The organism is Mesorhizobium sp. B2-5-11 (assembly GCF_006440835.1).
Lineage (GTDB): Bacteria > Pseudomonadota > Alphaproteobacteria > Rhizobiales > Rhizobiaceae > Mesorhizobium.
Map to the genome: position 1 here is coordinate 1 of NZ_VFUK01000007.1, position 112,274 is coordinate 112,274.

Consider the following 112,274-nt stretch of genomic DNA (forward strand, 5'->3'; position numbering starts at 1 on the left):
ATCGAGAAGCGCGAGGTGCCGTCCGGCATCAGGCCTTGCCCCTGCGTGGCGCGGATGGCGGTGCACAGATTGGTCTTGCGCGACAAACACGACGGGCACTGCCGGCATTCGGGCGTATAGAGCGGGATCACATGGTCGCCCTTTTTGACCGAGGTGACGCCCTTGCCGACATCGACCACCACGCCGGCGCCCTCGTGGCCGAGAATGGCCGGGAACAGGCCCTCGGGATCGGCGCCCGACAGCGTGAACTCGTCGGTGTGGCAGATGCCGGTCGCCTTGATCTCGACCAGCACCTCGCCCTCGCGCGGACCGTCAAGGTCGACCTCCATGATCTCAAGCGGCTTTCCGGCAGCAACGGCAACAGCGGCGCGGGTTTTCATTTCTTTCTCCCAAACTTGCTTGCCGGGACGATCGATCGCCCGGCGTTGCGATAGAAATCATGCGGCCTTGGCCGGCCCCGCCGGGAACACGCCCGACATCACGGTAAAGCCTTTGATGCGTTTGACACGATCGCACCAACGCCGGATGGCGGGATAGTCCTGGCGCGTAATGCCGCCCTCCTCCGACAGCATGATGTAGGGAAAGCAGGCAATATCGGCGATGGTCGGATGATCGGCCGAGCAGATCCAGCCGCGGCCCTGCTGCTCGCCGAACCACAGATGCTCGTCGAGCATACGGAACAGCCGGTGCGCGCCGGCGCGTGCGGCATCGATGTCGAAATCGTAGAACAGCGCGTCGTGCAGGCGGGCGGCCGACGCCGTCGAAGTGATGCCGTCGGCGAAGGCCAGCCACTGGCTGATCTCGCCGAGCAGGGCCGGTCTGTTCCGGGGATACCATGTGCTCGACGGATCGTATTTCGACGCCAGGTAGACCAGGATCGCCTGGGCGTCGCGCAAGATCAGCCCTTCATCCTCGATGACCGGCAGCTGGCCAAGCGGATTGAGCTTCAGGAACCATTCCGACTTGTGTTCGCGGCCGGGGTAGAAGTCGACCGGCACTGTCTTGTAGTCGATGCCGAGAAAACTCATCAGCAGCCGCAGCTTGTAGCAATTGCCCGACAGTTCGTAATCGTAAAGCGTGATCATCGGGAGTTCCTAAATGTCGAGCACGAGGCGTGCCGATTTGGCGCGCGAGACGCAGGTCATGATCCTGGTTCCGGCTTTGCGTTCGGCATCGTTGAGGTAGACGTCCTGATGGTCCGGCTCGCCCTCGATCACGGTGGCGACGCAGGTGCCGCATGCGCCCTGCTCGCACGACGACGGAACATCGATGCCATTTTCGCGCATCACCTGCATGATCGTCTTGCCGGCCGGCACCTGCAGCGTGACGCAGGAGCGCGCCAGCGCTACTTCGAAGCTCGAACTGTCGTCGATCTTGTTGGTGTTCTTGAAATATTCGAAATGGATGGCGGTATCCGGCCAGCCCTGCTCGGCGGCGATCTTGCGCGCGGCTTCCAGCATCGGTCCGGGACCGCAGATGTAGAGATGCATGCCGTTCCGGTAACCGGCGAGAATCCCCCGAAGCTCGGCGCCGGTCGCGTCCGGCGACAGCCCGAGATGCGGCTTCAGCGCATCGCCGAGATGCTTCAGCCGATCGGCGAAAGCGAGGTGTTCCTCCCCTTGCGCAAAATAGTGCAGCTCGTGCGCCAGCTCCTGGTTCTTCAGCGCCTGCGCCATTGCGAGCAGCGGCGTGATGCCGATGCCGCCGGCGACGAACAGCGTCTTGATCGCGTCACGGCGCAGCGGGAAATTGTTGCGCGGCTCGGAGATCGCCAGCACGTCGCCCTCGCGGACTGTCTCATGCATGCATTTGGAGCCGCCCTTCGAATCCCGCTCCAGCTTGACGCCGATGATGAAGCTGTCGGTTTCACCAGGGCCGTTGGTGATCGAATACTGCCTGATCTCGCCATTGGGCATATGGACGTCGATATGGGCCCCAGGTTGGAACGTCGGCAGGATGCCCTTGATCGGGCGGAGCTCGAAACCGGCAACGCCGTCGGCCGCCTGCCATTTCCTGGCCACGCTGACGCGCAGCGCCGCCTTGCGGCCATGCGCGGTCACCTCGGGCATTTCGGCGAGTTCGGCCGACACCCTTTCGTAGATCGGCTCGATCGGCGCGGGCGCCGGTGCGTTCGCGACGTCGCGCTCGACCTCGTCGCGCAGCTTGGAAAGCCGCTCATTGTGGTGGCGCAGGATGGCGATGCGGGCGGCTGCTTCGACCTCCTGATCGAGCACGCCACGGATCACCGAACGGTTTGAATCAACCGGCTGCACGAAGAACACGCCGCGCGTCTCGGCACCACCATCGTGCGAGTGCAGCGCCACGGCAAAATCCCGCGCGGCCTCGATGATGGTTTCCGCGCCCTCGCCTTCGATCGCTGCGTTGGGCTGAAAGCGATAGGCCTTCAGCCCTTCGACGACCTTGTCGGCCGGCGCGTTGACCGCGATGCCGCGCAAGGCGAGCAGCTTGCCTTCGGTCAGCGCGGCAACATCCGGCACCTCGCCGCGAGGCTCCTCGGAGGACCAGACCAAGCCGTAGCGCTCGACCCCGGGGAAGGTGCGGTTGGTGATGGTGCGGGCCGGCGCGTCGGCAGGATGCGCGGGAATGTAGGTGCAGCCGGCGGTGCGGTTCGAATAACGCCAGCCGTGATATTGGCACTTCAGCTCGCGCCCGTCATTGATGCCTATCGACAGCCTGACGCCGCGATGCAGGCAACGGTTTTCCCAGATGTTGACGTAGCCGTCATCGGCACGCCAGACGGCGAATTCCCGGCCGAGCAATTGACCATGGAAAACGTGGCGGTACGGCAAATCATGGGAAGCGGCGATCGGATGCCACTGGCTTCTGGCTTCTTCCAACATCAATCGTCTCCAAGAATCTCGTCAGGCCGCAACCGGAATGACACCGTAGGTCACGCCCTTCTGGCTGAGCCAGCGCCGGTAGGCGATGGCCGACTTATCGGCCCGGATGGGCGTTTCGGCGCGCGGATCGAGCGGCAGGCGTTTGGGCACCTGGTTTTCCAGGATCGGCTTGTCCTGGCCGAAGATCGTCTGCTGGAAGCGCTTGATCACCTTGTCTTCATTGTCTTCGTCGAGCACGCAAAGCAGCATGTGGGCGCGCACATGCTCCTGGTCGACCGGCTGCAGGAAGATGGCGATGACGTCGCGCCGTGCCTCGTCGACCGGGCTCGATTTATAGAGCACGGAGCAATAGGGGTGCGGCACGCGATAGACATAGTCCACGTCGGCGCCGCCACCGGAAGCGGTCGAAGCCATCGGCTGGAAGAAGCGGCAGCGCGTGGCCAGGATCTCGTCACGGTCGACGGATATCTCGACGTCGTATTCCTTGACTTCGGTATGCGGCTCGACGCCGAGTATGTCGGTATGCACATAGGGAAAGTGGCCCATGTCGAGAAAGTTCTCGATGGCGCGCGGTGCCGAGACGTTGACGCCAAACGTGGCCGCGTTGAGCTTGCGGCGGTCCGGCTCTTCATATTCCGGGATCGGGAACAGCTCGGCCGGTGGCGAGCCGAGCGAAGTCCAGACATAGCCGTAGGCGCTTCTTGCCGGCAGTCTGTCGGCGCCTGGAACACGATCCACCCCTTCTACATCGGGACGTGAGCGCCAGACGACGGGCTCACCATCCATATCGACCGCAAAACTGAGGCGCTCCTCGAGCAGAACGGTGTCCTGGACAGCGCCGGGAATGGTCTCGGCGATCGCCCCTACGGGATGCCAGAGATTGAGGATCACAGGATCCGAGCATTTTGTCATCGTTTTATCCTCTGGAAGCCCTCAGACGTCATCAGGCTTGTGCCGGTATCGCGCCATAGGTGACGGCCCGATCACGCAACCAGCGCCGGTAGGAAACCGACACGGCATCGGCACGGATCGGGGTCTCGGCACGTGGATCGAGCGGCAGGCGCTTGGGTACCTGGTTCTCCAGGATCGGTTTGTCCTGGGCGAAGATCAATTGCATGAAGCTGCGCACCGTTGCCGCCTCCATGCCTTCCTTAAGATAGCAGAGGTAAGGATGCGCGATGCAGTTTTCCTCGTCCACCGGCTGCACGAACAGGGTAATGACGTCGAGCCGGTCCTTCTGGATCGGGTTGCTCTTGTAGAGAGCCACCGTGTAGGGCCGAATCACCTTGTAGATGTAGTCGACGACAAAGCCTTCCTTGGCGGTCGGCGAAGCCACCGGCTGATAGAATTTGCATTCGGTCGCCAGCACCTCGTCCTGCGCTGTGATCTCAACCTTGTACGGCGCGACCTCGGTGTGCGGCTCCTCGCCGAGCCAGCCGGCATGAATGAAGGGGAAATGCCCCATATCGAGAAAATTCTCGACCGCGCGGAGGCCCGACACCTTGACCGCGATCGAACCGCCGCTGACCAGATGCCGGTCTGCCTCATTGGCCTCAGGGATATAGATGATGTCGCGCCAGGGCTTGTCCAGGCAGGTCCAGATGAAGCCATAACGCTGGGCGCTTTTCAGCGTGGCGCCCGTATCGCTGCGAACGACTTCGATCTTGTTTGAACACTTGTAAACGGAGAGAGCGACCCCAAGCAGGCATGTGGCAAACCGCGTATCCTGGCTTAGCGATTCCTGATCCGCGACGATGTGCCAGTCGTTCAAAAGCTCGCGGTCAACGCAACGGGTTGCCATCGGCTTCCCTCCCAACTCGGCTAGCCCTTCACCATGAACCTAGCCCGACGTTTCGGGATGACGAAACCACAAGATTGGATACCAATCAACATTTTTTTGTCGTCCAAAATCCTTTTTTGTGTTGACAGATTATGATGATTGAATTCCGATATGAGAAAGCTGAACCTGGGATATGTCGTGTCCTGACAAGGCATGTCGCCATCACGAAAGCCCGCTGATCATGACGTCGAAATGGCGGAGAACCATGCCTTGAGCAGCCGTTCCCAGACCATCGCGGATACGCTGACCCGCGCCATCATCGACCATCGCCTCGTGCCCGGCTGCAAGCTCGGCGAACGCGAACTCTCCGAAATATTCAACGTGAGCCGCATCGTGGTGCGCCAGGCCCTGATCCGGCTCGCCGATGACGGGCTGGCCCAGATCGAACGCAACCGCGGTGCCTTCGTCGCCAAGCCGAGCATGCAGGAGGCGATGGAGATCTACGACGCGTTGACGCTCGTCGAACAGGGCGTCGCAGCACAGCTCAGCGATCGCCTCGGGCCGGCCGGCTGGGCTGAGCTGCGCCAGCATGTCGAGCGCCAGCGCCAAGCTGTTGCGGCGGGCAACGATGCGCTGGCCGACGTGCTTGGCCAAGAGTTCCATACCGTATTCGTACGCCTCAGCCGCAACAAGGTCATGCAGGAAATCCACGCGCAGCTGGTGCGCCGCACGACGCTGCTGCGCTCCCTCATTTCAGCCGATTTCGACTATTGCAATCTGCTGGACGACCACTCGCGGGTCGTCGACCTGCTGGAGAAGGGCCGGCTGAAACCGGCCATGGACCTGATCGACACCCACCACCGCGCGGTGGTGCGCGGCTACATCATGGATCGCGCAGTGTTTCCAGAGATGACGCCTGCCGAAGCGCTAGCGCCCTATCTCGACGGCAAGGCCGACGGCGCGACTGTGCCGCTGCGAAGATTGTCGAATGCATCCGGCGGCGGCGACGCGGCAACGCATCTCCACCTCCATATCCCCAGAACAGACCGGGCACCGACAAGCCGGGCATCAACAAAAAAGACCAACAGAGGGCTACCATCATGAAGAAACTGACGAGACGTGAATTCCTGAAACACAGCGGCGCGGCCGGCGCGGCTCTTGGCGCGGGAGCGCTGAGCACCATCGCACAGGCGCAGGAGGTGCTGAAGATCGGTGCCGTCTACGTCTCGCCGGTCGCCGAGATCGGCTGGACCAAGCAGCACAGCCTCGGCGTCGAGGCCATCAAGGCCGAATTCGGCGACAAGGTCGAGCTCACCGTCATCGACAACATCTTCATGCCGCAGGACGCCGAGCGTGTCTTCCGCGAACTGGCCAGCGCCGGCAACAGGCTGATCTTCGGCACAAGCTTTTCGCATGGAACGCCGATGCAGAAGGTGGCGCCGCGCTTTCCCAAGGTGGCGTTCGAACACTGCTCAGGCATCGTCCACCTAGCCAATCTGGGAACCTTCGAAGCGAAATATTACGAAGGCACCTTCGTCGCCGGCGCGGCGGGCGGCTACATGTCCAAATCGGGCAAGATCGGTTTCATCGGCGGCTTTCCGATCCCCGACATCGTCGGTCCGGCAAATGCGCTGCTGCTTGGCGCGCAGAGCGTCAATCCAAACGCGACCTGCAACACCATCTTCCTGAATTCCTGGTTCGACCCGGGCAAGGAGAAGGAGGCGGCCAAGACGCTGATCTCTCAAGGCTGCGACGTGGTCTGCTCGATGACGGACACCGCGACCGGCGTACAGGTCGCCGGCGAAGGTGGCGCCTGGTCGATCGGCTATGCCAGCGACATGTCGAAATTCGCCTCGGGCAAGCAGCTGACCTCTTTCGTTCTCGATTGGACCAGCGACTATGTCGGCGCAGCCAAGGCCGTGGCCGCCGGTACCTGGAAGCCGGAAGTCCGCTGGGACGGATTGGCGGCCGGGGTGGTGAAAATGGCCCCCTACAATGAGGGTATCCCCGCCGATGCGCGCGCCAAGCTCAAGCAGCTCGAGGCCGACATCGGCAGCGGCAAGCTTCATCCCTACGCCGGGGAGCTGAAGGATCAGGACGGCAACGTCAAGGTTGCCGCCGGTTCGGTTCTGGCCGATGACGACATTCGCGGCATGAACTGGTTTGTGAAGGGGATGATCGGCAGGCTGAGCTGATCACCGTAAAAGTGCCGGGAGACGCCCAAGTCCATACCTTCGGCGTCTCCTTGCCTGGTTCCCGTCCAACCTCGCTTCACGCCACGGCAGGACCCGCCATGCATCCGCGACTAGAACTGCGCAACATCTGCAAGCGCTATCCCGGCGTCGTCGCCAATGACGATGTGTCGCTGTCGATTCAACCCGGCGAGATCCATGCCGTGCTGGGCGAAAACGGCGCCGGCAAATCCACCCTGATGAAAATCATCTATGGGGCGACGCAAGCCGATTCCGGCGAGATCTTTTGCGACGGCAATCCGATCGCCACGCACACCCCGGCGATGTCGCGCGCACTCGGCATCGAAATGGTCTATCAGCATTTCGCGCTGTTCGAATCCGTTTCGGTGGTCGAGAACATAGCGCTCTCGGCAAGCAGCGCATACGACCTGCCTTCGCTCGCCGACAAGATCCGCGATCTGTCGCGCCGCTACGGCATGCCCATCGACCCGCATCGCCAGGTGCACGACCTGTCGGTCGGCGAGCGCCAGCGCGTCGAGATCGTGCGCTGCCTGCTGCAGGGGCCGAAACTGCTGATCCTCGACGAGCCGACCTCGGTACTGACGCCGCAGGCGGTGGTGAAGCTGTTCGAGACGCTCCGCCAACTTGCCGCCGAGGGCTGCAGCATCGTCTATATCAGCCACAAGCTCGACGAGGTCCAGGAGCTCTGCGACACCGCCACCGTGCTGCGCAACGGCAAGGTCACCGGTACCGCGCGTCCGAAGGAGACGACGTCGCTGGAGCTTGCCCGCATGATGGTGGGTTCGAAGCTGCCTGAAATGCATGTCGGCCCGCCGACGCCAAGCGACAGACCGGTGCTCGAGGTCAACAGACTTACGGTGAAGTCCCGGGATCATTTCGGCGTCGACCTGAAGGACATTTCTTTCAAGGTGCATGGCGGCGAGATTGTCGGCCTGGCCGGGGTTTCCGGCAATGGCCAGGCCGAGCTGATCGCCTTGCTCAGCGGCGAGCGCACGCATGAGCGCAGCGACGCCATCCGGATTTGCGGAACCGGCGCAGCCCGCCTTCGCCCGCACGAGCGCCGCAAGCTCGGCGTCGCCTTCGTTCCCGAAGAGCGGCTCGGGCGCGGCGCCGTGCCCTCGCACACGCTGTGGGAGAATGCGGTGCTGACCGCGCACCGCTTCGGCACGGTGCGCAACGGGCTGGTCGACCGGCGCCGGGCCAAGGCGTTCGCCGCCGGCATAATCGATAGGTTCAAGGTCAAGGCCAACGGGCCGCAGGCGACCGCGCAAAGCCTGTCCGGCGGCAATCTGCAGAAATTCATCGTCGGGCGTGAGATCGCGCTCCAGCCGAAGCTCCTCCTGGTGTCTCAGCCGACCTGGGGGGTAGACGTCGGCGCGAGCGCCTTCATCCGGCAGACCATCGTCGATCTCAGCCGCGCCGGCGCGGCGGTGCTCGTCGTCTCCGAGGAACTCGACGAGTTGTTCGAGATCTGCGACCGGCTGCTGGTCATTTGCCAAGGGAAGGTTTCCCCGCCGCTGGAGCGCAAGACGACCGATCGCGAGGAGATCGGACTTCTGATGACGGGCCGCGGCATGAGCGACGGCGCATTGGCGAACGGAGGTGGCAACAATGCGCTTCAGGATTGAACAAAGGCCGGAGCCCTCCTCGCTGATGCGCGTCGCCGCGCCCGCACTGGCGACCCTGTTGACCGTCATCGTCGGATCGATTTTCTTCGCCTCCCTCGGACATGATCCGCTGGCGACCCTCCATGCCTTCTTCATCGAGCCGCTCTCTTCCATGAACGGCCTGTCCGAATGGCTGCTCAAGGCCTCGCCGCTGATCCTCATCGCTTGCGGGCTGGCGGTCGGCTTCCGCGCCAATGTCTGGAATATCGGCGCCGAGGGCCAGTTCACCATGGGGGCAATCGCGGCCAGCGGCGTGGGGCTTTTCTGGCCGAACCCCGAAAGCGTGCTGCTGTTGCCGCTGATGTTCATCGCCGGCATGGGCGCCGGCATGGCCTGGGCGGCAATCCCCGCCTTTCTGCGCGCCCGCATGAACACCAACGAGATCCTGGTCACGCTGATGATGACCTATATCGCGACGCTGTTCCTGTCCTATCTCGTGCACGGACCGTGGCGCGATCCGGCCGGCTTCAACTATCCGCAGACGGCACTTCTGCCGACGGCGGCCCTGTTCGAATCCTTTGACCCCGCCTATCGGCTCAACCCGTCGATCTTCATCACGGTCGTCGCCGTGCTCCTGATGTGGCTGTTCACCGACCGCAGCTTCCTCGGCTACAAGATGTCGGTGAGCGGGGCTGCACCGCTTGCCGCCCGCTATGCCGGCTTTCGCGAATCGGCTGCGGTCTGGATCGGACTGCTGGCGGGAGGTGCCGCGGCCGGCATCGCCGGCATGGCGGAAGCCGCCGGGCCGCTAGGGCAGCTCTCACCTCAGATTTCACCAGGCTACGGCTTCGCGGCCATCATCGTTGCCTTCGTCGGACGGCTGAACGCCTTCGGCATCGTGCTTGGCGGGCTGTTGATGTCGCTGCTTTTCCTCGGCGGCGAAGGTGTGCAGATGACTCTCGGCCTGCCTTCGGCCCTGACGCGGATCTTCCAGGGCATCCTGCTGTTCTTCCTGCTCGCCGCCGACTTCTTCATCTTCTATCGCGTTCGACTGGTGCGACCCGTCCGGGACACGCATGCGCTGGAGACGGCACGATGAGCGGATTTCGGGTCGTGCGGGAGACAGCCTGATGGATCTGTTCATCGCCATCTTCACCGGCACCGTCATTGCCGCCACACCGCTGATATTCGCCGCGCTCGGCGAGCTCGTGGTGGAGAAGTCGGGTGTCCTCAATCTCGGCATCGAAGGCATGATGCTGATGGGCGCCGCATTGGCATTCTGGGCCGTCACCGCGGGCTATCCGATGCCTGTGGCGATCCTCGCCGGCGCGTTGGCGGGTGCGGCCGCCTCGCTGCTGTTCGGCGTTCTGGCGCTGACGTTCCTGACCAACCAATATGCAGCCGGCCTGGCGCTGGCGATCTTCGGTTCGGGCGTCTCTGCCTTCCTCGGGCGCGGCTTCGGCAGCGAGCCGATCGAGGCACTGCGCCGCCTCGACATCCCCGTTCTGTCCGATCTGCCGCTGATCGGTCCGCTACTGTTCCGCTTCGATCCGATGGTCTATCTGGCCCTGCTGATGTTCGTCGCCATCAGTTGGTTTCTCTACCGCACGAAAGCTGGCCTGGTGCTGCGCACGATCGGCGAGTCGCCGCAGACGTCGCATGCGATCGGCTATCCCGTGATCAGGATCCGCTACATGGCCGTGCTGTTCGGCGGGCTGATGGCAGGCCTGGCAGGCGCCTATTTGTCGGTCGCCTACACGCCGCTCTGGGTCGAGAACATGACTGCCGGCAAGGGTTGGATCGCGCTTGCGCTGGTGGTCTTCGCCACCTGGCGGCCGCTGCGCATCCTGCTTGGCGCGTGGCTGTTCGGCGGGATGACGATCCTTCAGTTGCAAGGTCAGGCGCTGGGGCTGGACGTGCCATCCGAACTGCTCTCGGCCCTGCCTTATCTCGCCACCATCATCGTTCTGGTGCTGATCTCACGAAACCGTCAGATGCTGGCCCTGCACTTCCCGGCCTCGCTGGCAAAACCCTTTCGCCCGACGAGTTGACCTTCTGCGAAATGCTACTTCCCTTGCTGGAGAAGGCTCAAGTCGATCTCGGTAATATGCCAGCGACCCAGATTGGCGGTATAGAGCTTGTCGCCCTTGAAGGCGATGTTGGTGGGGTGCGCCAGCGTGGTTGCGGCGGAATCCTCGATCAGCACTTCGAGACCTTTGTCCTTTTGCCAGCGATAAATACGGCTGGGCTCATAACATGAGATGAACAATGAGCCGTCAGGCGCAAAGGCCACTCCGTCCGGAACATTGTGCACGCCCTCGACGACGATCTCACGAGCCCCCGCCGATCCGTCAGCAAGGATCGGCACATAGCTGATGCAGGGTGCGTCGCTTTCCACGACATAGAGGCCGTTGCCGTCCGGCGCCATCGCCATGCCGTTGGCGAACGACATCGCCTCCCGGCACCACAGGCCGCCCTCGCCCGTCTTGAGATCGTAGCGGAAGATGCCCGAGCGATTGTCCTGGCCAACGCTGTCCGAAACGAAGAGCCAACCCCTCGCCTCGTCGACGATCGGGTAGTTCGGCACGCGAATGCCGGCCGACGCGAAGCGCTCCATGCGCGCTGTCGCGGCATCCCAGCGGAAAATCGCGGCATGCCTGAGGTCGCAGGCAAAGCAGTTTCCCGCGCTGTCGAAAGCGATGCCGAGCAGAAAACCGTCGGTGCCGCCCATGCGCCCGACCGAGCCGCCATCGGCGGCCAGCCGCAGCAGGTCGCCGGTTTCGGTGCCACACCAGATCGAGCCATCGCGGTGAACGGCCACGCCCTCCGGATGCGCGACGCGCGGGCTGGTGAAGATGCCGTCGAAGAAAACGCGCGCGGCTGACATGTCGAGCAACGGCTTGGCCATGGGATCTCAGCTTTCGACAAGCGCCGTCTGCGCGGCGATGCAGCGTTCGACCATCGCGCGGTCGGCTTCAAGAATCTCGGCGATCAGCGCGCCGCGCTCCTTGGCGCTGACGAACTCCAGACGGCGCAGACCGAGCGGGTCGATGCGGTTTCGCAAGATGGCGAGCGTGCTGTCGGAAGGCAGCGAGACCTCGCGGCAACAGGCGTCGAACGACACCGCAAATCCGGTGGCGTCACGGATTTGCTGCTGCGTAACGCCCGGCATGGTTTCGATGACGATCAATTCCCTCGAAGTCTCGTCGAGCCGGAAGACGCAGAGATCAGTGAAGACCAGCGCCCTGCCGGTGCGATAGCCCATCGGCTCGCGTTCGGCCGCCGTCAGCAACCCCCGGGCGGAACTGACGATCTCGACCTCGTCCACCAGCGACTGGATCGAGTGGCGGGGGATGTAGAGCAGGTAATCGCGGTGCATGTTGGCGACATCGGCCATGCCGCCTTGCCCCGGCAACCGGATGAGGCCGCCGCTTGGTTTGCGCAGTGCGATCGTGTTGACGCGGCCGCGCCGGTCGACCTGTGCCGCGCCGACGATCTCGTGCGTCACCGCGCCGGCCTGGTAATAGGTCGAGTAGGTATCGTCGCCGCCGGCATGCGCGACGGCCGTTTCGCAATCGAGGCTTTCGATCAGCGACAGGATCATCGGGCTCGGCGCGATGTCGAGATGGCCGCAGCTCATCGTCGCGATGATCATATCCGGCGCGTGCGTCGCCTTGGCCAGGCGATAGGCGACATTGGCCAGCGGCGAGACGGCACCCGCGCTGGCGAAGCTCTCATTGGTGAGTTCGGCGGCGATGCGGGCGGCGATGATCTCGTCGACGGATGCTTTCTCTTCGGCGCGCGCAAGCGCCGGCATGGCAAGCACTGTGTCAGCTCGAAGCTTCGCGGCTCTTTGCAGCGACTTCGGCACGCCCTCGGAAGGCGGGCGCAGATTGTCCGCCAAAGGCCTTTGCCGGTCGGCGAACGCCTCCGACAATCGCTGATAATCCGTGACGTAAAACGGCAGGCACGAGGCCGGATAGGCGCCGGCCGGCGCCAGCGCAATCGCCGAAACCTGGTTGCGGGTCAGCACGCTCTGGCGGCCGTCCTGGCGCAGCGTCCCGCCCGGCACGATTTCCTCGACCGTGACCAGCACCTTGCGCGCCGCACCCGCCATGGCGAAGTCCAGCGCGCGGGGCCCGATGATCTGCACATTGCCGCTTTCATCGGCGCGCTGGGCATGGACGACGAATGTGTCGAGCCGCAGCGGCGGGATGAATCCGTTTTCGGTACCGGCAATCGGATCAGGTCTGGCGCTCGCACCCGGCACGCGCGCCAGCATGCCCGATCCCAGCGGAAGCTGGAACGGCATCGAGGGCAGGTTCTGCTGCGCCGCCCGCAGCGCCTGGATCATGGCCAGCGCCGTCCAATCGCGAACCGGTATCGCGCCGCTTTCGGCGGCTGCGCGAAATTTTGGCGGCAAGCCGAAAATGTCGAGGCTGGAGAAACAGAGGTCGATCTCAGCCACGGCATGCGCTTCGAGCAGCAGTTCGAGGGGCAAGCCGCCGGCCCAGCAGATGTAATGCAGATCCTTGACGCCCGACCGGGCTATCGCACGCAGCAATGCGATCGGCAGCCGGGCGAAATGGTGGCCGCCGACACCAAACGATTCGCCATGGCCGACCATCGCGGCCAGTCCTTCGACATCCGTGAAGCGCGGCCGGTTCGGCTTGACCAGGGACATTGCGGCACGGTTCGTCACAGCGCGGATGCCTCGATGCGATAGCGGGTCACGAACTGTTTTTCAGGCGAAAATTCCTGCGCCGTCGCAATGCCGGATTGCGCGATCGGATTGTCGGCCAACGCTGTCGCCGGGCCGAGCCCGAAGGGCGAGCAGATCGGCTCGATGCCGATGGCGACATGGCGCCCGTTCCAGGGTGCTGCTTTGCGGCCACGATTGGAGTACCAGAGCAAAAGGCTCGGGAAATGCTCCTTCTGCCAGGAAAGTTTCACGCGGTACCCGTCCGCATGATTGGCGAGCGCCACCGTGCCATCCAGGCCCTCGATCTGCAACAATTCCTCCGTGTCGGCCACCAGCGGCGGTCGCGAAGCATCAGCCATGCCGCCCGCGCGGGCCGGTACGCTCGACAAGTCAGTGAAGGACGCGTTCCGGGCGAACAGTTCAGCGCTAGTTTCGACATCGTGTGGATAGGTGCGACCGTGATCGAAGGAACCAAGTTCCAGCGCGGCGGCGCCGATCTCCGCTGGCAGCCGGAACACCGGATGCAAGCCGATCGGCAATCGGCAGGCATGGCGAACGACGATCTTGAATTCAACGTCGACGGCTGGCATCGACGGATCGGGCGTCACCGTCCGCTCGACACGCCCGACCGGGCTTCCGGCTGGATAGGCGAGTGTCAGTGACAACGATCCTTTGGCGCTCTCGCGCCATTGCCAGTCATGGTTGGAGCTATGGCCATGGGCTTCCTCGCCCTCCTCCGGCGAGCCCATCACCCGAGCCCAGTCCTCGGGCCATCCATCGGCCGGCACCGAATAGCCGAAGGGCACGCAGGGCCATTCGCCGCGCAACTTGCGCAGGATGCCTGGCAGCGCTTGCGCCTGCGGCTCGTTCGACCACGGCGCAATGTGCATCGGCGAAACCTGCCGACCGTCCTCCAGAATGAACGTAACCGGCGCCAGCATCGCGCCAAGCCGCTGGACAGTCAGCGCGCCACGCGCCCAGCCCAATCCGCGATAATCGTCGCCCGCGTTCACGGCCCGCCCTTCTTTGCCTTTGTCGTGCTCCGCTCGGCGAACTCCTTGACGCGCTGCTGGCCGATCTCGCTGCGATAGAGCTCACCCAATATGTCGCGCTCCATGGTGAGCCCATCGTCCAGATCACCGGACACGGCATGCGCCGTCAGCGCCTTCAGTCCCTCGATTGCGGCAGCAGGCTCGGCGGCGATCATTTCTGCCAGTTCCAGCGCGCGCGGCATCAGCCGGTCGACCTCGACGATCTCGTTGACCAGACCGGCAGCGACGAATTCCGAGGCCGGGACGATGGCGCCGGTCATCAGCAGGAAATTGGCGCGGTTGCGGCCGAGCTTGGCCACGCTGCGTTGCGTGCCGCCGCCGCCGGGGATCAGCCCGAGCTTGATTTCCGGCAGGCCGAGCTTGGCGAATTGGTTGGCGATGACGAGGTCGCAGCACAGCACCAGCTCCATGCCGCCGCCCAGCGCGAAGCCGTTGACCGCCGCGATCACCGGTTTGCGGTTGTTCTCGATGGCCGCGTACATGCGCATGCCGGCAGCTTGGAAAATGTCGAATTCCGGTCCGGTCTGGGCGGCGTATTCCTTGATGTCGGCGCCGGCCATGAAGCCGCGCCCTTCCCCTGTCACCACGATCGCCCCGATGCTTGCATCGCCGGATAGCGACTCGAAGGTTTCAGTGATCTCGCCTTGCATCAGCCGGTTCATGGCGTTGAGCTGATCGGCGCGGCGGAAGGTGACGATCGCGACGCGGCCCGCGGTTTCGACCGTGAGTGTCTGGTAGGCGCGCATCGTCAGGCGGCGTCCACGGTCATGTCACCGGACGCCTCCAATGCGGCGATCTCGTCCTCGGAGAGGCCGAACTCGGCCAGGATCTCGCGGCCGTGCTGGCCGACCAGCGGCGCCGGCCGTTCTATGGTCGCGGGCGTCTCGCTCATCTTGACCGCCGGGGCGACCACCTGCACCTTACCGCCGCGCGGATGGTCGTAGCTGGTGATCATGCCCATGTGCTTGACCTGCGGGTCCTCAGCGGCGCGGCGGATATCCTTCACCTCGGCGCACCAGATGTCGGCTGCCAGCAGCCGCGCCAACAAATCCTGCGTGGCGAATTTCCTGGTCTCGGCATTCACCTTCTCGAAGACTTCATCGCGCTTGTCGAACAAAGTCTTGAGATCGTCGTAGACGGCAAGCTGCGGCGCCTCCAGCACCTCGTAGAGCGTCTTGAACGGGCTCATGGCGATCGACACGTAGCCGCCGTCGCTGGTCTCGTAGATGCCAAACGGCGCCTGCATGCCGGGATGGCCGATCCCGGAATTCGGCCGCACGAAGTCCTCACCAAGGTTGAGCACCGCGACATATTCCTGGTTGAGGTGCGCCAAGAGGCCGGCCAGCAGGTTGACCTCGATCTTCTGGCCCTTGCCGGTCTTCTCGCGATAATAGAGCGCCGACAGGATGCCGTAGACCATGTTCATGGCGCCGATCTGGTCGGCGAGGCCGGCGCCGGCGGGAACCGGGGCTTGATCGCCGCGGCCGGTGTTGGCGATCAGCCCTGCGAGCCCCTGGATCAGCATGTCCTGGCCGGGGCGCTCGACATAAGGCCCTTCCTCGCCATAGCCCGAGCCCGAGCAATAGATGATGCGCGGATTGACAGTCTTGAAATCCTCATAACCATAGCCGAGCTTGGCCAGCACGCCTGGGCGGAAGTTCTGCACCACCACGTCGGCGCTTTTCGCCATTTCCATGATGATGGCATGCACCTTGCGGCTCTTCAGATTGAGCGCGATCGAACGCTTGTTGCGGTTCCAGGCGAGGAAGTTCGGGCTCTCCGAGCCGCCGACCCATTTGGCGAAGAAGGTCATGCCACGGAACATGTCGCCGGCGCCGGCGCGCTCGATCTTGATGACATCGGCGCCCATGTCGCCGAGCAGCTGGGTAGCGAACGGCCCCTGCAGCAGATGGCTGAAATCGAGGATGCGGACGCCTTCGAGGGCCTTGTTCATGTCATGTCTCGTTTCAAAATTTTCAAAGCAGTTCGGGAACGTAGCGCGGCGCCGCCGTCAGCCCGCCATCGACGCGCAGGTCGGTGCCGGTGGTGAAGCCGGCGGCATCGGAGGCAAGATAGACGGCGGCCTCGGCCACTTCCGAAGGCTCGCCGATACGGCCGAGCGGATGCATCTTGACCCAGGCCTTGGCAAGATTGCCGCCGATCTCCTTGATGAGTTTGTCGTTCATCGGCGTGTTGATGGTGCCCGGCGAGATCGAATTGACGCGGATGTTCAGCGGCCCGAATTCAACCGCCATCTGGCGTGTCATCGCCATGACCGCGCCCTTGGCACCGGCATAGGCGGTCCAGCCATCAAGCCCGATGTGGCCTTGCGCGGAGGCCATGTTGATGATCGAGCCCGATTTCTGCGCGATCATGTGCGGCAGCGCGTATTTACAGGCGCGAAACACGCTGGTCAGGTTGACTGCTATCAGCCGGTGCCACTGCTCGTCGGTCATCTCGTGCACCGGCATGCCGCCAATGGCAATGGCCGCGTTGTTGACGAGGATGTCGAGGCGTCCCGTCTTTTTGACGGCACTGTCGATGAGGCCTGAAATGTCGGCCTCCTGCGAAACGTCGCAATGCAGATAGTCGGCGCGGTGGCCGGCGGCGCGAAGTGCGGCCGCGAAATCCTCACCAGCGCTGTCGGCGATGTCGCCCAGGAAGACATGCGCCCCTTCGCGCGCCATCGCTTGCGTGATCGCGTGGCCGATCCCGTCGGCCGCACCAGTGATGACGGCGATTTTTGCTTCAAGACGAGCCATCTTCAGCCTCCATTCGCACGCCGGCGTTTCGCTTCATCAAGGGCGACCGCGGCAATGATGATCATGCCGGTGATGACCAGCTGCCACTCGGTCGGCAGGCCAAGCCCGCGCAGGCCGTTGGACAGGAATTGCAGGATCAGCACGCCCAGCGCCATGCCGGTCAGGCTGCCGATGCCCCCCGCAAGGCTGACCCCGCCGAGCACGGTGGCGGCAACCACCTGGAATTCGAAATTGAGCCCCGCCGTATGCTGTGCCGAGCCGACCCGCGCGGCCAGGATGATGCCGGCGACCGTCGCCAGCAGCGCGCTGATGATGAAGCAGATGAACTTGACCCGCCGCACGTCGTAGCCTGCAAGACGGGCCACTTCCTGATTGCCGCCGACGGCATAGATTTGCCGTCCGAACGGCCGGTGCTGCATCATGTAGGCGAAGGCGGCGAGCAGGACGATGGCGATGACGGCCGAATAGGGGATGACGTTGAACAGGCGGCCATCCGACAGCGCGATGAAGCTGTCGAGGCTGGCATCGTCAGGGATCGCCCGCTGACCAGTGTAGAGATAGACGCCGCCGCGCATGATGAACATCGTGCCCAGCGTCACGATCAGCGAGTTGATGCCGGCATAGGCGGTGAGATAGCCGTTGACGACACCGATGATCAGCCCGAACAACAGCGCGCCGCCGACGCCGAGCAGCAGCGAATTGGTGTCGTTCATGATGATGATCAGCGGCAGTGCAATGGTCGCCAGCAGCGATCCGATCGAAATATCGACCTCGCCGGAAATGAAGACGATGGCGCAGCCAATGCCGGCGGTGAGCGCGAGCGAGGCCTGGCCGAGCACATTGGTCATGTTGCGCACGGAGAAGAAATTCTCGACGGTAACGGAGAAGAAAGCCAGCACCAGCACGAGGCAGACCAGCAGCGCCAATTCCTGCCGGGCAAAGAGCCGCGCCAGCATGGACGGCCGGGCTTTCGCGGAGACTGTATTCACAACGCTCATGTCTTATCCGATCGCCGCATTGAGGATCTTCTCCTGCGTGGCTTCGTCGCGCGGCATGATCGCGGTCAGGCGGCCTTCGCACATCACCGCGACCCGGTCGGCAAGACCGAGCAGTTCCGGCATCTCCGACGTCATCATGACGACAGCCAAGCCTTCGCCGGCGAGCCGGTCGATCAGGGCGAATATCTCCGACTTGGCGCCGACATCGATGCCGCGGGTCGGCTCGTCGACGACGATGACCTTGAGGCCGCGCATCAGCCAGCGCGAGATCAGCACCTTCTGCTGGTTGCCGCCAGACAGGTTCTTCACCTCTTGGAACAGGCTGGGCGTCTTGATGCGGAAGCGGTCGACGTAATCCTGCACCGCTTTGTGTTCCCTGGCCTTATCGACGAAGCCCATGCGGGCGAAGGCGCCGAGCGAGGCGAGGCTGGCATTCTGGTAGACAGGCAGCTCGCCCATCAGCCCTTCGCTCTTGCGATCCTCGGTGAGCAGACCGATACCTAACCTGACGCCGGTGCGCGTATCGTGCGGCGAGAGGCGCTGGCCGTCGACGGTGATCGTGCCCGAAGTGATCGGATCGTAACCGACGATCGCCTTGGCGAGTTCGGTGCGACCGGCGCCCATCAGCCCGAAGAAGCCGAGCACCTCGCCGGCGCGCGCCTCGAAGGACACGCCGTTGAGCTTCTTCGCCGTGCTGAGCTTGTCCACTGACAGGGCTACCTTGCTAGCCGGTGCGCCACGCTTGCGGGGAAACAGATTTTCGATGCGCCGGCCGATCATGTCCTGGATCAGCGTGTCGTTGGTGTGCTCGCGGATCGGCTTGGTCGAGATGTGGCGCCCGTCGCGCAGCACCGTCACCGTGTCGGCGATCTCGAACACTTCGTCGAGCTTATGGCTGACATAGACCACCGCGATGCCGAGGTCGGCAAGCCGGCGGATGACGGTGAACAGCAGCGAAACCTCGTTCGGCGTCAGCGAGGATGTCGGCTCGTCCATCACCACCACGCGGGCTTCATGAGCGAGCGCGCGGGCGATCTCGACCATTTGCTGCTGGCTGACCGGCAACGAGCCGGTTCGCGCCGCCGGATCGACGTTGAAGCCGATGCGGTCGAAGAGCGCGGCTGAATCGGCGCGGATCTTCTTCCAGTCGATGGAGCCGCTTCTGCCGGTCGGATAGCCTTCCAGGAAGATGTTCTCGGCAACGGTGAATTCGGAGATCAGCGCGATCTCCTGGAACACGACCTTGATGCCTTGCTTCAAGCTGTCGCGCGGCGACTTGATGTCGACCTCGCGTCCGTGCATGCGGATGGAGCCGGCATCCTTGCCGTAGACGCCGGCCATGATCTTGATCAGCGTCGACTTGCCGGCGCCGTTCTCGCCCATCAGCGCATGGATCTTGCCGGGCTCCAGGGTGAAGTCGACATTGTCGAGCGCCACGACGCCGGGAAAGCGCTTGCCGATGCCGCGCAATTCCAGCGCCGGCACATCGGTATCGATGGCCGCGCCTTCGCCAGGATGCAGGAAATCAACGGACATTGGCTCTGTTCCGGATGATGTCGAGATAGGTTGCCAGGATGATGACGATGCCCGGCACCACCATCTGCAAATCCTGGTTCCAGCCGAGGATGATGATGCCGTTGTCGATCACCTTCAGCACCAGAACGCCAAGCAAGGTACCGAACAGCGAACCGCGGCCACCAAGCAGGCTGGTGCCGCCGAGGATGACGGCGGCAATCACCGTCAGCTCGAAGCCACGGCCGGCGGTCGGCTGGCCGGCATTCATCAGCGACGACAGGATCATGCCGGCAACACCGACGCACAGGCCGGTGACGACGAAGGCCAACAGCTTGAGCCGTTCCGAGCGAATGCCTGACAGGCGCACCGCCTTTTCATTGGCGCCGACTGCGTAGAGGTAGCGGCCGAGCGTGGTGAAGCGCAGCGTCACATAGGCAACCACGAAGATCAGCGCCGCCAGGATGACGGGAACCGGCACGGGGCCGACATAACCGGCGCCGAGATCGGTGAAGCTTGCCAATTGGTTGTGGTTCTGCACCGCCTCGCGCGTGAACAGATAGACGCCGCCCTGCAGTATCATCATCGTGCCGATGGTGGCGATCAGCGAATTCACCCTGAGCCTGGTGACGACCAGCCCGTTGAACAGGCCGACCCCGCCGGCAAAGGCGAGCGCCGCCAGCATGCCGAGCGTAAGACTATGGGTGGAATTGAGCACCGCCATGCCGATGCAGCCGACGAAGGCGAGCGACGCGCCGACCGACAGGTCGACCTCGGCGGTGATGATGAGCATGGTCATGCCCGAGGCGACGATCAGCACCAGAGCGCATTGGCGCAGGATGGCGATGATGTTGGCCTCCGAATAGAATTGCGGCGCCGCGATAGAGATGGCGATGCACAGCACGGCCAGGATTGCGCCCAGCACGAGTTGGCTGCTGCCCAGAAGGTTGCCGCCGATGAAACGCTTCGACGCGGAGGCCTGTGTAAGCTCGCTCATTTCAGTCCATTCCCGGCCGTTTGCCTGGTCCCTCTGGAACCTGCCGTGTCGAACCCGGCATTTGTCTTGGCCACCGAAAGGTCCTGGCCGCCTGCCCTTCCCGCAACACGGGAAGGGCGATATCGGCCGGCCTTATTTCTTCAGGTCGGCGGAGGTCTTCATGCACTTTGCCGGCGGCTGCAGCGCGTTGACGGCATCCCATTTGATGGTGCGGGTGGTGCCGTCATAGTCATAGAACTTCTTCCAATCGTCGCCGTTCATCGGCGCGGTCGGGCTGACGATGTGCTCCGGCACTTCCTCATTGTTGAAAAGCTTCACCGCGGCATCGATGGCGGTAAAGCCTTCCTTCTCGGGGAACATCGCGGCTTCGATGCGGTAGGAAGGCTCGTTCTGCATCGCGTTGATGAAGGCAAGCCCTTCGCCGCCCGTGCCGACCGTCAACAGGCCATCCTGCGACTTGCCCGCCGCTTTCCAGGCCTGCAGGCCACCCAACGAAGACGAATCGTTGATGCCGTAGATGATGTTGATATCGGCGTTCTTGGCCAGTGCCGCGGAGGACACTTCGAGAGCGCGGTCCGGATTGCCGCCGCCGTCGAGATCGTGGACCATGACCGCATCGGGGATGATGGTCTTCAGCCCGTCCATGAAGCCGTGCGAGCGCAGCACGGTGGCGGAAAGCAGCGGCAGGCCGACATTCATCACCTTGGCAACGCCGCCGAGCTTTTCCTTGGCGTATTTGCCGGCCTCGACGCCGGAGAAATAGCCGGTGTCGTAGTCGCAGATGGCGACCATGGTGGTCATGCCCTTGACCGGATTGCCTTCCAGCACGACCGGCACGTTGGCGGCCTTGGCCTGGCGCAGCAGCGGCACCACGCCTTCTTCGTTCACCGGGGTGATGATCAGCACGTCGACGCCCTTGGCGATGAAGTCTTCGGCCGCGGCGACCTGCTTGGCTATGTCGAGATTGGCATCCTGCACCTCGACCTCGATGCCGAGTTCCTTGCCGTGAGCCTTCATGCCCTTGATGACGTTCTGATACCACTCATGGGTGGCGTAGTTGGTGACGTAGCCGATGCGCTTGGGCATGTTCTCGGCATGCGCGGCGGCGGCGCCGAGCGCCAGCACGGCGGCGGACGCAAACAGGATTGACTTGGACCAGAGCATTTTCTTCTCCCAGATTTATCGCTTTTGTTAGTCGCTGAACGGATAGTCCCGCCGTTCCGGGTCGGCACGTAAGGAGTTGGTGGCTTCGCCCCAGCCGAGTGCCGCCGATATCTTCTCGGCGGCGGCGCGGGCGCGTTCGAAGACGGTTTCGCTGTCGAACCGCGCCGCCTTCTGCGGCAGCAGCGGCACGGTTAGCGCGGCGATGACGGCACCGGTGTGATCGTGCACAGGCATGGAGATGTTGGTGCAGGCCGCAACGGCCAAGGAAGCGCGCATCTCGTAGCCGAGCCTGGCGACCTCGTTCAGCCGCGCCTCGATTTCGGCCCGCGTGCCCTGGCCCTCACCGGCGGCCACGATGCGCTCGACGATGCGGTCGCGCTCGGCCCGGTTCGAATGGGCGAGCAGCACGGCACCCGAACTTGTTTCGAGGATCGGGAAATGCGACCCGAGTGCTACCGAGTAGCGCATCGGCAGCGGCGAATCGATCTGCAAAACCACCAGTGCGTTCTGGCCCTCGCGCACCACGAGATGGCAGCTCTGGTCGGCATTGGCGGTCAATTCGCGCATCACCGGCAGAGCGCATTCCACCAGCCGGTTTACCGGCGGATGCATGTGCGCCAGTTCGAACAGCTTCAGCGACAGCCGGAAACGGTCCGATTGCGTGCGAAAGATATAGCCCCGTTTCTCCAGCAGAAGCAGGATACGGTAGATCTCGTGAATGGAGCGGCCGAGGCCGGTCGCGATCTCGGTCTGGGTCAGCGTTTCGGCGCTGGAGGCCATGAATTCCAGAACGTCGAGCGCCTTCTCCACCGCCGGCACGCGATAGCCGTTGCGGCCGCTTTCGCCCTCGTCGAGCGTCTCGGCAACGCTGGCGGCCATCAGGCGACGCTCCGTTCCGGCTGGACTTGCCTGGTTTCGCGGTAGAGGCTGTTGACGTGGCCTGCGAGTTCGGTCGCCGACATGTCACCGGCTATGGCTGCGGCGGCATGCGGCGCGCATTCGCGGAAGAAGGCGATGAAGCCCGGATGGGTCGGACGCAGATAGGACGAGGCGATCGTCCGCAGCGTCGAGCCGAAGAAATCGCCGGAAAGACCATTGACCCCGGCATCCTTCCAGGCAGCCAGCGAACCCGGTTGTCCGCCAGACTTCACATAGTCGCCGCGCTGGTATTCGGGCGAGCACAGGAACAGTGCGTAGTCGATCGCGGCCTGCTTGTGCTTCGATTGGGCGCTGACGCCGATGCCGGCACCGCCGAGCAAGGCGCCGGCGGCTTGCGGGGTGGGCACGTCGGCGAAGCGCAGATGGGGCCTGTCGGGTTTCGAGGCGTAATTCACATAGCCGAAGGCGAACGGCACGTAGACAACGTCGTCATGCGCGATCATGTGGTCGTAGCAGCGGATCGGATTCCACTTCGACGAGTCCGGGTGCGAAAGCGCGACAAGCTCGCGCAATTGCGCAATCGCCTGCTCGACCATTTCCTTCGCGATGAATTGCTCGCCATCTTCCTGGGGACGGCCAAGCGTCAGAAGCAGACACATGGCGTCGGTCGGCACGAAGGGCAGGCCGAGCCACTTGCCGTCGCTGCGCGCGCGCCGGCCAAGCTCCAGCACGTCCTGCTGCGTGCCGGGCACCGGGCCGTAGCGCTCCAGCAAATCCGGCCGATAGGAGGCGACCTGGCAGGCGGCGTCGATCGGCAGCGCCCACTGGCGGCTGTTCTTCTGGTAGGAACGCCAGGACGCCCCGACTGAGTCACGTTCGAAGAAATGGATCTGTTCGGCCGACAGATAAGCGTCGAACGGGACCATCAGTTCATCCTGGGCGATATCGCCGATGAAGGGATGGTCGAACACGACCAGATCGTAAGTGCCGAGCACCGGACCGAGGGCGCCCTCACCGAATTCATAGAGGCTGCGGCGGTCCCATTGGATCTCCAGGCCGGGATGCGCGGCGCAATAGGACTCGATGCTGGCGTCCAGCGGACCCCAGCATCGTCTATGATCCCACGCCAGTCCGCGCAGCTTCGTCATGCCACTCAAATCCTCCCGGCACCGGCAATAGCCGGCTCGCCATCGACACTAGCACCATTTTTCATATGCGCAACTTGTTTTCATTTGCGCAAAAAGCGCACACATCCTCCCGACTGGCCGATGCATCGCTTCAAGCCAGATCGAAACGCTCCACGGCGCGCATGATGCCGCGCAGTTCAGCCAAACCCTTGAGCCGTCCGATAAGCGAATAGCCGGGGTTGATCTTTTTCTTGCCGATGTCGTCGGCAAGCAGATGCCCATGGTCCGGCCGCATCGGGATCTGCCAGTCGGCCCGGCCTTGCTCGCGGCGGCGCTTTTCTTCCTGCATCAGAGCCAGGATAACGTGCGCCATGTCGGTGCCGCCTTCGAGATGCTCGGCTTCATAGAACGAGCCGTCCTCCTCGATGGTGATGTTGCGCAGGTGGACGAAGTGGATGCGGTCAGCGAATTCCTTGACCATGGCGACGATGTCGTTGTCGGCGCGCGTGCCATAGGAGCCGGTACAGAAGGTCAGTCCATTGGCGGGACTGTCGACGGCGTTGAGGATAAAACGCGCGTCCTGCGCCGTCGAAACCACGCGCGGCAGGCCATAGAGCGAGAAGGGCGGGTCGTCGGGATGAATGCACATGCGCACCCCCTCCTCTTCGGCCGCCGGAACAATCTCGCGCAGGAACCAGGCAAGGTTGTCGCGCAGTTCGTTCGGCCCGATCGAATCGTATTCCGCCAGGGCTTCGCGAAAACTGTCCCTGTTGTAGCTGCGTTCGGTCGCCGGCAGGCCGGCGATGAGATTGCGCTCGATCCGGTCGATCTGCTCCGGCGTCAGCGTCTTCAGCCGCTTCTCGGCCTCGGCGATACGCGCCGGCGTATAGCTTGCCGCACCGTTCTTGCGCTGCAGCACGAAAAGATCGTAGGCCGCGAAATCGATCGCATCGAAGCGCAGCGCATAGCCGGTTGTCGGCAGGCGATACATTAGGTCGGTGCGGGTCCAGTCCACCACCGGCATGAAATTGTAGCAGATCGTCTCGATGCCGGCCTTGGCGAGCGCCCGGATGCTGTCGCGGTAGTAGCCGGCATAGCGCTCGCGCTCGGGCGCGCCGATCTTGAAGGAATTGTGCACCGGAATACTCTCGACGACCGACCATTTCAGGCCAGCCGCCTCGATGATCCGCTTGCGCTCGAGCACATCGGCCTCAGGCCAGGCGCGGCCGTCATAGATCTGGTGCAACGCGGAGACAACGCCGGTGGCGCCGGCCTGCCTGACATGTTCAAGCGTCACCGGATCATCGGGACCATACCAGCGCCAGCACTGTTCCATGAAGCCTCCTCAGGGTTGGCGGCGACCATATTGTCGGACCACAAGCCTGTCAACAGAACCTTTCCGTCGCCATACAGTTGATTTCCTGTGGATCGAGCCCTAGGGTGGTCCAACAAATAGCAAGGAGTTCTGCGGTGGAACAGGCGAGCCACGATTCGATGGAGGCGGCAGACGAAGCCGGGATCAGCAGTTCCGCCGTCGACCAGACCGTGCGGCAGATCCTCGACCTCATCCGCAATCGCGCCATGTCCATCGGCGATGTGCTGCCCACCGAACGGGAGCTTGGCGAACTGTTCGGCGCCAGCCGCAACACGATACGCGAGGCGCTGCGCACCATCCGAACCTATGGGCTGATCGATCCCAAGCCGCGCGTCGGCGCGGTGCTCGCCGATCGCCAGAATGTCGCGATCCAGAATTTTTTCGCCGCGCAAATGGACATATCGAAAACGTCCTTTCACGACATACAAGGATTTCGCCGCATCATCGAAGTGAGCGTCGGCGACCACATCATCCTCAATGCCAGCGCCGCCGAACTTGAAGCCCTGGACGAGGTCAATGGCCTGATCGAGACCAGCAAGGATGTCCAGGAAGCCGCGCAACGCGATTTCGATTTCCATCTGGCGCTGATGAAGCTCGCCGGCAACCGCATGCTGGTGCAGACTTATCAGTTCCTGTCGCCGGTCATCCTGCACATCATGACCGTCGGCAAATCCATCCGGCCGGTGCTGAGCGAAACACGCCACGCGCATGGCGAGATCATCGCGGCGCTGCGCGCGCGCGACCGCATTGCCTACTGCTACCTGATGAGCCGGCATCTCGATTTCGGCTTGCGCTTCGTTCCCGACGACCTCGAAAACGCCCGTATGTCGGCGGCAAACCCGGTGCATCCGGGTCCGGCATCTTCCAAGGATTTGCATCATGTCTGATTTTGAGAACAAGGTGGCGCTGATCACCGGCACGACCGGCATCGCGCTCGCCACTGCGAGTCGCCTGGCGCGAGGCGGCGCTGCGATCATCGCCTGCGGCATCGACCGGGCGGCCAATGCCGCCATGCAGGAGAGCCTCGCCAAGGCCGGAGCGAATGCGCTGGTGCAAACGGTGGATGTCTCCGTTTCCGACCAGGTGCGCGACGCGGTCGCAGCGGGCGTCGCGAGGTTCGGCGGCATCGACATCATCGTCAATTCGGCGGCGGTCCACCCCTACGGCACGGCGACCACCACCGACTGGGAAACCTGGAACCGGGCGATGACGGTCAATGTCGGGTCGATCTACCTGACCGCGCATTTCGGCATTCCCGAAATGATCCGCCGAGGCGGCGGTGCCATCGTCAATGTCGCCTCGGTGCAGGGGTTCGCCTGCCAGCAGAACGTCGCCGCCTATGCCACGACCAAGGGCGCCATCCACACGCTGACGCGTTCGCTGGCGCTCGACTATGCCGCGGCCGGCATCCGGGTCAATTCGGTCAGCCCGGGCTCGATCCGCACGCCAATCCTCGAGAAGGCAGCGCGTGGCGACAATGGAAGCGACGCCGATGTCGAAGAAGCCTACAGACGCTTCGGCGCCGCCCATCCGCTCGGCCGCATCGGCGAGCCGGAGGAAGTGGCGGAGCTCATCGCTTTCCTGTGTTCATCGAAAGCCGGCTTCTGCACCGGCGCTGACTACAAGATCGATGGCGGCCTCACCGCCGGCATCGGCGTCAAGTAGGGTAACGCGGATGAAGATCGGACTTGGCCTCTATCGCGATTCGCTGACGCCGGAGAATTTCCGCTTTGCCCGGCAGGCCGGCGCAACGCATGTCGTTGCGCATCTGACCAACTATTTTCGCGGCCGCGATCCCTCGCTGTCGGCCGGCACCGAAACGGATGGCTGGGGCGATTGTTCAACGGATGGATTGTGGAGCTACGAGGATTTCACCGGACTGGTGAAAACCGTACGCGACAACGGCCTGGAGATCGCCGGCATCGAAAACCTGTCGCCGCGCTTCTGGTCCGACGTGCTGCTCGGCGGCCCCGATCGGTCGAGGCAGCTCGACGGCCTCAAGCGCCTGGTGCGTGACGCCGGCCGGGCCGGCATTCCCTGCATAGGCTACAACTTCTCGATCGCGGGCGTGTGGGGCTGGCAGCGCGGGCCATTCGCGCGCGGCGACGCCATGTCCGTGGGGCTCGATTTGTCCAATATCGATCCCGACCTGCCGCTGCCCGACGGAGTGGTCTGGAATATGCGCTACCGGCCGGGCCGAGCCGGCGCCGCGCCTGTCAGGGTCTCGCAAGAAGAACTGTGGGAACGGCTTGGCGTCTTTCTGCGCGAAATCGTACCGGTGGCCGAAGAGGCCGGCGTCGTGATGGCTGCGCATCCGGACGATCCACCCGCCGAGGCGCTGCGCGGCACGGCGCGCCTCGTCAACCGGCCGCAGAAATATGATCGGCTGATGGATATCGTCGACTCGCCCGCCAATGGGCTGGAGCTCTGCCTCGGCTCGCTGCAGGAGATGCCGCAGACCGAGGAGATCTACAGCCATGTGCGCCGTTTCGCGCGGCGTGGCCGCATCGGCTATATCCATTTCCGCAATGTGCGGGGCAAAGTGCCGAAATATCACGAAACCTTCGTCGACGACGGCGACATCGACATGGCCGAGATCGTGCGCATTCTGCGCGACGAGAATTATCAAGGCGTCATGATACCCGATCACACGCCTGAGATGGCCTGCGACGCGCCATGGCACGCCGGCAAGGCCTTCGCATTGGGCTACATGCGCGCACTGGTGCAGAACGCCGACGCGCTAGGCCCGGTACGAAGCCGGGCACCCGACATGGCAGCGGAGTGAATAGGGGACGCACGACTGACATTTTTCGAGCCCGAAGGCGCCGCAAAAGCCCGCTTTCGATGGAGAGCGGGCTTTTGTTAGTCGGCTCGGTTCCTAACTCAGGATAGCGACGATCTCATATGAGTTCGGATCGACAATAACAATCCTGCCATCGGCCAGGAGGAAATATTCATAGCTCTCATAGGCAGGAACGATTTCGACGATCCGGTGCGGAAGTCGATGCAGCCGCACCTTCTGCTTCGGCACTTTCACGCCGACCGAAATGTCCACGTCGAGGTTCGAGACCGGTTCCACCTTCGTCTCGCGGATGACGTTGGTGATTTCGGTCTTCTGCTCGACGGATATATTGTTGATTGAAGCGGTTGAACTCTGGTCGGTAGTCGTACCGGCCTTGCCCTGCGCTTGCTGATCGGTAGTCGTACCGGCCTTGCCCTGCGCCTGCTCATCGGTCTTCGCTCCGGCTTTGCCTTGCGCCTGCTCGTCGGTCTTCATGCCGGCCTTGCCTTGCGTCTGCTGCTCGGTGCTGCCGCCCTTCTGGCAATTGGCCGAGCCGGCTGCGCAAGTGTCTGCCCCACCCGATTGGGCCGCTTCGCCCGACTGCTGCTGGGTCTGCGCGATTGCCGCCCCACATCCGAGGGTAAGCGCTAACATGCTGGTGATCAGAGTGGTTCTCATGGGAAATCTCCTAGGATGGCAGTCCCTTCGCGGCAAAACTTTGCCACCCCGTGATTGTTCCACCGAAGGCTAATATATTCCGGAGCGGATGGAACTGCCGGCATTTTGCGAAGTTCGGCGCATAGGGCGCACCTGCCGAAACGCCGGTGGCGTCGTCGGCTTGGCGCCCTGCCCAACATCTGATGGAGACAGAAGTGGAAAAATATCTACTGGGAACGGCAGTGGGCATCCTGTTTCTTGCGGGGGCCGGAGCGGCCGCGGCGCAAGATGTGGTCATCCAGCCGGAGCAAGAAACCGTTATCAAGGAGTATGTGAAGAAGCAGCCGCTGGCCTCGGTCCAACTGCCCGGCGTGGAACTCAATGTCGGATCCACCGTGCCTGATACGGTCGAACTTCATGAAGTTCCCGATGTGAAATACCGCTACGTCGTGGTCGACAATCGAACAGTTCTGGTCGACCCGGAAACCCGGAAAATCGTCCAGGTCCTTCAATGACCGCATGTTCCAAAGCGCCCGCCCCGGCATGCGTCGAGGCGGGCGACCTGTGTCAGGTTTCTGTTTTCATGCATGTCTTTGTTCCAAACCGAGGCGTTTTGGGCGACATGCATGAGCATGGCTACGACTGCAGGTCAAATGCGATGTTGCGATGCTTTTGAATTGCTGAGCTGGCAACAATGTCCGCCAGTTCTTTGTCGGAGAGAGTGCATTCTGGCAGTTCGTAACGGATGGCTGACACCGCCTGCGCCGTGGAAATTGGCCATTCGAGATTTCTGCGGGAATTGATGTAGTGATCGATGGCCCGGATCAGTTCCTTCGAGGTCATATCGATCACAGGCATCGGTTCCTCCTCCTTATTTCCCCGTTTTTCTCACTGTGTTGACGGACACCGAAACCTGCCATCACAATTGTTAAAACGGCAGACGAAAAAGATGTCGATTCAGGAATAGGGGCTGGCGGTGGCTTTGGAGTTCACCTCCGCTGCATCGGTGGAAATATAACTGGGAGTGCAGCGGGTTGCGGTGTAGTGTCCCAAGTGATGGCCGCCGCAAAGGGAGAGTGCTTGCACCATGGACGGGGAAGCGGCGAAATCAGCCTTTCTGGGCGGGATTCGCGTTTTGATCGTGGAAGACGAATATTTTCTCGCCGATGACCTGCGTAAGGCTCTGGTCACACAAGGGGCGACAGTGCTCGGCCCGGTCGCCACGGTCGAGCCCGCAATCGAATTGCTGAACAGCGGTCAATGCGATTTTGCGATTCTCGATATCAACTTGCGCGGCGAGCAGACATTCGAGATTGCCCGCGAGTCGTTGGCGAAAGGCGTTCCGATCGCCTTCGCCACCGGCTATGATCAGACGGCCATTCCAGCAGAGCTCGGCGGGATCAGGCGATTTGAAAAGCCTCTGGAATTCGGCAGCATTGTCGAGTTCGTTGCCGCGACGGCACACGATACGCGATGAACGAGAGAAGCGAGCCGGCGGTTGGCCTGAGAGCGAAGACCGCGCGGCACCCGCTTATCCGCAAGCTGTCCAATTTCACGGTCCTGTCCGTGGAAGAATGCGACGCCATCGAGAGCGCGACAACAAAGGTCGCCGAATTCGCCGCCGGCGATGACGTCATCCAAAGGGGCGACCGGACAGGCGGGGTCAACCTGCTGCTCGAAGGATTTGCCTGCCGCTACAAGATTCTCGAAGACGGTCGGCGACAGATCCTTGCCTATTTGGTGCCGGGCGACCTTTGCGATCTTCACGTGTTCCTGCTGCGGCGCATGGACCACTCGATCGGTGCTCTCAGCCGCTCCAAGGTTGCGGCGATCCCGCAGAGCGCCATCCTCGGCTTCACCAACAGCTATCCCAATCTTACGCGTGCGCTCTGGTGGACCACGCTGCTCGACGAGGCGATCACCCGCGAATGGGTCGTCAACATCGGCCAGCGGACTGCTTATGAGCGGATGGCTCACCTTTTTTGCGAGCTGTTCCACAGGCTTCACGCAATTGGTGAAACGGCCGGCAAGAGCTATCCCCTACCGGTAACCCAGGCGACCCTGGGCGATACGCTCGGTCTTTCGAACGTGCACATCAACCGTACGCTTCAGGATCTCAGGCGCGACGGCCTCATTTCGTTCAACAACGGCACTGTAACGATCAAGAACCTGGCGAAACTGGAGGCGGCGGCCTTTTTCAATCCTGATTACCTTCATCTGTTGGACGTCAGGGAGCCTTTTGCATGATCAGGCACGGCCTCATCGAGTGGAGCGCAAAAATGAAACATCATAGGGAACCTGGCCTGCTTCTGCCGGTTCGGCGTGACCGGAGGCGGTAGCGAGCGATGGCCAAGCGCGATTTGATCGGCGGATCGGCAGGTACGATCGATCCGCTGGGCCGCTGCGATCGCCCTCCATATTTCCGCCGACAGCGGCGGCATTAATGCTCCTGCCGGCTCGACGGTATCATTTTCGCCGGCTGAAAACCCCGCGCGGCGGCACGAAAGCCAATCCTGGGCGCGTGAACGCGAGCCAAAGGCCGACGAGACGATGCGCTTGGCACCGCGCATGATCGATGAACGGTTGAAAGACTGACAGGTGGCTGGAAAAAGACCTCCCAAGAAAGACGTCACGGGTACATTCTCCCGTCCGCAAGGTGTGTCCGCCGAAGAACGCGATGCTTCCGCGTCGATGCGGCTCAGTCATGTCGATGAACAGATGGACGAACGTGACGATCATATCGCCCGGCTCGAAGCCGAACTCCAGGTCACACGCGACCGCCTCCAGGCGACGAAGGCATTTGCCGCCGAATTGCAGCACCGCGTTCGCAACACGTTGAGCATTGTCCGTTCGATCGCTCGCCGGTCGGTTGAAAACAGCAACAATGTCGAGGACTATGCCTTTCACCTCGAGGGCCGCATCAATGCGCTTGCACGCACGCACAATGTGCTGATGCGATCGGCCTCGGCCACCGTGCAGCTTGACATGCTTGTCCTTGACGAGCTTGCGTCCCAAGGCGGCCGGACGGAAGATCAGTTCACCATAGATGGCCCGGATATTTCCTTGTCCGGAAAGACGGCGGAGACCTTGGGCCTGGCGTTCCACGAACTCGCCACCAACTCGATGAAATATGGCGCGCTGTCGGCAGCCGACAAATCAATCAGCGTAAGCTGGAAAGTGGGTGGCACGCCCGCCAGACAGGAGCTGAAGATCCGCTGGATCGAGGACCTGCATGGTCCGGCAGCAATACCTGCGCGACGCGGCTTCGGATCCGAGCTGATCGAAAAGGTGGTGCCCTATGAGATCGGCGGAGCTGGCTCGCTGCGCTTCACCGATGCCGAGGTGATCTGCACGATGGATATCCCCCTCTCGAACGAAATTCACCCCAGCAGGAGCCTGGAGGACCCGCCCGACGATCTCCAGCATTGAACACCGACACTCCTGCGCCGAAAGGCGGCCGGGGCCAGGAGCGTGGAGTTGGAAGGGGCTGACCCAGCACCGACCGAGGTGGCGCAACGGCCCTGGGGTCTGCCGAGTTGCCGCCGCACCAGCCTTCAAATTCTCAAAATGATGGAACTTCAGCGACAACAAAGAGTTCGGAGCGCGGCGACGGCGAGCGCGCTGTCGTGATCTCGCGACTCACCTTGAAGCGGGAGGAACCTGGATCAACAGGAGCTGACCATGAAGTCCCATACACTCGAACAACTACACGCAATCGCGGAAGTTGATACGGTGTGCCCGACAATGACGCGGAACCAACGCCTGGAGCGCTGGGCAAGTCTTCTTGAGCGTCATCCTGAACGGCGCCTCGGAGCGCTTCCGGGCACCGAATATATGAGCCCCGACATGCGCGAAAACGCCTACTGCGTGCAATCCCCCATCAGCGTCGCGTTCGAAGATCCGATACTGCGGGCGCAGGGTCTGGAAGGCGACACCTATGGCGAGGCAAAGCGCTTTTTCGAACTGTCCAACTGGCAGTTGCACAACATCGTCTGCGATTGCCACGTCGGTGCGACCATGAAAGCCGGGTGGGTCGCCGTTCGCGTGCGCGCCGCCATGGGCGAAGGTTTCAATATCTTCGCCAGGCTCAGGGCGCTGCTCGGACGTTGACCGAGACGCCATCTCGAATGCGTCGACGGAATGAACAGTCGGTCGACGCATTTTTCCTCCTTGGCGGCAAGTGACGTCGCTTCAGGAGCTTCGAGGCTCCGACCCGCTGCCGATGGTCGGATCGGGCACCACCGGACCGCGCTCGGCTTCCGATCCTTCCGCCTCTATTTCCTGCACGGCCTGGTCCCAATGCTCCTGCTCTCGGCCCGGCGGGCGGCCTTCGCGCTCCCAGATCTCGTAGGCTCGTCGCTTTATGAGTTCTTCCTTGTCCATTGGAAACTCCTCCTGCGTGCCCCAATCTCCGGCAGGCCGCTTTGTTCCCTCCGGAAACAAAGGCAACGCTTTTGGAGCGATCCGGACTAGCCGCACCGGAGCGACACGGAACCCTTGGGGGATTAGGCCGTTTCCGAGCATCGGCGCAGTGGTGGATGACTTGGGAATGCCCGCCGCTCGAACTCTTGGCGACGAACACGCCAATGATGTGCCTGCGCCACGCCTTGCCGCCCCGTGTGGCCTCGGCCAATCAAAGCCTTGCAGCGGGACCCCAAAGGGTGGGCGCGGCGCAAATATTGGGCTTGAGATCATGACTATTGTCTTTTCGGATCGTCGCGAGGCAGGACGCGTTCTCGCTGATAAGCTCGGCCACTTCGCAGCGCGCGATGATGTCACCGTGCTGGCGCTGCCGCGCGGCGGCGTGCCTGTCGCCTACGAAGTCGCACAGGCATTGAAGGCACCGCTCGACGTTTTCGTCGTGCGCAAGCTCGGCGTTCCCGGTTACGAAGAGTTGGCCATGGGCGCAATCGCGACCTCCGGCGTACGCGTCCTGAACGACGAGATCGTGGAAGGCCTCGCTGTGCCGGCCCACGTCATCGATGCGGTCACTGCCAGCGAGGAGAGGGAGCTTTTACGCCGCGAGCACCTCTATCGCGGCGAGCGGGTACCGCTCCTTGTGGAGGATCGAATCGTCATTCTCGTGGACGATGGGCTCGCCACTGGGTCGACCATGCGCGCGGCGGTCAGGGCGCTGCGCGAAAAGCGGCCTGCCCGTATAGTTGCGGCCGTTCCGGTCGGCAGTCCCGACACCTGCGAGGCGATGGAGAGCGAGGCAGACGACGTCGTCTGTGCGACGACGCCGCAGCCGCTCATCGGCGTCGGGCGCTGGTATGAAGACTTCTCCCAAACCAGCGACGACGAGGTCCGCGCCCTTCTCGCCAAGGCGGGGCGACCAACCGCACCGTCCGGCCGCGATGCGCCGCAGAATACGGCAAACCGATTGCACAAGCACGTCGTTCGGCTCTCCGGAGACGCGCGAGACTACGACGAGCTCTTGGCGGCGATCGGCGAGGCGCGCTTTGTGTTGCTCGGTGAAGCTTCGCACGGCACACACGAATTCTATGAGGAGCGCGCGCGGATCACGCGGCGGCTGATCGAGGAGCAGGGTTTTGCCGCCGTCGCTGTCGAAGCCGACTGGCCCGACACATACCGGGTCAACCGCTATGTTCAGGGAACAGGCGGGGATATCGACGCCGAAGAGGCGCTCGCCGATTTCCGACGCTTCCCGACCTGGATGTGGCGGAACAGGGTCGTCGTCGATTTTGTCGAATGGCTGCGCCGGCACAATGAAGCGCCCGGCAAGGGCAATCCGAAAGTCGGGTTCTATGGGCTCGACCTCTATGCCCTGCATGGCGCGATGAAGGCGGTGCTGCGCTATCTCGAAAAGGCCGACCCGGCCGCGGCGGAGATCGCGCGTCGCCGCTATGCCTGTTTCGATCATTTCGGCCCTGACCCGCAGGCTTATGGCTTCATAGCCGGCAATGAGGTCGACAAATCTTGCCAGGAGGCTGTGGTCGCACAGCTGGTCGAGATGCTGAAGTGGCGCCCGGCGAAGGCCGAGCCACGCGAAGGCGCCATCGCGGACGAACTCTTCGCGGCGCAGCAAAACGCCCGCCTGGTGAAGAATGCGGAGGCCTATTATCGCGCCATGTTCCTGGCGCCCGAATCGACCTGGAACCTGCGTGATCGGCACATGGCCGAGACGTTCGACGCTCTCACCGCTCATCTCGGCCGGCTCGGGCGATCGCCGAAGATCGTGGTTTGGGCGCATAACTCCCATCTCGGCGACGCCAGGGCGACAGACAGGAGCCTGCATGGCGAGATCAACCTCGGACAGCTTATCCGCGAAAAGCATCAGCGCGACGCCTTTCTCGTCGGCTTCACGACGTATCAAGGAACGGTGACGGCGGCATCGAACTGGGACGGCCCCGCGGAGCGCAAGGTTGTCCGGCCTGCCCTAGCGCGCAGCTATGAGGCGCTGCTGCATGCAGTCCCGGCTGATCGCTTCCAGCTGGATCTGCGCGGCGACGGCGAAGCCCTGCCGCGACGGCTCCTGGAGCGCGCGATCGGCGTCATCTACCGCCCTGAGACCGAACGGGCCAGCCACTACTTCCATGCCGACCTTGCCGCGCAATTCGACATGCTGCTGCATTTCGACGAGACGCGGGCGGTTGAGCCGCTGGAGCGCAGCTCGCAATGGGACGCCGGCGAGCTCGCGGAGACCTATCCGTTCGGGGTTTAGGGCCCGATCCAATTGAATTGGAGATCGCCATGGTCTCAGTCCTGAAGACAAACGAGAAGGCCGTGCAGGTTCCCGCCGGCGGCGCAATGCTCGCAGGCAACCTGTCGCTGCCGCAGGAAGCCCGTGGGCTCGTCCTCTTCGCTCACGGCAGCGGCAGCAGCCGGCACAGCCCACGCAACCGCTATGTGGCCGGACGGCTGAACGAGGCGGAACTCGCCACGTTGCTCATCGACCTGTTGACGACCGAAGAGGAGCGTATCGACCAGATTACCGCCGAGTTGCGGTTCGACATTCGCTTGCTCGCCGATCGCCTGGTTCAGGTCACCGATTGGCTGCACATGTCCGAGGAAACGTCGGCGCTGCGCGTCGGTTATTTCGGCGCGAGCACAGGGGCTGCCGCGGCGCTGATGGCTGCGGCAGAGCGCCCGGATCGAGCGGTCGCCGTCGTCTCGCGCGGCGGGCGTCCGGATCTTGCGGCACCTGCCCTGCCCCACGTCCGGGCACCAACGCTGCTCGTGGTCGGCGGCGCAGACACGCAGGTGATCGCGCTCAACCGTTCGGCGTTCGCGGCGCTGCGGTGTGAAAAGGAGCTGGCCATCGTGCCGGCTGCGACGCACCTGTTCGAGGAGCCCGGCGCGCTGGAAGACGTCGCGGACTTCGCGATCCAATGGTTCCTGCGCCAACTGCCGGCGTGAGGCCAAAGCCATCGCCCTCGACTCATCCGAGAGCCAGATCGATTGGGCCGTCGGCGCATTAAGAGTCATTCCGCGGAGACGTTTCCATGACAGTCAAGGTTCTGCAATTTCTCGCCATTGTCATTTCGGCCCTCGCGCTCATCCCGGCAGGGGCCCATCTCGCCGCTCTTCCCAACAAGATATCTCTGCCGCAGCCGGAATATTTCACCGTCCAAGGCATCTATTACGGATGGGCGATTCTCGGTTTTCTCTGGCCTGCCGCGCTGATCGTGAATGCACTGCTGGCGATCTCCGTGCGCGCACAGGCTTGGCCGTTTTGGCTCGCCCTGCTTGCGGCGCTGTGTTTCGCGATCATGCTTGCGATCTTCGTTGTCTGGACGCTCCCCGCCAACCAGGCGACGCAGAACTGGGCGACAGTTCCTGCAAACTGGGAAGCGCTCAGGCAGCAATGGGAATATTCTCATGCGGTAAATACCGCGATTGTATTTGCAGCACTCTGCCTCGCGACGCTGTCGGCGCTCTCGTGGCGTCCGGCCGGCCCATAGATCCTCGCGGAGAAAGTCTCTTTTCCTCCGGATCATTTGCGCCATCGACGCGTTAGGTTTTCTGGAGGTCGCGACGTCGCACCGCCACCAGTCCCGCTGTATCCAACGAGGAGAAAGCGATGCCGGATAAGAAAACCATCGAGAAAGCGAAAAAAGACAAGCGCGAAGGTAAATCGCCCACCACGCAGGCTGGCGAATTCGTGCATGAGGAGATCGAGAAGGTCCGTCGCGGCAAGCACGGTGCGCGCTCGACCAAGCAGGCGATCGCCATCGGCCTTTCGGAGGCGCGCCGCGCAGGCGTCGACCTGCCTCCGCCCAAGAAACGAAGCGTCAAGGAGAGCACCCGCAAGAGCGCCGAATACGCCTATGAAGTTGGCCAGGGCGAACGCAAGCCAAAACGCCGCCCCAAGGTCTCGAAGGCCGTTTCCGAGGTTCTCGAGCACGAACCCAAGAGCACGGCATCCCATGAGGCGCTCTCAAGACAGACCAAACAGGCGGCGTCGCGCCGGACGGATGAGGAGCGCTCGGCCGCAGCCAAGAAAGCCTCGGAGACGAAGGGCGCTGCCGGCCGGTCCGCCGCCGCACGCAAGGCGGTCCACACCAAGGGTGCTGCCGGAAGAAAGAAAGCAGCGCAGAAGGCCGCCAGCACGCGTGCGGGCCAAAGCTAGAAGATCGAAAACCCGCTGCGCGCTCTCTCCAGCCGGCTGGTGACAGGTAGCTGGACCGCAGCCAGCCTCAAGCGATGCGCACTATGGCGGCTGGGACAGTGCGATTGTGTGAGATGCGGCCGTCCTTGTCTTTGTCTCGATCCGGCGGGAACAACGGCCCGTGTTCAAGGTTATGGAAAGCTGCACCGGTGGTGGAGCTTTCATGACAACCTTAGGGAGACGAAAACATGGCGACTGCGAAGAAGGCGGCGACGAAAGGGCTGGAAGCCCTGTTCCTCGACGGGCTGAAGGATATTTATTACGCCGAAAAGAAAATACTAAAGGCGCTGCCCAAGATGGCCAAGGGTGCCGAGTCCGAGGAGGTCGCGGCGGCGTTCGAGAAACATCGCGTGGAAACCGAAGGCCAGGTCGACCGCCTCGAACAGGTGTTCGATCTGATGGACAAGCCAGCCCGCGGCAAGACCTGTCCGGCAATCGACGGCATTCTCGAAGAGGGGTCGGAGATTCTCGACGACTATAAGGGCGACCCAGCATTGGATGCAGGACTGGTCGGAGCGGCACAGGCGGTCGAGCACTATGAAATCGCACGTTACGGCACGTTGATCGCGTGGGCTGAACAGCTTGGCAAGAGCGACGCGGTCAAGCTCCTGAACGAGACGCTCAAAGAGGAAGTGGCAACCGATGAAGCGCTTACAGGCTTAGGCGAAGGCGGGGTCAATGAGCGCGCTCTTGAGAAAGCCGCTTAGCCGCGGGGCGGCGCGGCGCTAGGCGCCCGGCAGCCTTCCTGTCCAGAGCGGGGTGCGTTCGAGTTGAACTGCGGGTCCTGCTCTGGATTTGGCTGCCGGGAACCTGCCTCGACAAAACAGGTTGTCAAATCATCGAACCTTACAGGAGGATCCGCGAAATGCCGGAAGACCTGTCTCGCGAGGAAGAGCAACGCGGTACCGGAAAGCTCATCACCTGGAGTGTCGTGATCGCCGCCGTGTTTTTTATTGGCCTCTTGGCCATATTCGTCCTCAAGCCGCTTATGACGGGATCTTAGGATCCTTTCGAGCCGCAGCGCGCTTGAGCCGCGCCGGAACGTGCTCGCAAGCAATTCGATGACCGCAAACAATTCCGGCACGCTTTGCGATGCGGCGGTGATGCGATCGAATGTTCCTCGAAAGGAGTGCGAACCATGCCCCTGACGCTCAGTAGCCCCGCCTTTGCCGACGGCGGAGAGATCCCCGAAGCCTATACTCGTGACGGCAAGAACGTATCTCCGCCTCTGAAGTGGGCCGGGGTACCGGACGGCACAAAGAGCCTCGTCCTTGTCGTCCAGGATCCCGACGCGCCGAGCGGAATGTTCGGCCATTGGGGGGTGTTCAATATTTCGCCGGAGGTGCAGGAGTTGCCCCAAGCGGAAAGCGGCAGACCGGGTCCACAGGCCCTCAGGCAAGCGCGGAACGATTTCGGTAACGCCTATTACGACGGCCCTGAACCGCCTGCGGGCCACGGTGTCCATCACTACCACTTCCGGCTGGCGGCGCTCGACACGCCGAACCTTGCTATCCCCGCAAGCACGGGCGTGGAGCGTATCTGGCAGGAGGCGCAAAAACATTTGCTGGAGCAGGCAGAACTCGTCGGAACCTACGAACGTGGCCGGTAATTGAAGGCAGATTGATCCGGGCGCCGTCGTCCACGCGCGGAACGGTTCTTCTCCTTGCCGGTTGTGAGGGAAAGGAGACGTCCCATGTTTGAAAGCGTCATGTGGTTGATCGTCGTCGCCGGCGGGCCATTGTTGCTGCTCGTGTTGCTGGCCTACGTCATTGTCACTCGACGTCGCCGCGGTCCCGCAGAACGCAGAGAAAGCGATCGAGCCACCGATCGGCTCTATCATCAGGACAAGGATTGATTGTAGCTACTGTGGCCCACAGCAAACTCGATCAGCGGTCCAAACATCCCTCGCACATGTCCCGAAGATCAAATTTCGGGCGAGGCACCCACGCCGGCCTGGCTGCAAAGTGCCCCGCCGCCCTGGCAGGCTTGTTCTTCAGGGCCGGTTTATTGCCCTGCCGCCGTCGCGCTCAGGGACATAGTCGCCCGCGTTGACGTCAAAGCCGGTCCAGCCATCCGCCTCGTAAGCCCTGCGGCGTTCCATCACGTCAACCGAGCTGGACTGACCCAGGATGTCCTCGGCTTCCGGAACAAGCCCATCGTCCACCTTGGCCGTCACCAGCGTACCGCCACGACGTACGCCCTCTGCATAGACATTTGCATCGTTTTCGGAAACGCCCGAATCCGTCAGAGCGCCAATGATACCGCCCGCCGCACCACCAGCCACCGCGCCGGCAACCGCCCCGGTGGCGGTAGCGGCAAGCCATCCGGCCGCAACCACAGGTCCGACGCCCGGAACGGCCATGACGCCCAACCCTGTCAGCAAACCGCCGGCGCCACCGACCACGGCCCCTATCCCTGCACCGCTCGCGGCATCTTCAGCGGCTTCGGAACGATCTCTCTCGTACCAGCCATCCGAGTTGTTGGCGATGATGCTGATATCGGAATGTGGCACTCCGGACGCTTCCAGTTCGCCGACCGCGTCGGCTGCGTCGTCGTAGTTGTCGAACAGTGCAGTTACGGTTTTCATTTTGATATCTCCTGATCGGGCTCATTTGCTGTCGGCGACGACGTTGCCCTGATAGTCGAGCCCGACGGCGACACTTTGGCCTGACTTGGTCGCCTGGCCGCGCCAGATGCCTTGATCGTCCTTGGCAAGCTTCGACACATTGGAATAGCCGGCATCCTCGATGCGGCTCTTTGCCTGGGTCTCGGTGAAACTGTTTGCGCCGGGCACCAGGGCCGCGGCATTGGGCGTGTTCGTGGTTTTCACAGCGGGCGTTGTCGCTCCCGTGATGGAGTCCTGGCCGGCGGCGATCTTTTCGATCATCTGCCGATGCATCTTCAACGTATCGACCGTCTGCTGGGCGAACGTCTTGAGGGCCGCGTTGTCGCCGTCGCGGGCGTAGCTTTCAAACAGATTGACGGCATCGGCGTGCGCCTTGCGCTGCATGTCCACATAGGCCGGATCGATTGGCGGCTGTGCGTTCTGGAGCTTATCCAGATCGGCCTGATGCTGCGCATCGAGCGCCGTCGGCATCTTCAACTTCTGTTCGCCGGCAATCGTTTCCAGCTTGGCGTTGGCCGCGCCGTGGTCCCGGATCATCGTCTGCGCGAAATTCTTGATGCTTTGATCCTGGGCCTTGTCCTGGGCAATCTTGCTTGAGTCGACTTCGAACTTGCCGCCGACGGCGGCCTTGTCGACGAAATCCTGGGCGCTGTCGGCAGCAGCCAAAGCAGGCATTGCGATAAGCATGGAAGCAGCGGCGAGCGAGGCAAGAAGGTGTCGCGTTTTCATTGGCTTTGTCCTTGTCGATGCGCGAACTTACGATGCGCCCTAACAAGCCAGGATGGGCTTTGTTCCGGCGCCGTGCGATGCGCTGCAAGCGCCTTCGGACAGGCCCCACAGCCGGCCAGGAGACCTTCAACATCGGGACCGCGGCGCGGAACAAATCGGCGGCTGCGAGATTTGATTTTAAATGCGACCCATGAGCGTCAATCTGTCGACCGAGCGAACTTGCCGAATTGGGTTCCGAGGAGAGTTCATGGCCAAGATTTCAAATTCCACACCTGCCGCAGCCAGGGGAGAAGTTCAGGCCGGAGCCACACGGGACAAAACGCCCGGATTCGATCCTGCAGTTGCCCCGTTCGAGACCGACGCCGAGGCGGCGGACACGCAGAACCCGGTCACTGAAGCAGGTCCGCAGCGTTCTCTCCGGCCAAAATTCGAAAACGATGCCAGCTTCGCCAACGCGATGCGGCCGGTGGAGAACGAGCCCGAACTGCAGCCCCGCAGCAACTGGCCGCTAATGGTGATTGCGGCCGTCGTACTGATAGCGGCCGCGGTGTTCCTGGCAGCCAGCCTGCTGCGGTAAGGCGCATCATCCTGAGTGCAGACAGCATCAGATAACCCTTGGCTGAGTTCGAGCACTTTTCGCGCGGCCGTCCGCCTGGGTCGTCATCGATCCTGCCTCGCTCGTGGATGAAATTCGGGCGCGCCCTTCATGCCGGAAAGTTCCGTTGTCGAACACAGCAGCCTCGGCCGTGCAGGATCGGAGATGTCGAGCTTGTCCCAGGGAATACGGTACAGGCCGTCGCGACGGCGCAGCCGGAAGAAATCCAGCACCGCCGTACCGATGGTCGAGGCCGAGAGACGCTCGAAAGCGGCGTAGATACCGACATGGAATTCGGTAACGACGAAGTCGTCGCCGGCCGGTTCGGCTCGTATCTCCTCGATATAGCCGATGCTTTCGCCTTGCCGCGAGAGAACGCGTCGTCCGGCCAGATGTTCGAGGTTGACGGTGGACATCATCAAGCTCCCGGAATGCGTCCGATGACATGGTCGCGCAGCCAGTCCTGCCAGGCGAAGATCGAGGTTTCGCGCACATCGATATCGAACTGGATGTCGACGCCTATGTCCTGGACCTTCTTCCAGGCGATCCGGTGCGGCTTGCGATGGCGTTTGCCGCCCCACGCTGCCGCGAGCTGCGTCATCCAACGCCCTGGCCGTACGCCGAGGCGACGCGCCAAGGTGACGGAGCCGAGCTCGACCGCGATGATCCTCGGCGGCTTGCCCGGCCGCAACTCCGCCACCAGCCCGTCGATCTTGCCGATCTTGACCTGCTCGCGGTCGACGATCTGCTTGTCGAGGATGTCGCGCAGCAAATCCATCACGTGCCTCCGAATATCTGCAGGGGAATGGTCACCACGGCGAGCACGAAACCAAGCCCGATGATGAAGATCACCGCGGCATTCGAGACAATGCCGTTGCGGTGCTCGCCGACATAGCGCTTGTCGTTCAGCAGGAAAAGGAAAGGAATTACCGTCAGCGGCAGGCTGGCGGCGGTCAGCGCCATGGAAAAAATGGTGAGCTTCAGCGGATCGAGCCCAAGCATGATGGGGATGGCGGCCAGAAACAATGATACCGTGTAGACGGCACTGAAGCCAGGATCGTCGCGTGGCTTGAGGTTTTCGCCCCAGTTCCATCCAAACCCTTGCGCCACCAGATAAGCCTGTTGCAGCCCAACCTCGAGTGCGGCGCCGAAGCAAGCGATGGCGAGCGAGGCAACGAACAGGACGAAGCCCCAGAAGCCGAATATCGGGATCAGCATCAATGGTAATTGATGATAGTCGTCGACCTGATCGATGCCGTGCGTTGCAAGCACGAGCGCGGCCACCATCAAGACGCCGATCGAAATGGTGCCGCCAAACGCCATGCCCAGTCCGGCGATGGCCTGATTGGTTCCGAGATAGCTTCTGTCCCACTGGTCCTCGATAGCCCCCGAGGAATAGAACATGAACAGGTAAGGCGATATCGAAGCGCCAAGAATGCTGACCGCCATGTACCAGTAATTCGCCGCGTCGTGGGCCGGCAGTGTAGGCACCGCGCCGGACGCGACAGCTGTCCAATCGGGCTTCAGCATCACCGCTGCGACCACGAAGCACAGCGTCACGAGGCCGAGTATCGACACGCCTTTCTCGATCAGCCCGAACGTGCCTTTCCACAGCAACAGCCATGCCATCAAAGCCACGGGTAAAGCCCACCATTGAAAGCCAATGCCGGTGGCAAGTTCGAGCGCGATGGCAACACCACCGATCTCGGCGGACAGCACCATGAAATTGACCAGCAGGGCGGCAAGCAATGGCCATAGCGAAACGTTGAAGCCAAATCGTTCCCGGATCCCGTCAGAGATCGTGTGATGGCTCACGGCGGCAAACCGGCCGGCCATCTCGACCAGAAAAATGATGCAGATGGTGCCGAGAACCACCGCCCAGATCAGCTGAAACCCGAAGGTCGCACCTGCCTGGGCTGCCGTCGCCATCGATCCGACTTCCAGGAAGCCGCCAACACTGGTGACGATGCCCAGCGATATTTCCAGGAGCTTCTTCATGGCTTCGGCGCGAAATATCTGAAGTAAGCGGCGGCCAGGGAGCGCGTGGCCGTCCGAATATCTTCCTGAGCCTCCTGCACTTGCGGGCGGCGGTCCGCTTGCACTCCCGCCTGGGCGCGGTTCACCGCGATCGACAGGTCCTTGACCGCCTCCGCCAACGCAGCCTGCTCGGCAGGTTCAGCCGTAGTGGCCGATCGGATCTTCGCGTCGATATCGGCCAGTGTCGTGCCGGCCGATTGCAGCGTGCCCGAAGCATATTTGGAAGGGGCAGCTCCCGCCGCCCAGGCATCAAGCGTCATTGATACGGTCTGCGCCGTCGAGGCGGCAGTTCGGGATTGCTGTTCGATCTGGTCCGAGGACGAGCACGCGGTCGACATGGCCATGAGCAACAGCAGGCATGCGCTGTTGCGGCCAAGGCGACGACCGCTAAGAATTAGATCCGGCGTTGGACCCGCCACACGAATGACCTCCCCCACCAACGAAAACCATGTTCGGCGTAAGTTTTGATCTAGCGCGCCCGCCCTCCCCGTCAACCACGATCGAGCCCAGCACGGAGTGCAAGCCTGTCGGCCGCGGCAGGTGCCAAGCGGCAGCGACGGGGACCAGCTCGAGCGGAACAAAGGATCGGCAATCGGATTAACGAGGAGGCGGGCGGTTCGACTTCCATCCTGATCGCCGCGCCGCCCGAACGATCGACTGGCAGGGAAGGACCCCTCGATGCCCCGTCTCATTGCCTGGATAGCCATCGTGGTGATTGTGCTTGTCGCGGCTTGGATATGGTTCGGGCGCGATACATCGGGCAGCGGGGGCGGCAGCCAGCCGGCGCCTCACGCGATAGACCAGAACGGGTAGTTCAGTCTGGATGATCCTGCTCGGCGGCGCTCCGGGTGCGCTCGGCTTTGTACTCGTGGATCAGGCCCAGAATCTGAGCCTTGACCGTCTCGCGCGCCTCAGGTTGGACGAAAGGCATCAGCCGTTCGACAATTTCGCCGACCGTCTGCGGGAGATCCGCGGCGGAATCGGTGAGTTGGCTGCCATGTTCGTAGACATTGTCCGTCAGTTTCTTGTCGAGGTCGGATAGAAATCCCATCATCGCACTCCCCATCGCTGCCATGCCCGCTCGCTCAATGGCCAGCCCGGCAGAAATGTTCCGCACAAGGATGCTGGCATTGCGGACCGGCGGGATATCCGACGCCGGCGGCTGGAGGGGTGCTGCCGCGCGATCCGTGTCAACGCCATGTCGTCTGGCCCGGATCTCCTCGCCTGGCCTTCGACGGGATCAGTTTCCCGGCATTGGCCCGCAATCCCCTGACGAGCTCTTCCAGATAGGGAAGCAGTTCGAAAAGCAGGATCACGGCCATCACGCAGGCAATGTAGGTCACCGGCAGTTGCTGCGATTTCCAGACAAGTTCGAAGCGCGCGGTTTCCGTCCCTGCCCCGAACAAGGCGAGGAACTGTCCCCAGTGGAGGGAAATGACGCTGACCAGCCCCATCAGCGGGATCATCTCCAGGAAGCTGTGAACGTGCTGCTCGATCGGCGTGACGGTGCGGGCGGTGGTGGCGTAGCTGACGTCCCACATCGCTGTCGCCTCGTGGACGAAGAAGGTGACGATCATGACGAGAATGATGAGAGCATTCACGTCAAGAAACATGGCGGCCAGCAAAGGTATTCCGACCTCGGCGAACATCAGAAGGTGGATCAACGACTCCTTGGCGCCTGTCGTCGATTCGATGTGAGAGGCGCGACGGCAGATCCAGTCGGCAAATCCGGCGGCCAACCAGACCGGCAGCAGGAAATACATCAAGATCAGCACGGTAGGATCTGACAGCATGACATCCTTTCGCGCGGGATCCCGTTCGAGGTCGCTACTGCTGCCCCGGCATTTCGGTGTTTTCCTGGGGATTTTTCCGGACACCCGCGGCTGGCGAAGTATCCGTCGGCGCGTTACCGCCCCGGTTCTGTTCAGGCGCCCGCTTCAGTGGCGAGGTATGCCAGCCCATGTCGGCATAGAGAAATCCTATGAGGAAGCCGATGATGATGATGGCGGCTATCACGAGCGAAAGCACTGCATTGCGTCGCACCATTGCCAGGCTCCCTTCCCAAGCCGAACAGCCGATCACGAAAATAGTTCCACAACCAGCCGCGATCGCTCCTCGGTCGCGTCGGCTTCGACACGCAAGATTCGACGCCAACCCTGCACGGAGCCGCGGGAACAATCGGTGACGGGCGAGGTTCGGTATTGGTTCTTCAAGGACGATCTCGATGAAACCTGCCGTAACCGACCGTATCGAAACAAAAAAATACAACCATCCCACGGGCGGATGGGGATCCCTGAGGTCATTGGTCCGCAAGGCATACGGCGAAGGCCTGCTGATGTCGGGCATATGGAGCACGCTGCTCAAGCAGAACAAGGCCGATGGCTACATGTGCGTTTCCTGTTCATGGGCCAAGCCGGCCGATCCGCGGCCCTTCGAGTTCTGCGAAAATGGCGCGAAGGCGACCATGTGGGATCAGACGAAGCTGCGTTGCGGCCCCGATTTCTTCGCACGACATACGGTCACCGAACTGCTCGACTGGCCGGATCGTGACCTCGAAAAACAGGGCAGGCTTACGGATCCCCTGCGCTACAATGCCGTAACCGACCGCTATGAACCGGTTTCCTGGGATGACGCGTTCCTCGAGATCGGGATGGAGCTTCGGCGGCTCGATCCGAAATCGGTCGTCTTCTACACATCCGGCCGGGCCTCGTTGGAGGCTTCGTTCATGTATCAGCTCTTTGCGCGTATCTATGGCTCATCGAACCTGCCCGATTCTTCCAACATGTGCCACGAATCGACCTCGGTCGGGCTGCCCGAATCGATCGGCTCGCCGGTTGGAACCGTGCAGCTCGAGGACTTCTCCCAGTGCGACATGATGTTCTTTTTTGGCCACAACACCGGGGTGACGGCGCCGCGGCTGCTGCATCCGCTGCAAGAGGCTCGTCAACGCGGGGTGCCGGTGTTCACCTTCAATCCCTTGCCGGAAAGGGGGCTGAAGCGCTTCAAGAATCCGCAAGATCCCCTTGAGATGCTGTCGCCGGGGCCCGGCACGAAGATGTCCAGCGACTTCTTCCAGGTCCGCAGCGGCGGCGACATCGCCGCCATGACCGGCATCGCCAAGGCGGTACTGGCGCTCGACGACGCGGCACGGGAACACGGGAATCCGCGCGTCCTCGACGTCGATTTCATTGCCGAGCACACGGATGGTTTTGCCGAATTCGAGGCTTACTTGCGGGCAGCCAGGTGGGACGAAGTCGTCAGGCGCTCGGGAATTGCGCAGGCGGATCTCGAACATGTCGCCGAGGTCTACAGCCGCTCCAATGCGGTGATCGGCAATTACGGCATGGGTTTGACACAGCACCGGCACGGTACCGAGAACGTCCAGATGCTATGCAACCTGCTGCTCATGCGCGGCAACATGGGAAAGCCCGGCGCCGGCATTTCACCGCTGCGTGGCCATTCCAATGTCCAGGGCCAGCGCACTGTCGGCATATCCGAAAAGCCCGAGCTCGTCCCGCTCGACAAGTTCGCCCGGTTCTATGATTTCGAGCCGCCACGCGAGAAGGGTCTCGACACGGTCGAGGCCTGCGAGGGCGTCATCGCCGGCTCGGTGAAAGGCTTCATCGGACTCGGCGGCAATTTCGTTCGCGCCGTTCCCGAAACCGGCCTGATCGAGAAAGCATGGCGTCGGCTTGGGCTGCATGTCGAAGTCGCCACCAAGCTCAACCGCAGCCATCTGCTGCCAGGGGCGGTGACCTATCTGCTGCCCTGCCTGTCGCGGCTGGAAAGGGACCATCAGGCGAGCGGCGACCAGACCGTTTCGATGGAGGACTCCACCGCCTGTATCCACGGCTCCTTCGGTTCGCGTCCGCCGGCTTCACCGCATCTGCTTTCCGAACCGAAGATCGTGGCGGAACTGGCCAAGGCCACCGTATCGGGGGTGAGTTCGATCCCGTGGGATAAATGGGTCGCCGATTATTCCCTTATCCGCGATGAGATCGAGCGTTGTTACCCGCAGCATTTTCGTGAGTTCAACAAGCGGTTCCTGACGCCGGGAGGCTTTCACCGCGATATCAAGGCCTCGAAACGGGTCTGGGAGACGCCGAACAAGAAAGCCAATTTCAAGCTGCCGACGACGCTTGAAACAGACCCGGACATCGATGTTTCGGGTCACAATGTGCTGACGCTGATAACGGTGCGCTCCAATGACCAGTTCAATACCACCGTCTATGGGTACAATGACAGACTGCGCGGCATACACGGCACACGCATGGTCCTGTTGATGAACGAGGCCGACATTCAGCGGTTCGGATTGAGCGCCGGGCAGGAAATCGATCTGGAAACCCATGCCGATGATGGCGTGGAGCGGCGGGTTCGAGGTTTGCGCATCACCCCTTACTCCGTGCCCGAAGGCAACTGCGCCGGTTATTATCCGGAACTCAATCCCCTGGTTCCTCTGTGGCACCGGGCCAAGAAGGCTCACGTCCCCGCCGTCAAATCGGTACCCGTCAGAATTGTTGCCAGGGAACCCAGAACGAGAAGCTCGGCGCGCCACTAAAGCAATCCAGGAAAAGTGTGTACGGCTTTCCGGGGAAAAGCGCGGTGCGCTTTCCCTTAGGAATTGCGCAAAAACAACAACACAGAGTGGTTAGCCGTTTCCGCAGACGATGAACTGCTCTATGGCGGTCCCAGCCTGTGGGCCAGGCCGGTAGCTAGCCGCCAGCCGGCTTAGGGGATGCCGGCTGGGCCGGTTGGGTGCCTTGCTGATCTCCGCCGGTGGTGGTTTGTGGGGTGGGGTTCGTGTCGGTTGTGGGGTTTTTGTCGACCGGCTGACTGTTCGTATCCGCTTTGGATTTGTCGGGATCGGGATTGTTGCACCCGGCCAGACAGACCAGTGCCAGCATCAGCAACACGGCTCTCATATCGATACTCCTTCGGTGGGAGATGGCGAAGCAGCCTGCCAAGCTTCCATCCGGTCGAATCGCACCGAAAGCCCCTGCCTGGCCGCGCTTTTGGCCAACATGCGATCCAGTTCGGCATCTTCGATGGGGCTGCGCATCACCTCACGAATGGCCCTGCAAGCCAGCTCCGTCGACACGAAATCATATCGCCTGCTCCTGGTCAGCACATATTGCTCGACAAGCATTTTCACACGCCGGAGCGCGATCTTATCAGCATGTTGCATCATGTTCCTCCTGCATGCGCCGAACTGCGGTACCAACCCGTTGTTCCCGCCCGAATTCCGAAAATCCATCGCCCGGCCAAGAGCAGAAGTCAGACTCCCGGCGGGCGCCGACCGGACGATACCGATCCACGGAACAATCATCTCCTCTGCTGGTTCGGCCGGCACGACGGAGGAAATCATGACGGATGCAAAACTCGCAGTGGTCACCGGCGCCTCGAGCGGCATAGGCAAGGAACTTGCGAAACTCTGCGCGAAGGACGGCTACGATCTCGTCGTTGCGGCTGATGAACCGGCAATCCAGCAGGCCGCCGAGGCACTCGGCTCACATAATATCGCAGTCGAAGCCGTCGAGGCCGATCTCGCGACCGTCGAAGGCGTGGATCGGCTGATCTCCCGAATCGGCGAGCGTGACATCGACCTGCTGTTTCTCAACGCTGGACGCGGGCTCGGCAATGGCTTCGTCGACCAGGACTGGGGGAAGATCCGGCGCATCATAGACACCAATATCACCGGAACGGTGTGTCTCGCGCATGAACTCGGCGCCAAGATGGCTCGCCGCGGGCGCGGGCGCATTCTTTTCACCGGGTCGATCGCCGGTTTCATGCCCGGGACTTTCCAGGCCGTCTACAACGGCACCAAGGCATTCATCGATTCCTTCGCGATCGCCTTGCGTCACGAATTGCAGGACACCGGCGTCACGGTGACCGTGTTGATGCCCGGCGCCACGCAGACACGCTTCTTCGAACGCGCCGAGATGATGGACACCAAGGTCGGCACCGACGAGAAGGACAATCCGGCCGACGTTGCCAAGGCCGGCTACGAAGCGATGATGACTGGCGAAGAACAGGTGGTCAGCGGCTGGAAGAACAAGCTTCAGGTCGCCGCTGCGCATGTCACGCCAGCGGGTACGCTGGCCGAACAGCACCGCGAGATGGCTGCGCCGGGCTCGGCGTCCCAGGACTGACCGGCGGCATCTTCGGCGCCACGCACGAGAAACGCGCGTCTCACCAATGAAACGCACCCTCGAAACTCAGGAGCAACATCGTGAAAGCCCTTACATGGCACGGCAAAGGCGACATACGCTGCGACCAAGTGGCCGATCCCGTCATCGAGGATGACCGCGACGTGATCATCAAGGTTACCTGCTGCGCCATATGCGGCTCCGACCTCCACCTGATGAACGGTTACATGCCGAAGATGAAATCGGGCGACGTGCTTGGCCACGAGACGATGGGCGAAGTGGTGGAGGTTGGTCAGGGCCATTCGAAATTCAAGAAGGGTGACCGGGTGGTGGTGCCGTTCAACATTTCCTGCGGCGAGTGCTGGTTTTGCCAGAACGGGCTGTTTTCGCTTTGCGACCGCTCGAATCCCAACGCAAAACAGGCCGCCGAAGCGATGGGTCAATCGCCGGCCGGCCTTTTCGGATATTCGCATCTTGTCGGCGGCTATTGGGGCGGACAAGCGGAATATCTGCGGGTTCCGTTCGCCGATGTCGGTCCGATCAAGGTGCCGGAGGGAATGGAAGATGAACAGGTGCTGTTTCTCTCCGACATCTTCCCGACCGGCTACATGGCGGCAGAGAACGCCGGCATCGAGCCGGGCGATACGGTCGCGATATGGGGTTGCGGCCCGGTTGGCCAATTCGCCATCCAGAGCGCGTGGATGCTCGGCGCCGGCCGCGTCATCGCCATCGACAAGGTGCCGGAGCGGCTGGCCATGGCGCGTGAACACGGCAAAGCAGAGACGCTCGACTTCAGCAATTCCAATATCTACGACGCACTGATGGCGATGACCGACGGCCGCGGCCCGGATCGCTGCATCGACTGCGTCGGCACTGAATCCGACCCCGGCGCCAGCGCCGACGCCATGCTCGACAAGGTGAAGGCCGCCGTCTATCTCGGCACCGATCGGCCGCATGTGCTGCGAGAGGCGATCTATTGCTGCCGCAAGGGCGGCACCATCTCGGTTCCCGGCGTCTATATCGGCCTGGTCGATCACATCCCGTTCGGCGCCGCGATGAACAAGGGGCTGACCTTCCGAATGGGCCAAACCCATACCCAGCGCTATCTCGAACCACTTCTGGCCAAGGTCCAGAATGGCGAGATCGACCCGTCTTTCGTCATCACCCACAGAGCCGAGCTCGAAGCCGGGCCGGACCTCTACAAGACCTTCCGAGACAAGCAGGATGGTTGCATCAAGGTGGTTATGCGGCCGCATGGCTGAGATGTCGCAATTCCAGAGGCAAGAGCTGTCTCATTCCCGGCATCCGTTGGACGCCCGCCCGATCGGCATTGGCAGTTCGGAACTTTCTGTTGTGTCGGCGATTGACCCGCTGAGTTCGGTTCGGAAGAAGGGTGCCGCCATGGCCAACGAGAATTCTCGCTCGAAACCCGTTATTCGGTCTCCGAACACCGATGGTTTGCCACACCCGAGGCGAGACGCCGGTGATACGGACGCAGGGGCGAAATCGCCGACGCCGAAGACTGCCGGAGGATCTCACCCTTCAGCCCCTCCCCTGGACAATCCCACAGCCAATCGAAATGCCGGTCGTCCCCGGCAGCCCAGCACGACTCCGCGACCGACGGACAAGCCCTTGGACTGATCCTGTGGCGCCCTTCGAGTGCCCGTCAACGCGAAACGTCGCGCAGCGACCCCAGGTCGGCCAGCGCAGCCAGGATAGCTGCTTCAGTCGCCGGCTTGGGCACGAATTTGCAGTCGCGAAAGGATGCCGGTAGGTCGCGCGCGCCAAATCCCGTCATGAGGGCGAAGGGAACACCCTGCGCCTGCAATGTCTCCGCGAGGGGCAGGCTCGTTTCACCGTTCAACTGAATGTCCAGCAACGCCATGTCGATCTTGTCCGAGCCGACGAGACGAAGCGCCGCGGCTACCGAAGGCGCGGGACCGACCACCTGGTAACCGGCGCTACGCAGGACTAACGCGGTGTCTTCCGCGATTAGCCATTCATCCTCGACAACCAGGACGCGCGGTCCGTCGTTCACGACCCCTCCTTCCGGTTAACGGGAAATGCGATCTGAACGTTGAGGCCTTCCTTGCGAAAAACGGTTTCGACATGGCCGCCAAGCCTGTAGCCGATCTCTCCCTGCAGCAGCGTGAGGCCGAAGCCGCTGCCGACGGGTTCATTGACAGGGGGACCGTCCTTCTCGCGCCAGGTAAGCGTGAACATGTCGTCAGCGATCGACCACATCACCACCACCTTGCCACGAGGTTTGGAAAGAGCGCCATATTTGGCCGCGTTGGTGGCCAGTTCGTGGACGGCCATGCTAAGGGAAAGACCCTGTTGCGGTCCAAGTTCTATCTCCTGGCCGTTCAGTTCGAACCGTTCAATGCCAAACGGCTCGAGCTCCTGGTGAAGCAGCTCGCTGACCGAAGCTTCCTTCCAGCTTTTCCGGCTCAACAATCCATAGGCCCGCGACATCGCATGCAAGCGTCCGATCAAGGCTTCCGCGAATTCATCCTTCGACACGGATTTCTCCCGCGTGCGGCTCGCAATGCTGACGATCACCGCCAACATGTTCTTGACCCGGTGGTTGAGCTCAGAGATGAGAACCTGCTGATGTTCTTCCGCCTGAGCCAGAGTGGTGACGTCGACCAGTGTCACGACCACACCCTGAACGCGGTTGCTCTTGTCCCGATAGGGATTGATATGGACCATGTGAAACCGCCCGGCGCTGTCGCGCGCAAGGTGGTGGTTCAGGGTCTCGCCTGTCTCGAACACCTCGGCGATATGCTGCTTCAACTCGGGATACTCCAACTGGCTCGACAGGTCCGTCAGCGGCCGGCCGACGTCGGAGGGTCGCAGACTGAAGAACGACGAAGCCGCGGGCGTGAAGGTCCGCACCACTAGATTGCGATCGAGGAAAATGGTCGCGATCTCCGTGCTTTCGAACAGGTTGCGCAGATCGCTGTTGGCGTGATCGAGTTCCTCGATCTTGTTCGTCAACTCGGCATTGATAGTGTTCAGTTCCTCATTGAGCGACTGCATTTCCTCCTTCGAGGCCTCAAGTTCCTCATTGGTCGACTGGGCCTCCTCGTTGACAGAGACGAGTTCCTCGTTGGACGATTTCACCTCTTCCAGTGCGGTCTCATATTCCTCGATCGTCGATTGCAGGCGCTCCCTCGCATCGCGCAGTTCTCGCTCCAGATCGGCGGTGCTGTCGGTGTCATGGCTGCCGCCTTCGTCTGTGCGGATCTGCGTAGGTCCCGACGGTTCGAACAGGACGAGATAGAGCGGCTCGCCATTGTCGCGTTCCGCCAGCGGCTCAATGGTGAGCTTGATCGGCTGGATCCGCTCATCATCCTCCTCGACCGTGAGATTTTCCCGTATGACGGTCCGGCGCGTCGACGTCGCTTCCCGCAGCGCGGCGCGCAGGTCGAGTCGCAGCCCACGGCGCGCCATTGTCAACAGTTGCCGGCTGGGAATGCCTTGCGGCGCTTCGAGATATTTGCCGGTGCGAGCTGAGTAGTAGACGACATCGCCCTCGGCGTTGACCAGCACATGCGGGGGGGCGAAGCGCTCCAGCACCTGCGCCTCGACCGCCTGGCGTAGGGGATAACCGGCGGCTCCCTTCCTCAAGCCAGTGCTCTCGGACGGGAATGCGCCTGAACGGCCATCGCCGATCAGGGCCGGCAGCCTGACATGCGGCGAGGCATGCTCCCGCGCCTGGAAGATGCGATGTTTCTTGTCGACGGTAGCGAACAGATCGTCGTTCTGTCCGACGCTCTCCGAGGTGCCGAGGAAAAGATAACCGCCGGGCTTCAGGGCGTAATGGAAAATAGGAATGACCCGGTTCTGAATGGCGGGGCCGAAATAGATCAGCAGGTTACGGCACGACACCAGGTCCATGCGTGAGAAAGGCGGGTCGCGAACGACGCTGTGCGGCGAAAAGATGCACAGCTCCCGTATCTCGTTGCTGATGACATAGGTGTCCCCGTCGCCATTGAAAAACCGCTGGCGGCGTTCGGGGGAAAGTCCCTGCAGCAGGGCTTCAGGATAGCGCCCTGCCCGCGCCACCGCCAGCGCCGGTTCGTCGATATCGGTCGCGAATATCTGGATTCGCGGAACGACCGGGAGCTTTTCCACATGTTCGCGCAGCAGGATGCCGATGGAGAACACCTCTTCGCCTGTGGCGCAGCCGGGAATCCACACCCTGATGATGTCGTTGGCGGTCTTGCCTTCGAAGAGTTGCGGTACGATCTTTCGCTCGAGCAGTTCGAAGGCCTCGGGATCGCGAAAGAAGTTGGTGACGTTGATCAGCAGGTCGCGAAAAAGGTTCATCACCTCGCGAGGGTCCTTCTGCAGCCATTCCACGTATGCGCCAATGGATTGCATCTGCGCGATCTGCATGCGCCGCTTGATGCGTCGCAGGAACGTCTTGGTCTTGTAGCCCGAGAAATCATGGCCTGAGTGGCTGCGCAGGATGCCGTAGATCTGGGACAGGACCTTTTCCATACCCGCCGTGCGGACGCTATCCTCCTCCGCCAACCCATTCAACGCGTCGAAGCCGCGCGTGAAGGCTTCCAGTTTCGTGCCGATCTCCTCGGCGGGCGCGGCTATATCGATAAGTCCGCTGGTGATGGCGCTCTGCGGCATATCGGGGTTGCGCGGGCCGTAGCCGTCGGAGATCTGCGCAACGGTGAGCCCGCCATGCTCCTTGATCGCCTTGGCGCCCAAGGTTCCATCGGAATCTCCGCCCGACAGGATGACGCCGACGGCATGTTCGCCCTGGTCTTCGGCCAGTGCGCTGAAGAAGATGTCTATGGGTTTGCGCTCCTGGCTGAACCCATTGGGCCGGCGCAGGCGCAGCATTCCCTTGTCGATGGTCATGGTCACGTTCTGCGGCATGACATAGACGTGGTTCGGTTGAACGACCATGCCGTCCGCCGCGATTTCGACCGCCATTTCGGTGTAGCGGCCGACGACCTCGTGCAACAGGCTCTCTCGCTTAGGGCTGAGATGAGTAATGACGACGAACGCCATGCCGGGCTGATCGGTCATCCCCTTGAACAGCCCTTCCATCGCCGGAATCCCGCCGGCGGACGCGCCGACGCCCACGATGGGAAATCTTTTCGCCTGGGCTGTCACTGGAAGTTCCCCTTTCGGCACCTGTGTGCGAAATCACTTATGAAGCAGGCTGGACAGCAGGTAAGCATAGGCGCGGCGGAGATACGGAACAAGTCGCGACGGATGGCGTTGAATTTGGAGTTCACGTGTTCAATGACCAAACGTCCATTCTGAAACAAAGCTCCCGACGCACATGGAGTCAACGGCGTGGAATTGCTCGACGATTTCGGCCGGGCTCGTGCCGAAACGCCGGCAGGCTCGGCCAGGGAGACTGTTTCCACGAGATACCGGTCGAGAAAGGATGACGAGGTGCGCGATCTGCAAGGGGTGCATCTTCTGATCGTCGAAGACGAATGGATGGTAGCCGGAGATCTCGCCCGCTATTTCAGCAATATGGGTGCGATCATCCTGGGACCGGCAGCGACGGTCGAACAAGCATCATTGCACACTGAATCGGCCGAGGCTGCCATCCTCGACGTCAACCTCAACGGGCGACGTGTCTTTCCGATCGCGGACGAACTGATGCGCCGCGGCGTCCCGTTCGTGTTTTTCAGCGGTGACAGCGATATCGCCATTCCCGAACATCTCCGGCATGCCAGCAACCTGCGAAAATCCTCGGGCAGCGGGGCTGTATTCAACGCCCTTTTCCCGCCGCAAGGCCCGGCTGAGGCGAGCGGCTTTGTGCCAAGTTCGCCGGATGACGTGTTTTCGCTCCTGCCCAAGCTCAGGCTTGCGGCACGTCTGTTGCTGGGGGATGTGGAAGCCTCCGACCGGCTTGTCGAAAGGACGCTCGAGCGAGCGATCCGTGACATCGACCAAAGGCGGATCGGCCAGTCCACCGAAGACTGGCTTAACGCCATCATGCGCGATTTGGCAAAGTCCGGCGGCGCAAGGCTTCTGAACTGAGCCGAACCAGGTTTCCGATTGATCGCCAGCCGGCCCTCGGTCAGCCCTTTTGGTCACGCTCGACGAACTTGTTGAAACGGCTGGTTTGCCCGCCGCCGGTGTTGGCCTGGTAAAGAAAAGCCAGACGGTTCTCATCGAATATCCGAAAGAACTCGTCCCATTCGACTGGTTCGAATGCCTCCTCGGGCTCGCCGAAATCGATCCGCAGGATGCCGCCCTCGCCCTTGGTTCGCACCACTGCCGGCCGGCCGTTCCGCTCCTCGGCCCATTTGCGAATCTCCTCGTGATTGGTGGTCGTCTGCGATTGCGACATCGAAATCTCCTTTGGGCCTGCTCTCTCGCCGCGCATGCACCGCGGCAACTGTTGAGCGTCCTAACAGCACACGGCAGGCAATGTTCCAGCACCCGTCGCGTGGTGCGATGCGCCTGCTGTCGAATGAAACCGCCAGGAGAACTTTGTTGATGCGCAGGGAACAAAGCTTTTGCCGAGAAGTTGGGGGCGCCGAGGTCACCAGTCCGAGGAGTTGTCGTGAAACGTATACTGGTCACAGGGGGCTGTGGTTTCATTGGTCGCCACGTCGCACAAGAATTCGCCGATCACGGTTATTCGGTTTGTATCCTAGATGCATTGCTGGATCAGGTGCATGCAGGCGAAGCGGTTAACCTTCCCGCTGGAGCCGAACTGATCAAGGGCGACGTGCGCGATCGCGAAGCCGTCACCAAGGCGCTGAACGGCGTCGACGGGGTGATTCACCTGGCTGCGGAAGTCGGCGTCGGCCAATCCATGTACGAGATCGCCCGCTATGTCGGCGCCAACGATCTCGGCACTGCAACACTGCTCGAGGTGTTGATCAAGCACCCGGTCGAGCGGATCGTCGTCGCGTCCTCGATGAGCGTCTACGGCGAAGGTCTGTACGCCACGCCCGACGGCCGGCGCGTCGGCAACGCCCGGCGCAAGGCCAACGACCTCAAAGGCGGACAATGGAATCCCTTGTCTGCGGACGGTGAACCTCTCTCGCCATTGCCGACAGACGAAGAAAAGCCGATCGATCTCGCCTCCATCTATGCATTGACGAAATATGCCCAGGAACGCGCCGTGCTGATCTTCGGCGAAGCCTATGGCGTCGATGCGGTGGCGCTGCGCCTGTTCAACGTTTTCGGCGCCGGACAGGCGCTTTCAAACCCCTATACCGGCGTGCTGGCCAACTTCGCCTCGCGTCTGGCCAACGGCAAGCGGCCGATGATCTTCGAAGATGGCCAGCAGAAGCGCGATTTCGTTCATGTACGTGACGTCGCCCGCGCTTTTCGCCTGGCGCTGGAGCAACGCCAGGCAAAAGGCCACGTCATCAACATCGGAAGCGGCCGGGCTTATGCGATCCGCGATGTCGCGCGCCTGCTGGCCGAGGCCATGGGAACGCCGGACCGCTCGCCCGAGCTGCTCGGCAAAGCGCGTTCCGGTGACATTCGCAACTGCTTCGCCGACATTTCCAAGGCGCGCGAACTGCTGGGTTTCGAACCAGGGCGGCAGTTGGAGAATTCCCTCGGCGACTTCGTTTCCTGGGTGCGCAACACGATTGCCATCGATCGCGGCGCCGACATGAAACGCGAGCTCGAAGAACGCGGGCTGGTGTCATGAAGCCGGGTAGACGCAATCGTCGCGAAGCACCTGTCGCCATCGTCGGCGGCAGCGGCTTCATCGGGTCCAATCTCGCCGACAGCTTGTTGTCGGACGGCGAGCCGGTGCTGGTGATCGACAATCTCAGTCGCCCCGGTGTCGAACAGAACCTTGAATGGTTGTCGCACAAGCATGGAAGCCGCCTCACCGTGGAAACTGTCGATGTGCGCGACGCCAACGCCTTGGCTTCGGCCCTCACGGGGTCGAAAGCCATATTCCACCTGGCCGCGCAGACCGCCGTTACCACCAGCCTGGTTCGGCCGGGCGAGGATTTCGACATTAACCTTAGGGGAACTTTCAACGTCCTGGAGGCGGCGCGACAGAGCGGCGAACGCATCCCGGTGATCTTCGCCAGCACCAACAAGGTGTACGGCAGCCTCCCCGACATCGCAGTTCGCCCGGAGGGCGAGCGCTATGTGCCCTGCCACCCTGCGATCCGCACCGAGGGTATCGGCGAGGGCCGCAGCCTGGACTTTTGCACACCCTATGGCTGCTCCAAAGGCGCGGCCGACCAGTACGTGCTCGACTACGCCAAGTCCTATGGCTTGCCGACTGCGGTCCTGCGGATGAGCTGCATCTACGGTCCGCGCCAGTTCGGAACGGAGGACCAGGGCTGGGTTGCGCACTTCCTGCTTTGCGCGCTTTCGGGGCGGCCGATAACCATTTACGGCGACGGCAGGCAGGTGCGCGACATCCTGCACGTCTCCGATGCGGTTGCAGCCTACAGGGCCGTGCTCGACCGGATCGAGACGATCACGGGCCAGGCGTTCAATCTCGGCGGCGGACCGAAAAATGCGCTCAGCCTGCGCATGCTGTTGAGCGAGATCGGTACCCTGACGGATCGAGCACTGTCGATCCGTTATGAGGCAGAGCGGACGGGCGACCAGCCCTTCTTCGTCGCCGATACCAGGAAGATGCAAACCACGCTTGGCTGGACGGCGCATGTTTCGTGGCGCGAAGGCATCCGCGACCTCGCCGAATGGTTGCAGCGTCACCGGCTCGAACCCCACGCCGAAGCCGAGAGGTACGTCGCATGAAAATCGCGTTGGTCAACCCATTCTGGACCTACGACGACAGCATCTATTTCGGCTGCCGCCAACCGCATCTACCCCTGGAACTCGGCTACTCGAAAGCCTTGCTCGAACGGGCTGGCCATGAGGTTCTGATGCTGGACGGACAGCTTCAGAAGCTTGACAATTCCAGCCTTTCCGAACGGGTGGCCGAGTTCGCGCCGGCAATGACGGTCGTCACCACCGCGCCGACCTATCTGTTCTGGCGCTGCGCGCCGCCGGAATTGCGCGTGCCGGCCGATTTTCTCAACCGTCTTGCCGGGCGGGGCGGGCGCACCGTCGCGGTCGGGCCGCATGGCTCGGCGACACCGGCGCCAACGCTGCGCAAGCTCGGCGTCGACATCATCGTGCGCGGCGAATGCGAGGAGGTCGTGGCCGACCTTGCACGGCGCGATGATTGGAGTGCGGTGTCGTCAACCGCCTACTTTAGCGAAGCAAGGCTGATCTCGAACGGCGGCGTCCACGCCAGTTCGTTCATCGACCATCCGCCGCTCGAATGGCCATCGGACTGGATCGCCGCGCACGCGCACCACCATCACAGGTTCGACGACCACCAGGTGGGGTTCGGCGCGGAAGTCGAGGCGTCGCGCGGCTGCCCTTACAATTGCAGCTTCTGCGCCAAGATGGATTTCCGCGATGCCTATCGCCGCCGAAATCACGAGGCGGTCGTGACGGAAATAGACCGGCTGATCGCCCAAGGTGTCGGCTATATCTACTTCATCGACGAGATTTTCCTGCCGCAGAAAGCCTTGCTGGAGGCACTGGTCGACCGTGACGTGAAATTCGGCGTACAGACCCGCATCGACCTGTGGAAGCCCGAGTTGCTGGAATTGCTTGGCGCGGCCGGTTGCGTGTCAATCGAAGCGGGCCTCGAAAGCCTGACGGTGGAGGGCCGGGCCATGCTGGCCAAGCGCTGCCGCCTGGGCACGGAGGAACTCGCCGCGCTGCTCGTCGATGCAAGACGCCATGTTCCGTTCGTCCAGGCCAATCTGATCGGCGTGGTCGAAGATGACCCTGCCCTGGTCGACTACTGGCGAAACCACCTGATCGACAACGGCGTATGGGCCAATGAGCCGGTACCGCTCTATCCCTACCCGAGTTCGCCCAGCTATCGCGAGCTTTGGGGCGAGCCCGATGACATCGCGTGGGAGCGCGCGCATGAACACTATCTCGCCTCGTTCCAAAAATTCAGCGACATCCAGGAGAAGCGCCCGCGTCCGCTGGCGGAACTGGAGGCGACATGTTGCGGACACTGACCCCGCGTTCGCGGCGCATCTTGATGACGGTCGATGCCGTGGGCGGCGTGTGGCGGTACGCGCTTGATCTGGCGCGGGAATTCGTGGATGGCGGGGACAGCGTTTTGCTCGCCGGTCTCGGTCCGGAACCATCCACGCAACAGGCCGAAGAAGCACAGTCCTTGGCGACACTGAGCTGGCTGAACACGCCGCCGGACTGGATGACCCGCAATGCCAGCGACCTCGATGCGTTGCCGGGGGAGCTGCATGCGCCCATTCGTGACCACGCCATCGACCTTGTTCATCTCAATGCGCCGACGCAGGCAGTGGGGCTCGATGCGCCCTGCCCTGTCGTGGTGGTCTCGCATTCCTGCGTGGTCACATGGTTCCATGCCGTCAAGGGACAGGCGGTGGACAGCGCATGGGACTGGCAGAGGCAGCGCAACAGGCGCGGCTTCGACAGGGCCGACGCCGTCATCGCGCCGAGCCACAGCCACGCCGGCATGCTCGAAACCTGCTATGGACAAATCGCGCATCTTAATGTCGTCGCCAACGGCGCCCGCCCGGTAGCGAAAGCCGAAAAGCGTCAACCGCTCGTCTTCGCCGCCGCCCGCTGGTGGGATGAAGCCAAGAACGCCGCGGTGATCGACCAGGCCGCGTCGATAACGCAATGGCCCGTCTTTGCAGCCGGTTCCACGCTAGGTCCGGACGGCCAGCGCGCCGGCTTCAGCCATGCCGTCGCTCTCGGAGCGCTACCGCATGATGAGATGCGCTCCCTGATGGCACGCGCCGGAATCTTCGTGTCGCCATCGCTCTACGAGCCGTTCGGCCTGGCGACGCTGGAAGCGGCCATGTCGGCGACGCCGCTGGTTCTATCCGACATCGCCACCTACCGCGAGTTATGGGACGGGGCCGCGTTATTCTACGACGCGCGCGACCCGCACGACCTCGCCGCCTGCATCAACCGTCTCTCCGCGGATGCGCAGCACAGGCGGGAGCTCGGACGGGCAGCCCTGCGCCGGAGCCGCAGGTTTTCGCTGGCGAGGCAGGCAACGGCCATGCGCGACGTCTACGACAAAGCGGCCCTAGCGATGGCGGAGCGCTGATCATGCGCTTTCTGTTTTATACCCATTCGGTCGTTTCCGACTGGAACCACGGCAACGCACATTTCCTGCGCGGCGTCATGCGGGAGCTGGTCGCGCGCCAGCATCAGGCGATCGCGCTGGAGCCGGCGGACGGCTGGAGCCGCTCGAATCTGCTGGCCGAGAAGGGCTCCTTCGCCATCGAGCGCTTCAGGAACGATTTCCCCGAGCTGATGCCGGTGACCTACGATGCCGGCTTCGACCACGAGGCCTGGATCGCCGATGCGGACGTGGTGGTCGTCCATGAATGGACCGAGCCGGACCTCGTCGCGCGCCTTGGTCGCGCCAGGGCCAACGGCGGCAACTTTATCCTCCTGTTTCACGACACCCACCACCGCGCCGTGTCGGCGACCGAGGCGATCTCGGCGCTCCGGCTGGAGCATTACGACGGCGTCCTCGCCTTTGGCGAAGCCCTGCGCGAGAGCTACCTGCGCGCCGGGTGGGGCAAACGCGTCTTCACCTGGCACGAGGCGGCTGACGACCGCCTGTTCAGACCGCATCCTGAGATCCGCCCGACCTCCGATCTGATCTGGATTGGAAACTGGGGCGACGACGAGCGTACCGCGGAGCTCAAGGAATTTCTGATCGAGCCGGTGCACGAACTCGGCCTCGATGCCACCGTTCATGGCGTGCGCTACCCCAGGCAGGCGCTCGCCGATCTCGCAGCCGCCGGCCTGCGCCATGAAGGCTGGATCGCCAATGCCGACGTGCCGAAGGCGTTCGCAGCGCATCGTGTCACGGTGCATGTTCCGCGCCGCCCCTATCGGGAAGGCCTGCCCGGCATTCCGACCATCCGCGTGTTCGAGGCGCTCGCCTGCGGCATTCCGCTGATTTCGGCCCCGTGGTCCGACACCGAGCAACTGTTCAGGCCAGGCGTCGATTTCCTGTTCGCGGACAATGGCTCCCAGATGCGGCGACACCTCCGGGCCGTACTCGGCGACGCGGATTTCGCTGCCTCCCTGGCGGCGTCTGGTCTCGAGACCATCCGCCTGCGGCACACATGCCGGCACCGCGTGGACGAGTTGTTCGGCGTGCTCGCCGAATGCGGACCTCAACACATCACCAATCCGACCGCCGCAAAGGAAGCTGCTGAATGAAGATCGCTTTTTATGGATCGAGCCTGTTGTCGTCCTACTGGAACGGCGCCGCTACCTATTACCGTGGGTTGCTCAAGGCGCTTTCCCAACTCGGCTACGAAATCACCTTCTATGAACCTGACGTCTATGACCGCCGGAACAACCGCGACATCGAGGCGCCGGATTGGTGCGCCGTCGTCGTGTACGAGGCGACCCAGCACGCGCTGATGCAGGTGGCGGCGTGCGCCGCCGAGGCGGATATCGTCGTCAAGGCGAGCGGCGTCGGTTTCGAGGATGAGGCGCTGCTGCGCGCCGTGCTCGATCACGCGCATCCTGACGCGCTCGTCGTGTTCTGGGACGTGGATGCTCCAGCGACGCTCGGCCAATTGCGCGATGAACCGGACCATCCGCTGCATGCCGCGCTGCGGCAAATCGATCTTGTGTTGACCTATGGCGGCGGCGACCCCGTGGTCTGGGCCTATCGCGCCATGGGAGCGAAGGAATGCGTGCCGATCTACAATGCGCTCGATCCTGAAACGCATTATCCAGTCGCCAGTCAGGCGCGTTTTGCTTGCGACCTCGCTTTCCTCGGAAACCGGCTGCCGGACCGTGAGGCGCGCGTCGAGGCGTTTTTTCTCGATCCGGCCAGCCGTTTGCAGGAGCAGCGTTTTCTGCTTGGCGGATCGGGCTGGGGCGGCAAGCCGCTTCCCGCCAATGTCAGTTGGCTCGGCCACGTCGGCACCCGCGACCACAACGCCTTCAACGTCACTCCGAAGGCCGTGTTGAACATCAGCCGCGACAGCATGGCCGCAAACGGCTTTTCGCCCGCCACCCGGGTTTTCGAGGCGGCGGGCGCCGGTGCCTGCCTCATCACGGATGCGTGGCTGGGCGTCGAACTGTTCCTGAAACCCGGCGAGGAGATCCTGGTCGCGCGCGACGGCGGCGATGTCGCCGAAATCATGCGCACCTTGACCCCCAATCGGGCAAAGGCGATCGGCGCGTCCGCGCTGCGCCGCGTCCGCGGTGAACATACCTACGCCATGAGAGCGGCCGTGACCGATACGGTCTTGAGGCGGCACTTCGAGCGCGGGACCGTGGAGGCGGCGTAATGACCAAGCGGCTCAACATCGTCTTTCTCGGCCTGTCCCTCTCCTCGTCCTGGGGAAACGGCCACGCCACGACATTTCGAGGCCTGCTGAAAGGCCTGCATGAACTCGGTCACCGCGTGACCTTCCTGGAGCGCAACGTGCCGTGGTATGCCAATCACCGCGACTTGCGCGATCCCGATTTCTGCACTCTGCGCTACTACGAAACGACGCAGGAGTTGCAACAGGACTGGGCACGATGCTTGCAACAGGCCGATGTCGTGGTCGTCGGGTCCTTCGTTCCGGAGGGGCGCGCGGTCATCGACATTGCCGTGGCGCTCTGCAAAGGGGCGCTCTGCTTTTATGACATCGACACGCCGGTGACCCTGGCAAAGCTTTCGACGGATGAATGCGACTATCTTAGTCGGCGGCAGATTCCGTATTTCGATGTCTATTTCTCCTTCACCGGCGGGCCGACGCTTGGCCGACTGGCGCAGGATTTCGGTGCGCGCCGTGCCGAACCGCTCTACTGTTCGGTCGATCCGCAACGGCATCACCGAACCGCCGACCCAGTCGGCTGGGACCTCGGTTATCTCGGCACCTACAGCACCGACCGGCAGGCAACGCTCAACGCGCTGTTGCTCGAGCCCGCACGGCGCATGCCGGAGCGCCGTTTCGTCGTCGCCGGCTCGCAATATCCGTCCGACATCGTCTGGCCTGAGAATGTCGAACGAATCGAACATTTGCCGCCGGCCGACCATGCCGCATTCTATAGCCGCCAGCGCTACACGCTGAACGTCACGCGCAGATCGATGATCGCCGCCGGATGGTCGCCCAGCGTACGGCTTTTCGAGGCTGCCGCTTGCGGCACGCCGATTATCAGCGATCGCTGGCCGGGTCTCGACAGCTTCTTTCCTGCTTCGGCGATCCGCACGGCCGACAAGGCGGATGACATCGTCGATATCCTGCTCAGGGAATCCGAGCGCGCCCGGCTCGCCATGGCCGGCCGGGCGCGCGAACTCGTCCTGGCAGCACATACCGGTGCGGCCAGGGCCCGCGAATTCGTGTCGCTGCTGACACGACCGAGAGCGGCGATGATCGATCTCGATATCGGAACCGCAGCATGACTGAAAGACAGGAGAAAACAGCGATGCGGCAAACAAGAAAAGCGCGAAGGGCGAAGACAGTGCTTGTCGCCGGTGGCGCGGGTTTCCTCGGCTCGCATCTTTGCGAAACGTTGTTCCGCAACGGCTGGCGTGTGATCTGCGTCGACAATTTCCTTACCGGCCGCATGGACAACATCGTCTCGATCATGGACCAGCCGCGCTTCCGGCTGATCGAGCAGGATATCTGCCGGCCGCTGAACCTCGGCGAGCCGGTCGATCGCGTTTTCAACCTGGCATGCGCTGCTTCGCCGCCGCGCTACCAGGCCGATCCGATACACACGACACGCACCTGCGTCATCGGAACGCTCAACCTGCTCGAACTCGCCGCCCGCAACAATGCGCGATTCCTGCAGGCGTCGACAAGTGAAGTTTATGGCGACCCGGAACAACATCCGCAACGGGAAGACTATGTTGGCCATGTGAACTTCACCGGCCCGCGCGCCTGCTACGACGAAGGCAAGCGCACCGCCGAAACGCTTTGCTTCGATTATCTGAGAGCGGCAAAAGCCGATATTCGCGTGGCTCGCATCTTCAATACCTACGGTCCCAGGATGGACCCCGCCGACGGCCGCATCGTCTCGAACCTGATCATGCAGGCGCTTGAGAAGCGCTCGATGACGATATTCGGTGATGGGTTGCAGACAAGGTCCTTCTGCTACGTCTCCGATCTGATCGAAGGTATGATGCGCCTGATGGATCTCGATCTCAATCCCGGAAAACCCGTCAACCTTGGCAATCCCGGAGAATTCACCATCATGCGACTGGCATCCATGGTGAGGGACATGACCGGAACCAAGTCGGATCTGAAATTCCTGCCCTTGCCGCAAGACGATCCCCGCCGGAGGCAGCCCGACATCTCGCGTGCGAAGGCGCTGCTCGGCTGGACGCCGAAAGTGCCGCTCAGGCAAGGGCTGATGCAGACGATCGGATACTTCTCCAATCTCGAAACCAGCGGGATCGACGGCCGGATGACAGCTATTGCGACAAACGCAAGATCGGGCAGGTTGCAGAACCTTCCGGCCTGAGGCCAGGCCGCCGCAGCCACGTGTTCCGGCATGACCGCTCAAGCACGGTCATGCCTCCTGCCGCACTTTTGCGGATTGCGCGGAACATCCTGGCAAGCTCGGGGTTTGACGATGAGATCCCGCTATGGAGAACGGACCTGTGCAACCCAAACGATCCGCAAAGGATATCGAGCAGATTGCGGAAAGAGAGACGGCTGCCTTTCTGCGACGGGCCTCCATCACCTATCTCGAGTGCTGCGTCAGCCTAATGATGACGCATCTGCAGCGCGAGGAAGTGGCCACCATTCTCGAACGCGAAGCGGACATGCTGCGGAGACTGGACTGATCGTCACGGCCCGGACCTCTCCAGGAAGCGTAGCAGCCCTTTCTTGTACCGCGTTGCCGCAGCTACCAGCCTTGGCTTCTCCGGGCCATGCTCGGATCGGGCAGCAACGTCCCAGAGTCCCAGTTGAAACGCCAGGTAGCAAGGTTCGAGACAGTCAATGAGGCCGGTATCGATATTGAGCCGCTCCCCGGCTTCCATGCGGTGGACCAACGTCGCTAGCTCGCTGTCGGAAAATCCATATTCGACGCGAGCGCCGGCAATATCCCACTCTATGGGCTGGCAGCCGATCAAATCATGTCCCCGGCAGTGATCGACGGCATCCGTCTTGATCAACGTCCCGTCGGCACAAACGAGAAACTCCCACGGGTGAAGCCTTCCGTCGATCTCGACCCGTGGCAGCGCTTGCGCATGGGCACGCTTCGAGAACCAGTTCCGCAGCTCCGCCGCGCGCCGCTCACCCAGGGCTTCGGCGCCATTGTGGACGGCCATCTCAGCGAGTTCCGGCAATCCAGCACCCAGTTCCGGAGTTCTGAGATTGGCCGCACGCCAAGCGAGATAGTGCGCGAGCTCCGCGACAAGCCTGTCTCTGGACAGGTTTGCCTGATCCATTGTCTTTCCCTCGATCCACCGTTCAACCAGAAAACCGTGACAAAGCCCGACGATCTGCGGTCCGAAGCCGGCTTCGTGCAGCATCTCCGCGGTTTGCATCTTGCGCTGCCCGGTTTGACCGAGGCCGGCAAATTTGACGAGCCACCGATCGCGTCCCGCGGACGCCAGGAATTTTCGCCGCTCGATGCCGCGTTGACTCGGCGGCCAGAGCCTCTCCTCGGCGTAGTGGAGGTTTCGCCACTCTCCAGCGGATATTTCGGTCAGGGCCAATTGCGGGCTGCCGGCAGCCTCCGCCACCCAATCGCGTAGCGTCGGCATTTGCGCGCCGCCCGGGAAGGTGCGTTCGAAGGCCCGCGCCACATGTTTTCGGCAACCCGACCATGTCTCACGAACCTCCTTAGAGGCTTCGGCACCCGGGCCGCCGGAATGGCTGGGGAACAGGTGAATGCGATCCCTATCGATGCCCAGCCGCCGCAGCCATGCGACGACGGAGTGCATCGAACTGCCCGACAGGCCGGGGCCCTCGTCGACGACAGCGAAGCAAGCCGACGGCTTGCCCCTCCAGGCGCCGATCAATTCCGGGTCGGCGTTGACATACCTGCGGAAAGGATGGCCGATCGGGCGCACGCTGATGGGTGCCGGCGCGTCGATCGCCGCGGCGACCAAGGCGGCAAGCCCGAGGCCAATGCTGCGGATGCCGATGACGCATGTATTCGCGTCGAGGCCTGATGCCCGCCCCGCGCCGAGGTAGCTTTCAGGATAGAGCGCATAATGGGCGTATCCCTCGGCCGTGCCGGTAAGAACCTTGCCCCGGCAGTCGAGCGCGGCCAGCATATGCCTCAGCACGGGATCGACGGCGCCAGTCACTGTGAAGCCGCTTCGCCAGGACCTCGCCACTTCCGCCGCAAGGCCGACCAGCAGCTTGGCACCTTGCCGCTGCCTCGGCGAAGGGGTGTCCCCGCCGCGGGCCTCGAACTCGACATCGGCCTGTGCCTGGACCAGTTCCGAGACCTTGACGAACAACCCTACCAGCGCAGCGTGGCGTTGAATGCCGCAGGGCCTGCAATCGAGGCTTTCAGCCATTTCGCTTGCAGCCTCGCGAAGCTGTCGCGCGTCTTCCGTTCGTTTGTGGTCGCCGTAGACGATCATCCATTGATTCCAAGCTCGCCGTGCGCCAACGCGGCATGCGCGGCTTTGATCCATCCTGCCGCGCGCAATTTTTCCACATGCCAAGGAACATTCCGGCAAGCTGACGGTTCGGGCCCAGGAACTTACCTTGGACAGCACAGGACGGCAGTTTCGTGGGATCGAAGAAAGTTCGTGTCGGTATCGTCGGTGTAGGCAATTGCGCATCCTCCCTGGTGCAAGGCCTTTCCTATTACCGAGACGCAAAAGGCAATGAGCCGATCCCCGGGCTGATGCATACCGATCTCGGCGGCTACCACGTCGACGACATCGAGGTCGTCTGTGCGTTCGATGTCGCCAAGGGCAAGGTCGGGTGCGACGTGGCCGATGCGATCTACAGCGCCCCGAACAACACGTTCCGTTTTGCCGATGCGGTTGCAACCGGGGTTCGCGTGGAGCGTGGCCCCACGTTGGACGGCATCGGCAAATATCTGCGCACGGAAATCGAGGAAGCGCCGGAGCCGGTTGCCAATGTCAGCGAAATCCTGCGGAACAGCGGTGCCGATGTGCTGGTCTCGTACCTGCCGGTGGGGTCGGAGGAAGCGACGCGCTTTTATGCCGAATGCGCCCTCGAGGCCGGCTGCGCCTTCGTCAACTGCATACCGGTTTTCATCGCGTCACGGCCCGAATGGCGCCTGCGTTTCGAGGAACGCGGGCTGCCGCTGGTCGGCGACGATATCAAGAGCCAGGTCGGCGCGACAATCGTGCATCGGTTGCTGGCCAATCTCTTCCGCGAGCGCGGCGTCCGCATCGACCGCACTTATCAGTTGAACTTCGGCGGCAACACCGATTTCCTCAACATGCTGGAACGCGAGCGGCTGGAATCGAAGAAGATCTCGAAGACGCAGTCCGTGACCAGCCAGTTCGATGTTCCCCTGGAGCCGGGCAACATTCATGTCGGCCCCAGTGACCATGTGCCATGGCTCACCGATCGCAAATGGGCCTACATCCGGGTTGAAGGCACGACCTTCGGTGGAGTGCCGCTCAACGCCGAACTCAAGCTGGAAGTCTGGGATTCGCCCAATTCGGCCGGCGTGGTCATCGACGCCGTGCGCTGCGCCAAGCTGGCGCTTGACCGCGGCATCGCCGGCGCGCTGACCGGTCCGTGCAGCTATTTCATGAAGTCTCCGCCTGAGCAGTTCACCGATGCCGAAGCTCGGCAGCGCACGCTCGCATTCATCACAGGCAGGGACGAGCCTATGCTCGATGCCGCGGAATGACGACGACCTTCTTCCTGATCCGGCACGCGGCACACGACAATGTCGGCTCCTATCTGGCCGGACGGATGGGCGGAGTTCGCCTTGGCGAATCCGGCAGGGCTCAGGCGGCGCATCTTGGCCGCCGCATGGCCCGCGAGCCGATTGCCGCTATCTGGTGCAGCCCACGCGAGCGCACGCAGGAAACCGCCAAGCCGATCGCGACTGCCTGTAATGTCGGCGAAATCGCGATCTGCGCCGAACTCGACGAGATCGACTTCGGCATCTGGTCGGGAAAGACGTTCGAGGAGCTGAACGGCGATGCCGGCTGGCAGGCGTGGAACAGCCGGCGGCAGGAAGCAAGCACCCCAAGCGGCGAAACCATGCTGGATGTCCAACAGCGTATCGTCTCGCTGATGGATCAGGCTCGCGAGCGGCATCAGAATCAATGCGTCGCGCTGATCAGCCATGCCGACGTGATCAAGGCAGCCATCTGCCATGTGCTTGGTCTGCCCGTCGGCGACAGTTTTCGCTTCGATATCGACCCCGCCTCAATCACGACGATCGTGTCCGGAGACTGGGGAGCAAAGCTCATCCGTCTGAACGAACTTGCCTGACGAGGACTTGCCGGATGCAGATGGTCATTTTCGGTCTCACCGTCACGTCTTCATGGGGAAACGGCCACGCCACCCTGTGGCGTGGCCTGATCCGCGCGCTGGCCCGGCACGGCTGGTCCATCACCTTTTTCGAGCGCAACACCCCCTACTATGCCGGTGCGCGGGACCTCGATCAACTGGATGGCGGCAATATCGTGCTCTACCCCGACTGGGAGGACATCCGGAGGGTCGCGGAGCAGACGATCAAGCAATCCGACGTCGTCATCATTACCTCCTACTGTCCCGACGCCGTGGACGCTTCGCGCCTGGCGCAGCAGGCATGCCGCGGGCTGCGCGTCTTTTACGACTTGGACACTCCGGTCACTCTGGCGCGCCTCGATCAAGGTGAACGCCCACCCTATTTCGGGCCCGAGGGCCTTGCCGATTTCGATCTCGTCCTGAGTTACACGGGCGGCTCGGCAATCGATGCACTCAAGTCGGTCCTCGGTGCACGCCACGTGGTGCCGCTCTATGGCCATGTCGATCCCGACCAACACCGGCCGGCAGTACCTAGGCCGGAATTTGCGGGCGATCTGTCCTATCTCGGGACCTATGCGGCAGATCGCCAGGCCGGCGTCGAGAAACTGCTGGTCCGTCCGGCCGCACTCCTGCCTGACCACCGCTTCATCATCGGCGGTGCACAATATCCACAGGAATTCCCGTGGAGCGACAACATCTTCTTCGTCAGGCATCTTCCGCCGGCAGATCATCCAGCCTTCTTTTCGTCGTCCCGCCTGACGCTGAATGTGACGCGCGAGGCGATGGCGCAAAAGGGGTGGTGCCCTTCGGGCCGGCTGTTCGAAGCAGCGGCATGCGGCGTGCCGATCGTCACCGACACCTGGCCGGGCCTCAGCAGTTTCTTCGAACCCGGTAGCGAGATCCTGCTGGCGTACGACACAGACGACGTGATCGCGGCGCTCAAACTGCCATCGCACGAGCTCGATGCAATTCGAAGCCGTGCGCGTGAACGGGTTCTGGACGAACACACATCCACGCGGCGCGCGGCGGAACTGGATCGCATCCTGAACGAAGCCTTGCAGAGGTCGGCCGGCGAACCGATGAAGGAAGCAGTCTGATGTTGGGCATCGTGCCCGCTGCCGGACGCGGCAGCCGCATTCAACCACTCGGCTTCTCGAAAGAGCTGCTGCCGGTCGGGAGCCGGATCGATGGACAGACAGAGCGCCCATGTGCCGTAAGCGAGTACCTGGTGCGGCGGATGGTGCGCGCCGGCGTCGACAAGGTCTGTTTCATCATCGGATCGGGTAAATCCGACATTCTCGAATACTATGCCGCGGGCTACGGAGCGGCGACCGCTCTGTTCGTGGTACAACCCAACCCTGTTGGCCTTTGCGACGCCATCTTCCGGGCAGCACCCCTCGTCGCACCGGACGAGACGGTGTTGATCGGGCTTCCCGATACGATCTGGTTTCCCGAAGACGGCTTCTGCCGTCTGCCGGACGACCGGCTGTCATTCCTGCTCTTCCCGGTGGATCGGCCGGAATTCTTCGATGCCGTGGTTCTCGACGAGGAGGGCCGGGTGCGGGAAATCCAGGTCAAGCGGCAGGACGCGGCGACGAACTGGATATGGGGCGCGTTCAAGATGCCGGGCCATGTCCTGCACCAGCTCGCGGCACTCTGGCGCGAGCGGGATTGCTATGACGAATATATCGGCACGTTGATCAACGCCTACCTGACGGCGGGCGGTCAGGCGTATGGGGTGAAGGCAGGGGCCGCCTACGTCGATGTCGGCACTTTCAACGGTTATCGCGCGGCCCTTCGGCTGCTCGACGACGATGCTGCGTCCAAACAGCACCGGCCCACGATGATCGCGCCTACGGCACATTCGCATGCCGTTCCGGGCGAAGGAGCTTAGCCATGCTGCATTCCCATGCTGAAATCCAACGCCGTATCGATGCCCTCGGCCCATGGTTCCACAACATGGAACTGGCCGGCGTCGAAACTGCTCCGGACCATTTTCTCGGTAACTACCCGCTGGTCAAATGGCGCAAGTTCGCCTATGCCATTCCAGCCGACCTGTCCGGCAAGTCCGTGCTCGATATCGGCTGCAATGCCGGTTTCTATTCCATCGAAATGAAACGGCGCGGCGCCGGTCGCGTCCTCGGCATCGATTTCGACGAGGCCTATCTGGCACAGGCGCGCTTTGCCGCCGAGATCGCGGACTGCGACATCGAGTTCCAGAAGCTTTCGGTTTATGACGTCGGCGCCCTGCGCGAGACATTCGACATCGTGCTGTTCATGGGGGTTCTTTACCACCTGCGCCATCCCCTGCTCGCGCTCGACCTGATCCGCGGGCATGTCGCCGGCGACCTGATGATCTTCCAGTCCATGCAACGCGGCAGCGCCGATCTGCCTGCGCTTGAGCAGAATTATCATTTCTGGACGCACGACCTGTTCGAGCGGCCGGAATTTCCGAAACTGCATTTCATCGAACATCGATATGCCGACGATCCGACCAATTGGTGGATTCCCAACCGCGCCTGCACCGAAGCGATGTTGCGCAGCGCCGGCTTCGAGATTTTTTTGCACCCCGAGCAGGAGGTTTATTTTTGCCGTTCCGCCGGCGATCCGGCCGGCGGCGGCGCCGTCTACCCGTCGAAAGGACAGATCCATGATTGAAGCCGCGATGATCTGGAACGAGCCCAACAACAAATCGCATTGGGATCCCGAGCTCGACCCCGATTGGAGCCGCTTCGCCGCCATGGCAATGTTGTCGGCGGATGCGATAGCGTCCGAGAACCCGGCCCTGACCAAGGTGCTCGGCGGCATCTCTCCGATCGACCCCGGCTTCATCACGCGCATGAAGGAACTCGGATTGCTGGACCACGTCGATGCCGTCGCGGTGCATGGCTTTCCGCTCGACTGGAACCTGTGGCAGATCCAGGAATGGCCACAGAAGATCGGTGAGATCGCGGCCGTCACCGATCTCCCGATCTGGGTCAGCGAAGTTGGCGTATCGACCTTCGGCGCCGACGAGATCCAGGTCTGGGGCCTCAGGCGCACCGCTGAATTGCTGCTCGGCAACGCTCCGCGCATCCAGTGGTACAGCCTTTATGATCTCCCGCGCGAATGGGAAGCAACAACGCGCCATCGCGAAGCGGAAGGCTCCTCCTACTATCGTCACTTCCATATGGGGCTGCTGCGCCAGGACGGCACGCCAAAACCGGCACTGGAGGAATTCCTGCGCCATACGCCCGAGATGGGGCTGGTGCAGTGGTTTCATTTCGAGGACCCGCGGCTGGACGACGCCGTCGCCTGGATGAAGCGGCTCGGGGTCACCAATATGCGGACCGGACTTTCCTGGGCCGACAGTTTCAGGCCGAATGCATTGAACTGGTTCGACCGACAGATGGAAGCGCTCGCCGATTTCGACGTGACCGTCACCTTCTGCTTCACGCCAGAGCATCGCGGGATGATGCCTCACCACACCAGTCCGCCGCTGGTGCCGGAGGAATTCGCCGAATTCTGTGCAACCATGATCCGCCGCTACGCGCCCGGCGTGGCTTCCACGTCGAAGCGGCGAGCCTCGGCAGCGTGAGGCTCCCATGCATCAACCGTCGGCAACCCTGGGCGAATTCGCGGCCCTGTTGACGGGCAGTGACGCAGCACATGGCTCCGCCATCATGGTCGTCGTCGCGCATCCGGACGACGAGACAATCGGCATCGGCGGGCATCTTGCCGGACTGCGGTCATGCCGCATCGTCCATGTCACGGACGGGGCACCACGCGATCTTGCCGACGCGCAAGCGCATGGTTTCGAGACATGGCAGGACTATGCCGATGCCCGCCGTGCGGAACTGACGGAAGCCTTGGCCGCGGCCGGCATATCGCCATCGGGCCTGACCGCTCTTGGCTATCCCGACAAGGAGGCTGCGGCGAATCTCGTGGCGCTCGCGCAGGAACTCGCCTGCCTTGTTTGCGAACCCGACATCCGCTTCGTCTGCACACATCCTTTCGAGGGAGGCCATCCCGACCACGACGCGACCGCTTTTGCCGTTCACGCGGCCTGCCATCTTCTGCGCCGTGACCGCCGGCCCGTGCCCACCATCATCGAAATGGCCTTTTATTCGGCTGGCCCGGACGGCCCGGTATTTCAGGATTTCGCCAGCGGCACCGGCAGTGATTGCATAGAGGTCTGCCTGACCGAAGCGGCCTTTCAGCAAAAGCAGCGCATGCTGGCCAGCCACCTGACGCAGCAGCGGACGCTGGCGCCGTTCTCGACCCACACCGAGCGTTTCCGGCTGGCGCCGACCTATGATTTCCTGAAGCTGCCCAACGATGGCAGGCTCTACTATGAATCGCTGCCGCTGGGTTTCGAGCCCGGCACCTGGCTGCATGCAAGCGCCCGTGCTCACGAGGCGCTCCGGCTCGACCAGCCATGACGCTCACAGTGCTCAATGTTGCCTATCCTCTCGCGCCGGTGGGACCGAACGCCGTTGGCGGCGCCGAGCAGGTGCTGTCAATGCTCGATCAGGCCCTGACCCGCGCCGGTCACCGGTCCATCGTCATCGGCTGCCAGGGTTCCAGTGCAAGCGGCATTCTGGTGGAAACGCCCGCCGAAGCCGGCGTGCTCGACCAGTCAGCAAAAAACCGGGCACAGGAGTCCCATCGCGCCGCGATCGCCGCTGCCCGCGCCCAATGGCCGATCGACGTGGTTCACCTGCATGGCATCGACTTCGACGCCTACCTGCCTGCCGACGGTCCGACCCTGGTGACGCTTCACCTGCCGCTCGACTGGTACCCGGCCGGGGCGCTGCGCCCAGGGCGCGACGATCTCTGGCTTCACGCCGTCTCGTCAGCCCAGCAAAGAACCGCACCGCCGGACGCAAGCTTGGTTGCCCCGATCCCGAATGGTGTCGATATCGACGCGCTGAACCAGCCGCGGCCCAGGGGCGACTTCGCCGTCGTGCTCAGCCGCATCTGCCCGGAAAAGGGCATACACCTGGCATTGGATGCCGCCAGGCAGGCTGATGTGCCGCTGGTCATCGGCGGGCGGGTCTATCCTTACGAGACGCATACCCAGTACTTTCGCGATGAGGTCGAACCTCGCCTCGATCGTCGGCGCTGCTTCCTCGGTCCGCTCGGCTTCGCCGCCAAGCGGCGCTTGCTCAATGCAGCACGCTGCCTGGTCGTTCCGAGCCTCGCCGCCGAGACCAGTTCGCTGGTCGCGATGGAAGCACTCGCCTGCGGCACACCGGTGATCGCCTTTCCAAATGGTGCGCTTCCCGAAGTGGTCGAGCACGGCAAGACCGGCTTTATCGTCAACAATGTCGACGAGATGGCGCAAGCAATTGTCGCGGCACCCAGCCTTGATGCCGAGACGTGCCGAAGCGAGGCGCGCCGGCGGTTTTCGCTCGAGCGCATGGTCTCGTCCTACATGAGCGCCTATCTGGCGCTGGCCCGGCTCGGCGCCGACCGCAGGCGTCTCGCCGCGGTGCGGTGAAAGAGCAGATGCTGCGCAGCGAGATCATCGGCGATCCAGAGCAATTGCATGCACTGGCGCCGCACTGGTGGAACCTGTGGGAGCAGAGTTCGTCGGCGACGCCCTTTCAATGTCCCGCCTGGCTGCTGCCGTGGTGGCGCACATTCGCTCCGGGGGAGCTGGCGACGGTCGCCATCTGGCGCGGCAACGATCTGGTGGGCCTGGCGCCGCTCTATCTCGAACATGGCACGGAAGGCTCGAAACTGCTTCCGATCGGCATTTCCCTCAGCGACTATCTGGACGTGCTGTGTGTGCCCGGCAGCGAGGCCCAGGTCGCCGCTGCCCTTGCAGAGAAGATACTCTCGATCGAGTGGTCGCAGTGGATCCTGCCGGATCTGCCGCAAGGCAGTGCCGGTCTGGCGATCGAACATCCCGAATTGAAAGCCGATGGACTGGTCGGCCACGCCGTTTGTCCCGTGCTTGCCACCGACGGCGATGAAACGCTGGCGGGCTGCGTCCCTGCCCGGCGCAGACGCCAGTTGCGCCGGGCGCGCCGCGCCGCATCCAGACGCGGCCGGGTCGAGTTGTCGCCGGCACGAGGCGATCCTCAACTGTTCCTCGACCACCTGATAGGCCTGCACGGGGCGCGCTGGGCCGGAAACGGAGGCGGCGTGCTGGCCGACCCCGCCGTCGAGCAATTCCACAGGTGCTCGCTTCCCCTGCTCGACGCTCGAGACCTGACCCGATGCTGGGTGCTCGCCATCGACGGCAAGCCAATCGGCGTCTACTACGGATTTCACCATCGCGGCCGTGCCTATGCCTATCTTGGCGGTTTCGATCCTGCCTATGCCGAGGAAAGTCCAGGCGCGATCCTGGTCGGCCACGCAATCGCCGAATCGATCCGCGAAGGTGCGCGCGAGTTCGACTTCCTGCGCGGCCAGGAGCCGTACAAATATGGCTGGGGCGCTGGCGACAGGTGGACGATGCGAAGGACTTGGACGCGGAAATGAGACCATGGTTTCGATGGAACCAACATCCGTGCGCCGCCGGATAGCGGTCAGGCTGGCGGTCGAGGGCTGTATGGCGGACGCTGTCAGTGCCGAGGCCGTCATCGCCAGGCTGGCGCTGCATCTCCACCCAGGCATCGGGGCAGTCGAATTGGCGGAGATCGTGGCGGAGATCGATCCGGTCGATACTCGAGACAGGGAAAGGCTCCAGCAGATAGCCGGGCTGCTTCGCCGCGGATCGGAGGTTTTTGCCACGTTGCAGAAAACGGGTTCTGCCGTTCGTCACGAACGCGACGACGACGAGACGGATGCAGATGTCGTGACGCGGCTGGCCTCGGGCTTTGATGCCGCGGCAGCGATTTCCCGGGTGGCGAGTGTCCAGTTGGCTTCCCTTGGCGATGAGGAAAGGCTGGCAGCCACGACCGACGAAATCGTTGCATGGCTGACAGCGCAAGACTTCACCGGTGCTGGACGCAGCATTCTGGACATCGGTTGCGGCATCGGGCGTTTCGAACGCGCGCTGTCGGCATCCTGTGGGCGGGTCGTCGGTATCGACATATCGTCGAGGATGGTCTCGATCGCCCGTGAGCAATGCGCAGCGCTTGGCAATGTAGAGTTGCGGCGGACCTCAGGCCTGGATCTGGCGGAGTTCGGCGACGCGAGTTTCGACTGCGTTCTGGCGGTCGACAGTTTCCCCTATCTGGTGCTAGCCGGCGTGGCGGAGCGGCATTTCGGCGAAATTGCGCGCGTCCTCAAAAGGCCGGGCAGGCTGGCCTTGCTGAACTACTCATATCGCGAATCACTGTTTTTGGACCGCTCCGATATACGTCGCCTGGCGCAACGTCACGGATTGCAGGTCGTCATCGATGGCGAAAAAGCGTTTCGGCTGTGGGACGGCGACGCCTTCCTGCTTGCCGGCGTGACGGAACATTACCAGCCAATGCCAGTTCGGGCGTCGAACACAGCGACGCTGAAGAGCGGCGCCAATTCGAAGGAGGACAGCATGGCATCCGGCAGCAAGAAACATATCGGCCGTGGCAGCCACGGCAAAGGGGCCGGCGCCGGAGCAATGACCGAACTGGCCAAGGACAAGATCGAAGAGAATGCCGTTTTATCCAACAGGGACAAGAAGCAGCACAGCGAGGAACGCGGCCTGGACGGCAATCAGATCAAGTCCGATCAATATCAGGATCATGCCGCAAATCGATTGCCGAAGGACTGAAAGCGCCGCAGTGGATCTGTGACCTCGGCAATCGAGAGTGGAAGAAAAACCTGTGCAAGGGCTGCCGGCAACGGTTTCGGCACCGGGCATCTCCTTGTAATGGCGGTTGCTTGTCATCACAATAGGATGACGGACTGCCATCCATCCAGCCAGGGAATACGATGTCTCGTTCGAGCGATGATAGAATGGACCCGCGCGCAGGAATGGCGATGGATCAGGAGATTGCCTCTCTGCTGATCGCGATCGAGCAGGAAAAGGTTCCTGATCGCTTGACCAGACTGGCGATCGAACTGCAAAACGCGCTCCTTGCGAAACGCCGGCGCGACATAAAGAACTGACTATCTGCGGCTGTCGGCATCGATATCGATCTGCCCGTCCGACAGATGATTTCGTCTTTCCATCAGCGTCTGCAGCGAACTCTCCCCCAGGAACTCAAGAACGGCGGCGCGGGCACGGTTGAGCCGGCTTTTGACCGTTCCCACCGCACAGCCACATATCTCGGCCGTCTCCTCATAGCTGACACCTAGGACGCCGATCAGCATCAGCACCTCGCGCTGGTGTTCAGGGAGCCTCTGGATGGCGCCGTGAACTTCCTTGCTCTGAACGGTCCATTCCTGTGTGGCTTCCGAAATCGGCCTCGAGGACGCGCAGTCGAGCAGGCCAGGCGCTTCCCTGGCCGCGACCTTGACCCGGGTGTAGTAGGTGTTGCGCATGATGGTGAAGAGCCACGACTTCATGCGCGTGCCGGGTTCGAACTTGTCGATGTTGGCAAGGCCCTTCGTCAACGTCTCCTGCACCAGATCGTCGGCATCGTCGGGGATACGGCAGAAGGTGCGCGCGAAAGCCCGTAGCGCGGGTATCAGGTCAACGATGGAAACTTCATGGGTTTCCTGGTCGGCCAAAAGATAGCCTTCGCCTGACAATGGTCCAGCTCCCAGAAAGAAGTATGAATGCAGACCCCAGCTAAATGCATGGACGTTTGTATCGTTCCGGGCGTTGAAGACAACTCTCCAGAAAATTCTGATGCGGCCGAACGATCCTGCTGCGGCCGCGCCCCCCTTGCGCGCCGTCCACCAGCGTGTTCGCGCTGGCTTAGGATAGGCGCGACGCGCCGTTGTGCGGGAACAAAGCCATGCACCGGCAGTTCGGCGCCTTGAGCCAAGTCAGCCCACGGGCGTCAATCGAGGAAAAAATCATGGCCAAATCCGCACACCGTTCAGCTCCCAAATCGGCGCGTATGCACGATCAGAATGCCGCGCGCGGAAATGGCGGCGAATTGCACCAGATCGCGGAAGCCGACACGCCTGTTCTCACGACTGCCCTGGGAACGCCTGTCTCCGACGACCAGAACACATTGCGGATTGGCGAGCGCGGACCGTCTCTGATCGAGGACTCCCACTTTCGCGACAAGATCTTCCACTTCGATCACGAACGCATCCCGGAAAGGGTGGTGCATGCCCGCGGTTACGGCGCTCATGGCTATTTCGAGACCTACGAATCGCTGGCCAAATACACGCGTGCCGACATTTTCCAGCGCGCCGGCGAAAAGACGCCTGCCTTCGTGCGGTTCTCGACAGTTGCCGGCAACAAGGGCTCGTTCGACCTCGCCCGAGACGTGCGCGGCTTTGCCGTCAAGCTCTATACCAAAGAAGGCAATTGGGACCTCGTCGGCAACAATATTCCCGTGTTCTTCATCCAGGACGCCATCAAATTTCCGGACCTCATCCATGCTGCCAAGCAGGAGCCAGACCGGGCTTTCCCGCAGGCCCAGACCGCACATGACAATTTCTGGGATTTCATCAGCCTGATGCCGGAATCGATGCACATGGTCATGTGGATCATGTCGGATCGAGCGATACCGCGCTCCTTCCGTTTCATGCAAGGCTTTGGCGTCCATACGTTCCGCCTCGTCAATGCCGACGACGAATCCACATTCGTCAAATTCATCTGGAAGCCGAAACTCGGCATGCAGTCGGTGATCTGGAACGAAGCGGTCAAGATCAATGGCGCCGATCCCGACTTCCACCGCCGCGACCTGTGGGAAGCGATCCAGTCAGGAAACTTCCCGGAATGGGAGCTGACGGTGCAATTGTTCGACCAGGATTTTGCCGACAGCTTCGACTTCGACATCTTGGACGCCACGAAGATCATCCCTGAAGAGATCATCGAGCCAATCCCGGTCGGGCGGCTGGTGCTCGACCGCATGCCGGAGAATTTCTTCGCCGAGACCGAGCAGGTTGCATTCATGACCCAGAACGTGCCGCCCGGGATCGACTTCTCCAACGACCCGCTTCTGCAGGGCCGCAACTTCTCCTACCTCGACACCCAGTTGAAGCGGCTGGGCAGCCCGAACTTCACCCATATTCCGATCAACGCTCCGAAATGCCCCTTCGCACATTTTCAGCAGGACGGGCACATGGCCATGCACAACCCGGTCGGCCGCGCCAACTATGAGCCGAATTCGTGGGGCTCGGGTCCCCGCGAGGATCCGCAACGCGGCTTCCGCTCTTTCGCCGACGCCGAAGAGGGGCAGAAGGTGCGTCTGCGGGCGGAGAGCTTCGCCGACCACTACAGCCAGGCGCGGCAATTCTTCAACAGCCAGACAGCGCCGGAGCAACGCCATATCGCCACGGCGCTGACATTCGAATTGAGCAAGGTGCAGGCACCGGCGATCCGCGAACGCATGGTGGCGCATCTGCTGAACATAGACGAAACGCTGGCGACTCAAGTCGCCGACAAGCTTGGCATTCGAAACATGCCCGACCCCGCCGAGGCCGCCGTCCCGCCGCGCGACGACCTGCCGCCGTCTCCGGCTCTCAGCATTATCGAGAACGGCCCCGACAGTTTCAAAGGCCGCAAGGTCGGCGTCTTGCTGAGCGACGGGGCCGACACGGCCCTTTTCGAACAACTTCGCTCGGCCATCGAAACGGAAGGCGCGGTCATGGAGGTGATAGCGCCCAAGGTGGGCGGCGTCGAGGCCGCAGACGGCACCCACATCGAAGCCAGACACATGATCGACGGCGGTCCGTCGGTCCTGTTCGACGCCGTGGTACTGCTCCTGTCCGAGCCGGGCGCCGAGTTGCTGGTCAAGGAGGCAGCCGCGAAGGACTTCGTGTCGGATGCCTTTGCGCATTGCAAATTCATCGGCTTCACACCGGGAGCCGCGCCTCTCCTGGCCAAGGCAGGCGTCGCAGCCGATGCCGATGAGGGATTGATGCGGCTGGACTCCGCAGCCTCCGCCAACACATTCGTGCAGGCTTGCCGCGAGCTGCGGCTGTGGGCCCGGGAAGCGGCCGTCAAGCTGTGACGCTATCGACCGGCACGGATTCCCGTCCGTGAGCGGCGGTTCGGCCAGCGGGATTCCAGTCGGTGCGGGCTAGGGGCGGTCTTGCTCCTTGGCCTCCCGCTGTTTTCTCAGCACTTCGTCGGTTCCGACCAGCTTCTTGGCTCCGCCTGGAATGGAGGTGGACACCACTGCTGGCGGGTCGCTTGCGGGAAAGGAATCTTCCAGACCGGCCTGCAGCTGATCCTCCAGCGTTTGCGGCTCTTCCGAGCGGCCGGGGGTTCTGCGGTCCTCTATCTTTTCCAGCGGTTGCTTCTTATCCGGCGATTCGTTCGCGTTCCTGATCCAGGCATAAAGCTGTTCGATCGCGAATTCCTTGATTGCCTCGAAATCGGCTCGATCGTCCTTGGTCGCCTCGATCTGATCGACCATGGCTTTCTCGAACCGGGCAAGGCTATCACCCCCGCAGGCCCGGGAAAGACGCAACAATGCCTCATGCAGCATCATCGGGGCGAAACGAGCCGAAGCCTCGAGTCTCAGTTGCTCTAGATGCTCTTGAGTGGCGGCTTGGAGCTTTGACATGGACAGCCCTTTCTCTCACACGCATTTCAACGAGAGTTGACCGTGGATGTTCCACTGCGCCTGAACGTCCTTCCGCGCCGGCGAACTACATGAACCAGGTCGCCACCAGTCCCGCGGACGCCGCAAAGACCGCTATGGTCGTCACGCCGCCCAGAATGTTGGTGGCCCTGCTGTTGACCTTGTCGCCCATGATCTTGCGATTGTTGGTCATGATGAGCATGAGAAGCAGCAGAGGTGGCGTCGAAAAACCCTGCACGATGCCGGACCAGACCAAGGCTTTCATCGGGTTGAAGCCAAAGAAATTGAGACCCACCGCCACCAGGGTGATCACTCCCGTCGCGATGTAGAATTTGGGCGCATGCCGGGGCTTGGCGTTCAAGCCATTCTTCCACCCCATGGCCTGCGCGAAATCGAAAGCGGCGCCGGCCGTCATGACCGGCACCGCCAGGAAGCCGACGCCGATCACCCCGGCCGCAAAGAGAATTCCGGCCGCGTCGCCCGCAAGCGGCCGCAGCGCTTCGGCCGCCTGCGCTGCCGTTTCGATCTGGGTATGCCCCGCCTCGTACAGCGTCGATCCGGTCGAAAGGATGATGAAATACATGATCAGGTTGGAAAAGATCATGCCGATCAGGATATCGCGCCGGGACCGGCGGAGTTCACCCTCGGTGGCTCCCTTGCGCTCTTCGAGGCTCGTCCTGCCCTTGGCGATCTCCTCCTCCACCTCCTGATTGGACTGCCAGGTGTAGAGATAGGCGGACAGCGTCGTGCCGATGATGGCGACGATGATGGACAGATATTCGCGGCTGAACTCGATTTTCGGCAGCAAGGTGCCGCGCAGCACCGAGACCACATCCGGCTTGGCGAGCACAGCGGAGACCACATAGGCGAGCAGGGCCAGTGCCAACCATCGGAATATGTTGCGGATTAGCTTGTAGGATCCGAACATCTGCAAGGCAAGAATAATCATCGCGACACCGATGACGACCGAGTTTGAAGGCAGCGGAACGAACAGCACGACAGCCGCCGACATCGCGCCAAGGTCGGCGGCTGCCTCGATCGTGTTGCCGATCAGCACGCCCACCAGCACGGACCACAGCAGCCAACGCGGATAGAAATCGGAAATGACCTTGAAAAGACCACGGCCCGACACCTGGCCAAGTTTGGACGAGAGATAGACGACGATGTACATCATCGGGAGAGTGACAGGAGCCGTCCACAAAAGGTCGGGCCCGAACCGGGCTCCGGCACTCGCATAGGTGCCAATGGCCGAGCAATCGTCGTCAGCCGCCCCAGTGATCAGTCCGAGCCCGAGAGCGCGTGTGATGCCGCCGTCTTTTCGCTCTCCCTCGCTTCGGCCGGCATCGTCAGCTGCTCCACTCATGGGAGATGCGTGTCCAACGAGGCCACACGGGAAAAAATCATGTCGATTGTTCCGACCAAGTGCCGATGCCGAGATTGAGGTTCGAACCTCCGGTCAAGCTTTTTGTTCCTGTGGAAGCCAACCGCCAATGAAACGCAGCGCCCGCCTTGGCCGTTGATGCGGCTGGAGCCGCATCGCCTTGAAGATCGACATGGATATGCCTGGGGCCGACGGTCGAAAAGAGTGCGGTGAGGCTCTTCACCCGCACCTTCCCCTAGCCGGCCTGATCTATGGCGGGGCGGCGCTGCTCATGGCGACCCTCTGGATCCGGGAAAGCGGAAAGCGGCAGGCCCGACACGACCTGCGTGCCGTCTGACACCGAAGAATCGAAACAAAAAGCCAACCGCGGGGCGATCCACAGCCGCTGTCAGGCGGAACCTCGTCCCGGTAATTGCGTCTCTTCGCTGACCTGCTTCCGCAGTTCCTCACGCGCGCGTTCCACCTGGCCCTCGCGCGCGGATTGCGAGGCGCTGCGCCCCGACCGATCCAGCCTGTCCAACTCGTGCTCGACCGTTTGGCGAGAGCCCTCCGCCGGATCCTCTTCCGGATGGCTGTCCGCAGCCTGTTCCTGCCGCGTCTCTTCCCTGCCTCGGCGGTCGTTGCGCGTCGCGTCCTGGCTGCGATCGTCCTTGCCTGCGACGCTTCGATTTCCGCCGGCCGTTTTGTCTGTGTTGCTCATGGCTAGTTCCTAAGTTTCGCGGCGTGGAACCGTCCGATGCGCGTCCCGCGCCTTTGCCTGGAGAAACGGACATATCCGCCATTTGGTTGCGCTCCCGGCGCGCAAGCATCGGCCCGGCGCCAATCGCATGGCGGAGAAAAGCCGGCCATCGTTGCCAAGCATCCTTTTGCAGCGATTCGCGTTATCGCCTTGGCATCCATGGGGATTTCACATGGCAAGATGCACGGGCCCGTCCATCCGCCTGCGGCAACGGCGGCAATGGCCCATTGCGTCCGCCTTTGCACGTCCAGCTCGAAGCACGTCCGGCAGCCGTCTTCCAGGCGTCCTGAGATGGCTCGGCCTCGCGTCGACAGTGGTCTCGGCACCGGTCCTGAGCGGGTGCAGCGGCTGGCAATCCGCACTCCATGCACATGGTGCGAATGCCCGTGCGATTCTCGATCTCATCTGGTCTTTTGGCGCGGTGGCGGCGATCACCTGGGTGCTCGTCATGCTGGCCCTGGCAATGGCGCTTCTCCATCACCGCGGGGCGCAAGCAGCGTCCCCCCCGCTAGGCATCGACAGCCATCAGGAACGCCGGTTTGGCCGCGCGGTCGGAAGCGCCGTCGCGGCGACCGTGCTGGTTCTCGCCGCGCTGACGATAACGAGCTTTTTCGCCGGCAAATCCATCGCCTCGATGAGCGGAAAGGAGACACTCACGGTCCGCATCACAGGGCATCAATGGTGGTGGGAGATACGCTATCCCAAAGATGATCGGTCGCGGATGATGGTCACGGCGAACGAAATCCATGTCCCCGTTGGCGAGCCGGTCAAGGTCGAGCTCGATTCGACCGATGTCATTCACAGCTTTTGGGTGCCAAGCCTCGCCGGCAAACGGGACCTCATTCCGGGCCGGCCAAGCGAGATCACGCTCATTGCCGACCGGCCCGGTATCTATCGCGGCCAGTGCGCCGAGTTCTGCGGCTACCAGCATGCTCACATGGCCGTCACCGTCATCGCGGAAAGCCGCGAAGCGTTCGAGGCATGGCGGTCCAGACAAGACGCCGCCGCCATCGCGCCTGCCAGCGAGGAGGAACGCCGCGGCCAGCGGGCTTTTCTTTCCACCGGTTGCGCGCTCTGCCACACGCTAAGGGGGACGCCGGCCAAGGGAGCGGTCGGGCCCGACCTTACCCATCTCGCAAACCGGCGTGCATTGGCCGCCGACACGCTGGCCATGACACCCGGCGCGCTCGCCGCGTGGATAGCCGATCCGCAATCCATAAAACCCGGCGCGAAGATGCCGCGCATTGCTCTCAGCGCCGACGATCTTCGTGCGGTCGTCGCCTATCTTGGAAGTCTTGAATGAGTGGCGTTGCCGGGAAGACGGCTAGGCAAAAACAGGAAGCGGCCCTGAAAGGCATCCGCGACACCGGGCTCGACGAGGCAAGACTGCACGACTATCTGGCGCATGCCTGGCGGACGCCGAACGGCCTCTATGGTTGGCTGGTCACGGTCGACCACAAGCTGATCGCCCGGCGCTATATGGTGACGGCCTTCCTGTTCCTCGCCCTTGCAGGCCTGTCGGCACTTGCCATGCGGTTCCAGCTTGCCACGCCGGAGGCACGCCATATCGGCCCCGATCTCTACAACCAGCTCTTCACCATGCATGGCACGACGATGATGTTCCTGTTCGCCGTACCGGTTATGGAAGCGTTCGCCATCTACCTGGTGCCGCTGATGATCGGCACCCGAAACGTCGCCTTCCCGCGGCTCAACGCCTTCAGCTACTGGGTCTATCTCTCCGGTGGGTTGATGATCTGGATCGCCTTCGCTTTCGACACCGGCGCGGATGCCGGCTGGTTTTCCTACGCGCCGCTCGCCGGACCTGAATATGGGATCGGCAAGCGCCCCGATTTCTGGGCGCAGATGGTGACCTACACCGAAGTGTCCGCACTCGCGGTCGCCGTCGAGATCATCGCGACTGTGTTCAAGCAGCGCGCCCCTGGCATGTCGCTCGATCGCATCCCGCTCTATGTCTGGTCAGTCCTCGTCATGGCTTTCATCATATTGTTCGCCATGCCCGCGGTGATGGTGTCGAGCACCATGCTGATCCTCGACCGGCTGGTCGGCACCAGGTTCTTCGACCCGGTGGCGGGGGGCGACGCACTGCTCTGGCAGCACCTGTTCTGGTTCTTCGGCCACCCGGAGGTCTATATCATCTTCATTCCCGCGACCGGCTTCGTCTCGGCTATCCTGCCAAGCTTCGTGCGCCGTCCGGTCTTCGGCTATCTCGGGATCGTGCTGTCGCTGATCGCGATCGGCTTTCTTTCCTTCGGCCTGTGGGTGCACCATATGTTCGCCACGGGCCTGCCGCAGCTCGGCGAAAGCTTCTTCACCGCCTCCTCGATGATGATCGCCATTCCGAGCGGCATCCAGATCTTCTGCTGGATCGCGACGATCTGGGGCGGCCGGCCGATTTTTGCCACGCCGCTGCTTTTCGTGCTCGGCTTCATTTTCACCTTCGTGATTGGCGGGCTGACCGGAGTCATGGTCGCCTCGGTGCCGCTCGACCTGCAGGTGCACGACACTTATTTCGTCGTCGCGCATTTCCACTATGTGCTGGTCGGCGGCGCCGTCTTCCCCCTGCTCGGCGCCGTCTACTACTGGTTTCCCAAGATCACTGGCCGCATGCTGTCCGAAAGGCTCGGCCGCTGGAATTTCTGGCTTGTCTTCATCGGCTTCAATCTCACCTTCTTCCCGATGCACATCCTTGGCTTGCAAGGCATGCCGCGGCGCGTCTACACCTATCCGCCGGCGAGCGGCTGGGGCGGCACGAACCTGTTCATCAGCATCTCGTCGCTGGTGGTGTTCGCCGGCTTCGCGCTTCTCGTCCTGAACATGCTGCTCAGCCTTCGCAACGGTCGCCTCGCGGGAGACAATCCCTGGGGGGCGAGCACACTGGAATGGGCAACGACGTCACCGCCGGCTTCCTACGATTTTTCGCGCCTGCCAGTGGTGACCCATCGCGAGCCGCTCTGGGCCGAACCCGACATACTCCCGGTGGTCGAGGGCCTGCGCGTCGATGCGCGCGAAGTGCTTGCCGGCACGGTCGCCGATGCGGTGCCGCAACTGCGCGTGCCATCGGCCGACAATTCGATCTGGCCGCTGCTCTCGGCCATCGCCGTGGGTGGCGCGTTTCTGGGCTCAATATACACGCCATGGGCGGTGGTCTGGGGCGCGATACCGGTCTCGATCGGCTTTATCTGCTGGTTCTGGCCGAAAGGCGAGCCGGAGGACGAAGAATGAGACACCGGCCAACCGTCGACGTCAGCCACCTGCCCACCTATGATTTTGGATCGGCAAGCCCGATCTGGTGGGGAACGGTGGCCTTCATCGCCCTTGAAGCAACCGGTTTTGCCCTGGCGATCGGTACCTATTTCTACCTGGCTGTGCAGGCGCGGCATTGGCCGATCGGAGCGCCGGCACCCGATCTCCTGCCGGGCACGGCAATATTGATTATTCTGCTTGCCAGCGCCGTCCCCAACCGTCTGATCGATCTTTGGGCGCGGCGGCAGGACCTTGTGAAGGTGCGCATCGGCATCGTCGTCATGTCGATCGCCGGAATTCTTCCCCTGATCGTGCGCATCTGGGAATTTCCCGCGCTCCGGATCTCCTGGGACCAGAACGCCTACGGGTCGATCGTCTGGCTCCTGCTCGGCCTGCACACGACACACCTCCTCACCGATGTCGGGGACACGATCGTGCTCGCGGTTCTCATGTTCACCAAGAAAGGCAACACCGGACGCCACTTCAGCGACGTGTCGGACAATGCCTTCTACTGGGACTTCGTGGTCGTCTCATGGGTCGTGCTCTATCTCGTAATTTACTGGGTTCCGAGGATGTAACATGCAGGCGATCCGCACGGGCGTTTCCTGGGCAGGCATGGCCACCGGACCAACGGCGTGGGCGATATCGCTGCAGCTCGACTATTCAATCGCATATTGGCAATGCGACGCCGGGTTTCGGCCCACTGTTCTGTTCTCGCTGACAGGCGCCGCCGTCGCGGCGCTGGGCGTCCTGTCGTCATGGCGCGCCGTTCATGATCCAGGGCACGGCACGAGCCCGCCCCTGAAGGCGCGCACGCGCGCGTTTCTGGCCAGGACTTCGGTAGGCATCGGGGCCCTGTTCACGCTCGTCATGCTGGCGCAAATGGCGGCCGGATTGATCTTCAGCGGATGCGAACTGTGACTGTGCAGCGGAGCCGACGAGCGGTCATCCGCCATGGGCAGCGTTTGCGGTGGCCTGCTGCGAGCGTTCCGTTCCTCGCCGTTCTCCTACGTGTAGTCGCGGCCGTCATGGCGTCGCTGGCGCCTGGCACGCCGCTGCGGGCGAACGAGATCCAGAAAGGCGAATATCTTGCCCGAGCCGCCGATTGCGTCGGCTGCCACACGTCCAATCCGAGCCGGCCTTTCGCCGGAGGCTATCGGGTGCCGACGCCGTTCGGCGATGTCTATTCCACCAACATCACACCGGACCTCGACACAGGCATCGGGCGCTATTCCGCCGACGAATTCGTGCGAGCCGTGCAGAAAGGCGTCAGACGCGACGGGGCCGATCTCTATCCCGCCATGCCATATGACAGCTTCGTCGGGATGAATCGCGAGGATGTGCTCGCGATCCGAGCCTACCTGCTCACGACCGCGCCGATTTCTCAGCCGCCGCCGCCAAACATACTGCCCTTTCCATTTAACCAGCGCTGGACGCTCTAGTTGTGGAAACTTGCCAACCTCCACGCCGGCGGCTTCGGACCAAATCCAAGCCGAACCGGCGCATGGAACAGGGGCGCCTACCTGGTGGAGGTGCTTGGCCACTGCGGCGCCTGCCACACTCCAAGGAATACGACGTTCGGCATGGATGAAGATCGCAAGCTTGCCGGCGGCAGCGCCGGTATCTGGCAGGCGTTCAACATCAGCGGCGACAAGATCGCGGGCATAGGCGGCTGGAGCGATGAGGAGCTGTTTCGGTTTCTCAAGACCGGCGCCATGCCTGGAAAGGCATATGCGGGCGGTCCGATGGCGGAAACGGTCATGAACAGTCTGCAATATCTTTCGGACGACGACATTCATGCCATCGTCGCCTATCTCAGGACCGTGCCCGCCCAATCGGGAGACGAGAAGCGGCCGCGCTTCGCGTGGACCAATCCGCCCGCAGCCGCCCGCGATGCCGGGACGAAGACCAGCGTGGAGGGCAGCGGGGTCGCGGTGGGCGACGATCTCTACCGGTCGCTCTGCTCGGGATGTCATGGCCTGAATGGAGGCGGATCGGCGGATGGCACCTATCCATCACTGACCAACAACAGCACTCTCGGCGTAACCTCGCCTGAGAATGTCGTCATGACCATCCTTGAAGGCGTCAAGGCAGGCGGTGTCGCGGGCCGCAAATCGATGGCGGCCTTTGACGGCTGGCTGGACGACGGCCAGGTGGCGGCCCTTGCAAACTATGTGACAGCGCGCTTCGGAAACCCGCAAGTCAGCGTCACGGCAGCCGATGTGCGCCAGATGCGGGCAGGCTCGACGACAGAGCAGACGGTGCTGGTTTTGGCGGCCCAGGGGCTGGTGGGGGGCGGCATCGTATTTGTGCTTGGTCTAGCGCTTCTGCTCGCCAGACGCCTTGGCCTGAGAAGGCACCAGAGGCATCTCACATTCGTGTCAAGGGGCAGGCCATGAGACGGTGTGCCGAAGCGTGGCGGACCTGTTCCGCCTTTCCGTGCAACGATGAACTGCCTCAGCTTGATATCTCGACCGAGCCCTTCTGAGAGGAACTCCCGGCAACGCCGCGAGGGGCCCGAAAAACCTCCGCCAGCCAATCAATGAACACCCTGATCCGCGAAGACAGATGGCGGCTCTGGGGATAGAGCACGGATACGGGTATCGGCGGTGGTGGGAAGGCTTCCAGTATCGGAACCAATTGCCCGGTGGCGATCTGATGCTCTACGCGATAACGCGGGACCTGTATCAACCCGAGCCCGGCGACGCCGGAGGCCGTGTAGATTTCGGCGCCCCGGACGACGATATCGTAGGGTAGTGGAACCTCCCTTGCCGCGCCGTCCATCTCGAATTCCAGCGGGTACGGCTGCCCTGTCGCGGAGGCGGTATAGGCAACCATGTGATGGCCGCCGAGATCATCCGGTGTCGAAGGGACGCCGTAACGTTCAAGATAGGCTGGGCTCGCCAGGGTGAGTTGCTCGAATGCGGTTATTCGGCGACCGATCAGAGACGAGTCGGACAGCTCGCCGGCTCGCACGACGCAATCGACGCCTTCAGTGATGAGGTCGACCATCCGGTCGCCTTCGCTGAGGCTGAGCGAGATGCCGGGATAGCGCGTGATGAACTCGGGCAAGGCGGGCATGACGAAAAACCGCGCGATGGTCCCCTGCATATCCACACGAAGCGGACCCTTGGGTTCAGCATTCCTGAAGACGCTCTCCACCTCATCCAGGTCCGCAAGGAGCCGGATGCAGCGTTCATGGTAGAGTGCGCCATCGAGCGTCGGCCTCACATTTCGGGTTGTCCGTTCGAGGAGCCGAACGCCGAGATCCGCTTCCAGGCGCTGGATCGCATGAGTGGCAGTGGGCCGCGGAACCTGCAGGTCCCGCGAGGCCTGGGCAAAGCTCCCACGCTCGACGATCCTGACGAAGAGCCGCATGACGTCGATACGATCCATGACCATCTCGTAGTCGATTGTTATGGTTTTTGAAATGGTGATGTTGAAATCGGCTTTCTAGTGCTGGTTTTAAAAACGGCTACCTTCACACCATTCAAGTCCTCAGATCGACAGGAGTGAAGATCATGCCTTTCGTCAATTTCAAGGTCCCCGAGGCGGCGCTGAACCGGGCCCAGAAAGAAGAGATCGTCCATCGGGCCACCGCGATGCTCGTGGAATATTTCTCCGAGGCCGCTCGGCCGCATACCATGGTCCTGATCGAGGAGGTCAAGGACGGCGGTTACGCCCGCGCCGACGAGGTCTTCGTGATCCCGCAGGAATATCGAGCGAAGGATTGATATCGGCAACAACACGGCAAAGGAACAACCACAATGACCACCTCAACGAATAGGGTTGCAATCGTCACGGGAGCCTCTCGCGGCATCGGAGCGGCCATCGCCCGCCGGCTGGCGAGCGACGGCCTCACGGTCGTGGTCAACTATGCAGGTAGCACCAAAGCGGCCGCCAAGCTGGTGGATGAGATCGAAAAGGCCGGCGGTCGGGCCACCTCCTTCCAGGCCGATGTCAGCGACCCGCAAGCTGTGAGACGGATGTTCGATTCCGCCGAAGCGGCCCATGGCGGCGTCGACGTGCTGGTGAACAATGCCGGCATCATGAAGCTCGCACCGGTCGCTCAATTTGATGATGCGACTTTCGATCAGACCATCGCGATCAATCTCAAGGGCACGTTCAACGGCCTTCGCGAGGCGGCGAGGCGCCTGCGCGACGGCGGCCGCATCGTGAACTTCTCGACCAGCGTCGTCGGACTCTATCAGCCGACCTATGGCGTTTATGCGGCCACCAAGGCCGCGGTCGAAGCGCTCACCCACATTGTGGCGAAGGAGTTGGGATCCCGCGCCATCACGGTCAACGCGGTTGCGCCGGGGCCGGTGGCCACCGAGCTTTTTCTCGAAGGCAAGGATCAGGCTACGCTCGATCGTATCAAACAGATGAACCCGCTCGGCCGTCTGGGCGAGGTCGACGACATCGCGCGCGTCGTCTCCCTGCTGGTTGGACCGGACAGCGGCTGGATCAACGGCCAGATCGTCCGAGCGAATGGCGGGGTCATCTGAGGAACAGGATCATGAAGCAAGTCCGGCTCGGATAGGGGAAGGCTTTCCGTGAACGGGCTGCCTCGGACGGAGGTCGACAAGAGCGGCCTGATGGTCGCATGCCAAGGAACCCGATCGCGCCGTCCTCGTTGGGCAGGGATGCAGACCCACGCGCGCTTCATCATGCCGTCAACCGCGGCCACAAATGCTCGACATCGCCTTTCTGGAGGAAGGCGCGAAGCATGACACAGCGGCTTTGCTGCTGCACGGCTGGCCTGACGACGCTACCACCTGGGTTTCTGTCGCCGAGAGATTGTCCAGGGCCGGAATTCGCACCATCGCACCATGGCTGAGAGTTTCGGTCCGACCCGCTTCCTGTCGGATTCCTCGACAAGTCTCTGGATACGGAGGACGAGATGATTGCGAACTGGACTCTGCCTGAACGCTTCATCTACCGCGGTCATGCGATCGCCTGGGGCACGCTCGGCGAGGGACAGGCTGCGATCCTCCTGCACGGCTCGCCATTTTCCTCGCTGGTGTGGCGGCGAATTGCACCGTGGCTCGCGCGGCACCGTCGGGTTTTCTTTTATGATTTGCTGGGTTTCGGGCAGTCCGACAAGCCGGACGCCGACGTCCTGCATGGTCTTCAGAATGGACTTTTCGCGGCGCTGGTAAAGCACTGGGGTATAGAGCGCCCGGACGTCGTCGCGCATGACTTTGGCGGGTCTGCCGCGCTGCGCGCCCATCTCATGGACGGCATCGACTACAGCAGCCTGATGCTGATCGATCCTGTCGCAATCAGCCCGCAGGGATCCGCGCTGGTGCAGGCGGCCAAGGTGCACCAAGACGTTTTTGCCGGTCTTCCAGCCTATATCCATGAAGCCGTCCTGCGCGCGTATATCGGTGCCGCAGCGAAGCACAAATTGCGCGAAGAGGAGATGCGGCTTTATCTCCAGCCTTGGCTTAGCGAGGAGGGCAAGAAGGCGTTCTGGCGCCAGGTGGCGCAGATGGACGACAAGTACAGCGAAGAGGTCGAGGACCGCTACGGTGAAATCCGCTGCCCCGTGAGCATTCTTTGGGGCGCCGAGGATGAATTTATCCCGTTGAAAGATGGTGAAGAACTCGCGCGGCGCATCCCAAACGCTCCATTCATTGTCGTACCGGATGCGAAGCATCTTGTTCAGGAGGACGCGCCAGAGGCTATCACCGCAGCCGTTCTCGACTTCTGGCACCGGGACGGCGCGCGTCACGATGCAGCGCGGACGCCGCCGTTTTCCGAGCCTCGAAGAACGGCCCGGGCAGGCCCGCAGGCCGGAGCGAATAGATGAGCTGAAGCGTATCGGCGATGTCTGTGACTTGACGGTCGATGATCGATCGCACCGCCGTCGCCACGCAGGGCCTGCGAAGAGTGCGCTCGCTGTCAGCATTCGCATCCAGGAAGGGGCCGTCTGCACTGGCCCGCTTTGGTAATTTAGAATGTGTCGACCAAGGGACGAACGAAGCGCTCGAAATCCTTGTCGAGCGGCCAGAGCGGGCGCGGCGCGTGGATATAGGGGCGCCGCTCTGCCCGCGGCGTTGCCAGCGCGCCTGCATCGCAGACGATGACCTTGCCCGATATCGGCTCGAATGCCGCCCGGAAATGCTGCATCGATTTCAGGACCAACACGCGGCGAGCCGTCGGTTCTATCCCGAAAGCGCGCAATTGCTGAAGGTCGACCATCTGCTGCGCTTCTGAAACGACCAGGACTTCGATCCCGTCGACGTCGATTACGGCGGTGGGGCCGAAACTATGGGTGAGCCCGCCCTGAATCGGTCCGTCGCCGACATAGGCGCCGTCCGAAAGCCTAGTCAGCACACCCGTCACCGTCAGCGGGCCGCCGCCGAAGTTGGCGTCGCCCTTGCCGCCAATCGTCACCGTCACGGTTTCGCCTTGCCGGTGACGGTGCAATTCATTTGCCGCTTGAGGATCGATCATCGGCGCGAGTACCGCACCCTTTACTCCCGCATCAAGCAGGCCCTTCAACAGCGCGGTCGAGTCGCCGTAGGAACCGGCGCCGGGATTGTCGGCGTAATCGGCGATGACAAGTGGCTTGTCGCCGCGCCAGGCATGCGCCTCGGCAGCAGCCTCGTCGACCTCGATGAAAACATTGCGCTTCCTGGTACGGCCCTGCCAGATCTTGTCCGCAATTTCCTCTGTCACACGCATGGCGGCTGGCTTGGCGCCGGGATCACGGCTGTCATAGGTTGCGAGCACGGTGGGACCGACGCAGGACACGTCGGCGCCCGTGAAGGCTGCATTGACGGAAACCGCGAGCAAGCCCTCGGCCTCGGCCTCGCGGGCGCGGTCATAAAGGGCCAGCGTCTCGGGAATGTCGGTGCGGCCGGAATTCGCTTCGTCCAGCATCGGCACATGCGCCCTGACGGTCCGGGGCGCGATTTCACCTTTCATTGCGCGATCCAGGATACGGGCGGCATGCGCGCCGATTTCGCGCATGTCCACATGCGGATAGGTCTTGTAGGAGACAAGGATCTGCGCGTCCCGGACCATGTCTTCCGACACCATCGCATGAAGATCGAGCGTTACCGCGATAGGAATGTCCGCTCCAAGTTCGGCCCGCAGAAGGCCTAGCAGATACCCTTCCCCGTCCGGGCAAAACTCAGGCACCATCGAGCCATGAAGTCCAAGCAGCACTCCGTCGAGGCGGCTCTTGTTCGAACGCGCTGCCTCCAGGATAATACCGGCGATGTGGTCATAGGCAGCTTTCGTCACCCGCCCCCCGGGCACGGCATGTGCCGAAATCGCGTGGATCACGTTCCAGCCCGCCGGTTCCGCCACATCCATGAATCCGGCAAGTTCGGTATTGGCGTTGCGCCGGGCGTGGATCGCGTCGTCGCCAAGGAGAAGCGTGTCCACCTGAAACTGCGGCAAGTCGGTACGGAAGCGCGAGAACGTATTGCTCTCGTGCATGAATTCGCAGGTAAGGACATTGAAGGTCATGGGCAATTCCTATTGCGCGAGACGCACGCGATGACCGCGGCCGATCTCGACAAGCTCGCTTGACTCGGGTTCTTCGTCGGGGTCCGGACGGCGCGAAATGTCGGGCGAAAAGCGGGCGGCGTCTGGGACGAAGGCAGCATCCGGCAAGGCGCGTGCCCCGGTCAGGATCGCGTCGGGATCGGGAACCGAACCGATCAGGCGACGCGTGTAGGGATGCGTCGGGCGGCTGAAAATCGAATGCCAGTCACCCTCTTCCACCACGCGGCCGAAATACATCACGGCAACCCGGTCGCTGACATGCTCGACCACGCTCAGATCATGGGAGATCATGATGTAGCTCAAGCCCAGCGTTTCCTGCAGGTCCATCAGCAGGTTGATGATCTGCGCCTGGATGGACACGTCCAACGCCGACACCGGCTCGTCCAGCACCAGGATCTTCGGATCGAGCATCAACGCCCGCGCGATGCCGATCCGCTGGCGCTGCCCGCCGGAGAATTCATGCGGATAACGGTCAGCGTGATCGGGCGTCAGGCCGACGCGGGTCAGCATCTCGGCGACGCGGTGGCTGGCCTCGCTTCCCCTGGCGATTCCATGCAGGGAAAGCTGCGAGGACAGCATGCGACCGATGGTCTGGCGCGGATTCAGCGACGCATACGGGTCCTGAAACACCATCTGAGCGATGCGCGCGCGCTCCTTGCGGGCGGGAGCGCCAGGGCCTGCCAACGGCTTGCCCTGGAACAGTATCTTTCCCGAAGTCGGCTCCTGCAGGCCCATCACGGTCAGCGCGGTGGTGGATTTTCCGCAGCCGGATTCACCGACGATGGACAGGCACTCTCCGTCGTTCAGGGTCAGATTCACGCCCTGAACGGCACGAAGCGTCCGCTTTGGCCCCAACAGCGAGCGACGCGGCAGCGGGAAATGGACGTTGAGGTCGCGGATTTCCAGAAGAGGCTGGTTCATGCGGTCGCCTCCAGACCAAGGCCGCGCGGCGTGGTCAGCGTCGGTGCGTCGCGTCCACGCTCCTCGCTGCCCACGACCTGGTCCAGTTCGGTCAGGCGGGCGCGTCCAACCAGCGTTCGCGACCCCAGGCGAGGGCGTGCCGCGAGCAGGCCTCGGGTATAGGGATGCAGCGGATTTTCGAACAGAGCCTTGGTGTCCTGCTCCTCGACGAGCCGCCCCCGGTCCATGACCCCGACGCGCCGGCACATATTGGCGATCACGCCCAAATCGTGACTGACCAGCAGCACGGCCGTTCCTTCAGCCGTGCAAAGCTCGGCAAGCAATTCCAGGACGCCTGCCTGGACCGTCACATCAAGTGCGGTGGTCGGCTCGTCCGCAATCAGCAGGTCGGGACGGCAGGCCAGTGCAATGGCGACCATGACGCGCTGGCGCATCCCTCCCGACAGTTGATGGGGGTAGGACAGGGCGCGTTCCTCGGGCGCCGGCACACGAACACTTTCCAGTGCCTCGACGGCTTTCCTGCGCGCATCCGACCACCCGAAGCCCCTGTGAACGACGAACATTTCCGCGATCTGACGGCCAATCGCCATCAGCGGATTGAGCGCCGTCATGGGCTCTTGAAACACCATCGCCATACGGTCGCCGCGCAGACGGCGCCTGGCGCGGCTGCCAAGCTTCAACACGTCCTGGCTCCGGAAGAAGATCGAGCCGCCGGTCACCTCCAGCGGGCGTTTAAGCAACCCCATCACCGAAAGGCCGGTGATGCTTTTGCCCGAACCGGATTCGCCGACAAGTCCGTAAGTTTCCCCAGGCAGGATATCGAAAGACACGCCGTGAAGGATTTCGTTCCGCTTGCCGACGCCGATGCGCAAGTCGCGGATGGACAGAACAGGGTCGGGAAGAATGCCGCTCATGCCTGCCTTATCCTCATATGCGGATCCAGCATGTCGCGCAGCCCGTCACCGAGCAGATTGAAGCCAAGGACCGTGGCGAAGATTGCGAGGCCGGGGAACAGCGAGGCCCAGGGGGCGGTGCGGATCAGTTCGCGCGCGTCGGTCAGCATGTTCCCCCAGCTCGGCTGCGGTGGCCGGATGCCGACGCCGAGGAAAGACAGTGCAGCTTCCGCCAGAACCGCGCCGCCGATGCCAAGTGTCGCGATGACCAGCACCGGACCGACGATATTCGGCAGTATCTGCGTGCGCATGATGTTGGCGTCGCTGAAGCCGGCCGCCCTGGCGGCCTGCACGAAGCCCTGATTCTTGAGCGACAAGGTGGAGCTGCGGGCGATGCGGCAGGTCCAGGACCAGTTGGTCAGGCCCAATGCGATCAGGAGACTTGGCAAGCCGGGTCCCAACACCGCCATGATGGCGAGCGCGAAGACCAGGGATGGGATCGCCAGCATGACGTTGGTCAGCCCGTTCACCAGGTCGTCCCACCAGCCTCCGAAATAACCGGCCGAAACCCCAAGCGCCATACCGATGCACGAGTTGATCAACTGCGAAACGAGGCCGACGGTCAGCGACACCCTGGCGCCGTAGAGGATACGGGAAAAGACGTCGCGACCCTGCCCGTCCGTGCCCAAAAGATGGTCCCAGCTCGGCGGCATTTCAGAATTCATCAGGTCGGCGTCGAATATCGGGTTGTACGGGGCAATCCAGCCGGCGCTGACGGCTGCGGCGACCACGAGCAACGCCAGCGCCAGGCCAAGGGCGAAATTGAAACGCAACCGCATGGATCAGGCCACCTTGATGCGCGGGTCGATCATGGCATAGGCGATATCGACCAGCATGTTGATGACAAGGAACCACAACACGATCACGATGACCGTACCCTGAACCACGGGAATGTCGCGTGCCGACACGCTGTCGACCAGAAGCGACCCGATCCCTGGCCAGGAAAACAGTTTCTCGATCACGATCGCCTGCCCCATGAGCGAACCGATCTGAAGGCCAAGCGTGGTCAAGATCAACACCAGCACGTTGCGGGTGACGTGACTGCGCACCAGACGCGGTTCGGTCAACCCTTTGGCTCGCGCCGTTCGCACGAAATCCGCGTTCATCACGTCCAGAACGCCAGCGCGGGTGGTTCGCGCCAAGAGCGCCATCGGCGATACGCCGAGCGCGATGGCAGGCAATATGATGTAGCGGATGCCGCCGGGCTGGTAGCCGAAGCTCGGCAGCAGACCGAGCTGCAGCGCAAAGACGTACATTAGCAGCAAACCTAGCCAGAATTCGGGAACCGACAGGCCGGAAACCGCCAGCATCATCGTGCCGGTGTCCAACACGCTGCCGGGCTTCAGCGCGGCCAGAAATCCCAGAGGAATACCGACTGCCGCGGCAAAGCCCATCGCCGCCAGCGCCAGTTTGATCGAAGGCCAGAGCCGCGGCTCGATCACGTTCCACACCGGTTCGCGGGTGCGGTAGGAAATTCCAAGGTCGAAATGCGCCAGCCCCCACAGATAGTCCCACAGGCGGACCGGCAGAGGCTTGTCCAGCCCGAACTGCTCGTTCAGATGCGCCATCACATCGGCATTCGTGGCGTTGCGCCCCTCCGACATCAGGCTCGATATGAAGCTGCCGGGGACGACGCTGAACATCACGAAAATGATCAGCACGACCGCCAGCAGGGTCGGGATCATCTGCAGCGTGCGACGAAAGATGAAGCGCGACATCCGCGAATCCTGCCTTTCAACAACTGGGCGCCATGCGGCGGGCGAGGAGTGGGCGCCATGCGGTGGGCGGGGCCGTACAAACCGGTCCCGCCCGCCAGCCATGCCATCGCGCTACTTGCGTGATGCGGGTGCGCTGTCGTCGATCCAGATGTCCTCGTAATCCTGGATAGCCAGTTCCGCGCCGTTCGGCTTCAGCCCGTGGACCCATGGCTGGTAGGCCATGACGGCCTTGTTGTAATTGAAGAACCAGACCGGAGCCTCGTCCTGCAGCAGGTTGTTGGCTTGCCTCAGAAGATCGTTCTGTTTGGCCGGATCGGTTTCGTTGCCTGCCTGCTCGATCAGCTTGTCGAAGTCGGCATTGTTGAACTTGACGTAGTTGCAGGCGGTTTGCGATGTCTTCGAATAGAAGCAGTTCAGATATTTCAGTGGATCCGGGCCCGACGAGTTCGACCAGATAAAGGCATCAAAATTGTCGGACAGGATCTTGTCGGACAGGACCGAGCTTTCCACCGGGTCGGTCGTCACGGTGACGCCCACCTTGGCCAGCATCGGGATGATCGCCTCGACGATCGGCAGGCCCCAGCTTTCGTTCGAGGTCGCGGTGACCGAGAACTTCAGACCGGTCTCGAACCCTGCCTCCTTCAGCAGTTCCTTGGCCTTTTCCGGATCATAGGCATAGGGCTTGGCGTCCTTGTCGAAGGCCGGCGATGAAATCGGCAGCCAGGAGACCGCGGGATAAGCCTTGTTCTTCAAGAGCTTCTCGACAATCAGGTCCTTGTTGATCGCATAATTGATCGCCTGCCGGACGCGCTTGTCCTTGAATGCCTCGACCTTCGGATTGAAGCCGATATTGCGGGTGTAGACTTCGGCCACCTCAAGGATGTGATCCTTCAGCGCCGGATCCTGGCTGTAGGCCTCATACTGCACAGGGCCGAGAACGTTGGTATCGATCTCCGCGTTGCGGAAGGCGACGTCGCGAGCCGAAGCTTCGCCCATCAGCATGATGTCGAGCTTGTCGAGATGCGGCTTGCCCTTCTCATAATAGCCGTCGAACTTCTCCAGTTCGACCTTCGAGCCCGCAACGTAATTGGCGAGCTTGAACGGGCCAAGGCCGTTCGGCTTGGAGGCCAGCTGATCCTCCGGATAGTCCTTGGAGTAGATCGGCGCATAGTTGGACATCAGGTTCCAGCCCGGATCGGCCAGGTTGATGAAGGTGATTTCGATGGTCCTGTCGTCGATCTTCTTCAACCCGGAAATATGATCGGCCTTGCCTGCCTGAAATTCGGCGACGCCGGCGATCTGCAACATCTGCTCGGCGCCCGGCAGGGCCTTCTTGGGATCGGCAAGACGGTTGTAGGACCAGATCACGTCATCGGCGTCGAGCTTGTCGCCATTGTGAAAGGTCGCTTCCCGGAGCTTGTAGGTATAGGTCTTGCCATCCGCCGACTTCTCTACCGTTTCGGCGAGGTCGAGCTCAGGCTTGCCGCTTTCCGGGTTCCATTTGTAGAGGGAGCGGTTGATCGCTTTGGCCACGATCTCGTCTTGCGTATGCGGTGTCGCCGTGATGTCCAGCGATGTGATGGAGTTGCCATAGGGCGCGGTGAACACCAATTTCCCCCCATCCTTCGGTGTGGCGTCCTGCGCCAGCGCGGCGGTCGCCGTTCCAAGCGCAAGCGCCGCGATCAAGCCAAGTCTGTTCAACATCCCTCAATTCCTCCCTGTGGTTCGTTGTTGATTTCCTGTCAGAGACGGGCCCAACCGGCATCCCGCCTCAACTTCCTTCATAGACGATGCGCCCATCCAGAATTGTCATCTCACAGCGCGTTTCACGCAGGATTGTCTCCGGTGTGGCCGTCAGGAGGTCGTTGGAGAACACGGCGATGTCCGCGAGCATTCCAGGCTCCAACCGGCCCTTCACCATTTCCGCGCCCTGGGAGTAGGCACCGTGTTCGGTATAGGCGCGCAACGCCTGTTCGGACGTCAGTTTTTCGGAAGCGTCCATTACCGTGCCCTTGTGCGTCTTGCGCGTCAGCATGGCGTAGAGGTCCGGGAAGGGATTGGGCGAACAGACCGGCGAGTCGCTGCCGGTGGACGGCTTCATGCCGAGGCGATCCCAGGTTCCGATCGGATAGGAGCGCAACCCGCGCTCCGGCCCGAGAACAGAGACGTAGGCGTCGCCGAAATCATAGATGAAGGCCTGCTGCGGCGCAGGCAGGATGCCTGCCTTCAACATCCGCTGATTGATGGCATCATCGGCATAGCCGCAATGCTCGATCCGGTGCCGGTGCTTGTGATCCGGCCTGGCGGCGCGCACACGTTCATAAGCGCGCACGAGCTGGTCGATGGCGGCATCGCCAATGCCATGGCAGACCATGGTGTAGCCCATTGCGGTGTAGCGGTCGACCAGTTCGAACAATTGAGCGTCTGGCAGCATCCGGACACCGAAATTGTCAGGCTGGTCAATATATGGCTGGCGCATCCAGGCCGTGCGTCCGCCGGCCGAGCCGTCCGTGAATATCTTTACGCCGCCTATGCGGAACATGTCGCTGCCGACCCCGGTAACGAGACCCGCGGCATGGCAAGGCTCGACGATGGACGAACCGGGGTCGCCCAGAAGTGTTGCCCAGACCCGTACCGGGAGCCGGCCGCTGCGCTCGGCCTCATGATAAGCCTCGATCTCGGTCATACCGTCGATCTGGCCAGTGGCCGCGTCCATGCAGGACGTTATGCCGAACCGCAGAAGGTCACGGCCCCCCGCTTCGATAGCATCGAGTATCTCGGCGAAAGAGGGTGTCGGCTGGACGTCGTAGACGAGGGTCTGGGCGTTCTCAGCCAGCATTCCGGTCAGTTGCCCGGCCTCGCGCCCGATGAGGCCACCATCCGGATCTGGCGTGTCGACATCGATTCCCGCCAGCGCCAGCGCCAGCGAATTCACGACAGTGACATGGCCGCAGGCGCGCGTGACCGAAACGGGATGATCGGGTAGGGCGGCGTCCAGCTCCTTCACGGTGGGCATCAGTGCGTCGGGATAGCGGGTCTGGTCAAAACCGCGCGCGGTCACCCATGCGCCTTTGGGCGTTTCGGCGGCCCGTGCCCGCAGCGCAGCCATCAGCGCGTCGCGGGTCGGCGCGGCATCCGGCGTCGCATCGACCTTGCCACGCAGGAGCCCCGTCGAGATCAGATGCAGGTGCGCATCGTTCAGACCGGGCATTGCGAAGCGCCCGGCCAGATCCACGACCCTCGTGCCCTTTCCGATCAGGGGCTTGATATCGGCGTTGGAGCCACTGGCCACGACCTGGTTGCCCAAGACCGCAATCGCCTCCGCGATCGGATTTCCGTAACCGGTCCAAATCTTGCCGCCATGCAAAACGAGATCGGCTTGGTTCTGCGAATTCATGCTGCCTTTTCTTCTCCCCCGGCGTTCACGGACGTCGCCGACATAGATTTGACTTTGAGTGGCATTCCGTTTCGTGTGCGGTCAGATTCTTCTCCCGCGCTCGACGTCACGTTCCCCTGCCACCGGCTCCAGTTGCCAGCTTTTTCGTTTTGCAGACGTTGGGGCGTCGGCGATCACAAGGCCAATTCGGTTTTCGCAATCAAGCATGCAAAATTTGCATAACATTGCAATTATAATGAAATATGCTCCCATTGCGGCTGGATCAATGCTCGAACGCAGTGGAGGAGAGGCCGCGTGGAAATCAAATGGCTCGAAGATTTCGTGACGCTTGCAGAAACCTCGAGCTTTTCGCGGGCAGCCGAAATCCGCAATGTCACCCAGTCGGCCTTCAGTCGGCGCATCAAGCAGCTTGAGACGTGGCTCGGAGCACCGCTCATCAGTCGTGCCACCATGCCGGCCGAACTGACATCGGCCGGACGCAATTTTCTTCCGATGGCGCAAGACGCCATCAGGATGTTCTATTCGGTGCGCGAGTCTCTGCGCCCGCCTGCGGAACAGGGGCTTGTACGCTTTGCGGCCCTTCACACATTGACCATCACGTTCTTTCCGGTTTGGCTGCGGGAGGTACAGCGGAACACTCGCACCTTCGGCACATCCTTCATGGCTGACAGGGGTGGCATCGAGGCGAACCTGGCTGCACTGACCGATGGCGAAACCGACTTCTTCCTGACCTATGCGCACCGTGAAGTGCCGTTTCACCTGGATCGCGACAAGTTTTCTCATCTGGCTATCGGATCGGATCGGCTCATCCCGGTCGCGGCGCCGGAACTGCGCTTCGACAAGTCGACCGTGCCCGCGGCGGGCATTCTGGACAGTCCGGAAACGGCAAAGCGAGCTTTGCCCTATCTGGGCTATGGTTACAGCTCTTTCTTTGGTGTCGCCCTCGGAAAACTGTTCTCGAAGCACTCGCCGTTCCGGCGTCAGACAGTGCATGAAAGCACAATAAGCGCCGGACTCAAGGAACTTGCGCTGACCGGCGCGGGCATCTGCTGGCTGCCAGAAAGCCTCGTCGAGAACGACATCTCCAATGGAGCCCTTGTCATCTGTTCGAATGACAGCACATGGACGCTCGATCTCGAGATACGATTGTATCGCAGCTCGGAGAAGACGCGAAGCACCATGGTAGAGGCTCTTTGGCAATCATCCAAGGCGCTGGCGCAAACGTCGAAGCCCGCCGCACCAGCCGCAGGCACAGCGACCTTCAGCTCTTCATGAAGCGGAAGGCGCGCAGCACCTCGAAATAGTCGTTCGATGCAAAGGCGACGGCACGTGGCCCGTGCCGGCGCACTCCGGGATACCAGGAAGCGCGATAGGCATCGACGGGATTGCTGAATTCGATGATGATCTCGACCCTTTCCGGCATTGACGGCAAAGCTTGCCGCGCCCTGTCGCGCAACGCCCTTTCAACGCCCTCGCATATTGCGCCGCGCGCCGCCGCAGGCGCCAGGGAGATGGTGGCCGCGCCGATGCCTTTGAGGGTTTCGACAGTGGCTATCCCCGGGACGAGGGCTCTGGCGTCCGCGCAAATGCCTTCGTCGCCGGAAAGAAATACCGAGCGCACGCCATAGCGCGCGGCGCACAACGCATTCAATGTGAATTCGGACGCTGTTTCGCCATTCAGGATCAGCCGCGATATTCGCAATGTCGATGTGTGTGCAAGCGGGTTGTCCTCGACGCCGGCCTTGGAATGGTAGCCGGTATAGAGCGCGGCATCGAAGCTTTCATCGATCCCGAACATCATTGCGTCCGGATGTCCCGACCAGCCCCTCACGATGCGCGCGAAAGGCGGCATGCGTTCGAGAATAAGGTTGCGCCCGCTGTCATGCGCATCCTTGATCATGATTTCGGTGGCGCCAGCGGCTCGCGCTCCTTCGCAGGCGGCCAGGACCTCCCCGGTCATCAGTTCGCGGAATTCCCTGTGGTCGGCATGCGTTCTTTCCGCCTCGTCCCAGGATTGAATGCCCGCGGTGCCTTCGATATCGGCCGAAATGAAAATCTTCATGCTCAAAGGGGCTCCTTCAGCCAGTCGGTCAACGCCGGAATCCTGCGTCTATTTCGTCCAACCACGCCTTGCGCGGCGCACAGGGCGTTCAGAACGGCCTCGACCGTGGTTTCCACAACCGCTTCGAAAACGAGGTCGATGTATCTGTCATCGACACGCGAAATCGAAATGAACGGTGAAGGCGAGACGTGCGGCAGAGGATCGGCGGTCGTGAAGGCGATGGCGATATCGCCACTGCCGTGTCCCCAATACGAACCGAGGCGGGCAATGCCGGCGCCGGCCCGGCTGGCGGCACGGTTCAATTGCCGGTCGTCAAGAGGAATATCCGTGCCGAGAATGATGATGATCGACCCGCTTTCAGGCTCGCCGAGCCCTTTGGGATCGGCTCTGCGGCCATCCGGGAGGACAAGATCCCCTGCCCTGCCGAAATTGGACAACACCAGAGCGCCAAGCGTGAAGGCGCGAGACCCGATCTCGACAGACCTGGACGCGCTGCCGATACCCGCCTTGAAGCCAAACGACGTCATTCCGGTGCCGGCGCCGATGCTGCCCTGTTCGACCGGACCGGCGCTCGCGGCATCCAGCGCCGCTTCGGCGTCATGCCGGGTGACCGCCATTGCCTGAATATCATTGATGCCGCCGTCGTTGCATTCGCAAACGACGGGATTGACCGTGCTGGTCTTGCGCCCGATCTCCGGGTTGGCGGCAATGGCACGCTTGATCAGCGCCTCCGCACATGGTGCGACCGAGAACGTGTTGGTCAGAAGGATCGGCGTTTCGATCGTGCACAGTTCGGACAATTGCATGAGCCCGACGGACTTGCCGAAACCGTTGATGATATCGACCGCCGCCCTGACCTTGGATCTGAACAGGTCGCCGCCATGGGGCAAGACGGCGGTGACGCCTGTCGCAAGTCCGTCGGCGATGATCGTCTTATGGCCGACCAGGACACCCGGCACGTCCGTGATCGCATTGTTCGGGCCGGGCGGCAGCCGCCCCATGCAAAGGCCTAAACGCCGTGCCGCGCCCATTTTCACATCCCACTCATCAAGCAAGGGCCGCTCTTCCGGCCGCATGCCCGTTCATCTCTGCAAAAGCTGTCTGGACGTAAATTTCCTGCAGGCGGCGTGTCAATGGACCAGGTTGGCCGTTTCCGATCCTGTGGCCGGCAATACGGATGACGGGGGTGACCAGGCTCGAGGCGGAGGTCAGGAACGCTTCCGCCGCCGAAAACGCCTCCTCTGGCGAGAACGCACGCTCTTCAAACAAAATGCCCTGGTCTTCACATAGACGCGCCACTGCTCGCCGCGTACAGCCGGGCAGGATGGCTTGAGAATTGGCGCGAGTAATGACACGGCCGTCGTGCGTAACGATGAAAGCCGTCGCCGATGCGCCCTCGGTCACCTGTCCACCCTCGACAAACCAGACATCATCGAAGCCTTTCTCGCTTGCAGCATGCTTTGCCAGAACCTGCCCCAGCAGCATGACAGTCTTTATGTCGCGCCGCGCCCAGCGCGGATCAGGCGCCAGGTCGACGGCGACGCCTTCGGCCTGAGCCTTGGTTCCTACGAGTTTGCGGGCGCTTGTGAAGGCGACCATGGTCGGCTCAAGATCATCGGGAAACAGGAAATTGCGCTTGGCTTCGCCGCGCGAAATCTGGAGATAGACCGTTCCTTCATCCAATCCGTTGAGCGAGATCAGTTCCAATTGAATGGCTTCTATCTCAGGCAGCGTCACGGGCATGGGAATACATATCTCGGCAAGCGACCGCTGGAGACGATTGAGATGGAAATCATTGTCTATCAGCCTGCCGCCCATCACGGCGGTCACCTCGTAGACCGCGTCTGCAAAGAGGAACCCCCGATCGAAGAGACCGATGCGCGCCTCGTCTTCGGGCATGTAACGCCGATTGCAATAGACTTGCGCCACTTTGGCCATCCTCGATCCCAGCATCAACTGACTGCTCGATAAATGCCAAGGCAGGTCGGCAAAGACCAATTCAAAAAATGCAATTCGGTATGCCGATACCGTCAAAGCGCAACGGGCACTCCCTGCGACGGCCGCATGATTCACGCCACGAGACGGCGCAGGTCGCTGAATGGTTTCCTTTAATCCCGCGGAGCCGAACGGGGGCTTGGACGACGCATCGTTGACCTCCCGATATTGACAGGTCGCGGCCATCGATTTAAGTTCGCGTTAGTGGCTACTAACGCGAACTACTGGACAGCGCTCGGAGATCCGACAAGGCGCACGATCTTCGAACTGCTGGTCGAACAGCCCTGTTCGGTCAGCGGACTTGCTCGTGCCCTGCCTGTAACCCGGCCGGCCGTCTCTCAGCACTTGAAGATACTCAAGGCTGCCGGGCTTGTGGCCGACACGCGCTCGGGCAAAGAACGCATATACCGTATCGATCAGGATGGGCTGGCAGGCCTGCGCGCGGAAATCGACCAGTTCTGGAGCAAGACCCTGGCGGGCTACAAATTAGCCGTCGAGTATCCAAAAAAGGACCAAGTATGAGTAAGGACCCTGCACTCGCGCCCGTAAGGCATTTCGTCGTTGTCGAGGCATCCATTGCGCGTGCCTTCAAGGTTTTCACCGAGGATTTCGGGAGATTCAAACCTCGAGAGCACAATCTTCTTGCCGTTCCGATCGCAGAAACGATCTTCGAACCCCGGGTCGGAGGGCACGTTTACGACCGAGGTGTGGATGGCAGCGAGTGCCGCTGGGCTCGTGTGTTGGCCTACGATCCGCCCAGCCGGCTGGTTCTGAGCTGGGACATCAGCCCTCGGTGGCAGATCGAGACCGACCCGAACAAGACGAGCGAATGGGAGGTCCGGTTCACGGCCGAGACCGAGAACAGAACCCGGGTTGAGATCGAGCACCGGCATTTCGAGCGCCATGGGGAAGGCTGGGTAGGCGTGAGGGGTGCAGTTGATAGCGATCAGGGCTGGCCGCTCTACCTGCAACGGTTCCACGACTTGTTCAACCATCGGACAGCCTGACAACCGCGTTGCAGTTCATGGGGTATGACTCGCAAGCACCGTATCGCCCACTGAGATTCCAGGAGCAGAGACAATATGGAAGTCTATTGGTTAAGCATCCTCGGCGTGCTTACGCTTTGTTTGCTGTCGGTGGTGTTGGCAGTCTATTCCGGTTCGTCCAAGGGATTTGCAGGGGTGCTTTCAGGACCGGTAGTCCCGGCGGACGACCACAACCCGCTCTACAGGATCGACCGCGTCCACATGAACTCGGTTGAGGCGCTGGCGCCCTTTGTCGTGCCCGCGGTGCTGGCGATGATGGTTGGTGTTGGACCGACCACATTGGCGACGCTTGTGGGGCTGCACCTGGCGATACGCCTGATTCATCTGGGAATCTACCTACGTGGCGGAAACGCCGCAAAGGGAGGCAGTGTCAGGACGGTTCTGTACGTTTCGGGAGCGCTGGTTACGCTTGCCCTTATTCTTGTGACTGGATGGGCAGCACTCCATTGACGCGTTATCGGCAGTTATCGGAGGCTACATCCGTTATAGTCCGCGTCCGGCATCCCCGTTCGGCAACAGCGCCACCGTCTCGGCCCAGGCAACTTTCGGGACCATTATGCGGTTTTTTTCAAAAAGTGCCCTAGCCGCTCCAACCAAGGCATTTTTTCGTTGCAGCCGATCGGCATTCTCCCACCCCCATCGGTCCCGCTGTTATGTGTTATTTTTGCTACATGTCGCTGCTCATGACTGGGAAAACCCATTTAGAGTCGCCTAAATTAATATTCGCTCACGTATTTTCTGAATATATCGGGTAATTCGGCAATGGTGGGCCTGGGGTTGGCCCGCTTATGCGCCTTGAGGAAGGCGTTGGGGAAACGGGTGGGCTAAATGAATAGAACTGGCATGTCGGCCATAGGCAAGCGCCTTGGTCTTTTGATGGCGGCTACGATGCTGACTTGCGGGGGGGCGAACGCCCTCACGCTCAAGGAGGCCGTGGCGGTAGCGGTCGAATCCAATCCGGAGATCGGCCAGGCGATAGAAAATCGCGAAGCGATCGAGTTCGAATTGCGTCAGGCAAAGGGCCTCTATTTGCCCAGCGTCGACCTGCAGGCGTCGGCTGGCGCTCGCCGTCTCGACAATTCGTCACGGCGCGCACTCTCGATAGAGGACGACGCGCTTTATCCGGCAGAAACCGACCTGACCGTTTCGCAGACGCTCTATGACAGCGGCGCAAGGCGCGCAGAATTGAACCGCCAGGCCTCCCGCGTCGATGGCGCGTCGTTTCGAGTGCTGGAACGGTCGGAATTCATCGGCCTCTCTGTTGTCCAGGACTACCTCGAATACATGCTCCAGGCTTCGATTGTTGCCGAGGCAAAGAAAAACCTGGGCTTCCATCAAGCAATCCTCCACGACATCCAGGAAGGCATTGCCGGCGGCGGGTTGAACGAAGCCGACCGGCAACAGGCTGAGGAGCGGCTGTTCGCGGCCAAGGCCCGCATGCAGGAAGCGTCGGAGGAACTGGAGGCCGCGCGGATACGGTTTTTCAAGACTGTCGGCAAGCCGCTGACCAATGCAGCGAGGCCGGCTGACGTGTCCGGCACGCTGCCAAGGTCGCTGGACGATGCCTTGGGCCTTGCGCGCGAGAGCAACCCGCGCGTCCACATGGCCAACAGCGATATTGCCGCGGCGGCCTCGCTGGTGGACGCGGCGCGCGCGAAATACGGCCCTTCGATCATTGCCGAAGGCTCTGCCCGGGCGGGCTACGACATTGACGGCGACAATGGAGACGCATCCGATCTGCAGGCACGTCTGGTGTTGCGCTGGAATCTCTATCGGGGCGGCATCGACAAGGCCAATGAGCAGGAGCAGATCCGCCGCACCAGCGAGCAGCGGCTCGCGATGCACCAGGTTCTCCGAGAGATCGAGGAAGCCGTTCGCACGTCATGGGATCGTCGCTTCCGGCAGGCCGATCTGGCCAAGACCCTGAAGCTACAAGCAGTCTCCAACGAAAAGCTGGTCGCGTCCTATCGCGAACAGTTTAAGGTCGGTCAGCGCTCGTTGCTCGACGTGCTCGATGCGCAGAACACGCGATTCAACACCGCGACACTGGCCGACACCGCGTCCTACGCATCCCTTTTCGCGCAATATCGGCTTCTGGCGGCGACCGGGCAGTTGCTGAAAACGATGGACGTCCACCCGCCAAAACAGGCTACGGCATACGCGCGGACCGAGTTCGCCGCGCCGGAAACGGCCGACACCGAAACCTATGCGCGCACGCCCTCGGAACAGAAAAACGACGTGCCGTTCGATATTCTGGCACCGGTCAGGAAAAAATAGGCGGGCCTAAGGATCGATCGAGAGTCCCCGCGGGCGGATCGTGAACCAGCAACCCAACATTCTGTCACCGAAAGAGGCTTTCAAGGCCTGCTTTTCGGCCGTCGCCGCATATCTCGGCCGCCCCAGCGCCGAAACCGTGCTCTTTGCCGGCGTGCCGCTGGCGGAAACGCGCATCGACATCGACGCGATCCGGCATCTTGCCGAGCGCGTCGGCCTTGAAATAACCGAGTTCAGCCATCGCGACTTTGTTCGGGGGCGCATCGACCTCCCCGCGATCGTCTTTCGCGTCAGCCAGCTGCCGGTCGCGCTGCTGGCCGATGGTGAAGCCGGCGAATATTTCACCGCTCCCCAGGAGGACGGGCGCACCACGATCAGCCGGTCGGAACTGGCCAACAGCTATATCAGCGGCGGTGCGTCCTTCTCGATCACCTACGCCAACGCGACGGAGGCCATGAGCGTCGGCTCGGCGCCGAAAATCGAGCGGCGACATTGGCTGACGGGAACGATGGGGCCGTTCTGGCGCACCTATTCGAAGGTTGTCCTGTCGGCGGTGTTCATCAATCTGCTCGCCATCGCCTCGCCGATCTTCACCATGAACGTGTACGACAGGATCCTGCCGAACAAAGCGATATCGACGCTCTGGGTGCTGGCCATCGGCATCGGCGCGGTCATCCTGTTCGACCTGCTGCTAAAGACCTCCCGGGCATCGCTCATCGACTATGCCGGGCGCAAGGCGGATCTGCGCATTTCATACATGCTGTTCGAGAAGGTGCTGAACTCGTCTCTGGCGGCACGGCCGGGCTCGACGGGCGAATACGCAAATCGCGTGACCCAATATGAATTCGTGCGCGAATTCTTCACGTCCAACACCATCAGCGTGTTCATCGACACGGCTTTCGTGTTTGTTTTTCTCCTCGTCATCTATGCGATAGGCGGCTGGCTGGTCATGATACCCGCGCTGGCCTTCGTCGCGTCGGTGATCGTCGGACTGGTCACGCAGCGGCGCATCGGCAAGCGTGTGGCGGCCTCCATGAACGAGGCCTCGCAGCGCCAGGCGCTGCTGGTCGAATCCATTTCCACGCTGGAGACGATCAAGTCGCTGCGCGCCGAAGCCTACCTGTTGCGAAAATGGGGAGAGCATTCCAAAAACGCCTCCAACACCTCCGAGAAGATCAAGCAGCTTTCGGCCGCCGCCGGCAATATAACGCAGGCCATCCAGCAGCTGGTCACCGTCGCGCTGGTGGTGGCCGGCGCCTACGCCTTCTCCGAAGGACATGTCTCCACCGGAGCCATCATCGGCACCGTCATGCTGGCCAGCCGGGCTGTGGCCCCGCTCGGGCAGATCGCCATCACCTTGTCCAGATTGCGCCAGGCCATGCTCTCTTTGCGGATGGTGAATTCGATCATGGCTCAGCCGGAGGATCGTCCGGACACTGTGGGCTTCGTCAACCGGCCCATCCGCAACGGCGCCATGGTGTTCCGGAACGTCGGCTTTACCTATCCCGGCTCCGAGAACGAAGTCCTGACCGGCCTGAATTTCTCCGTGAAGCCGGGGGAGCGGATCGGCATCATCGGCCGCATAGGATCGGGAAAGACGACGATGGGGCGGCTGATCGGCAGGCTTTTCTTGCCGAGTTCCGGCGAACTGCTGCTGGACGGCATCGACATCCGTCAATACCACCCCTCCGAGGTTCGCGCCGCCGTCGGCATCGTCGCGCAGGCGAACGATCTGTTTTCAGGCACCATCAAGGAAAATCTTTTGATGGCCTGTCCGGAGGCGACCGATGAGCAGATCGTCGAAGCGGCCAAGGCCGCCGGCGTCGACGATTTCGTCTCCCGCCACCCGCGTGGCTATGACATGAATGTCGGCGAGCGCGGCACCAATCTCTCGGGCGGCCAGAGACAGACGATGGCGATCGCCCGGCTGTTGCTGACGAAACCGAAAGTCGTCTTCCTGGACGAGCCGTCCGGCTCGATGGATCTGGCTTCCGAGCGTCAACTGATCAAGCAGCTCAAAGTGGCTTTCGATCGAAACACCACGCTGATCGTCTCGACGCACCGCTTCAGCATGCTCGAACTTGCCGACCGGCTTATCGTCATCGAGCAAGGCAGGATCGTTGCCGATGGACCAAAGGACCAAGTGATACAGGCGCTGCAGAAAAAAAGCACCTGAAGAACGAAAACTATCAAAGTATTCAATGCGTTGGGGCCGTGGGAAATGCTTGCAAGAGAAGACCGGCCGCCGCTCTTTGCGTCGGCGTCCATATTTATCATAGGTGCACTCTTCGTGTCTTCCGTTGCTTGGGCGTCCTTTGCCGAGGTGGATGAAATCGCACGCGGCGACGGCAAGGTCATACCTGCTTCCAAAACGCAGATCATCCAGGCCAGCGAGCCGGGCGTCGTCCAGGAAATTGCCGTCAAGATCGGGCAGGTCGTGAAGAAGAACGACCTCATCATCCGCCTCGACAATACGTTCAACACCTCCAGCCTTGGCGAGCAACAGGCCAAGGCACGGGCATTACAGACCCGCATTGCACGGCTGAAGTTCGAGCAGAGCGGCGATCTGCAAGGCGAATTTCCATGTCCAGCCGAAATCCAGAAGGTCGCCCCGGAAATCTGCGACAACGAGCAGAAGCTGCTCGTCGCCCGCCGCGACAACTTCGAAGTCAAGCTGTCGGTTCTCAAGTCGCGCCTCGATCAGCGCGAGAAGGAATTGGACGAGGCGACCGCCAATTCCGATCGCCTCACGAAGAATCTGGTCGTCAGCGACCAGGAGGCAAAGCTGGTCGAAGCCATGGTCAAGAAAGGCCTGATGGCGCGAACCGAGCAACTCCGGGTCGAACGCGAGCAGACCGAGCTCAATGGGCAGCTGACGCTTGCTGGAGAAACCACCAAGAAAGCCAAATCGGCTATCACCGAGGCCCAGCTTCAGGTCGACGAGCTCGGCCTGCAGCTGCAACAGGAGGCGCTGAGCGACCTCACGCAGGCGCTGGCTGACCTCTCGGTGGTCGATGAAACCATTCGCGGCGCGACCGACAAGGTGGCCCGCACCGACATCCGTTCTCCAGTCGACGGTATCGTCAACACGCTTGACATCAATACGGTTGGCGCCTTCGTGCAGCCCGGCGCGGTGGTCGCCGGCATCGTTCCGACTTCGGAGACCTTGCTGGTCGAAGCGCGGGTTTCGCCCCGCGACGTTGCCTTCATCCGGCCGGACCAGGAGGCGCTGATCAAGGTCACCGCCTATGATTTCTCGATCTTCGGCGGCATCGAAGGCAAGGTCTCGAACATCACCGCCGACAGTCTCGTCGACCAGAAGACAGGCGAGCCCTATTATCAGGTGCGCGTCGCGACCGACAGGTCGACGCTGACGCGGGATGGCAAGACCTATTCCATCATCCCGGGCATGATCTGCTCCGTCGACATCAAGACCGGCCGCAAGACGATCCTGACCTACCTGCTGAAACCCATCAACAAGGCACGAGAGGAGGCGATGAGTGAACGATAGCGCCACGCCTCCCGCTGTTCTCGAGCGGTTGCTCGTGCCGATGGCCACGGAAGACCTCGGCATGGAGTTCCGGGTTGTCGCGCGCCGCGGCATCCGCCGCGGCATCCGCCTGGAGCGGACGTTCTGGACGTCGCTCAGGCAGATGGCGGAAAGCCGCAAATGCACGATCGGCATGCTTGTCGATGAGATCGCCGAGAGCCAGCCTCCGGCCGGCAATCTGACGTCGGCGATCAGGGTTGCCTGCATTCGTGACTTGACGGAAGAAAACCTGACGTTGAAGAGGCTTGCGTCGATCAGGACGATCACCGCGATACTGGTCGCCTGCCCCTCGCCCGCCTTCGCCCTTTCATCGTCGAAAAAGATCCTGACCTTCAACGCTCCGTTCCAACAATTGGTAAAGCGCCAATTGCCGACGGCGCCGAGCGATGACGGGCGTCAGGATCTCAGGCTGGCGCTCGATCTCAACGTGGCGGACATCTTCGCGCGGCTGGATGCCAATGGCGAGATTCCGGTCGCCAGCGGGTTCGTCATCGGCGCCGGCGAACGCCGATATCGCGGCCAATTGAATGCCGTGCGAGCACCGCTGGTCGGGCAGGACCTGCTGATGGCATTCGTCAGCGGCTAGCAGCAGTTCCAGGAAAAGTGCGAAACGCTTCCCGGGAAAAGCGTGTAGCGCTTTCCCTTGGGAATTGCGCAAAACAAAGAGATAGAGCGGTTCGGCGTTTTCCATAAAAGCCGGCGAACCGCGGTTGCTCACCGACGGGCAAGCGCTCCAGAAGCCGTGTCGGGCTGCAATCCCTCGCCGGGCGCGACGCCTGCAAAACCGCCCTTGATCTCCGCGACCTGCGCGCTGCCCGATCTCGAACCATGGATCCAGGCTCGGTCCGTGCTGAAGGAATAAAGCGGCACATAATCGGGGAGATCGCTGTCGCGCAGCACGGTGTTGTTGAGGCTGTCGAGAATGAACACGCCACTTGCCGTGCTTACCGACAGGACCGCATGGAAGAATCCCCGCCTGCGATCCTGGAGAACAACCAACGCCATGCTTTGCGCGGGGATGCCGGCCCTCAGCAGCGCCGTCATCTTCAGTATGACGAAATCCTCGCAGTCGCCGGCGCGCTTATCGAGCACCTCGGTGGGCTTTGCCCAGTAATCGAGCTTGCCATAGATGACGCTGTCCTTCCTGTAGGCGATCAGGTGATTGATGCCGCTGTTGACGAATGACAGTTTCT

Annotated in this window: 117 protein-coding genes and 1 pseudogene (1 of these 118 running past the window's edge); 67 read left to right on the forward strand and 51 right to left on the reverse strand. The window is 62.2% G+C overall.

Translation table 11 applies throughout. From position 1 onward, the window contains the following. The 5 genes from FJ490_RS21390 to FJ490_RS21410 all read right to left on the reverse strand — a co-directional run. Positions 1-380 (reverse strand): alcohol dehydrogenase catalytic domain-containing protein (locus FJ490_RS21390; RefSeq protein WP_181165353.1); only part of this gene is annotated, 380 nt, incomplete at its 3' end. Between the two features lie 57 nt (positions 381-437). Then, positions 438-1,085 (reverse strand): glutathione S-transferase, encoded by a 648-nt coding sequence (locus FJ490_RS21395; RefSeq protein WP_140515247.1) that lies wholly within the window; start codon positions 1,083-1,085, stop codon positions 438-440. 9 nt (positions 1,086-1,094) lie between these two features. Then, positions 1,095-2,861 (reverse strand): Rieske 2Fe-2S domain-containing protein, encoded by a 1,767-nt coding sequence (locus tag FJ490_RS21400; protein WP_140515246.1) that lies wholly within the window; start codon positions 2,859-2,861, stop codon positions 1,095-1,097. Between the two features lie 21 nt (positions 2,862-2,882). Further along, positions 2,883-3,773 (reverse strand): aromatic ring-hydroxylating dioxygenase subunit alpha, encoded by an 891-nt coding sequence (locus tag FJ490_RS21405; RefSeq protein ID WP_140515245.1) that lies wholly within the window; start codon positions 3,771-3,773, stop codon positions 2,883-2,885. A gap of 31 nt (positions 3,774-3,804) precedes the next feature. Continuing rightward, positions 3,805-4,662 carry an aromatic ring-hydroxylating dioxygenase subunit alpha gene (locus FJ490_RS21410; protein WP_140515244.1) on the reverse strand — a complete coding sequence of 286 codons (858 nt, stop codon included), beginning with the start codon at positions 4,660-4,662 and terminating at the stop codon, positions 3,805-3,807. Between the two features lie 249 nt (positions 4,663-4,911). Here FJ490_RS21410 and FJ490_RS21415 point away from each other — a divergent pair, with 249 nt between their 5' ends. From FJ490_RS21415 to FJ490_RS21435, 5 genes are all read left to right on the forward strand, one after another. After that, on the forward strand, positions 4,912-5,745 hold the full coding sequence (locus FJ490_RS21415; RefSeq protein ID WP_140497518.1) for a GntR family transcriptional regulator: 834 nt from the start codon (positions 4,912-4,914) through the stop codon (positions 5,743-5,745). Beyond that, a complete protein-coding gene (locus tag FJ490_RS21420; RefSeq protein WP_140555643.1) occupies positions 5,742-6,836 on the forward strand; it encodes a BMP family ABC transporter substrate-binding protein in 1,095 nt (364 codons plus the stop codon). The genes FJ490_RS21415 and FJ490_RS21420 overlap by 4 nt, the downstream gene beginning before the upstream one ends. Positions 6,837-6,934: 98 nt before the next feature. Then, positions 6,935-8,482, forward strand: a complete 1,548-nt coding sequence (locus FJ490_RS21425; RefSeq protein WP_140515242.1) for an ABC transporter ATP-binding protein — start codon at positions 6,935-6,937, stop codon at positions 8,480-8,482. Next, positions 8,466-9,560: an ABC transporter permease gene (locus tag FJ490_RS21430; RefSeq protein ID WP_140497512.1), complete on the forward strand. Its 1,095-nt coding sequence runs from the start codon at positions 8,466-8,468 to the stop codon at positions 9,558-9,560. The genes FJ490_RS21425 and FJ490_RS21430 overlap by 17 nt, the downstream gene beginning before the upstream one ends. Positions 9,561-9,591: 31 nt before the next feature. Next, the gene (locus FJ490_RS21435; protein ID WP_140515241.1) at positions 9,592-10,512 is read left to right on the forward strand and encodes an ABC transporter permease; all 921 of its coding nucleotides are present in this window, start codon (positions 9,592-9,594) and stop codon (positions 10,510-10,512) included. Between the two features lie 14 nt (positions 10,513-10,526). Here the strand turns inward: FJ490_RS21435 and FJ490_RS21440 are convergent, their stop codons facing one another. From FJ490_RS21440 to uxuA, 13 genes are all read right to left on the reverse strand, one after another. Continuing rightward, on the reverse strand, positions 10,527-11,369 hold the full coding sequence (locus FJ490_RS21440; RefSeq protein WP_140628957.1) for an SMP-30/gluconolactonase/LRE family protein: 843 nt from the start codon (positions 11,367-11,369) through the stop codon (positions 10,527-10,529). Positions 11,370-11,375: 6 nt separating this feature from the next. Beyond that, entirely contained in the window at positions 11,376-13,145 is a 1,770-nt protein-coding gene (locus FJ490_RS21445; RefSeq protein WP_140628954.1) for a CoA-transferase, read from the reverse strand. 14 nt (positions 13,146-13,159) lie between these two features. Continuing rightward, positions 13,160-14,176: a hypothetical protein gene (locus FJ490_RS21450; protein ID WP_140628951.1), complete on the reverse strand. Its 1,017-nt coding sequence runs from the start codon at positions 14,174-14,176 to the stop codon at positions 13,160-13,162. After that, positions 14,173-14,961 (reverse strand): enoyl-CoA hydratase/isomerase family protein, encoded by a 789-nt coding sequence (locus tag FJ490_RS21455; RefSeq protein ID WP_140497502.1) that lies wholly within the window; start codon positions 14,959-14,961, stop codon positions 14,173-14,175. Before FJ490_RS21455 ends, FJ490_RS21450 begins: the two co-directional genes overlap by 4 nt. 2 nt (positions 14,962-14,963) lie before the next feature. Further along, positions 14,964-16,169 (reverse strand): CaiB/BaiF CoA-transferase family protein, encoded by a 1,206-nt coding sequence (locus FJ490_RS21460; protein WP_140564401.1) that lies wholly within the window; start codon positions 16,167-16,169, stop codon positions 14,964-14,966. Between the two features lie 22 nt (positions 16,170-16,191). Further along, positions 16,192-16,977 (reverse strand): SDR family oxidoreductase, encoded by a 786-nt coding sequence (locus FJ490_RS21465; protein ID WP_140515237.1) that lies wholly within the window; start codon positions 16,975-16,977, stop codon positions 16,192-16,194. A gap of 2 nt (positions 16,978-16,979) precedes the next feature. Further along, complete coding sequence (locus FJ490_RS21470) at positions 16,980-17,975, reverse strand: ABC transporter permease (RefSeq protein WP_140515236.1); 996 nt, start codon at positions 17,973-17,975, stop codon at positions 16,980-16,982. A 3-nt stretch (positions 17,976-17,978) separates the two neighbouring features. After that, on the reverse strand, positions 17,979-19,511 hold the full coding sequence (locus FJ490_RS21475) for a sugar ABC transporter ATP-binding protein (protein ID WP_140515235.1): 1,533 nt from the start codon (positions 19,509-19,511) through the stop codon (positions 17,979-17,981). Then, entirely contained in the window at positions 19,501-20,484 is a 984-nt protein-coding gene (locus FJ490_RS21480; RefSeq protein WP_140628946.1) for an ABC transporter permease, read from the reverse strand. Before FJ490_RS21480 ends, FJ490_RS21475 begins: the two co-directional genes overlap by 11 nt. A 132-nt stretch (positions 20,485-20,616) precedes the next feature. Then, on the reverse strand, positions 20,617-21,648 hold the full coding sequence (locus FJ490_RS21485) for a sugar ABC transporter substrate-binding protein (protein WP_027027652.1): 1,032 nt from the start codon (positions 21,646-21,648) through the stop codon (positions 20,617-20,619). A gap of 27 nt (positions 21,649-21,675) precedes the next feature. After that, positions 21,676-22,527, reverse strand: a complete 852-nt coding sequence (locus tag FJ490_RS21490) for an IclR family transcriptional regulator (RefSeq protein ID WP_140555656.1) — start codon at positions 22,525-22,527, stop codon at positions 21,676-21,678. Beyond that, positions 22,527-23,675 carry an extracellular solute-binding protein gene (locus tag FJ490_RS21495; RefSeq protein ID WP_140515232.1) on the reverse strand — a complete coding sequence of 383 codons (1,149 nt, stop codon included), beginning with the start codon at positions 23,673-23,675 and terminating at the stop codon, positions 22,527-22,529. Before FJ490_RS21495 ends, FJ490_RS21490 begins: the two co-directional genes overlap by 1 nt. 130 nt (positions 23,676-23,805) lie before the next feature. Further along, on the reverse strand, positions 23,806-24,990 hold the full coding sequence (gene uxuA / locus FJ490_RS21500; RefSeq protein ID WP_140555658.1) for a mannonate dehydratase: 1,185 nt from the start codon (positions 24,988-24,990) through the stop codon (positions 23,806-23,808). A gap of 134 nt (positions 24,991-25,124) precedes the next feature. Here uxuA and FJ490_RS21505 point away from each other — a divergent pair, with 134 nt between their 5' ends. Genes FJ490_RS21505 through FJ490_RS21515 form a run of 3 tightly spaced genes read left to right on the forward strand, consistent with a single transcriptional unit; the run spans position 25,125 to position 27,814 of the window. Beyond that, complete coding sequence (locus FJ490_RS21505; RefSeq protein ID WP_224671760.1) at positions 25,125-25,916, forward strand: FadR/GntR family transcriptional regulator; 792 nt, start codon at positions 25,125-25,127, stop codon at positions 25,914-25,916. Further along, positions 25,909-26,694, forward strand: a complete 786-nt coding sequence (locus FJ490_RS21510) for an SDR family oxidoreductase (RefSeq protein ID WP_140583951.1) — start codon at positions 25,909-25,911, stop codon at positions 26,692-26,694. The genes FJ490_RS21505 and FJ490_RS21510 overlap by 8 nt, the downstream gene beginning before the upstream one ends. Positions 26,695-26,704: 10 nt before the next feature. Next, positions 26,705-27,814 (forward strand): mannonate dehydratase, encoded by a 1,110-nt coding sequence (locus FJ490_RS21515; protein ID WP_140515229.1) that lies wholly within the window; start codon positions 26,705-26,707, stop codon positions 27,812-27,814. A gap of 93 nt (positions 27,815-27,907) precedes the next feature. Here the strand turns inward: FJ490_RS21515 and FJ490_RS21520 are convergent, their stop codons facing one another. Then, positions 27,908-28,489, reverse strand: a complete 582-nt coding sequence (locus FJ490_RS21520) for a DUF1236 domain-containing protein (protein ID WP_140767665.1) — start codon at positions 28,487-28,489, stop codon at positions 27,908-27,910. 194 nt (positions 28,490-28,683) lie between these two features. On the opposite strand from FJ490_RS21520, the gene FJ490_RS21525 reads away from it, so the two are divergent. Further along, positions 28,684-28,983, forward strand: a complete 300-nt coding sequence (locus tag FJ490_RS21525) for a DUF1236 domain-containing protein (RefSeq protein WP_224519082.1) — start codon at positions 28,684-28,686, stop codon at positions 28,981-28,983. Between the two features lie 121 nt (positions 28,984-29,104). Here FJ490_RS21525 and FJ490_RS21530 read toward each other — a convergent pair whose 3' ends face one another. Then, positions 29,105-29,326 carry a hypothetical protein gene (locus FJ490_RS21530; protein WP_140497477.1) on the reverse strand — a complete coding sequence of 74 codons (222 nt, stop codon included), beginning with the start codon at positions 29,324-29,326 and terminating at the stop codon, positions 29,105-29,107. 229 nt (positions 29,327-29,555) lie between these two features. Between FJ490_RS21530 and FJ490_RS21535 the strand changes: the two genes are divergently transcribed. After that, positions 29,556-29,945, forward strand: coding sequence for a response regulator (locus FJ490_RS21535; RefSeq protein ID WP_140655479.1), 390 nt, complete (start codon positions 29,556-29,558; stop codon positions 29,943-29,945). Continuing rightward, a complete protein-coding gene (locus tag FJ490_RS21540; protein ID WP_140497473.1) occupies positions 29,942-30,715 on the forward strand; it encodes a Crp/Fnr family transcriptional regulator in 774 nt (257 codons plus the stop codon). Before FJ490_RS21535 ends, FJ490_RS21540 begins: the two co-directional genes overlap by 4 nt. Before the next feature lie 219 nt (positions 30,716-30,934). Here FJ490_RS21540 and FJ490_RS33145 read toward each other — a convergent pair whose 3' ends face one another. Continuing rightward, the gene (locus FJ490_RS33145) at positions 30,935-31,573 is read right to left on the reverse strand and encodes a hypothetical protein (protein WP_246672811.1); all 639 of its coding nucleotides are present in this window, start codon (positions 31,571-31,573) and stop codon (positions 30,935-30,937) included. On the opposite strand from FJ490_RS33145, the gene FJ490_RS33150 reads away from it, so the two are divergent. After that, positions 31,556-31,897 (forward strand): sensor histidine kinase, encoded by a 342-nt coding sequence (locus tag FJ490_RS33150; protein WP_224519092.1) that lies wholly within the window; start codon positions 31,556-31,558, stop codon positions 31,895-31,897. The genes FJ490_RS33145 and FJ490_RS33150 overlap by 18 nt on opposite strands. 252 nt (positions 31,898-32,149) lie before the next feature. After that, positions 32,150-32,578: a hypothetical protein gene (locus FJ490_RS21550; RefSeq protein ID WP_140515225.1), complete on the forward strand. Its 429-nt coding sequence runs from the start codon at positions 32,150-32,152 to the stop codon at positions 32,576-32,578. An 81-nt stretch (positions 32,579-32,659) separates the two neighbouring features. Here the strand turns inward: FJ490_RS21550 and FJ490_RS21555 are convergent, their stop codons facing one another. Next, positions 32,660-32,851: a DUF2934 domain-containing protein gene (locus FJ490_RS21555; RefSeq protein WP_140497466.1), complete on the reverse strand. Its 192-nt coding sequence runs from the start codon at positions 32,849-32,851 to the stop codon at positions 32,660-32,662. Positions 32,852-33,161: 310 nt separating this feature from the next. Here FJ490_RS21555 and FJ490_RS21560 point away from each other — a divergent pair, with 310 nt between their 5' ends. From FJ490_RS21560 to FJ490_RS21590, 8 genes are all read left to right on the forward strand, one after another. Further along, a complete protein-coding gene (locus FJ490_RS21560; RefSeq protein ID WP_246672813.1) occupies positions 33,162-35,153 on the forward strand; it encodes an erythromycin esterase family protein in 1,992 nt (663 codons plus the stop codon). 29 nt (positions 35,154-35,182) lie between these two features. Continuing rightward, positions 35,183-35,848 (forward strand): dienelactone hydrolase family protein, encoded by a 666-nt coding sequence (locus tag FJ490_RS21565; RefSeq protein ID WP_140497464.1) that lies wholly within the window; start codon positions 35,183-35,185, stop codon positions 35,846-35,848. An 86-nt stretch (positions 35,849-35,934) separates the two neighbouring features. Continuing rightward, positions 35,935-36,393, forward strand: coding sequence for a DUF1772 domain-containing protein (locus FJ490_RS21570; protein ID WP_140729460.1), 459 nt, complete (start codon positions 35,935-35,937; stop codon positions 36,391-36,393). 119 nt (positions 36,394-36,512) lie between these two features. Beyond that, on the forward strand, positions 36,513-37,061 hold the full coding sequence (locus FJ490_RS21575; RefSeq protein WP_140729459.1) for a DUF6496 domain-containing protein: 549 nt from the start codon (positions 36,513-36,515) through the stop codon (positions 37,059-37,061). Positions 37,062-37,288: 227 nt separating this feature from the next. Beyond that, complete coding sequence (locus tag FJ490_RS21580) at positions 37,289-37,807, forward strand: ferritin-like domain-containing protein (protein ID WP_140497458.1); 519 nt, start codon at positions 37,289-37,291, stop codon at positions 37,805-37,807. A gap of 158 nt (positions 37,808-37,965) precedes the next feature. Continuing rightward, a complete protein-coding gene (locus FJ490_RS32765; protein WP_181165407.1) occupies positions 37,966-38,103 on the forward strand; it encodes a hypothetical protein in 138 nt (45 codons plus the stop codon). A 135-nt stretch (positions 38,104-38,238) separates the two neighbouring features. Further along, complete coding sequence (locus FJ490_RS21585) at positions 38,239-38,709, forward strand: YbhB/YbcL family Raf kinase inhibitor-like protein (protein ID WP_140729458.1); 471 nt, start codon at positions 38,239-38,241, stop codon at positions 38,707-38,709. 84 nt (positions 38,710-38,793) lie between these two features. Further along, complete coding sequence (locus FJ490_RS21590; RefSeq protein ID WP_140497454.1) at positions 38,794-38,955, forward strand: hypothetical protein; 162 nt, start codon at positions 38,794-38,796, stop codon at positions 38,953-38,955. 138 nt (positions 38,956-39,093) lie between these two features. On the opposite strand, the gene FJ490_RS21595 is transcribed toward FJ490_RS21590, so the two are convergent. Further along, positions 39,094-39,687, reverse strand: coding sequence for a general stress protein (locus FJ490_RS21595; protein WP_140497452.1), 594 nt, complete (start codon positions 39,685-39,687; stop codon positions 39,094-39,096). 21 nt (positions 39,688-39,708) lie between these two features. Beyond that, on the reverse strand, positions 39,709-40,455 hold the full coding sequence (locus FJ490_RS21600) for a DUF4142 domain-containing protein (protein ID WP_140525119.1): 747 nt from the start codon (positions 40,453-40,455) through the stop codon (positions 39,709-39,711). A gap of 247 nt (positions 40,456-40,702) precedes the next feature. Here FJ490_RS21600 and FJ490_RS21605 point away from each other — a divergent pair, with 247 nt between their 5' ends. Beyond that, complete coding sequence (locus FJ490_RS21605) at positions 40,703-41,032, forward strand: hypothetical protein (protein ID WP_140525120.1); 330 nt, start codon at positions 40,703-40,705, stop codon at positions 41,030-41,032. Positions 41,033-41,115: 83 nt separating this feature from the next. On the opposite strand, the gene FJ490_RS21610 is transcribed toward FJ490_RS21605, so the two are convergent. From FJ490_RS21610 to FJ490_RS21640, 7 genes are all read right to left on the reverse strand, one after another. Then, positions 41,116-41,466 (reverse strand): hypothetical protein, encoded by a 351-nt coding sequence (locus FJ490_RS21610; RefSeq protein ID WP_140525121.1) that lies wholly within the window; start codon positions 41,464-41,466, stop codon positions 41,116-41,118. Between the two features lie 2 nt (positions 41,467-41,468). Next, positions 41,469-41,828, reverse strand: a complete 360-nt coding sequence (locus FJ490_RS21615) for a hypothetical protein (RefSeq protein ID WP_140515218.1) — start codon at positions 41,826-41,828, stop codon at positions 41,469-41,471. After that, positions 41,828-43,048 (reverse strand): Nramp family divalent metal transporter, encoded by a 1,221-nt coding sequence (locus FJ490_RS21620; RefSeq protein WP_140729457.1) that lies wholly within the window; start codon positions 43,046-43,048, stop codon positions 41,828-41,830. The genes FJ490_RS21615 and FJ490_RS21620 overlap by 1 nt, the downstream gene beginning before the upstream one ends. Next, entirely contained in the window at positions 43,045-43,431 is a 387-nt protein-coding gene (locus FJ490_RS21625; RefSeq protein WP_224647132.1) for a hypothetical protein, read from the reverse strand. The genes FJ490_RS21620 and FJ490_RS21625 overlap by 4 nt, the downstream gene beginning before the upstream one ends. 470 nt (positions 43,432-43,901) lie before the next feature. Then, a complete protein-coding gene (locus FJ490_RS21630; protein ID WP_140497440.1) occupies positions 43,902-44,138 on the reverse strand; it encodes a hypothetical protein in 237 nt (78 codons plus the stop codon). A 139-nt stretch (positions 44,139-44,277) separates the two neighbouring features. Continuing rightward, positions 44,278-44,880, reverse strand: coding sequence for a diguanylate cyclase (locus FJ490_RS21635; protein WP_140729456.1), 603 nt, complete (start codon positions 44,878-44,880; stop codon positions 44,278-44,280). Positions 44,881-44,914: 34 nt separating this feature from the next. After that, positions 44,915-45,169 (reverse strand): hypothetical protein, encoded by a 255-nt coding sequence (locus FJ490_RS21640; RefSeq protein WP_246675619.1) that lies wholly within the window; start codon positions 45,167-45,169, stop codon positions 44,915-44,917. A gap of 142 nt (positions 45,170-45,311) precedes the next feature. Between FJ490_RS21640 and FJ490_RS21645 the strand changes: the two genes are divergently transcribed. The 3 genes from FJ490_RS21645 to FJ490_RS21665 all read left to right on the forward strand — a co-directional run bounded on the left by FJ490_RS21645 (position 45,312) and on the right by FJ490_RS21665 (position 50,495). After that, positions 45,312-47,645 carry an FdhF/YdeP family oxidoreductase gene (locus FJ490_RS21645; protein ID WP_140729455.1) on the forward strand — a complete coding sequence of 778 codons (2,334 nt, stop codon included), beginning with the start codon at positions 45,312-45,314 and terminating at the stop codon, positions 47,643-47,645. Between the two features lie 805 nt (positions 47,646-48,450). Then, positions 48,451-49,236, forward strand: coding sequence for an SDR family NAD(P)-dependent oxidoreductase (locus FJ490_RS21660; protein ID WP_140729454.1), 786 nt, complete (start codon positions 48,451-48,453; stop codon positions 49,234-49,236). Positions 49,237-49,316: 80 nt separating this feature from the next. After that, positions 49,317-50,495, forward strand: coding sequence for a zinc-dependent alcohol dehydrogenase (locus FJ490_RS21665; RefSeq protein WP_140729453.1), 1,179 nt, complete (start codon positions 49,317-49,319; stop codon positions 50,493-50,495). Positions 50,496-50,899: 404 nt separating this feature from the next. On the opposite strand, the gene FJ490_RS21670 is transcribed toward FJ490_RS21665, so the two are convergent. Together FJ490_RS21670 and FJ490_RS21675 are read right to left on the reverse strand one after the other, a co-directional pair. Next, positions 50,900-51,271 (reverse strand): response regulator, encoded by a 372-nt coding sequence (locus tag FJ490_RS21670; RefSeq protein WP_140515210.1) that lies wholly within the window; start codon positions 51,269-51,271, stop codon positions 50,900-50,902. After that, on the reverse strand, positions 51,268-54,375 hold the full coding sequence (locus FJ490_RS21675) for a CheR family methyltransferase (RefSeq protein ID WP_140561674.1): 3,108 nt from the start codon (positions 54,373-54,375) through the stop codon (positions 51,268-51,270). The genes FJ490_RS21670 and FJ490_RS21675 overlap by 4 nt, the downstream gene beginning before the upstream one ends. A 288-nt stretch (positions 54,376-54,663) precedes the next feature. On the opposite strand from FJ490_RS21675, the gene FJ490_RS21680 reads away from it, so the two are divergent. Then, positions 54,664-55,260 carry a response regulator gene (locus FJ490_RS21680; RefSeq protein WP_140497422.1) on the forward strand — a complete coding sequence of 199 codons (597 nt, stop codon included), beginning with the start codon at positions 54,664-54,666 and terminating at the stop codon, positions 55,258-55,260. 40 nt (positions 55,261-55,300) lie between these two features. Here the strand turns inward: FJ490_RS21680 and FJ490_RS21685 are convergent, their stop codons facing one another. Beyond that, positions 55,301-55,573, reverse strand: coding sequence for a hypothetical protein (locus FJ490_RS21685; RefSeq protein WP_140497420.1), 273 nt, complete (start codon positions 55,571-55,573; stop codon positions 55,301-55,303). Between the two features lie 216 nt (positions 55,574-55,789). Between FJ490_RS21685 and FJ490_RS21690 the strand changes: the two genes are divergently transcribed. From FJ490_RS21690 to FJ490_RS21730, 9 genes are all read left to right on the forward strand, one after another. Further along, positions 55,790-56,896: an SDR family NAD(P)-dependent oxidoreductase gene (locus FJ490_RS21690; RefSeq protein WP_140561676.1), complete on the forward strand. Its 1,107-nt coding sequence runs from the start codon at positions 55,790-55,792 to the stop codon at positions 56,894-56,896. Further along, positions 56,893-57,972, forward strand: a complete 1,080-nt coding sequence (locus tag FJ490_RS21695; protein ID WP_140561678.1) for an NAD-dependent epimerase/dehydratase family protein — start codon at positions 56,893-56,895, stop codon at positions 57,970-57,972. Before FJ490_RS21690 ends, FJ490_RS21695 begins: the two co-directional genes overlap by 4 nt. Further along, on the forward strand, positions 57,969-59,261 hold the full coding sequence (locus tag FJ490_RS21700) for a TIGR04295 family B12-binding domain-containing radical SAM protein (protein WP_140497414.1): 1,293 nt from the start codon (positions 57,969-57,971) through the stop codon (positions 59,259-59,261). Before FJ490_RS21695 ends, FJ490_RS21700 begins: the two co-directional genes overlap by 4 nt. Beyond that, positions 59,246-60,346 (forward strand): glycosyltransferase family 4 protein, encoded by a 1,101-nt coding sequence (locus tag FJ490_RS21705; protein WP_140729452.1) that lies wholly within the window; start codon positions 59,246-59,248, stop codon positions 60,344-60,346. Before FJ490_RS21700 ends, FJ490_RS21705 begins: the two co-directional genes overlap by 16 nt. Before the next feature lie 2 nt (positions 60,347-60,348). Further along, entirely contained in the window at positions 60,349-61,479 is a 1,131-nt protein-coding gene (locus FJ490_RS21710) for a glycosyltransferase (RefSeq protein WP_140555677.1), read from the forward strand. Next, positions 61,476-62,567 (forward strand): glycosyltransferase, encoded by a 1,092-nt coding sequence (locus FJ490_RS21715; RefSeq protein ID WP_140729451.1) that lies wholly within the window; start codon positions 61,476-61,478, stop codon positions 62,565-62,567. The genes FJ490_RS21710 and FJ490_RS21715 overlap by 4 nt, the downstream gene beginning before the upstream one ends. Further along, complete coding sequence (locus FJ490_RS21720) at positions 62,567-63,670, forward strand: glycosyltransferase (RefSeq protein ID WP_140497406.1); 1,104 nt, start codon at positions 62,567-62,569, stop codon at positions 63,668-63,670. The genes FJ490_RS21715 and FJ490_RS21720 overlap by 1 nt, the downstream gene beginning before the upstream one ends. Positions 63,671-63,693: 23 nt before the next feature. After that, positions 63,694-64,734 (forward strand): UDP-glucuronic acid decarboxylase family protein, encoded by a 1,041-nt coding sequence (locus tag FJ490_RS21725; protein WP_140628901.1) that lies wholly within the window; start codon positions 63,694-63,696, stop codon positions 64,732-64,734. A gap of 139 nt (positions 64,735-64,873) precedes the next feature. Continuing rightward, positions 64,874-65,059 (forward strand): hypothetical protein, encoded by a 186-nt coding sequence (locus tag FJ490_RS21730; protein WP_140497402.1) that lies wholly within the window; start codon positions 64,874-64,876, stop codon positions 65,057-65,059. A 3-nt stretch (positions 65,060-65,062) separates the two neighbouring features. Here the strand turns inward: FJ490_RS21730 and FJ490_RS21735 are convergent, their stop codons facing one another. Further along, complete coding sequence (locus FJ490_RS21735) at positions 65,063-66,817, reverse strand: hypothetical protein (protein ID WP_140729450.1); 1,755 nt, start codon at positions 66,815-66,817, stop codon at positions 65,063-65,065. 152 nt (positions 66,818-66,969) lie between these two features. Between FJ490_RS21735 and FJ490_RS21740 the strand changes: the two genes are divergently transcribed. The 12 genes and pseudogenes from FJ490_RS21740 (at position 66,970) to FJ490_RS21790 (ending at position 76,712) form a co-directional block, all read left to right on the forward strand. Further along, complete coding sequence (locus FJ490_RS21740) at positions 66,970-68,073, forward strand: inositol-3-phosphate synthase (protein WP_140564421.1); 1,104 nt, start codon at positions 66,970-66,972, stop codon at positions 68,071-68,073. After that, entirely contained in the window at positions 68,070-68,666 is a 597-nt protein-coding gene (locus FJ490_RS21745; RefSeq protein WP_140515201.1) for a histidine phosphatase family protein, read from the forward strand. Before FJ490_RS21740 ends, FJ490_RS21745 begins: the two co-directional genes overlap by 4 nt. 14 nt (positions 68,667-68,680) lie before the next feature. Continuing rightward, on the forward strand, positions 68,681-69,781 hold the full coding sequence (locus FJ490_RS21750) for a glycosyltransferase (protein ID WP_140497396.1): 1,101 nt from the start codon (positions 68,681-68,683) through the stop codon (positions 69,779-69,781). After that, a complete protein-coding gene (locus FJ490_RS21755; protein WP_140497394.1) occupies positions 69,781-70,578 on the forward strand; it encodes a sugar phosphate nucleotidyltransferase in 798 nt (265 codons plus the stop codon). The genes FJ490_RS21750 and FJ490_RS21755 overlap by 1 nt, the downstream gene beginning before the upstream one ends. Positions 70,579-70,580: 2 nt before the next feature. Beyond that, entirely contained in the window at positions 70,581-71,342 is a 762-nt protein-coding gene (locus FJ490_RS21760; RefSeq protein ID WP_140497392.1) for a TIGR04290 family methyltransferase, read from the forward strand. Beyond that, complete coding sequence (locus tag FJ490_RS21765) at positions 71,335-72,261, forward strand: beta-xylosidase (protein ID WP_140729449.1); 927 nt, start codon at positions 71,335-71,337, stop codon at positions 72,259-72,261. Before FJ490_RS21760 ends, FJ490_RS21765 begins: the two co-directional genes overlap by 8 nt. A 7-nt stretch (positions 72,262-72,268) precedes the next feature. Further along, positions 72,269-73,105, forward strand: coding sequence for a PIG-L family deacetylase (locus FJ490_RS21770; RefSeq protein WP_140525134.1), 837 nt, complete (start codon positions 72,269-72,271; stop codon positions 73,103-73,105). Next, positions 73,102-74,166, forward strand: a complete 1,065-nt coding sequence (locus FJ490_RS21775; RefSeq protein ID WP_140525135.1) for a glycosyltransferase family 4 protein — start codon at positions 73,102-73,104, stop codon at positions 74,164-74,166. The genes FJ490_RS21770 and FJ490_RS21775 overlap by 4 nt, the downstream gene beginning before the upstream one ends. 8 nt (positions 74,167-74,174) lie before the next feature. Further along, on the forward strand, positions 74,175-75,155 hold the full coding sequence (locus FJ490_RS21780; RefSeq protein ID WP_181165408.1) for a GNAT family N-acetyltransferase: 981 nt from the start codon (positions 74,175-74,177) through the stop codon (positions 75,153-75,155). 70 nt (positions 75,156-75,225) lie between these two features. Next, positions 75,226-75,942, forward strand: a pseudogene (locus tag FJ490_RS33155) (class I SAM-dependent methyltransferase); the annotation flags it as partial. A 213-nt stretch (positions 75,943-76,155) separates the two neighbouring features. Further along, positions 76,156-76,374: a hypothetical protein gene (locus tag FJ490_RS33160; RefSeq protein ID WP_224519089.1), complete on the forward strand. Its 219-nt coding sequence runs from the start codon at positions 76,156-76,158 to the stop codon at positions 76,372-76,374. A gap of 185 nt (positions 76,375-76,559) precedes the next feature. Further along, on the forward strand, positions 76,560-76,712 hold the full coding sequence (locus FJ490_RS21790) for a hypothetical protein (protein WP_181165412.1): 153 nt from the start codon (positions 76,560-76,562) through the stop codon (positions 76,710-76,712). On the opposite strand, the gene FJ490_RS21795 is transcribed toward FJ490_RS21790, so the two are convergent. Next, entirely contained in the window at positions 76,713-77,276 is a 564-nt protein-coding gene (locus FJ490_RS21795) for a sigma-70 family RNA polymerase sigma factor (RefSeq protein WP_140498076.1), read from the reverse strand. A gap of 293 nt (positions 77,277-77,569) precedes the next feature. Between FJ490_RS21795 and FJ490_RS21800 the strand changes: the two genes are divergently transcribed. Next, positions 77,570-79,681, forward strand: coding sequence for a catalase (locus tag FJ490_RS21800; RefSeq protein ID WP_140729446.1), 2,112 nt, complete (start codon positions 77,570-77,572; stop codon positions 79,679-79,681). Between the two features lie 69 nt (positions 79,682-79,750). On the opposite strand, the gene FJ490_RS21805 is transcribed toward FJ490_RS21800, so the two are convergent. Then, the gene (locus FJ490_RS21805; protein ID WP_140497376.1) at positions 79,751-80,239 is read right to left on the reverse strand and encodes a hypothetical protein; all 489 of its coding nucleotides are present in this window, start codon (positions 80,237-80,239) and stop codon (positions 79,751-79,753) included. 85 nt (positions 80,240-80,324) lie between these two features. After that, positions 80,325-81,620, reverse strand: a complete 1,296-nt coding sequence (locus FJ490_RS21810; RefSeq protein WP_140663360.1) for an Nramp family divalent metal transporter — start codon at positions 81,618-81,620, stop codon at positions 80,325-80,327. Positions 81,621-81,798: 178 nt separating this feature from the next. Between FJ490_RS21810 and FJ490_RS32770 the strand changes: the two genes are divergently transcribed. Beyond that, positions 81,799-81,975 (forward strand): hypothetical protein, encoded by a 177-nt coding sequence (locus FJ490_RS32770; RefSeq protein ID WP_181165409.1) that lies wholly within the window; start codon positions 81,799-81,801, stop codon positions 81,973-81,975. Positions 81,976-82,026: 51 nt separating this feature from the next. Here FJ490_RS32770 and FJ490_RS21820 read toward each other — a convergent pair whose 3' ends face one another. Next, the gene (locus FJ490_RS21820; RefSeq protein WP_140623812.1) at positions 82,027-82,338 is read right to left on the reverse strand and encodes a hypothetical protein; all 312 of its coding nucleotides are present in this window, start codon (positions 82,336-82,338) and stop codon (positions 82,027-82,029) included. Positions 82,339-82,465: 127 nt separating this feature from the next. Here FJ490_RS21820 and coxB point away from each other — a divergent pair, with 127 nt between their 5' ends. The 6 genes from coxB to FJ490_RS32780 all read left to right on the forward strand — a co-directional run bounded on the left by coxB (position 82,466) and on the right by FJ490_RS32780 (position 88,040). Beyond that, positions 82,466-83,680 (forward strand): cytochrome c oxidase subunit II, encoded by a 1,215-nt coding sequence (gene coxB, locus FJ490_RS21825; protein WP_246672819.1) that lies wholly within the window; start codon positions 82,466-82,468, stop codon positions 83,678-83,680. Then, a complete protein-coding gene (gene ctaD, locus FJ490_RS21830; protein ID WP_140729445.1) occupies positions 83,677-85,620 on the forward strand; it encodes a cytochrome c oxidase subunit I in 1,944 nt (647 codons plus the stop codon). Before coxB ends, ctaD begins: the two co-directional genes overlap by 4 nt. After that, positions 85,617-86,219 (forward strand): cytochrome c oxidase subunit 3, encoded by a 603-nt coding sequence (locus FJ490_RS21835; protein ID WP_140497367.1) that lies wholly within the window; start codon positions 85,617-85,619, stop codon positions 86,217-86,219. Before ctaD ends, FJ490_RS21835 begins: the two co-directional genes overlap by 4 nt. 1 nt (position 86,220) lies before the next feature. Then, complete coding sequence (locus FJ490_RS21840) at positions 86,221-86,562, forward strand: hypothetical protein (protein ID WP_140497365.1); 342 nt, start codon at positions 86,221-86,223, stop codon at positions 86,560-86,562. A gap of 107 nt (positions 86,563-86,669) precedes the next feature. Continuing rightward, positions 86,670-87,083, forward strand: a complete 414-nt coding sequence (locus tag FJ490_RS32775; RefSeq protein ID WP_181165410.1) for a c-type cytochrome — start codon at positions 86,670-86,672, stop codon at positions 87,081-87,083. Positions 87,084-87,173: 90 nt separating this feature from the next. Beyond that, positions 87,174-88,040, forward strand: coding sequence for a cytochrome c (locus tag FJ490_RS32780; RefSeq protein ID WP_348640096.1), 867 nt, complete (start codon positions 87,174-87,176; stop codon positions 88,038-88,040). A gap of 58 nt (positions 88,041-88,098) precedes the next feature. Here the strand turns inward: FJ490_RS32780 and FJ490_RS21850 are convergent, their stop codons facing one another. Continuing rightward, positions 88,099-89,037, reverse strand: a complete 939-nt coding sequence (locus FJ490_RS21850; RefSeq protein ID WP_140623821.1) for a LysR family transcriptional regulator — start codon at positions 89,035-89,037, stop codon at positions 88,099-88,101. A gap of 125 nt (positions 89,038-89,162) precedes the next feature. Here FJ490_RS21850 and FJ490_RS21855 point away from each other — a divergent pair, with 125 nt between their 5' ends. The 3 genes from FJ490_RS21855 to FJ490_RS21865 all read left to right on the forward strand — a co-directional run bounded on the left by FJ490_RS21855 (position 89,163) and on the right by FJ490_RS21865 (position 91,456). Next, positions 89,163-89,375, forward strand: a complete 213-nt coding sequence (locus FJ490_RS21855) for a 4-oxalocrotonate tautomerase family protein (RefSeq protein ID WP_140497359.1) — start codon at positions 89,163-89,165, stop codon at positions 89,373-89,375. A 33-nt stretch (positions 89,376-89,408) separates the two neighbouring features. Continuing rightward, on the forward strand, positions 89,409-90,149 hold the full coding sequence (locus tag FJ490_RS21860) for an SDR family oxidoreductase (protein ID WP_140497357.1): 741 nt from the start codon (positions 89,409-89,411) through the stop codon (positions 90,147-90,149). Between the two features lie 395 nt (positions 90,150-90,544). Beyond that, entirely contained in the window at positions 90,545-91,456 is a 912-nt protein-coding gene (locus tag FJ490_RS21865) for an alpha/beta hydrolase (RefSeq protein ID WP_140555693.1), read from the forward strand. Positions 91,457-91,599: 143 nt separating this feature from the next. On the opposite strand, the gene FJ490_RS21870 is transcribed toward FJ490_RS21865, so the two are convergent. The 7 genes from FJ490_RS21870 to FJ490_RS21900 all read right to left on the reverse strand — a co-directional run bounded on the left by FJ490_RS21870 (position 91,600) and on the right by FJ490_RS21900 (position 99,968). Next, positions 91,600-93,126: a M81 family metallopeptidase gene (locus FJ490_RS21870; protein WP_140729444.1), complete on the reverse strand. Its 1,527-nt coding sequence runs from the start codon at positions 93,124-93,126 to the stop codon at positions 91,600-91,602. Positions 93,127-93,135: 9 nt separating this feature from the next. Then, entirely contained in the window at positions 93,136-94,086 is a 951-nt protein-coding gene (locus FJ490_RS21875; RefSeq protein WP_140729443.1) for an ATP-binding cassette domain-containing protein, read from the reverse strand. Then, complete coding sequence (locus FJ490_RS21880; protein WP_140497349.1) at positions 94,083-95,000, reverse strand: ABC transporter ATP-binding protein; 918 nt, start codon at positions 94,998-95,000, stop codon at positions 94,083-94,085. Before FJ490_RS21880 ends, FJ490_RS21875 begins: the two co-directional genes overlap by 4 nt. Continuing rightward, positions 94,997-95,818, reverse strand: coding sequence for an ABC transporter permease (locus tag FJ490_RS21885; RefSeq protein WP_140497347.1), 822 nt, complete (start codon positions 95,816-95,818; stop codon positions 94,997-94,999). The genes FJ490_RS21880 and FJ490_RS21885 overlap by 4 nt, the downstream gene beginning before the upstream one ends. A 3-nt stretch (positions 95,819-95,821) precedes the next feature. Then, complete coding sequence (locus FJ490_RS21890) at positions 95,822-96,757, reverse strand: ABC transporter permease (RefSeq protein ID WP_140729442.1); 936 nt, start codon at positions 96,755-96,757, stop codon at positions 95,822-95,824. Between the two features lie 111 nt (positions 96,758-96,868). Then, a complete protein-coding gene (locus FJ490_RS21895; protein ID WP_140515182.1) occupies positions 96,869-98,461 on the reverse strand; it encodes an ABC transporter substrate-binding protein in 1,593 nt (530 codons plus the stop codon). A gap of 67 nt (positions 98,462-98,528) precedes the next feature. Next, complete coding sequence (locus tag FJ490_RS21900) at positions 98,529-99,968, reverse strand: amidohydrolase (protein ID WP_246672820.1); 1,440 nt, start codon at positions 99,966-99,968, stop codon at positions 98,529-98,531. On the opposite strand from FJ490_RS21900, the gene FJ490_RS33165 reads away from it, so the two are divergent. Together FJ490_RS33165 and FJ490_RS21905 are read left to right on the forward strand one after the other, a co-directional pair. Then, the gene (locus FJ490_RS33165; protein ID WP_224519091.1) at positions 99,939-100,376 is read left to right on the forward strand and encodes a hypothetical protein; all 438 of its coding nucleotides are present in this window, start codon (positions 99,939-99,941) and stop codon (positions 100,374-100,376) included. The genes FJ490_RS21900 and FJ490_RS33165 overlap by 30 nt on opposite strands. A 72-nt stretch (positions 100,377-100,448) precedes the next feature. Continuing rightward, complete coding sequence (locus FJ490_RS21905; protein WP_140729440.1) at positions 100,449-101,429, forward strand: LysR family transcriptional regulator; 981 nt, start codon at positions 100,449-100,451, stop codon at positions 101,427-101,429. Here the strand turns inward: FJ490_RS21905 and FJ490_RS21910 are convergent. The 3 genes from FJ490_RS21910 to FJ490_RS21920 are packed head-to-tail and all read right to left on the reverse strand — an operon-like array spanning position 101,416 to position 104,154. Then, a complete protein-coding gene (locus FJ490_RS21910) occupies positions 101,416-102,216 on the reverse strand; it encodes a M55 family metallopeptidase (protein ID WP_140525154.1) in 801 nt (266 codons plus the stop codon). The genes FJ490_RS21905 and FJ490_RS21910 overlap by 14 nt on opposite strands. Before the next feature lie 2 nt (positions 102,217-102,218). Further along, positions 102,219-103,247 (reverse strand): P1 family peptidase, encoded by a 1,029-nt coding sequence (locus FJ490_RS21915; RefSeq protein ID WP_140515179.1) that lies wholly within the window; start codon positions 103,245-103,247, stop codon positions 102,219-102,221. Positions 103,248-103,263: 16 nt separating this feature from the next. Then, positions 103,264-104,154 carry a D-amino-acid transaminase gene (locus FJ490_RS21920; RefSeq protein WP_140498074.1) on the reverse strand — a complete coding sequence of 297 codons (891 nt, stop codon included), beginning with the start codon at positions 104,152-104,154 and terminating at the stop codon, positions 103,264-103,266. Between the two features lie 261 nt (positions 104,155-104,415). Between FJ490_RS21920 and FJ490_RS21925 the strand changes: the two genes are divergently transcribed. From FJ490_RS21925 to FJ490_RS21955, 7 genes are all read left to right on the forward strand, one after another. Next, on the forward strand, positions 104,416-104,733 hold the full coding sequence (locus tag FJ490_RS21925) for a metalloregulator ArsR/SmtB family transcription factor (RefSeq protein WP_210239482.1): 318 nt from the start codon (positions 104,416-104,418) through the stop codon (positions 104,731-104,733). Further along, the gene (locus FJ490_RS21930; RefSeq protein ID WP_140497330.1) at positions 104,730-105,218 is read left to right on the forward strand and encodes an SRPBCC family protein; all 489 of its coding nucleotides are present in this window, start codon (positions 104,730-104,732) and stop codon (positions 105,216-105,218) included. The genes FJ490_RS21925 and FJ490_RS21930 overlap by 4 nt, the downstream gene beginning before the upstream one ends. Positions 105,219-105,293: 75 nt before the next feature. Then, positions 105,294-105,707 carry an MAPEG family protein gene (locus tag FJ490_RS21935; protein WP_140515177.1) on the forward strand — a complete coding sequence of 138 codons (414 nt, stop codon included), beginning with the start codon at positions 105,294-105,296 and terminating at the stop codon, positions 105,705-105,707. Positions 105,708-106,085: 378 nt separating this feature from the next. Then, positions 106,086-107,534 carry a TolC family protein gene (locus FJ490_RS21940; protein ID WP_140515176.1) on the forward strand — a complete coding sequence of 483 codons (1,449 nt, stop codon included), beginning with the start codon at positions 106,086-106,088 and terminating at the stop codon, positions 107,532-107,534. A 40-nt stretch (positions 107,535-107,574) separates the two neighbouring features. Continuing rightward, the gene (locus FJ490_RS21945; RefSeq protein WP_140564444.1) at positions 107,575-109,707 is read left to right on the forward strand and encodes a type I secretion system permease/ATPase; all 2,133 of its coding nucleotides are present in this window, start codon (positions 107,575-107,577) and stop codon (positions 109,705-109,707) included. A 45-nt stretch (positions 109,708-109,752) separates the two neighbouring features. After that, positions 109,753-111,042: an HlyD family type I secretion periplasmic adaptor subunit gene (locus FJ490_RS21950; protein ID WP_140497322.1), complete on the forward strand. Its 1,290-nt coding sequence runs from the start codon at positions 109,753-109,755 to the stop codon at positions 111,040-111,042. Then, positions 111,032-111,667, forward strand: a complete 636-nt coding sequence (locus FJ490_RS21955) for a ribbon-helix-helix domain-containing protein (protein WP_140515174.1) — start codon at positions 111,032-111,034, stop codon at positions 111,665-111,667. Before FJ490_RS21950 ends, FJ490_RS21955 begins: the two co-directional genes overlap by 11 nt. A gap of 128 nt (positions 111,668-111,795) precedes the next feature. Here the strand turns inward: FJ490_RS21955 and FJ490_RS21960 are convergent, their stop codons facing one another. Further along, a protein-coding gene (locus tag FJ490_RS21960) for a transglutaminase-like cysteine peptidase (protein WP_140628857.1) crosses the window boundary here: on the reverse strand, positions 111,796-112,274 show its end. It continues 490 nt past the right edge of the window; only the last 479 of its 969 coding nucleotides appear in the window; its start codon lies beyond the right edge, outside the window — the gene reads right to left on this strand; it ends in the stop codon at positions 111,796-111,798.

Excerpts from the sequence above, each read along its gene's own strand:
- FJ490_RS21395 (WP_140515247.1), bottom strand. The coding sequence starts at position 1,085 with ATGATCACGCTTTACGATTACGAACTGTCGGGCAATTGCTACAAGCTG.
- FJ490_RS21400 (WP_140515246.1), bottom strand. The coding sequence starts at position 2,861 with ATGTTGGAAGAAGCCAGAAGCCAGTGGCATCCGATCGCCGCTTCCCAT.
- FJ490_RS21405 (WP_140515245.1), bottom strand. The coding sequence starts at position 3,773 with ATGACAAAATGCTCGGATCCTGTGATCCTCAATCTCTGGCATCCCGTA.
- FJ490_RS21410 (WP_140515244.1), bottom strand. The coding sequence starts at position 4,662 with ATGGCAACCCGTTGCGTTGACCGCGAGCTTTTGAACGACTGGCACATC.
- FJ490_RS21420 (WP_140555643.1), top strand. The coding sequence starts at position 5,742 with ATGAAGAAACTGACGAGACGTGAATTCCTGAAACACAGCGGCGCGGCC.
- FJ490_RS21425 (WP_140515242.1), top strand. The coding sequence starts at position 6,935 with ATGCATCCGCGACTAGAACTGCGCAACATCTGCAAGCGCTATCCCGGC.
- FJ490_RS21430 (WP_140497512.1), top strand. The coding sequence starts at position 8,466 with ATGCGCTTCAGGATTGAACAAAGGCCGGAGCCCTCCTCGCTGATGCGC.
- FJ490_RS21435 (WP_140515241.1), top strand. The coding sequence starts at position 9,592 with ATGGATCTGTTCATCGCCATCTTCACCGGCACCGTCATTGCCGCCACA.
- FJ490_RS21440 (WP_140628957.1), bottom strand. The coding sequence starts at position 11,369 with ATGGCCAAGCCGTTGCTCGACATGTCAGCCGCGCGCGTTTTCTTCGAC.
- FJ490_RS21445 (WP_140628954.1), bottom strand. The coding sequence starts at position 13,145 with ATGTCCCTGGTCAAGCCGAACCGGCCGCGCTTCACGGATGTCGAAGGA.
- FJ490_RS21455 (WP_140497502.1), bottom strand. The coding sequence starts at position 14,961 with ATGCGCGCCTACCAGACACTCACGGTCGAAACCGCGGGCCGCGTCGCG.
- FJ490_RS21460 (WP_140564401.1), bottom strand. The coding sequence starts at position 16,169 with ATGAACAAGGCCCTCGAAGGCGTCCGCATCCTCGATTTCAGCCATCTG.
- FJ490_RS21465 (WP_140515237.1), bottom strand. The coding sequence starts at position 16,977 with ATGGCTCGTCTTGAAGCAAAAATCGCCGTCATCACTGGTGCGGCCGAC.
- FJ490_RS21470 (WP_140515236.1), bottom strand. The coding sequence starts at position 17,975 with ATGAGCGTTGTGAATACAGTCTCCGCGAAAGCCCGGCCGTCCATGCTG.
- FJ490_RS21475 (WP_140515235.1), bottom strand. The coding sequence starts at position 19,511 with ATGTCCGTTGATTTCCTGCATCCTGGCGAAGGCGCGGCCATCGATACC.
- FJ490_RS21480 (WP_140628946.1), bottom strand. The coding sequence starts at position 20,484 with ATGAGCGAGCTTACACAGGCCTCCGCGTCGAAGCGTTTCATCGGCGGC.
- FJ490_RS21485 (WP_027027652.1), bottom strand. The coding sequence starts at position 21,648 with ATGCTCTGGTCCAAGTCAATCCTGTTTGCGTCCGCCGCCGTGCTGGCG.
- FJ490_RS21490 (WP_140555656.1), bottom strand. The coding sequence starts at position 22,527 with ATGGCCGCCAGCGTTGCCGAGACGCTCGACGAGGGCGAAAGCGGCCGC.
- FJ490_RS21495 (WP_140515232.1), bottom strand. The coding sequence starts at position 23,675 with ATGACGAAGCTGCGCGGACTGGCGTGGGATCATAGACGATGCTGGGGT.
- uxuA (WP_140555658.1), bottom strand. The coding sequence starts at position 24,990 with ATGGAACAGTGCTGGCGCTGGTATGGTCCCGATGATCCGGTGACGCTT.
- FJ490_RS21510 (WP_140583951.1), top strand. The coding sequence starts at position 25,909 with ATGTCTGATTTTGAGAACAAGGTGGCGCTGATCACCGGCACGACCGGC.
- FJ490_RS21515 (WP_140515229.1), top strand. The coding sequence starts at position 26,705 with ATGAAGATCGGACTTGGCCTCTATCGCGATTCGCTGACGCCGGAGAAT.
- FJ490_RS21520 (WP_140767665.1), bottom strand. The coding sequence starts at position 28,489 with ATGAGAACCACTCTGATCACCAGCATGTTAGCGCTTACCCTCGGATGT.
- FJ490_RS21530 (WP_140497477.1), bottom strand. The coding sequence starts at position 29,326 with ATGCCTGTGATCGATATGACCTCGAAGGAACTGATCCGGGCCATCGAT.
- FJ490_RS21535 (WP_140655479.1), top strand. The coding sequence starts at position 29,556 with ATGGACGGGGAAGCGGCGAAATCAGCCTTTCTGGGCGGGATTCGCGTT.
- FJ490_RS21540 (WP_140497473.1), top strand. The coding sequence starts at position 29,942 with ATGAACGAGAGAAGCGAGCCGGCGGTTGGCCTGAGAGCGAAGACCGCG.
- FJ490_RS21550 (WP_140515225.1), top strand. The coding sequence starts at position 32,150 with ATGAAGTCCCATACACTCGAACAACTACACGCAATCGCGGAAGTTGAT.
- FJ490_RS21555 (WP_140497466.1), bottom strand. The coding sequence starts at position 32,851 with ATGGACAAGGAAGAACTCATAAAGCGACGAGCCTACGAGATCTGGGAG.
- FJ490_RS21560 (WP_246672813.1), top strand. The coding sequence starts at position 33,162 with ATGACTATTGTCTTTTCGGATCGTCGCGAGGCAGGACGCGTTCTCGCT.
- FJ490_RS21565 (WP_140497464.1), top strand. The coding sequence starts at position 35,183 with ATGGTCTCAGTCCTGAAGACAAACGAGAAGGCCGTGCAGGTTCCCGCC.
- FJ490_RS21570 (WP_140729460.1), top strand. The coding sequence starts at position 35,935 with ATGACAGTCAAGGTTCTGCAATTTCTCGCCATTGTCATTTCGGCCCTC.
- FJ490_RS21575 (WP_140729459.1), top strand. The coding sequence starts at position 36,513 with ATGCCGGATAAGAAAACCATCGAGAAAGCGAAAAAAGACAAGCGCGAA.
- FJ490_RS21580 (WP_140497458.1), top strand. The coding sequence starts at position 37,289 with ATGGCGACTGCGAAGAAGGCGGCGACGAAAGGGCTGGAAGCCCTGTTC.
- FJ490_RS32765 (WP_181165407.1), top strand. The coding sequence starts at position 37,966 with ATGCCGGAAGACCTGTCTCGCGAGGAAGAGCAACGCGGTACCGGAAAG.
- FJ490_RS21585 (WP_140729458.1), top strand. The coding sequence starts at position 38,239 with ATGCCCCTGACGCTCAGTAGCCCCGCCTTTGCCGACGGCGGAGAGATC.
- FJ490_RS21590 (WP_140497454.1), top strand. The coding sequence starts at position 38,794 with ATGTTTGAAAGCGTCATGTGGTTGATCGTCGTCGCCGGCGGGCCATTG.
- FJ490_RS21595 (WP_140497452.1), bottom strand. The coding sequence starts at position 39,687 with ATGAAAACCGTAACTGCACTGTTCGACAACTACGACGACGCAGCCGAC.
- FJ490_RS21600 (WP_140525119.1), bottom strand. The coding sequence starts at position 40,455 with ATGAAAACGCGACACCTTCTTGCCTCGCTCGCCGCTGCTTCCATGCTT.
- FJ490_RS21605 (WP_140525120.1), top strand. The coding sequence starts at position 40,703 with ATGGCCAAGATTTCAAATTCCACACCTGCCGCAGCCAGGGGAGAAGTT.
- FJ490_RS21610 (WP_140525121.1), bottom strand. The coding sequence starts at position 41,466 with ATGTCCACCGTCAACCTCGAACATCTGGCCGGACGACGCGTTCTCTCG.
- FJ490_RS21615 (WP_140515218.1), bottom strand. The coding sequence starts at position 41,828 with ATGGATTTGCTGCGCGACATCCTCGACAAGCAGATCGTCGACCGCGAG.
- FJ490_RS21620 (WP_140729457.1), bottom strand. The coding sequence starts at position 43,048 with ATGAAGAAGCTCCTGGAAATATCGCTGGGCATCGTCACCAGTGTTGGC.
- FJ490_RS21625 (WP_224647132.1), bottom strand. The coding sequence starts at position 43,431 with ATGGCCATGTCGACCGCGTGCTCGTCCTCGGACCAGATCGAACAGCAA.
- FJ490_RS21630 (WP_140497440.1), bottom strand. The coding sequence starts at position 44,138 with ATGGGATTTCTATCCGACCTCGACAAGAAACTGACGGACAATGTCTAC.
- FJ490_RS21635 (WP_140729456.1), bottom strand. The coding sequence starts at position 44,880 with ATGCTGTCAGATCCTACCGTGCTGATCTTGATGTATTTCCTGCTGCCG.
- FJ490_RS21645 (WP_140729455.1), top strand. The coding sequence starts at position 45,312 with ATGAAACCTGCCGTAACCGACCGTATCGAAACAAAAAAATACAACCAT.
- FJ490_RS21660 (WP_140729454.1), top strand. The coding sequence starts at position 48,451 with ATGACGGATGCAAAACTCGCAGTGGTCACCGGCGCCTCGAGCGGCATA.
- FJ490_RS21685 (WP_140497420.1), bottom strand. The coding sequence starts at position 55,573 with ATGTCGCAATCGCAGACGACCACCAATCACGAGGAGATTCGCAAATGG.
- FJ490_RS21695 (WP_140561678.1), top strand. The coding sequence starts at position 56,893 with ATGAAGCCGGGTAGACGCAATCGTCGCGAAGCACCTGTCGCCATCGTC.
- FJ490_RS21700 (WP_140497414.1), top strand. The coding sequence starts at position 57,969 with ATGAAAATCGCGTTGGTCAACCCATTCTGGACCTACGACGACAGCATC.
- FJ490_RS21705 (WP_140729452.1), top strand. The coding sequence starts at position 59,246 with ATGTTGCGGACACTGACCCCGCGTTCGCGGCGCATCTTGATGACGGTC.
- FJ490_RS21710 (WP_140555677.1), top strand. The coding sequence starts at position 60,349 with ATGCGCTTTCTGTTTTATACCCATTCGGTCGTTTCCGACTGGAACCAC.
- FJ490_RS21715 (WP_140729451.1), top strand. The coding sequence starts at position 61,476 with ATGAAGATCGCTTTTTATGGATCGAGCCTGTTGTCGTCCTACTGGAAC.
- FJ490_RS21720 (WP_140497406.1), top strand. The coding sequence starts at position 62,567 with ATGACCAAGCGGCTCAACATCGTCTTTCTCGGCCTGTCCCTCTCCTCG.
- FJ490_RS21725 (WP_140628901.1), top strand. The coding sequence starts at position 63,694 with ATGCGGCAAACAAGAAAAGCGCGAAGGGCGAAGACAGTGCTTGTCGCC.
- FJ490_RS21735 (WP_140729450.1), bottom strand. The coding sequence starts at position 66,817 with ATGATCGTCTACGGCGACCACAAACGAACGGAAGACGCGCGACAGCTT.
- FJ490_RS21745 (WP_140515201.1), top strand. The coding sequence starts at position 68,070 with ATGACGACGACCTTCTTCCTGATCCGGCACGCGGCACACGACAATGTC.
- FJ490_RS21750 (WP_140497396.1), top strand. The coding sequence starts at position 68,681 with ATGCAGATGGTCATTTTCGGTCTCACCGTCACGTCTTCATGGGGAAAC.
- FJ490_RS21755 (WP_140497394.1), top strand. The coding sequence starts at position 69,781 with ATGTTGGGCATCGTGCCCGCTGCCGGACGCGGCAGCCGCATTCAACCA.
- FJ490_RS21760 (WP_140497392.1), top strand. The coding sequence starts at position 70,581 with ATGCTGCATTCCCATGCTGAAATCCAACGCCGTATCGATGCCCTCGGC.
- FJ490_RS21765 (WP_140729449.1), top strand. The coding sequence starts at position 71,335 with ATGATTGAAGCCGCGATGATCTGGAACGAGCCCAACAACAAATCGCAT.
- FJ490_RS21770 (WP_140525134.1), top strand. The coding sequence starts at position 72,269 with ATGCATCAACCGTCGGCAACCCTGGGCGAATTCGCGGCCCTGTTGACG.
- FJ490_RS21775 (WP_140525135.1), top strand. The coding sequence starts at position 73,102 with ATGACGCTCACAGTGCTCAATGTTGCCTATCCTCTCGCGCCGGTGGGA.
- FJ490_RS21780 (WP_181165408.1), top strand. The coding sequence starts at position 74,175 with ATGCTGCGCAGCGAGATCATCGGCGATCCAGAGCAATTGCATGCACTG.
- FJ490_RS33160 (WP_224519089.1), top strand. The coding sequence starts at position 76,156 with ATGGCATCCGGCAGCAAGAAACATATCGGCCGTGGCAGCCACGGCAAA.
- FJ490_RS21790 (WP_181165412.1), top strand. The coding sequence starts at position 76,560 with ATGGACCCGCGCGCAGGAATGGCGATGGATCAGGAGATTGCCTCTCTG.
- FJ490_RS21800 (WP_140729446.1), top strand. The coding sequence starts at position 77,570 with ATGGCCAAATCCGCACACCGTTCAGCTCCCAAATCGGCGCGTATGCAC.
- FJ490_RS21805 (WP_140497376.1), bottom strand. The coding sequence starts at position 80,239 with ATGTCAAAGCTCCAAGCCGCCACTCAAGAGCATCTAGAGCAACTGAGA.
- FJ490_RS21810 (WP_140663360.1), bottom strand. The coding sequence starts at position 81,620 with ATGAGTGGAGCAGCTGACGATGCCGGCCGAAGCGAGGGAGAGCGAAAA.
- FJ490_RS21820 (WP_140623812.1), bottom strand. The coding sequence starts at position 82,338 with ATGAGCAACACAGACAAAACGGCCGGCGGAAATCGAAGCGTCGCAGGC.
- coxB (WP_246672819.1), top strand. The coding sequence starts at position 82,466 with ATGGCGGAGAAAAGCCGGCCATCGTTGCCAAGCATCCTTTTGCAGCGA.
- ctaD (WP_140729445.1), top strand. The coding sequence starts at position 83,677 with ATGAGTGGCGTTGCCGGGAAGACGGCTAGGCAAAAACAGGAAGCGGCC.
- FJ490_RS21835 (WP_140497367.1), top strand. The coding sequence starts at position 85,617 with ATGAGACACCGGCCAACCGTCGACGTCAGCCACCTGCCCACCTATGAT.
- FJ490_RS21840 (WP_140497365.1), top strand. The coding sequence starts at position 86,221 with ATGCAGGCGATCCGCACGGGCGTTTCCTGGGCAGGCATGGCCACCGGA.
- FJ490_RS32775 (WP_181165410.1), top strand. The coding sequence starts at position 86,670 with ATGGCGTCGCTGGCGCCTGGCACGCCGCTGCGGGCGAACGAGATCCAG.
- FJ490_RS21850 (WP_140623821.1), bottom strand. The coding sequence starts at position 89,037 with ATGGATCGTATCGACGTCATGCGGCTCTTCGTCAGGATCGTCGAGCGT.
- FJ490_RS21855 (WP_140497359.1), top strand. The coding sequence starts at position 89,163 with ATGCCTTTCGTCAATTTCAAGGTCCCCGAGGCGGCGCTGAACCGGGCC.
- FJ490_RS21860 (WP_140497357.1), top strand. The coding sequence starts at position 89,409 with ATGACCACCTCAACGAATAGGGTTGCAATCGTCACGGGAGCCTCTCGC.
- FJ490_RS21865 (WP_140555693.1), top strand. The coding sequence starts at position 90,545 with ATGATTGCGAACTGGACTCTGCCTGAACGCTTCATCTACCGCGGTCAT.
- FJ490_RS21870 (WP_140729444.1), bottom strand. The coding sequence starts at position 93,126 with ATGACCTTCAATGTCCTTACCTGCGAATTCATGCACGAGAGCAATACG.
- FJ490_RS21875 (WP_140729443.1), bottom strand. The coding sequence starts at position 94,086 with ATGAACCAGCCTCTTCTGGAAATCCGCGACCTCAACGTCCATTTCCCG.
- FJ490_RS21880 (WP_140497349.1), bottom strand. The coding sequence starts at position 95,000 with ATGAGCGGCATTCTTCCCGACCCTGTTCTGTCCATCCGCGACTTGCGC.
- FJ490_RS21885 (WP_140497347.1), bottom strand. The coding sequence starts at position 95,818 with ATGCGGTTGCGTTTCAATTTCGCCCTTGGCCTGGCGCTGGCGTTGCTC.
- FJ490_RS21890 (WP_140729442.1), bottom strand. The coding sequence starts at position 96,757 with ATGTCGCGCTTCATCTTTCGTCGCACGCTGCAGATGATCCCGACCCTG.
- FJ490_RS21895 (WP_140515182.1), bottom strand. The coding sequence starts at position 98,461 with ATGTTGAACAGACTTGGCTTGATCGCGGCGCTTGCGCTTGGAACGGCG.
- FJ490_RS33165 (WP_224519091.1), top strand. The coding sequence starts at position 99,939 with ATGCAGGTGCGCATCGTTCAGACCGGGCATTGCGAAGCGCCCGGCCAG.
- FJ490_RS21900 (WP_246672820.1), bottom strand. The coding sequence starts at position 99,968 with ATGCCCGGTCTGAACGATGCGCACCTGCATCTGATCTCGACGGGGCTC.
- FJ490_RS21910 (WP_140525154.1), bottom strand. The coding sequence starts at position 102,216 with ATGAAGATTTTCATTTCGGCCGATATCGAAGGCACCGCGGGCATTCAA.
- FJ490_RS21915 (WP_140515179.1), bottom strand. The coding sequence starts at position 103,247 with ATGGGCGCGGCACGGCGTTTAGGCCTTTGCATGGGGCGGCTGCCGCCC.
- FJ490_RS21920 (WP_140498074.1), bottom strand. The coding sequence starts at position 104,154 with ATGGCCAAAGTGGCGCAAGTCTATTGCAATCGGCGTTACATGCCCGAA.
- FJ490_RS21930 (WP_140497330.1), top strand. The coding sequence starts at position 104,730 with ATGAGTAAGGACCCTGCACTCGCGCCCGTAAGGCATTTCGTCGTTGTC.
- FJ490_RS21935 (WP_140515177.1), top strand. The coding sequence starts at position 105,294 with ATGGAAGTCTATTGGTTAAGCATCCTCGGCGTGCTTACGCTTTGTTTG.
- FJ490_RS21940 (WP_140515176.1), top strand. The coding sequence starts at position 106,086 with ATGAATAGAACTGGCATGTCGGCCATAGGCAAGCGCCTTGGTCTTTTG.
- FJ490_RS21950 (WP_140497322.1), top strand. The coding sequence starts at position 109,753 with ATGCTTGCAAGAGAAGACCGGCCGCCGCTCTTTGCGTCGGCGTCCATA.